Source organism: Georgenia satyanarayanai, assembly GCF_023715365.1.
Lineage (GTDB): Bacteria > Actinomycetota > Actinomycetes > Actinomycetales > Actinomycetaceae > Oceanitalea > Oceanitalea satyanarayanai_B.
Genome location: NZ_JAMBNZ010000001.1, coordinates 1 through 115,343 on the forward strand (window position 1 = coordinate 1; position 115,343 = coordinate 115,343).

Here is a 115,343-nt window from a genome sequence, read left to right on the forward strand (position 1 = left end):
GTCGACCTCGTTGTCCAGCCACGCGCTGTGACCTACCAAAGCCGCTACGACGGCCATATTGATGGCGACCCGCCCGTCCCGGCTCACCTCGCGAGCCAAAAGAGCGTCTTGTTCAGCAGTCTCCTAGAACGCCTGCACCGGTTGCCGCGCCTACGGGGGCGGATATGCACCCACCGCCAGCGGCGGACAGGGCCGGCCCTCCACGAGATTCGGCTGCATGACGAAGAGCCCGACCGGCCGGCCGTCTCCACTGTCGGGCCGAGCTGTCCACCGGCACACTTGCCCCATGGCGAGATCAACGAAGACCGAAGCCGCAGACACCAGCCCCGAGGCCGCCGGGTTCACCACGACGAAGATCCCGAAGAAGGTCTACGAGGCCGAGCTCTACCGCCTGCAGGGTGAGCTCGGGAAGCTCCAGGCCTGGGTGAAGGAGACGGGCGAGCGCGTCGTCGTCATCTTCGAGGGCCGCGACGCCGCCGGGAAGGGCGGCACGATCAAGCGGATCACCGAGTACCTGTCCCCGCGCACCGCCCGCATCGCCGCGCTGCCCGCGCCGACCGAGCGTCAGCGCGGGCAGTGGTACTTCCAGCGCTACGTCGAGCACCTGCCCGCGGCGGGCGAGATCGTCCTGTTCGACCGGTCCTGGTACAACCGCGCCGGCGTCGAGAAGGTCATGGGCTTCTGCACGCCAGAGGAGCACAAGCGCTTTCTGCGCCAGTGCCCGATCTTCGAGCAGATGCTTGTGGAGGACGGTATCCACCTGCGCAAGTACTGGTTCTCCGTCTCCGACGACGTCCAGCTCGAGCGCTTCCGCAAGCGCCTGCACGACCCGCTGCGCCAGTGGAAGCTCTCCCCCATCGACCTCGAGTCCATCACCCGCTGGGAGGACTTCTCCCGCGCCAAGGACGAGATGATGGTCCACACCGACACCTCGGTCGCGCCCTGGCACCACGTGGCCTCGGACTCCAAGAAGCAGGCGCGGCTCAACATGATCCACCACCTGCTCTCCTCGCTGCCCTACGAGGACGTACCGCGCGAGGAGAAGGTCACCCTGCCCAAGCGCCCGCCCGGCACCGGATACCAGCGGCCGCCGATCGAGGTGTCCTCCTACGTGCCGGACTGGGCGTCCACGGTGGTGGAGGACCCGGCGCGGAAGTGACCGCCGCGAGAGCCGGGCTCAGCGCGTGGGCCGGTGTGCTGGGTACGCGACATGGTGGACGTCGTACACCGCCCCACAGTTTCTGTGCTGCAGTGTTACTGTGACGTGATGAAGAACATCACCGTGTCGGTGCCGGACGACGTCTACCGTCGCGCGCGCATCAGCGCCGCTGAGCAGGGGCGGTCGGTGAGTGCGCTGGTGACCGACTATCTTCGAGGACTGTCGGACGAGGATGCGGAGTTCGCCCGGCTCGAGGCGCTCCAGCACCGGGTGCGTGACGAGATCGCCCACTTCCGTGCCGGTGACCGGCTCACCCGCGACGAGGTCCACGACCGTGCGGTTCGTTGACACGAACGTCCTGCTGTACGCGATCTCCCGCGACCCGGGCGAGCACCGCAAGGCCGAGCGCGCGGTCGAGCTTCTCGCCGCCCGTGACCTGGCGCTGTCCGTCCAGGTCCTGCAGGAGTTCTACGTCGAGGCGACTCGGTCGTCCCGTCCAGATCGCTTGCCCCACACCAAGGCGTCCGACCTCGTCACCGCGTTCACCCGCTTCACCGTCCTCGATCTCACCGTGCCGCTGGTGCACGCCGCGATGGAGGGCCGCGACCGGTACGGCCTGTCCTACTGGGACGCGGCCATCATCGCCGCTGCGCGCACTCTGGGTTGCGACCAGGTCCTCTCCGAGGACTTGAGTCACGGTCAGGACTACGACGGCGTGATCGTCCTCGACCCGTTCCGTTGACCAGGCGGGGCCGATCTCGCGCGAGTCCCCCCAGCGCGTCGCGCTCCAAGTAGCGTGGTTCGGTGACCAGCGACCGACGTAGACCGAACCGCCGCCGCGAGCGCCACCTGCACGCCGTCGACGAGCCGCCCGCACCCTCCCCTGACGACTTCCTCGGCAGCATCACCGAAGCGCTCGACGACCGCGAGCCGCTGGGCTTCCTCGCTCTCGCCAGCTCGATCGTCGCCGCCCTCGACCCGCGCTCCCGCGATCCGCTGACCCCGGCCCGGGACGACACGCCCGACGCCGCGCTGCTGGTGGAGAGCCTCTCCGGCCACGCCGTGCCGGAGACGACGGCGCTACTGCTCGCTCTGGCCGTGCTGCTCCCGGACGACCACCTCGCGCAGCGCGCGCGCCGCGAGGCCCGCCGTCGCCGCCACGCGCTGCCCGACTGGCTGCTTCGGCTCGACGACGCCGCGCCCGGGCCGGCCGCCGCGGTGCGCGACCTGCTCGGGGACGGCCAGAACACCGTCGTGTCGGTGCGCCTGGCGGGTGGCGAGCCGCTCACCGCGATCGTGTACGTCGACCACAACCTCGGCACCGTGGCCAAGGACGGGTTCGTCATCCCCGGTGAGCTCGACGATTTCCGCACCGACTTCTTCGCCATCGCCGAGGAGCAGGGCGCGATGTCCTTTGTCGAGTTGGACGCCGCCGACGCTCGCGCCCAGCTGGAGGACGCGGTCGCGTCCGGCGCCATGACGGTGCCGCGCTTCGAGACCGACACGTGGCCGGCGAGTCGCCCTCTCGTCGAGTGGATCGCCGGTCTCTTGCCCGCCGGCGGGACCGGTTTCGCGCACACGGAGTGGACCGACGAGGAGCTGTCGCAGATCGTCGTCCAGCTCATGGGCTCGGAGGAGGGTGCGGCGCTCTCCGGCCGGGACGACGCCGAGATCGCCCGCGACCTCGTGTGGTTCACCGCCGACTACAGCGGCGGGGACCCGCTGCGGTGGAGCTTCCTCAACGTGCAGCGGCTGCTCACCGACTGGTACCCGCGCAAGGTCCACGCCCCTCGCACCTACCTGCGACGGATGCCCGTCGTCCTGCGCGCGATGGTGTGCTACGCGCACCGCACCAAGGAGGTCCCCAGCCACCTCACCGAGCAGACCCTGGAGGCCATCGACGCGAGTGAGCCGGTGTACCGCAAGCTCATCGCCGGAGGCACGAGATCCGCCGGGCCGTTCGACGCACTGGAAGCGTTGCGGATCGAGGAGCTGTTAACGCACACCGCGAGTCATGATCGGGCCCGGGCCGCCCGCGCCGTCGGAAACGAGCAAGCCCTCGACCGGCTCGACGACGCACCGCTGCCCGACGAGGAGTTCCGGTGGGAGCACATCGCCGAGGACGTGCACGAGCGGGTGGCACAGGTGCTGGAGCTGATGGACGGCTGCGCCGAGGCGATGTTCGACGTCGAGATGCGCACCGCCTTCCGGCGCGTGCTCGCGCGCACGGCGCAGGCCGATCCCGTGGTGTTCCGTCGGCGCTCGAAGCCCGGCACCGCGGCCGCGGCCATCGCGTGGGCAGTCGCGGCAGCCAACGACCGTCTCAGTCCGTACAGCGGTGGTCTCACGGCCAAGGCACTCCTCGCCCACTTCGGCGTCACCGGTTCCGTGGCACAGCGAGCGCAGCCGTTCCTCCGGGCGTTCGGTGCGGAGGAGCCGCAGCTGTCCGGAGAACTCAGCTTCGGCACGCCGGACGTCCTCACCTCCGCCCGGCGTGCGCAGCTCATCGCACTACGCGACGGCGACGGGTACCGCGCGTTCCGGCGGTAGGCTGCGCCGTCGTGGCACGAGACAGGATGAACCGCGAGGAGTTCTACGAGCAGGCCTCCAGGCTCGACGAGGCCGCACTGCGCAAGGCGCTGTGGACCCTGTACTGGCGCGGCAACGCGTCGGTGCAGGAGCGGATCGAGGCCCAGCTCGAACCCGAGCACTCGGGCCGGCGGCGGAAGCAGGAGCAGCAGCTCCCGCAGCCCGACGATGTCCTGCGGGAGGTGCGAGACTTCGTCGCGCTCGCCCGGAGCGGTTCCTACCTCCACGGCGACCGCCGGGTCTCCCCGAAGGAGCGGAGCCGGTGGCGGATGACGTTCCGGCGCCTCGCGAAGGACGCTCAGACCGCCCTCCAGGCCGACGACGTCGACACGGCGGCCTCCGCGCTGGAGCTGATGATCGACCTCGCCACCGAGACCCGGGAGCTGGACCTGTTCAGGTCCCAGGACCCGGTCCAGGCAGCGGGGTTCGTCGTCTCGGAGGCTGCCGGGGTGCTCTGGTCCCGCTACCAGCACCACCACGGCTTCCGAGGCTTCGCAGAGCGCGCTGCGCCGCAGCTGATCCGCTGGGAGTCACCTCACGGCTGGACGCGGTACGGGTTCGGCAGCGTCGCGGAGAAGGAGGACACACTCGCCACGGTGATGTCCGGCCTGCTCGTGATCCCCGACCACTGGGTCACCTTCACCGAGTGCTACCTCGCCGCGCTCGACGCCGCCGCTGCCGCGGACGAGGCCGCAACCAAGCGGCACTGGCGCTCGCGTGAGGCGATCCGCGCCGACCGCGCCGACTCACTGGCGGCCTGGCACGAGCTCCTGAAGGAACGGCTGCAGGACACCGAGGGCGTCGCCCTGATGGACCGGCTAGCCGCCCATCGCGCCCTGGCTGGGTCGGAGTAGACCTACCGCGCCGCCAGCGGCCACCGGGCACTGGCCACGGCACCGTCCTGACGGGTCGCCTTCCAGATCCCGCCACAAAGGGGCCGGCAGTGACGTGACACGCCGACGAAACGCCGGGGATCGGCCGCTGCACGCGGGCGTCAGGGCCGCCTTGTGGCGGGATCCTTACGCGGCTCGCCGGTCGCCCCATCCCGTGGTGGGCTTGCCCCATGTGGTTCGACACCTGGTCCGACATCGTTCGTATCCTCGCCGTCGGCGCCGCGGCGTACCTGACGCTGATCCTCGTCCTGCGCCTCACCGGCAAGCGGACGCTGTCCAAGCTCAACGCCTTCGACCTCATCGTCTCCGTCGCGCTCGGTTCGACCCTCGCCACGATCCTGCTCAGCTCCGACGTCAGCTGGGCCGAGGGCTTCACCGCCTTCGCCCTGCTCGCCGTGCTCCAGCTTGTCATCACGTGGACCTCCACCCGCGCGCCAAGCACCCGCTCCGTCATCACGGCGAAGCCCACCCTGCTCCTGCGCGACGGCCAGCCGCTGGAGAAGGCCCTGCACGAGGAGCGCGTGACCATGGGCGAGCTTCGTCAGGCGGTACGTGCCTCAGGTAGCGGTGACCTCGCCGACGTCGGCGCCGTCGTCCTCGAGAGCGACGGCTCGCTCAGCGTCATCCCGGCGGAGAAGATGGGCGCCGGCACCGCGCTCGACGGCGTCGAGGCCGCCCGCCCGCCTGACCGCGCGTCCAGGAGTAGCCAGTGACCTCCTCCCCCGACCACATCTCCGTCCGCGGCGCCCGCGTCCACAACCTCAAGGACGTCGACGTCGACATCCCGCTGCGGGAGCTCGTCGCCATCGCGGGGGTGTCGGGCTCCGGCAAGTCCTCCCTCGCCCTCGGCGTCCTATACGCGGAGGGCTCGCGCCGGTACGTCGAGGCCCTGTCCACCTACACAAGGCGCCGCATGGCCCACGCCCCGCGCGCCGCCGTCGACTCCGTCGAGCACGTCCCCGCCGCCCTCGCCCTGCGCCAGCGCCCCGGTGTGCCGGGCATTCGCTCCACCTTCGGCACCTCCACCGAGCTGCTCAACGTCATCCGCCTGATGTTCTCCCGGCTCGCCAGCCACGTGTGTCCGGGCGGCCACCGCGTCCCGCCGACGATCGACGTCGCCGCGGAAGTCCCGTTCACCTGCCCAGCGTGCGGCGCGCAGGTCCAGGCCCCAGGTGCCGAGCAGCTCGCCTTCAACTCCGAGGGCGCCTGCCCCACGTGCACCGGCACGGGCGTGGTCCGCGACGTCGACGACGCCGCCCTCGTCCCCGACGAGTCCAGGACCATCGACGACGGCGCCGTCGTGCCCTGGCAGATGTTCAACTTCAAGGTCCAGCCGGCGATCATCCGCGAGTTCGGCGTCCGCACCGACGTCCCCTTCCGCGACCTCGCGGACTGGGAGCGCGAAATCGTGTTCGACGGGCCGGAGGAGAAGAAGCACATCACCTTCGCCACGAAGAAGAACGTGCACGACCTCAACTTCACCTTCCGAAACGCCCGCCTCACGGTCACCGAGGAGCTCAAGCGCGCCACCGACGAGAAGCGCCTCAGGCGCGTGGCCCGCTTCCTCACCGAGGGCACCTGCCGCACCTGCGACGGCACCCGCCTCAGCGAGCGCGCCCGCCTCCCCCGCATCGGCGAGCTCGGCCTGGCCGACGTCACCGCCATGACCCTCGACGACGTCGTCGCCTGGGCACCGACCGTCACCGCCACGCTCCCGCGCACCATGCACGGGATGTCCGAGGGCCTCGTCGAGACCCTCCAGCGCATGGCTCGCCGCCTGGTCGAGCTCGGCCTGGGCTACCTCACCCTGGACCGCGCCGGCTCCACCCTCTCCACCGGCGAGCGCCAGCGCGTCCAGCTCGCCCGCGCCGTCCGCAACCGCACCACCGGCGTTCTCTACGTCCTCGACGAGCCCTCCATCGGCCTGCACCCCTCGAACGTCGACGGCCTCATCGGCGTCATGCGCGACCTCCTCGCCGACGGCAACTCCGTCGTCTTCGTCGACCACGACGTCCAGATCCTGCGCGAGGCGTCCTGGCTCGTCGAGATCGGCCCCGGCTCGGGCACCGGCGGCGGCCGCGTCATCGCCCAGGGCACCGCCGCGGACCTCGCCGGTAGCCCCGACTCCCTGCTCAGCGGCTTCCTCACCGGCGACCAGCCCGTCGTCGTGCGCGAGCGTGCGGAGGAGGCCGCGATGTTCGACGCCGGCCGCCTCCGTCTCGCCACCGACGCACTCCACACCGTCCACCCACTCGAGGTCGACATCCCACGCGGCCGGCTCGTCGCCGTCACCGGCGTCTCCGGATCCGGCAAGACCACCCTGGTCCTCGAGTCCCTCGTCCCGGCCCTCCTCGCCATCGCGGACGACGACGACGGCGCACCCCGGCTCCCCCGTCACGTGGGGTCCGTGCAGGCTGAGGGCATCGAGCGGGTCCACACGGTGGACGCGACACCGATCGGTATCAACGTCCGCTCGACGGTCGCCACGTACTCCGGCGTCTACGACAACCTGCGCAAGGCCTACGCCGCCACCGAGGAGGCCAAGCGCCGCGGCCTCACCGCCTCGGACTTCTCCTACAACACCGGCTCCCTCTCGTGTCCGCGCTGCGAGGGCACCGGCCAGGTGACCCTCGACGTCCAGTTCCTGCCCGACGTCGACGTCCCCTGCCCCGACTGCAACGGCTCGCGCTACGCCCCCGAGGCAAGCGAGATCCGGCGTGACGGCTACTCGCTGCCCGACCTCCTCGGCCTCACCGTGCGCGAGGCGATCGACGCCGTCGGCAACATCGCCAAGGTGCGCCGGCGCCTGCAGGCCCTCGCGGACCTGGGCCTCGGCTACCTCACGCTCGGTGAGGACACCCCGGCGCTGTCCGGTGGGGAGGCGCAGCGGCTCAAGCTCGCCACCCAGCTCTACCGCGACCAGTCCGACGCCGTCTTCGTCCTCGACGAGCCGAGCGTGGGCCTGCACCCGCTCGACGTCCGCACGCTGCTCACCGTGCTCCAGCGGCTCGCCGACCGCGGCGCCACCGTCATCGTCATCGAGCACGACCTCGACCTCGTCGCCAACGCCGACTACATCATCGACATGGGCCCCGGCGGCGGGGAGGCCGGCGGCCGGATCGTGGCGGTCGGCACGCCGGACCAGATCACCGAGGACGCTCACAGCGTCACCGGGCAGTTCCTCTCCGACCACCTGCGCGCGACGAGACGCCGAGAGCGCGTCACGTCACCCGCGCCCCAGGTTACGGCTCGGGGTCGCTAGACCGGTCACCGTCCCGAAGGCTCTTCGGCGATGACGCCGGGAAGGTCGCCGAACCTGGCCACAGCGTCACGGCTGAGCACCACGCGTTCGGTCTGGGCAGCGTGGGCGGCGATGACCAGGTCGTGAGCTCCCCGGACCCTGCCCGACCGTCGAGTGTGGGCGATCACACGTGGGTGGTGGGCCGCGGAGCAACGGCGCCCGACTCACGCCGCACGACTACCATCGAGCGTGATGATCACCCGCCGCGAGGCTGCCCAACGCCTGGACATCCCCTTGGAGATGGCCGCGCGGCACGGCCTGCCCCAGAAGCTCACCGACGCCCAGCTGCGCCAGATCGACGACAACCCACCACCGTGGCTGGCTCAGTCCCGTGCCAACCGGACCGGCAGGCGGGCGGTGTGGGTCGATCTCGTGTGCACCGTTTGCGGGTTCACCGAGAAGGCACGGCCGAAGAAGTGGTGGCCGACGTTCACCCACGTCAGCTGCACCCACCACCGTCCCTCCGAGCTCCCCGGTCCGCTTCCCGGCCACCAGCGTGAGGATGTTTTCGGCATCGGCAGCCGGTTCGTCGGCCTGGTCGACACCCCGCTGGACGCGTGAGCGCGATATTCCCAGGTCTCAGCCCCCGTAGAGGATCTCCACCCGCCGGTTCGCGGCATAGGTGCTTGGTTCGTTCGGGTTCTCCCGCACGGCCGGCTCGCTGTCGGCCAGCCCAGCGACGTCGATGGTGAGGTCCGGGCGCTCGGCCGCCACGACGTCGGCGACGGCGCGTGCCCGGCTCTCGGACAGCTCACCGTTGGGGATGGGGCCTACGAGCGAGTCGGTGTGCCCGTTGACCTGCACCGCAGCACCGTCTGGCACGTCCGCGAGAAGCTCGGCGATGCGTGGGGCGGCGCTGCTCGGCATCTCGTCGCTCTGCGAGGCGAACAGGATGTCGGTGGCCAGGGTAATGGTGGTGACGCCGTCGTCGGTCTCGACGCTCTCCACCGACCGGATGCTGCCTGACGGGTCCCACTGGTGCACGGACTGCGCGAGCTGCCGAGCGGTGGGTGTCGGCGGGTCGTCGGGGGACGACACCGCACCCGCGGGACCGGCGACGAGGACTGCGAGGGCGACCGTCAGGAGGAGGAGGTCCGGCGTGTGCGCCCTCACTGGACCGGGACCTCGGTGAACTCGGGCAGGGAGTCGCGCACCCGCAGGTCGAACGTCTCGACGTCGTCCTGCGGCGCCGCGTAAACGCCCCACCAGACGACGGTGTCACCGTTGACGGCCTTGAGCGCGGTGCTGTCGGCCGACCAGTCCTGCCCGGTGTCGCTGATGAGGGAGTACTCCTTGAGGTTCTCCCGGTCGATGAGCACAGGACGGAACTTGAAGGAGTTGTCCGGGTACATGTCGTAGACGGCCACCGGCTGGTCGGCGTCCGCACCGGCGGAGTTCGGGGTGAAGGCCAGCCGCAGCGTCATGACATCACCGTCGACCTCGAGGGGCAGCACGCCGACCGTGACCTCGTCGTCGGTGCCCGGCAGCGTGTACGTCGCCTCCGCGACGATGTCGGCGGGGTCGAGCTCCAGCACGTCGGTCCCGCTCTCGGGTGCGGCGTCCTCGGTCGGTTCGCCGTCGGCCGTCCGCTCCTCCGCCGGAGGGGTGGTCACAGGACCGTCCCGGCTCGGCTCCTCCCCGCTGCAGGCCGTCAGTGCCAGGAGCAAGGCCAGCGTGGTCAGTCCTGCCGTCCGGCGCGTGCATGCCATGTGGGTCTCCCCTTCGTCGGTGTGCGGTGATCGTAGCGACTGGCCCCCGCCTGGAGACTGCTGGCGAGCCGCGACGCCCGCCTCAACGGCGGAGGCTGTGCTCTAGCCCTTGCTCTAGCCCAGGGCTAGCGAAGGTTGCCGTCCAGCCACTCCTGGAAGGTCACCCTCCCCCGGGGTCCGTCGTCGGTCGGCAGCAACGACCCGTCCGTCATCGCCCGCCCCGCTCCCCCGGGCATCCGGACCGGCAGCACCCGACGCCGCAGCCCGCGCGCCGCCGTCACCTGCCGGGCGAGGTCGACGATCTCGTGCACCTCTGGCCCCGCGAGGTCGGCCGCGCGCCGCTGTGGCTCCCCGGCGGCGACCTCGACGAGGTGCGCCGCCACCTCCGAGGCCGCCACCGGCTGCATCCGCATCCGCGGCACGACTGCCACCGGCCCGGGCACCCGGGACAGCGTCTGGTCGACGAACTCGTGGAACTGGGTCGCCCGCAGCACCGTCGCGGGCAGCGGCCCCGACAGGACCTCCTCCTCCTGCCGCAGCTTGGCGCGGTAGTACCCGAGCGGGCACCGGTCGACACCGACGATCGACAGCAGCACGTGGTGCTGCACCCCGGCCCTCCGGCCCGCGGCCAGGAGGTTCCCGCTCGCGCGGACGAAGAACCGCTCAGCGGACCGCCGGGACAGCGTCGTCACGTTGCTGACGTCGACGACGGCGCCCACCCCGTCGAGCACGTCGTCCAGTCCCGCGCCGCTGGTCAGGTCCACGCCGCGCGAGCGAGCGACCACCACGGGCTCGTGCCCGGCGGCGGACACCGCCTCGACGACGTGCCTGCCGACCACGCCGGTCCCACCGGCCACAGCGATCTTCATGGCCAGATCGAAGCACACGACCGCCCGTCGGGAGCGGCCTTCCCACTCCTTCCCCACCCCAGTAGCGTGGCGAGATGACCACGGAGAGCTCGAACCAGCCCAGCACCTCGCCCGCCGACCGCGCCCGCACCCTGTCCGCCCTGCACGCGGCGCCCGAGATCCTGCGGGTGGTGAACATCTGGGACGTCGTCTCGGCGAAGGCGGTCCTCGCCCTGCCCGAGACCAAGGCCATCGCCACGGCCGGCCACTCGATCGCCGCGACCTTCGGCTACCCGGACGGCACCATCCCCTTCGATCTCACCCTCGACATGGTCGGCCGCATCGTCGCGGCCGCCGGTGACGTCCCGGTCACCGCCGACCTCGACGACGGCTACGAAGACACCGGCGAGACCACCCGCCGCGCGATCGGCGTCGGCATCGTCGGAGCCAACATGGAGGACCGCCTGCGCCCGCTCGCCGAGTCCGCGGCACGCGTGGCGGCCGTCGTCGCTGCCGGCGAGGCCGAGGGCGTGCCCTTCTCCCTCAACGCCCGCACCGACGCGATCGTGCGCGGCGGCGACCGCCCGATCGAGGAGTCCGTGGCCGACGCCATTGAGCGCGGCCGCGCCTACCTCGACGCCGGCGCCGACATCGTCTTCGTCCCCGGCGTCCTCAACGCCGACGTCACCCGCCAGCTCGTCGAGGGCATCGGCGAGCGCAAGGTCAGCGTCATCGGACTGCCCGGCGCGCTCACCGCCGCCGAGTACGAGGCCCTCGGCGTCGCCCGCATCTCCTACGGTCCCACCACCCAGCGCGTCGCGCTCACCGCGCTGCAGGACGTCGCCAAGAGCCTCTACGCCGACGGCGTCATCCCGCAGTCCACCCGCGTCCTCAACTAGGTGCCGTGCTCGCCCGGGCGTACCGGGCGGAGCCGCAGGTCGGCGTCGCGCGCCGCCGGCCCTACCGCGCGATCGCTCGTAGCGCGCTGAGATGCGCGTGGAAAGCCCGTCTGCCGTCAGGCGTCAGCCGCAACCACGTACGCGGCCGCTTGCCCACGTGCCCCTTGCGCACCGCGACGTAGCCGGCGCCCTCGAGGGTCGAGACCTGCTTGCTCAGGACGGAGTCACTCACCTCCACCGTGTCGCGAACCAGGGCGAACTCGGCCTCCTCCGCGGCGGCCAGTGCGGCGACGATAGAGAACCGGACCGGCTGGTGAATGACGTCGTCCAGCCGGTGCCGCGGGTGCGGTTCGGCCGTCACTGCCGGACTCCGGCGCGGATCTCCGCCCGTGCCCCGAGGACCAGGGGCAGCGCCGTGACGATCCCGCCCGGGACCCAGAACGCAGGCTCCCCCCGCCACACGAGCAGGCCGAGGGTCATCAGCGCCGCGAAGAGCGCGCCCCAGCTCAACAGGGCGGCGGTCCAGCGGCGCCCGAGGCCCGCGCTCGTCACCCGGGATCCCGGCAGCAGGCCGGCCGACAGAGCTCCGACGCAGAGCGCGAAGACGAGGCTCATCGTCACGATCAGCGCCTCGTCGGTGCCTGCGACGCCGAGGCCGGTGGCGTACATGACGGTGAGGACCGCCATCCCGACGAGCCACGCGATGTAACGCCAGGCGTCCGCCGTGCGGACGGCGGCCCCGATCCGGTCGACGTCGGCGACGAGGCGGGCTGCTTCGCCGGGTGTAGGTACCTGTGACATCACGACCTCCGTCGGTCACGCACGCTGTGTGGTTCCACACTAGGAACAACTTTCCGATGCGTCAAGTATTTTCCAACCTAGCCTCACCGCCAGTGCACTACCTCAAGGAGGGCATCAAGGCCGGCAGGGCAGCCGCAGCGCTCTCCGCAATCCCGAGGAGCTCGCGGGAGCTCCCGCCATCCTTGGCGCGGGAGGACATCCCGACCATCACCGCCATGAGGTAGTCGCCCAGGCGCTGCGGGTCGACGCCTTCCGAGACGTCCCCTTCGACCTGGCCGCGCGCGATCCGCTCGGCGACCCGCTGACGGATCGTCTCGCGCCGGGACCTCAGCCGCGGCTCACTCAGCATGAAACAACCGGGGGGCGATCCGGGAGCGGCCATGCCCTCGGCCGTGATGCGGAGCAGCTCCGTGACGCCCTCGTGCGCGGTGCGCCGCTCCAGCGCGCGGTCGACCTGCTCCGTGATGCGCTCGCTGTAGGAGGCGGCGGCGTCCTCGAAGAGCCGGTTCTTGTCACCGAAGGCGGCGTAGAGGCTCGGCGCACTGATGCCCATCTCCTGAGTCAGGCGCGAGACCGTTGTGCTCTCGTAGCCGTCGCTCCAGAAGCGCTCCATCGCGATGAGCAGCGCCTGGTCCTTGTCAAATGCTCGCGGTCTGCCCATGACGGCCATTCTATAACGTCCGCTACGCAACGGTGCTACGCTCGCCCCTCCAAGTTGTATAGCGTGCACTACAGAAGGGTTCACCATGGAGATCGCAGGATCGACAGCACTGGTCACAGGCGCCAACCGAGGGATCGGGGCGGAGTTCGTCCGTCAGCTCAAGGAGCGCGGCGCACGGAAGATCTACGCCGCCGCACGCCGGCCGGAGTCGGTGACGATCGACGGGGTCGAGGTGCTCACCCTGGACGTCACCGACGCGGCCCAGATCCGCGTGGCTGCCCGCATCGCCGACGACGTCGACCTCCTGATCAACAACGCAGGTGTCAGCTCCGGCCAGCCCCTCCTCACCGGGGACCTCGCCGCCATCCGCCATGACATGGAGGTCAACCTCTTCGGTCCCTTGGCGATGGCACGCGCCTTTGCGCCTGTCCTCGCCGCCAACGGCGGAGGGACGCTGCTCAACGTGCTCTCGGCCGCGGGGTGGTTCGTGGTCCCCGGCGCCACCGCCTACGGCATGACCAAGGCTGCGGCCTGGAACCTCACGGACGGGCTGCGCCTCGAGCTCGCCGGACAGGGGACGCACGTCGTGGGGCTGCAGATGGCCACCGTCGACACCGACATGACGAAGCACCTGGCGGTGGAGAAGTCACCCACCGACGTCGTCGTCTCCCGCGCACTGGACGGCATCGAGTCCGGCGCGAGCGAGGTGGTCGCCGACCGGCTCACCGCCGAGGTGAAGGCCGGGCTGGGGCTGGACGCCGCCGAGCGGTACGGGGCACTGCTCCCCGCGTAGGACCGCCCCGCGGACACTCCGGCGACCAAGTCTTGACGAGGACGCGCCGGTGACCGCGAGGCACTCGGACCTCCTGCACGGAAGCAGCTGGTGATGTCGGGACCGGCGCGCTCGACTCCACTGGCCCGTGCGCGATGAGTCCGGCGGACGCGGCGGGTCTACCAGGACATGACCACCGCTCTCTTCGAGAACTCCACCGCCTTCGCCGGCTTCTCCGTCGACGACGTCGACGCCGCGAGCCGCTTCTACCGGGACACCCTCGGCCTCACTGTCAGCGAGCCCGTCCAGCCCGGCGTCGTCTTCATCGACCTTCCCGGAGGTGCGCGCGTGCTCGCCTACGAGAAGGCTGACCACGTGCCCGCGACCTTCACCGTCCTCAACTTCCCAGTCACCGACCTCGAGGCCGCCGTCGCCGAGCTCGCTCGCCGCGGCGCCACCTTCGAGCGGTACGAGGGCACCCAGATGGAGACCGATGAGCGGGGTATCTTCCGCGGCGGCGGACCGCTCATCGCCTGGTTCACCGACCCGGCCGGCAACGTCATCTCCGTGATGGAGGACGCGTAGGCGGCCGGCTCGCCGCTGGACCAGGGGCACCGGGTCGTCCGCTCGGCCGTGGGAAGACGCCGACGGCGCACCGCCTACTCGCCGTGCCGGAGGATCTCGTCCCACTTGCTCGCGTCGTACGAGCTGACCCGGACCACTGACCCGGTGGCGGGCGCCTCGATGAGCTTGCCCTCCCCCACGTAGATGCCGACGTGCTTCCACGTGCCGTCCTTCTGCCGCAGCAGCAGGTCCCCTGCCTGCGGCTCGGTGACGATCGTGAGGTCCGAGTCGTGGAGCCGAGCCACTCCGTTGCCCGACGCCCCGCGTGCGATGGTGGCCCCGGCATCCTTGAACACCTGGTTGACGAGCCCGGAGCAGTCGAGGGAGCCGGTCTCCTCCTTCCTGCTCCACTCCCCGCCCAGCTCGTACTTCACACCGAGGTAGGCGTACGCGGCCGCCGCGATCCGGACGCCCGTGCCGGCGCCGGCGCCGGGTGTGGGCGCGGCCGTGATCTTCGGCAACGTGTAGCGGAGCAGCGGGTAGACGAGCGTCTCCTTGATGTCGTTGAGCGTCACCCAGTCGGCGTCGGTGAGGTTGTTCGCCGCCCACTGGTCCTTGAGCTTGCCGTACTTCCAGATCGGGATGTTGGTCAGCGGCTGCTTGTCCGGGTGGCGGCTGCCGAACACCGCCTGCGTCAGCGGGCCCGGCTGGCGCCAGCGTGCCGTGGGCTTGAGCCAGTTCGGGTAGTCGGCGTCGGTGGCCCCCTTGTCGACGATGAGCGTGAGCAGCAGCTTCAGCTCATCGGTCGAACCGGGAAGCGCGCTGATCTCGGCCTCGTGCTCGGTGAAGAAGGCCGCGGCGTTGGTCCCGACGTCGGTGCCGAGGCTCGGCGCCGGGCCGTCCGGGGCGACGACGTCGCCACCGGTCGCAGTTCCGGGCTCCGTCCCGCCGCGCTGCTGTGCCCGGTAGTCGCGAAGTGCGGGCTTCACGACGTCGCTGCGGATCGTCGCCCACTCCTTGGCGAGGGCGTCGTCGCCCGGTGTCCCCGCGGGATCGAGCTTCCGGCCGCCGAGCTCCGGATGGAGCATGAAGAACGCCGTGTTGGTCAGCTTGTCGACGTCGTGGTTCCCGTCCTTGATCTCCCGGGTCACGGTCGCCAGGACCGGCCCCCGCGTCGCGACATCGAGCCAGAAGACACCCGTCGCGGCCGCCTCCGAGATTGCCGACGACGCCGCGTCCAGCAGGTCGTGCAACGGCGTGCGCTGGAGCCGCACCGGTGCCGCCGTCGGCGGTGCGACGATGCTCCGCGCGGCGAGCAGCTGGACGACCCCGCGGTTCCCCGCCGTACGCTGCGCCGTCAGCATGGACGCCGCGACGCCGACCTCCGTGTCCGGGCCGGGTACCGGAGTGGACGGGCGCCGCCCAGGACCGCCCGGCGCCTCACGCGGCCGACGAGCGCTCAGGGGCCCTGCTGTCTCGCGCACCGTCCCACGGTCGCAGGCCGTCATGCCCGAGCGGGCGCCCGGCGGGACAGTCACGAGGGCACGCGAGCTGCCCGCTCGGGTAGGCCGGCGCCGCCACGAACCCGGCGCCAAACCGTCGTCGTCGGGTAGCGCGCCCTACATGACCTCAAGTCGAGCGCTTCCTTGTGGAGGTTCCCATCCTTCTCCCGCAGGACGTTGCCCGTGGTGGTGGTCGTCGGAGGGGCGGGGCCCGTCATGCCTCCAACGTGATCGCACGAGGGTCCGACGGCGATCATCGGCGAGCGGCCGGGCGCACCCAGGTCACCAGATCGTCACCGTTCCGCAGGCGCTTCAGCGATGACGCCGGGGAGGTCACCGAATCTGGCCACAGCGTCACGGCTGAGCACCACGCGACCGGTCTGCGCAGCATGGGCGGCGATGACCAGGTCGTGAGCTCCCCGGACCTTGCCCGACCGTCGCGTGTGGGCGATCAACCGTGCGTGGTGGGCCGCCGTCACCTCGGTGTAGTCGAGCACCTCGATCGTCTCGGTGATGAGAGCCAGGGCGCGGGACCGTGCGGCGGCCCGCTCGACCGAGCCCGCAAGCTCGATGCCGGTCCGGTACTCCGCCACCGTGATCGCGGCTATCGCCAGCTCATCGTCGTCCAGCGCTACCTGATCAAGTCGCCCTCGCTCGTAGTCGATCAGGGCGTTGATGTCCAGGATCAGGCGTCTCGCCACGGGTCCGCCACCTCCTGGGCCAGACTGCCGACCGCCCCTGCGATATCGGCAGCGAAGCGGTCGTCGGGGGGCTCGGCCTGCGCGAGCGCCTCTCGCAGGTCGCGGCCGGTGCGGCGACGAGCCGGTCGGATCTCGGCGACCGGACGGTTGCCGCGGGTCACCGTCACCGCCTCCCCTGCCTCGACGGCATCGAGCAGTTCCGAGAACCGGCGCGATGCCTCCGTGGCGGTGACAGTGCGCATGGCAGCAATTCTCTCTGATAATCAGATCAAGGGCATTCTCTCAACGCCCACACCGACGCCATCGTCCGAAGCCACCGACCGCCCCGTCGAGCACCGGCAATCCGCACGGCACCGTTCACCTCGGGGATCGCGTGCTCTGCGCCGTCGTCGAGAACCTCCGAACCTGCTGGCGAGCTTTGACACCCGCACGGCCGCTGGCGATGCTCGAGGGACCTTCCGTATCCGTCCTTGAGAGGTGGCGCACGTGGATCTGAGCATGGACAAGGGCCAGCAGTTCATCGAGGAGACACAGTCACTCGAGGGTGCGGCGGCATGGAAGCAGCAGCTGGACGAGTTCGCGCCCGGAGCCTCGGACTGGGTGGTCGGCGCCGTCTTCGGCGGGACCTACCAGCGCGAGGGGCTCGAGCTGCGCGATCGGCAGATGCTCAACATGGCAGCGCTTGCCGCGATGGGAGGCACCGAACCGCAGCTCACCGGGCACATCCGGACGGCGGTGGAGGTGGCCGGCATGTCCACGGAGGAGGTGGCCGAGTGCTTCGTCCACCTCATGCCCTACATCGGCGTGCCGAAGACCCTGGCCGCGATGCGGTGCATGAAGGCCGCCGTCGACGGCTGAGGAGTCGAGGGGGCTCACGGGCACCCCACAGGCTGCACGGTCCCGGCCGCCGCCCCGTCCACCTCCGCGGCCCGCGCTCGCCCGAGGTTCCAGGAGAGCAGGTCGTCCGGGACGGGTTCATGTCCCCAGTCCCACGTCGCGCACCGGGCGAGGTGCTCGGGCAGCCCGGCGACGATCGTCGGCGCAGCATCCGCACTGAGGCTCGACAGGTAGGACGTGTCGATCTTGCCGGTCGCGTGGTACCGCTCGATGTTGCGTTCGGCCACCCACGCCTCGGGGTTGGCGAACCCGATGACCAGGAGCATCACCGCGCCCGAGACGAGCGCCGCCCGCGGCAGCCACCACCCGGACCAGCGGATCCCAGCGACGACGACGAGCACGACGACGGTCCCGAGCCACACCTCGAAGGCGTCCACCAGCACACGCATCACCGTGAACCCGTACGCCTGCTGGTAGACGGACATGCGGAACAGCGCGGAGGCGACGACGGCGAGCGTGAGCAGGCACAGCGCCCCCAGGACCACCCGGAGCAGCAGCCGGTCCTGCGCGGTCCGCTGCGGCGCCTTGCGCACGGTGAGCGCGATGGCGGCGAGGGTGAGGGCGGTCGCGACCGTGAGCTGCCCGAAGCCCTGGTGGACGTACTCGGCGTAGGTGAGGCCGGTGACCTCCGTCAGGTAGGCGTGCCCGCCCCACATGGCCGAGGCCTGCGCAACGAGGAAGCCGGCGAACACCGCGATGACCAGCCCCAGGGGGACGAGCCACTCCCACGTCCGCGCCACCGGGCGCGCCTTGGGTAGTTCCAGGCGTTCCACGCGGGGCGGGTTGAGGGCGAGGTAGCACGCGGTGAGGACCAGGCCGCCGACGGCGACGAGGAGGAACGCGCGGAAGACGAGGTCGTCCCACGCAAGGTCCGGCACGAGGTGCCCCACCCACGTCCCGAACACGGCGTCGCCCGAGGCGAACAGACCACCGAAGACGACGAGCGCGACCGCGGAGATCACGACCGTCCGCAGCAGCGGCCACAGCAGCCGGTGGCTGCTCAGCGCGGCGATGGTCCGGCTGAGCAGCGGCAGCCCCCGCACGGCAGCGAACACCCATGAGGCCGCGCCCGCGATCATGGGGACGATGCGGCGCGCGTCGGTGAGCGCCGTCGTGACGAGCACGCCGACGACGACGAGCGCGAGCACCGCCAGCCACTCGGCGTCGCGCAGCACGAGGAACGAGCCGAGCCCCAGGCACAGCACCGTGGAGACCACCGTCCACGGCCGGGTGCGGCGCGGGGACCTGCTGAGCACCAGCCCGCCGCCCAGGAGCAGCACGAGCAGGGCGCCGGAGCCGATGTTCCGGAACGGCAGCACCGTGGCCGCGAGGGCGCCGATGGCGAGCGACGCGAAGAGCGGGACCGGTGCCGTGGTGAGCCCGCGCTCCGGCCACACGTCGTCGATCAGGGTGGCGACGGCGGAAGCCGGTCGGGGCTGGACAGTGCCGGTGGGCACCGGGCCGGTGGGGCGCGACGACGACGGCGTGGCACCAGGTGATGGGGACGGGGCCGGGGTGGCGGACATGGTGTTCTCCTCCTGGAGCGGTGGCCGGGCAGGGCTGTGGTGCGCCGTCCGGACGACGGGGGTGCGCGGGAGCACCGCGCGGATCCGGGCGCCGGTGGTCCCGGGCGCCGCGGGCAGGGCGGCGATGGTGCCGCCGTGCATCTCGCACACCCAGCTGGCGATGGCCAGGCCCAGGCCGGTCCCTCCCCCGCCGTCGTCCGGGCCCGCGGAGCCGAAGCGCGTGAAGACGTATTCCTCGCTGCCCGCGGGAATCCCTGGGCCCTCGTCGCTGACCGTGAGGGACCACTGGCCGCCGTCGGCCACGGCGTGCACGGTGACGGTGCCGCCCGCCGGTGAGTGCCGTGCGGCGTTGTCGAGCAGGTTGGCGACCACCTGGGTGAGGCGCGCGCCGTCGGCCATGACGGTGAGGCCGGGGATGACGTGGACGTCGTAGCGGACGGGACGGGCGTCGAGCTCGGCCTCGGCCACGGCACGGTCGACGAGGTCGCGGACGTCGACGGGGGCGAGGTCGAGCTGCCCGGCGCCGCCGTCGATCCGGGCGAGGTCGAGGAGGTCGGAGACGAGGTCGCTGAGCCGTTCGGCCTGGGCGAGGGCGGTGGCGAGGGAGTCGTCGTCGGGTTGGACGACGCCGTCGACGAGGTTCTCGAGCAGCAGCCGCTGGCCGGCGAGCGGGGTGCGCAGCTCGTGCGAGACGGTGGCGACGAGGTGGCGGCGCTGCTCGTCTGCGGTGGCGAGGTCGACGGCCATCGTGTTGAACGCGCGGGCGAGGCGGCCGACCTCGTCGGCGGAGGTGGCAGTGACGCGCTGGGCGTAGTCACCGGTGGCCATCCGGGCGGCGGCCGTGGTCATCTCGCGCAGCGGTGCGGTCATGCCGCGGGCGAGCCACTGAGTGACGGCCAGCGCGATGCCGAGCGTCACGGGGAGGGTGAGCCCGACGGTGACTCCGGCGCTGCTGCCGAGCTCGGAGACGAGCGCCGCGGTGACGACGCTCAGCCCCACGAGCACGCCGATCTTCAGCTTGATCGAGCCGACGCCGTCGAGGGGGGCGCTGGACGGTGAGGTGCTCATGCCGGCTCCACCGCGTAGCCGACGCCGTGCACGGTGCGGACCCGGGATGCCCCGATCTTGGCCCGCAAGGTCCGGACGTGGGTGTCGAGGGTGCGGGTGCCGCGCGCGTCGGCCCAGCCCCACACCTCGCGCATGAGGTCCTCGCGAGTGCGGACGGCGCCGGGCGCGGCCGCGAGGGTGAGGAGGAGGTCGAACTCCAGGGGCGAGAGGTGCACCTCGGTGTCCTCGAGCCAGACGCGGCGGGCCGACGCATCGACGGCGAGGCTGCCGAGCTCGATCCGCGTCGGCACCTCCCGGGCCAGCTCGCGCGCCCGCTCGACCCGGCGCAGCAGCGCACGGATCCGGGCGACGACCTCGCGGACGCGGAAGGGCTTGGTCACGTAGTCGTCGGCGCCCACGGTGAGGCCGACGAGAACGTCGGACTCGTCGTCGCGGGCGGTGACCATGAGCACCGGCACGGGGCGCAGCGCCTGGATGCGGCGGCACACCTCGTTGCCGTCGTAGCCGGGGAGCATGACGTCGAGGACGACGAGGTCTGGCGTGTGCTGCTCGAAGGCCGCCACTCCCCCGGGGCCGTCGTAGGCCTGGGTCACCGCGAAGCCCTCTGCGCGCAGGCGTGCGGCGAGGCCGTCGTTGATGATGCGGTCGTCCTCGACGATGAGCAGCGTCGCGCTGGCCGGGCCGGGCTCTGTGGTCATGGGGTGAGCCTAGGAGCGGGCGGGTGAGGTGCTGGTCAGCCCGATGTGAGGGTTGTGCAAGGGATGGTGCGGCTGGTGCCGTCGTCCGGAGTGGCCGGCGTCGACGCCCCCGGGACGCGCAGGTTCCCTGGACGACGACGGCGGTCAGTGGCTCGGCCTGAGCCGCGCCACTCCACCCCGGTGGCGAGGACGACGAGCGGCGCCCGGAGGACGTCACCGCCGTCGAGGACGACGTCGTGACCTCCCGGGCGGAGCTCGGTCACCGACCGCGTGACGACGATCTCCGCGCCCAGGCGCCGGGCCTGCTTGAGCGCGCGGCTCGCGAGGTCGTCACCGGACACCCCGTAGGGGAAGCCCGTGTAGTTCTCGATGCGCGTCGACGTGCCGGCCTGGCCACCAGGTGCGAGGCTCTCGACGACGAGGGTCCGTAGCCCCTCGGCCGCACCGTTGACCGCCGCAGTGAGTCCGGCCGGTCCTGCCCCGAGGATGACGACGTCGTACTCCGTGGCCGTGGGCTGGACACCGAGCCCCACCGCAGCCGCGATCTCCCGCATGGTGGGGTCGACGAGGCGGCTCCCATCGCGCAGCTCGAGCACAGGCCCATCGGCCGCAGCGTCGTCAGGAGCGACTCGCTCGAACGGGATCTCGTTGCGGCTGAGGAACGTGGCGATCTCCCGCACGCGGCGGTCAGCGCGGGGTCCGATGAGGTGCGCCTCGGCCTCGGGAGTCGCCGCCGCCCAGTTCTGCAGGTCGGTGAGGTACACGCGGGCGACCCCACCGACATGAGCCGCGACGGACGGGGCCAGCGCGGCGAGGCTGTGGTACTCGCTGACACCGAGGCGCAGGATCCGCGTGGGCTCGGTCGCGCGGCCGCTGGCCGGGAACTTGGTGCTCAGGGTCATCGGCACCTCTCCGAAGAGCATGCCCGGGGTGCGGACACCGATGACCAGCTCGTCCCCGTTGACGACCTTCGTGATCTCGGCCCGGCCCTCGATGACGACGAAGAGCGCCCGCTCGTCCCCCTCCTGCGCGAAGTACTCCCCCGCGACCAGCCGGATGTCCTCGACGGCCCCCGCGACGTAGTCGAGGGTGTCCGGCGGCAGCGCTGAGAACAGCGGGACCCCGCGGAGCGCGTCTGCGGTGATCATGCCGTGGGCACAGCGTCGGCCAGCGTCATTTGCGGGTCATCCTGGCACGCCTGGACAGGCCGCGGGCAAGAACGCTGACGCAGGTTCAACCGCCGTACAGATTGTTGGGGGACGCGTCAGGGAACGATCGGGTGACGACGCCCGCGAAATCCTCCGACGGCCGTTGACCGGACCCCGCCGAACCACTAGACAAGGCTCACTCGGGCGAACCGGGGTCCTTCTTCTCCCAAAGGTGGGTGAGCCTGTGTCCAGACTGCGACCCCGGCTTCTTGTGTCGGTCGTGACGTTCGCGCTCGCGCTGGGGGTGATCCCAGCGGCCAACGCCGGTCCTTCCGACGCCGCCGGCGCCCGGAAGCCCGGGGCCGGCCTCGAGGCCGCGGAGATCTCCGGCTCCACGTCTCTCCCGCGAGGAGGCGACAAGGCGACGGTGCTGCGCCTCGGCAAGTCCCCGGACTCCGAGCGGTACATCGTCCAGCTCGCCGACCCCGCGGTCGCCACCTACTCCGGCGGGGTCGAGCGGCTGCGGGCCACGAAGCCCGCAGCGGGTGGACGGCTCGACCCGGCCGCCGCGCCGGTGCGCAGGTACGCCGCCCACCTCGAGGACGAGCAGGATGCCCTCCGCGGCCTGATCGCCAGGGAGATCGGCCGCTCGCCGAGAGTCGACTTCACCTACATCTACGCGCTCAACGGCCTGGCGGTCCGCCTCACGGCCGACGAGGCCGCGGCCGTCGCCGGGCTGCCCGAGGTGACCTCCGTCGTCGTCGACGTCCGACGCGAGCTGCAGACGGACAACGGCCCGGCGTGGATCGATGCGCCCGCCCTGTGGGACGGGACCGCCACCGGAGTCGACGGCACACGAGGCGGAGGGATCGTCGCGGGCATCCTCGACACGGGCATCAACCCGTCGAACCCCTCCTTCGCGGACACCGTGCCCATGGCCGACGGCGGTGACGGCTTCGACCACACGAACCCGCTGGGCGGCGGGACCTACCTCGGCATGTGCGACCCGGCCAACGCCGACCAGTACGACGAGCGGTTCGCCTGCAACGACAAGCTCATCGGTGCGTGGGACTTCTCCGGCGACGGCCCGTTCGACACCGACGGGCACGGCAGCCACACCGCCAGCACGGTCGCGGGCAACCAGGTCGACGCCGTCGTGAACGGTCCGTCGGGTATCAGCGAGACTCGCAGGATCTCAGGAGTCGCACCCCACGCCAACCTCATCGCCTACGACGTCTGCGACGTCGACGGCTGCTCAATGGCCGCCACGACGGCTGCCCTCGACCAGGCCATCGCCGACGGTGTCGACGTCCTCAACTACTCGATCGGCGGGTGGGAGCCCTCGGCCGCCTGGTCGGACCCGGAGGCCCTCGGCTTCCTCGCCGCCCGCGCCGCCGGCATCTTCGTCGCGACCGCCGCCGGCAACGACGGACCGTGGTCCGAGACGATCGGCACGCCCGCGGACATCCCCTGGATCACCACGGCCGCCGCATCGACGCATGACCGCTCCTACGTCAACGCCCTCACCGACCTCACCCGGGCGGACGGCACCGGGCTCCCCGACCTCGAGGGGCTCGGCTTCACCACCGGGTACGGACCGGCGCCGATCGTCGACGCGGCAGACTACGGCAACCCGTGGTGTGAGCCGGGAAGTTTCCGGAACCGCACCTTCAACGGCGAGATCGTCATCTGCGAGCGCGGCTTCGTCGACCGGCTCGAGATGGGCGAGGTCGTCTCCAACGCGGGCGCCGGGGGAATGATCCTGGCGAACGACGAGGAGAGCGGCGACTCGCTCACCGGTGACGCGCACGAGCTCCCCGCCGTCCACATCACGTACGACGACGCCGTCGCGCTGCGGGAGTGGCTGGCGGAGGGCACCGGCCACACCGGCACCATCGCCGGCGCCACCCTGTCCGAGGACCCCGCGAAGGGGGACGTCACGGCCGACTTCTCCAGCCGCGGCCCGAACCGCGCGATGGACCTCATCTCCCCCAGCGTCACCGCGCCCGGCGTCGACATCCTCGCCGCGTTCGGCGCGTCGACCCCCGAGGCCGAGGCCGCCCCGCAGTGGGGCTTCTCCTCCGGGACCTCGATGGCCAGCCCGCACGTGGCCGGCGCCGGTGCACTCCTCAAGGTGCTCGAGCCGGAGTGGTCACCGGCCGAGATCCAGTCCGCCCTCATGACGACAGCGACGACGGCCGTGACCAAGGAGGACGGCTCCACCCCGGCCGACCCGTTCGACATGGGATCGGGCCGGATCGACCTGGACGCCGCGGCCAACGCGGGTCTCGTCCTCGACGAGACGCTGGCCGACTATCAGGCCGCGGACCCGAGCCTCGGCGGCGACCCTGCCGCCCTGAACCTCGCAAGCATGGCAACCAGCCAATGCCTGCACGACTGCGCGTGGACCCGCACCGTCACCGGCGTCGCCGACGGCACCGTCGAGTGGACGGCGAGCGTCGAGTCCGCGCCGGACATCACGCTGTCGGTCGAGCCCGCGACCTTCACCCTCGCCGAGGGCGAGACGCAGGAGATCATCGTGACCGCCGATGTGCGCGGCGCGAGCACGGGCACCTGGCAGTTCGGGCGAGTGACGCTCACGCCGTCGGACGGGGACGTCTCGACGGCGGGCCTGCCGGTCGCGGTCATGCCCTCGACCGGTGTGCTGCCGGCCGAGGTCCTCATCGACACCCGCCGCGACGCGGGCTCGCAGCTCGTGGAGGGTGTGCGGGCGATCGAGATCACCGACCTCACCGTCGACGTCGCCGGCCTCACCCCGGCCGAGACACAGGAGATCGCCCTCCCCCAGGACCCGACGGACTTCGACCCCTTCGACGGGCCGGAGGGCACGGAGGTGGTCCTGGTCGAGGTCCCGGAGGGTACGAGCCGCCTCGTCGTGGAGGTCACCGACGCGACCGCCCAGGACATCGACCTCTTCGTCGGGCTCGGCGACACCCCGGGCGAGGAGACCCTCCAGTGCGTGAGCGCGTCGTTCGGGTCCGACGAGCGGTGCGACCTCGCCGCACCCGAGGCAGGCACCTGGTGGGTGGTGGTCCAGAACTGGCAGTCCTCGGACGAGGACGCGACCGACACCCTCACCCTGGGAACCGCCGTCGTCGGGAGCGACGCCGGGAACATGTGGGTCGAGGGCCCGCAGGCGCAACCCGTCGGCGAGCCGTTCGACCTGCGCGTGTTCTACGACGAGCCGGCCCTGGAGGCGGGTCAGCGCTGGTACGGCGCGCTCAGCCTCGGCTCCTCGCCGCAGTCTCCGGGCGACATCGGCATCATCCCGGTGGACCTCAACCGGTTCGCCGACGACGTCACCAAGACCGCCGACGTCGAGACTGCCGCGCCGGGCGACACCGTCACCTACGAGCTCACCGTGCAGCCCAACGTCACCGCCGAGGACCTCGCCTACACCATCACCGACGCCATCCCGGAGGGCATGACGTACGTCGAGGGCTCGGCCACGGACGGCGCGACCGTCACTGACGGCGTCCTCACGTGGGAGGGCATCTCCCCGACGCCGGCCGGCGTCGAGGGCGAGTACGTCATCACGCGCAGCGACGCCGACCCGCTGTGTGTGAACCCTCTGTCGGAGGACGGCAGTTACGTCGACCTCGAGGAGCTCGGCTTCCTCGCCCACCCCGAGATCGCCGGCGACACCGTGGCGTTCAACGTCGGTGCGGGTGCTCCGTTCAGCTTCTACGGCGTGGACTACGACGGGATGTGGCTGACCGATGACGGGTTCGTCGTCTTCGACGCCGCGACGCACTACGACGGTGAGCCCTGGGTGCCACAGACCCTGCCCGACCCGCAGGCACCGAACAACCTGCTGGCCATGCTGTGGCAGGACATGGAGATCGTCTACGACGAGGCGACGAACAGGGGCGTCACCGTCGTCGAGGGCGAGACCGAGGCCGGCGGCCTGATCGTCGTCGAGTACGACGACATCCAGCTCGTCGAGGACCCGGAGAGCACCTACGACGTCCAGCTCGTCGCGTTCCGCGGGCAGGACGACACGGAGGGCAGCTACGAGTTCTACGTGGCCTACGACAACGTCACCGGTCCGGTGGACGGTCCGCTGACGGTCGGCACGGAGAACGCGGACGGCTCCTCGGGCCAGACGCTCGTCAACCACGACTCCGGCGAGGGCGTCGTCGCGGACGGCAACGTCGTCTGCTTCGACTACGCCGGCGCATCGTTCGCCCCCGTCACGGTCCGGTACGAGGTGACGGTCGACGACGACGGGAGCCTGAGTGACGGCGACGTCCTCACCAACGAGGCCACCCACGTCACCGACAACCCCGGTGCCCAGCCGGTGACCGTGGGTGTGGACGTGACGATCGACGGGGTCGAGCAGCCCACCGAGGAGCCGACGGCCGGGCCCACCGCGGAGCCCACTCCGGCGCCGTCCGGTCCTCCGGGCCGACCCGGAGGCGGCCACCTTCCCAGCACGGGCGTGGAGCTCGGACTGCTCGCCGTCGTCGTCCTGCTCCTGCTCGGAGCCGGCGCGGGGGCGGTGCGGATGCGCCGGGCGACGGACTGACGCGTCGACGGCCCGGTCGCCTCGCCGCGACCGGGCCGTCGACGTCGGCCGGCGGTGCCGGGCTACTTGACCCCGAAGTCGAATGCTTCCCGGTGGAGGTTCCCGTACTTCTCCCGCAGGAAGTTCCCCGTGGTGGTCAGCTGTGCCGGGACCCGGCTCTGCCGGCTCGCGTGCAAGGCCTCGGCCTGGCCGGCGAGGAGCTGGAGCTGTTCGGCGAGCTCCTCGTTCGGGGTGCGGCCGTTGGGCTGGCCGGTCTCCACCATGTTCGGCGGGATGGCGAGGTAGCCGCGCAGGACCCCCCTCGGCGTCGCCTGCATCTGCTACGGCCCCACCAACCCAGCGCGTCACCCTCACCGCCCTGGAGGACGTCGCCAAGAGCGTCTACGCCCGCCCGGTCTCACCGCAGCAAATCAAGCTTCGCCCGGCCATTTCCGCGGCCACGGATCCACTCGCACATCTGATTGTGCTGACGCAAGAGGGCACGGTCTGGTCGAACGTTTGCCAGCGACGGCACCACGGCCAAAGACCGACCGTCGAGCGCTCGATAGAGGTCCTCCCGCAGGTCCGGACTCACTCTCACAACGGGATTATTGCCCTCGAACACAACGGTGATCAGGTTGAGGTCGAAGAGCGTGTGGATGTCGGCTCGCAACAGCAAGCCGTTCGAGGCGATGTTGGTGTGCTCGCCTCGATACGGAGAGATGTGTGCGGCCTCGAGAACCTCTTCGGTCGTCGAACCAGTAACGGCGCAGCGTCCCCCGTAAGCCTCCACGAGCGCCTTGCGAAACCTGCCCTGGCCTCGCCGAACCTTGACCTGCGCGAGCGTCCTTTCTCGGAGGTCTCGACCAAGGTCGGCGACCGCCTCGGCGGCATCGTCCACGTCATCGAAGAGCGCATCCGCTGCGTCGCGATCGTCCGTGCGCCGGAAGAGGGAAGCGAGCCATGTTTCCGCGACGCTGTCGTCGGTGTGGGGAGCCCAGGAGGGACTCTGCCGGAACCCGGTGTTCTCCTGCACCTCGGTCCATGTCACCCGACCCGCGCCCGCATCCGCCGTCCGCCCGAACCTGAAGCGAGAGACGTACTGCCGCTCACCGTCGTCGGTCCACGGCAAGTCCTCACTGCCGGAAAGCGGAACAGCCGATTCTGCGACCTCGGCCCGTCCGATGAAGCCGTACTGCGACACCCAGAAATAGACAACGTCCCCGCCCTTGATCGGGCGCGCGGTAGCCATGTCCCAGAGCTTGTGCTCCTTCGCGATATCCCAGTGGTTGGGGTAGTTCTTGTCGATCGTGAGCACCCAGCTCGTCATGGAAATTCCTCGTCCGCGTCATTGCGGGTGGAGGCATGTCCATGATCCGGAAGCCTGTCGGGCCGCTTACTTGTTGTGATCCCCGGCGTGCGCCGGAAGCGTTGGTTACTTGCTCATTGCAGCTTCGTTCGGTCGACGTGCGACGTTGACCCGGGAGCGCAACATCGCCTGCGTTTCCGGGTCAACGGAGAAGAGAAGCGTCCCGCGGAGGCCCCTTGTGAGCAGCACCTTGTAGACGTGGCGGACCAGGCGGTCGAACGTGATGTCGTCGACTGCTGCGTGAGAGCGGAAGTCCGGGTCCTTGTTGAACTGTCGTCGGCTGACCCAGCGGTCGGTCCGCCACACCAGGTCGGCTCCCAAGATCACGCCGTTCCAGGCGTACTCGAATCCCTGGGCGGTGTAGACGCACCCGACCTGCTCGAAGCCGGCCGGGTCAGTGGCCCACAAGGAGGAGGGGGGCGCCCCACCGACAGCCCTGTCGCTCTTGAGGTTCCAGGGACGGCTCCAGGCACCGACCTGTACGTCGTGGATGAGCCGACCGTCCTTGGTGGGGTCGCTCCACGGCCAGCAGAAGCCCGCCGTCATCCGCGCAGTCGTTCCTGCGTCGTGATAAGCACGCAGGCGACCCTCGAGCTCCTCGACGGAGTCCACGACGTCGACGCTGAACGTCGGCTCATCGCGCCACACGTCCCCACCGTCATCATCTTCTGCCATCTCATCTGGAAGGTCCAGAAGGCGATGAACCCAACTCAAGTAGCGCTCGCTGCCTCCCGCCCTGAACTGGGCGTTGAGGTCCACCTGGCGTACGGGTAGCCCACGAGCTGTGGCGTGCGCCGTGATGTCGGCGACCGTGCCCATCTCGCCCGGGCGTACGACCTGGTGCTGGTCGAGGAGGAAGACGGGCACCCTGGCAGCGTCGATGAGCTCCTCAACCTGTGGCCGTGCGCGCTCGCGCATCTCCTTGGGCGTGTATCTGTTGACCGACTTCTCCCGGATGCGATGGGCCTCGTCGAGGATGAGGACGTCCAGCCCGTTGCGTTCCGCGTCCATAAAGGAGTTGAAGTACTTGAAGAGGCTCTTCACACGTGTCGACCCCTTGCCGGCCACCTGGCGCATGGTCTGCGTAAAGGACCGCGACCCAGTGGCGTGGATGACCGTCCGCCCCTGCCGAGCAAGCTCCCCGAGAAGTGAGAGCGCGATGACGCTCTTACCGCTCCCTGGCGCGCCCGAGACGACGATGACGGCCTTCCCGTCCGCGCGCCTCGCGTCCTCGACGACTCGAAGGACAAGCTCATAGGCCACTCGCTGCTCGTCGAGGAGGACGAACTGTTCCCGCCGCTGAACCTCTTCGGCCGCAACGTCCAACAGCTGTTTCGACGGGGCGATGGTCGCGCTGAGGAACTGGTCAGCGGCGTCCGCTCCTGAGTCGACCGCCAGTCGGGATCGGAGGTAGTCCTGAAAGGCGCCACGTCGTTGGCCGGTGAAGATCCGGCTCGATTCTGTGACTGGTAAGTCGAAGACGTCACTGACTGACTGATCGGTGGCGTTGTGGAGATACGCAACGCCCGCCGTCATTTCCGGGTCCTCGGCCAGCGTAGGCATGAAGTCGCGGAGGTAGTCGACATAACCGGCAACCTGGAGACCGGGGTGGAGCACCGGCCGGTAGGGGGCCGCGGCCGCGTCGAGGAGCGTGTCGCTCCCCTCCCAACGGCTGGCGCTGCTCCATTGCTTGAGTTCGACGACGACGTAGCTCGCCTTGCCGGTCACTGGATGGCGCCCCGCGAGAACCGCATCGATGCGCTTACTCGACAGCGGCAGCTTGTGCTCAACGATGAGCTCGACATTCCCAAGGCCGGCCTCGACGAGGTCGCGTGCGAGAACGGGCAGACTGCCCCGCCAGGACCGACGCTCACCTGGTGACGGAGCCCCGGTTCCCATGCTTACGAGGTGGCTGGCCATCCTGTCCTCGAGCACCGAAAAGTCGCCGCGGCACAGTTCGGCAAGCGCAGTAGCGCTGAGTCGGACGCCCACCAGATGTATCCCTCACACGGCACGAGTGATCGTGCGGTGGGGACATGTCTGCGAGGCAGAAGTCCGTCGGTACCGCTTGCTGAACGAAGGCTATCGCTCAATCGCAGCTTCTCGTCCATGACAACGGCGGGTCCTCCGACATGCGTACTTGCCGCGTTCGAGTGACGGCTACTTGACCCCGAAGTCGAAGGCGTTGCGGTGCAGGTCCCCGTACTTCTCCCGGAGGAAGTTCCCCGTCGTGGTGAGCTGAGCCGGGGTGCGGCTGTGCCGGCTCGTGTGGAGTGTCTTCGCCTGCGCGGCGAGGAGCCGCAGCTGCTCTGCGAGCTCCTCGTTGGGCGTACGTCCGTTGGGCTGGCGGCTCTCTACCATGTCCGGCGGGATGGCAAGGTACCCGCGCAGCACGCCGGGCAGGTACTCGCGCACCAGGGCGTCGAGCTCGTACTCGAAGCGCGGGTCGCGAGTCGGCTCGCGCCGCTCTGCCTCCACGACGCCGTCGAGCATCTGGCACGTCTCAAGGAATGTCGCGTAGGCGCCCGTCGGGAGCCGGAGCCGGTTCTGCTTGGCAGAGGCACCCACCCAGGACAGCGCGGCGGCCCGCCCGTCCGCGCCCTCCAGCGCGGCTTCCGCCGGCGGCGCGTCCGCTACCCGACCCTGCCGAGACTCGACGGGCACGAACCGGTGCCACCACCGCCGTCGGGCAGGGAGCCACAGGTCCCGCAGGTGCCAGGAGCGCACGGCCGAGACACCCATCGAGGCGAGGGCGAGCACACCGCCGAGGCCGATGATGTCGAGCACGAAGATGCCCGCCGCGAAGCCGGCGGCGTAGAGCAGGCCCTCGAGGATGACGCCGAGCTTCTTCTTCACCCCGCCGATGAGCAGGACGAGGTAGGCGATGAGGGGAAGGAAGAGGACAACGAGGCCCACCTTGAGGACGTTGCCCAGAGTCAGCCGTGACATCGTCAGCTCCTTGGCTCGGGATCGGTGGTCGCGGCGTCGGAGGAGTGGCTGCGCTCGAGCTGCAGCCGCGCGCGGCCGACCTGCCCCTCGAGCACCTCGACCGTCTGCTTGATCGATCGAGTGGCCTCGACCTTGTACCGGTCGATCTCGTCCATCGCCTGGAAGACGTTGTCGAAGGCCTGCTGGAGCTTGGCCGGGTCGACGGTGGCCTGCGCTGCCTGCTGGTGGACGGCGGCGCCCTGGGACCGCAGCAGCTCGGAGGTCGAGAGGATCATGTCCGCGGTCGTCGAGTTGAGGGCCTCGATCTGCGCCAGCGTGATCTGCTGCTGCGCGAGTGCCTGCGACACGATCACGGCCACCCGCAGCGCGGCAATCGTGGCGTCGAGCGCGCGGTCCACACCCTTGATGAGCTCGGTGTTGTTCTTCTTGACGACGTCGAGGGCCAGGTAGCCCTGGACGGAGACCGCCATCTGGGTCATGAGGTCCTGGTGGCGCTGGCGGACGTAGAAGAGCGCGTCGGTCTCGAGGGTGGTGGCGTCGTCGGTCTTGCCCTCGGTGCGGAGGGAGGCGATCCGCTGCTCGAGCCCGTCACCGAGCTCGCGGGCGAGGACTGCGTAGTTGGCGAGCTGCCCGAGCGCGGCCCACAGGGCGTCGCGCTCGGTCTGGATGGCGGCGTTGTCCATGCGCAGCTCGTCCTGGCCGCCCTTGAGCGCCTTGGTGATCGCGTCGAGCTGGTCCTGTGCGGACTCGTACTTGCGGAAGTACCGCTCGATCGCGTTGCCCTTGGGCAGGAACTTGAGGAGCCGCTTGCCGCCGGTGAGGTCGTGGCGCTTGGGGTCGAGGTCGGAGACGATCTGCCGCAACTCGGCCAGGCTCGCTCCGGTTCTCGACGCCGGATCCGCAGCGGACGCCGACGCCGCGGCTGCCGGCCGCTGGAGCATGCGGTTGGAGGAGTCCCCCGCCTGCCGCATCGTGTCCTCGCCCAGCTTGCTCAGCTGCGCGACCTTCGTCTGGAACTCCGGGCTGTGCAGCGGCGCGGCGAGGAGGTCGTCGAGAAACTCGCGCGCGGTGTCGGCATGCTTCTGCTGCGTCTCGGCGTCGACGAGGATGACGCCGCCGACCTTCTCCGGCTCACGCACCTCTACCTCGGCCGCCGGCGCAGGCGGCTCGAGCTGCAGCGGGTTCTCGACGGCGGGGGTCTGGTTCTGGCCAAGGTCGAGCGGGTTCGACATGCGGTGCACTCCTCAAGCGCTCGGGAATGCTCAGATTCTCTCAAATACACGGGCGAAGCGCCGCGAACGACCGAAACTTCCAACAGCGACGGCCACACCTTGGTGTGACGTCCAGGCAAGTCGCCCGGTGTTGGCCTCCCAAGTCCGTGACGGGAGAAGACCTCCGGTTGTGAACTCGAGGTGTCGAGTCCCGCCTGATCCGCAGCGGCCAAGATGCTACTGATCGAGCCTGACCGGGAAGAAGCGGGCCTACCGGTACCGCGCCTAAAGCCCAGCCGGCATGGCCGACCGCTACGGCCGCCCGCGCTTCAGCCCGACCAGGCCGCCACCGGTGCGCCGGAGCGTTTCGCTGACTGGCGACAACCGCTCGACCCGGTGCAGATCGCCGGCCGACCGGGCATACCGAAGCGCGTTCTCCGGAAGTCGGTCCCTGCTAGTCTCGGCCTGTGCGAAGCCGGGGGACCTTCGAGCTATGCCTACCGAAAGCGGGGTGAGACGTGGAGGAAGCTGAGGCGCTCGTCTGCGCTCTGCGTGCCGAAGCGCAGAAGAACCAGGAGTTTGCGGCGCTGGCGAAGTCAGTCGACCGCGTCGTCGCGTTCCTCGAGGATTGGTGGCAGACGAACCATCAGCCGTGGTTCACCGACCACGGCCTTCGCCACTCCCGCGTAGTGGCGGAGTTAGCATTGAAGATGGCGCGGCTCATGGAAGCACACATCGCGCACCCATTGTCATTGCTCGAAAAGTACGCCCTCTGGGCAGCATCGATGCTGCACGACGTTGGCATGCAAATGCTGACGCACACACAAAAACCACTCGGCTCCATGAGTTCATCTGACCTGAACCAGGTACGTCATGAGCATCCCGCTCAGAGCGAACTCAAGATTTCGAGCGCTCCCAAAGAGTGCGGGCTACCCGACGACCTTCCACTGTCCGAGTGGATCGGCTCGATAGCGAGAGCGCACGGGACGAAGTACTACCGAGAGACCGTCAGCCAACAAACCGAAGTTGCATACGCACGGGGTGGCGCAATCCGGCTGCGCCTGCTGAGCGCGCTGGTACTTCTCGCAGATGAACTGGACCTGGAATACAGCCGCGCTGTGCCCAGTTCGGGCGATGTGCTCATGCCTGTCGTAAGCCAAGCTCATATGTTCAAACACCAATGCGTCGACGCCGTACGGGTCAGTGTCGACGCTTCCGGGCGCCTTCAAGTCGGCCTCTATCTCACGTTCAACGATTCGCTCGCTGTCGAGAACCAGCAAATGGTAGAGCGCTGGATCGTCGAGAAACTACAGCAACAGATTGGCATGATTGAGCCTGAACTTGCCCAGGGCTTCCAGCGGGGGGAGCCGGTATCGCGTGCGATTCAACGAACAGTTCGCACCGCCCCTAACCGGGTCGTCCCGAGCCAGGACGCACTGAACATTATCGCCAAAGAAGTTGCGGAGAGCGCGCTTCTCAATCACCGCGTCGCTCACAAGACTGCCGTCGAGGCAGTCACTAGCGGTTCGGTAGTTACTATCATCGGCCAACTCAGCGCTGACCATTCCTTAGATCAGCACGGCCGTGAGGATTTGCTCGAGTCGGTCGCGCAGACAGTCCGTTGCGAAATGTCGGCCACGGTCTGGCGCGCTCAGGTAGGTCTTATAAATCTCGGCGCCAACGCCGAGGATATACTTACGGGCTGGCTGAACGCGGGAGGCGCTCAGTTTCGGCAAGTTCAAGGCCGCGAATCCCTGCTACAGCTCCTAATCGATCGCGTGGCAGCCGCTGACGTGAACGCGGTGATCTTCGTAGCGCCACAAATTGACGCACTGACAGAAGGCGAAAGGACGTGGCTGCTAACCACGGCCATTCCGGCGATGCAAGCCAATGCCACCGACATCCGATTTCTATTTTCAGCACAGGCGGCAGGCGGCATCCTCACAACGGCCGAGAACGCCACTACCGTAGCCACTGGCAATCCTTCAGATTCTGATGTAGCGGAGTACTTAAGCCGCGTGATGCCGAATGAAGTAGCCAAGTCCATGCCGGCCGCCGAAAGTCTGTATGTCCATCATCGCCTTCTCTACCAGCGTCGCCAGCTGGCTCTCGCAGAGGGGGGCCTGTGACAACCGCCGATTTGATGGCGCATGCACGTGTCCTGAGCGTTCCTCCACTGTTTGACGAGGAGACCGCTAATGACCTCCTGTCCCGCCATATACCGGAGATACCATCCGGATCGAGGGTGCGGGCCCGAGGAGCTCTAGAAGAGCTTCGCCTCACCGGACTTGTCGTGCCAGCGGCGGGCGGCATGCGTGTGGTGGACCCCTTGCGGGCCGAGCTACGCGCAGAACTAAGCCAGTCCGATCCCACACGCTACAGGGAGGTGCTTTCCCATTTCGTTCAACACGCTCGAAATGGCTTGGGCCCGACGCTAGAAGTTGCTCTAGGTCGCAGAGCCGCCGAGTTGAACGTGGCGGTCCAGGCGGCCGTGGCGAGCGATAGCCCCGGTGACTACGTCGAGTTGCTTGACAGAGTCATGCACGCGTCGCGTTCTGAGCGGCCAGCGGATGTCACCGCTGCAGCGCGAATGCTGCAGCAGCAACCGCGCAGCCCTCAGAGCGAACGGCATATCGCTTTGTTCCTCGGACTCCGGCTATGGCAGGAGGGCCACCGAGAATCCGCTATCCGCGAATTCGAACGAGTTACACGACACCCGGAGTATGACACAGCGTTCGGCATAGCGAGTCATCTCATCGGCGCCTATCGGCACGATCGCGGAGACGACGAAGGTGCGCTTCCGTTCTTGCAACAGTCAATCGCAGCGCTGGACGCCACCGGAGACGCACGGGGGCTTCACCTAGCACTCACAACTTTGGGCCGCACCCTGCGTGACTTCGCCGCTGCGTCGGAGCTCGGTCGCGCCGATTCGTTCACCGATGCGCCACAGTCAGAGGTCCTAGACCTCTACGAGGAAGCGCTCGACGCACTCGAGCGCGCAGTCCTAATTGCGGAGGAAGGACTCGCAGAAGGCCTGACCGCGTTGGTTCCCTTAGTGGAACTCGCCGTGACCTATCGCCGCATGGGTGCAATGGAGATGGCGGTAGCTACAGTCGAACAGAGCTTGGATTCGCTTGTCGAATCAGATCCGCACTCGACGTGGGCTCTGACGGTCGCCGCGAGTCTTTATAGAGAGCAGGGCAACGACAGGGCAGCCGGCGACGCTATCGATCGTGCGGTTGCGCTCGCAAAGCGTAGCGGCACGGCCTCCCTTGATCTCGCCCGAGCACTTAACGTTCTAGCAACCATCGAACGCAAGACACCAACTTCTCGCGACGCAGCGGTCCGGCATGCCGCAGAGAGCGTAGCGATGGGGCGCCAGTTGCATAACAACCGCCACACCTCTCAGGCATTGCACACATACGCACTCGCTCTGCTGGGTCGTGGGCAGGAAGACGACATTCAATCCGCGCGTCCGGCGCTCGACGAGGCGGAGAAGCTCTTGTTTGGCCTCGGTGACAAGCGGGGGCTCAATATGGTGCGCCGAACCCGGAAGGGATTCTTGAGGAAGTTCTCCTAGACCTTCCTTGCACGGGCGTAACGTCCCTATGGCCGCCGCTGCCGGCCGACTGCCCCTCGCCCCCCCTGCAAAAGCTTCTCATCACGGACGGACACAGGCAAGAGTGGGCGTGCAGCTCGATGCGCCCACGCGATATTTGCATCTATGCACCAAGTGATCTATCCGCCCATTCGCACACAAGGAAGCAAGCATCGTGAAAGTACAATCCTGCTTTCGCGTTCCATATCGCAAACTCTCGCTGTCACGCAGAATGGGACGGAGCAAGCGCGGAGGGAAGGTGCGGATCGCATTTCGCACGACGGTACAGATCGGAACGCGACTCCGGGACCGCGGTCCCTCGTCTGCGGCACTCGAGAACTAAGCAGTAGCGGCGCTCGAAAAGTCAGCACTCTTCCGACGGTTGGGTTGTGATCACCATGGAGGGCCGGGCGTTCATCAGGTGGCTGGCCGTCAAGGGTGCGTCGAAGGCGGTGATCGCCAGGGGTTGGGGGTCTCGAGGAACACGCTCATCAAGGTCGTGGCTTCGAACGGTCCACTGAAGCACGAACACAAGTAGGCCCGACGTCGTTCGCGCCGTATGAGATGTCAGTGCGACAGCTCCTGGAGACGTTAGCCATGCGACTGCTGGACGTGAGCGGCGAGCCAGCGCCGGCGGCGGTCCGTTCATAGCACGGGACTACCGGCGCAACCGGTGCACTGGTAAGGCGATCCCCCTCGGCTTCATGGCCCGATTTGACGTAACTGCCCTGCCCGTATTGCACTGTTAGCGACGGCTTGTCAACGCCGGTTGAAAACTGACCCCCTGTTGCCGGTTGAAAGTTGACCCCCTGCGGGGTTTTTCCGGTGGTCAGTTGCTGGTTCGTGCCGCTGGTGGCGGCGTGGTGCGGTGGCCGCGGGTGCGGTAGGAGTCTCCGTCCAGGGCGATGACGTGGGCGTGGTGGACGAGGCGGTCGATGGTCGCGGCGGCGACGACGTCATCACCGAGGGTCTCGCCCCACCGGGAGAAGGTCAGGTTCGAGGTCACGATCACCGAGCCGGTCTCGTAACGGGAGGCGATGAGCTGGAAGAACAGGGAGGCCGCGGTGGCGTCGAAGGGCAGGTAGCCGACCTCATCGATCACCAGGAGCCGGTAGCGGCCCAGCTTGCGCAGCTCGCGGTCCAGGCGGCCCTCGGCGTGCGCGGCGGCCAGCCGGGTGATCCATCCCGTGGCGGTGTCGAACGCGACGGGGTAGGACGCCTCGGCGGCCTTGATGCCCAGCGCGATGGCCAGGTGGCTCTTGCCGGTCCCGGGCGGGCCGAGCAGGACCACGTTCTCGCGTTTGGTGATGAACGTGGTCGTGGCCAGATGGGCGATGAGGTCGCGGGTGGGGGCCGGGACGTGGTCGAAGGTGAAGTCCTCGATCGTCTTCACGGCTGGGAAGTGCGCCGCGGCGATCCGCATCCTGGTCCCGTTCGCGGTCCGGGAGGCGACCTGGCGGCCCAGGACGGCGGCGAGGTACTCCTCGTGGGACCAGCCCTCCTGACGGGCCTGGTCACCCAGCGCCGTGAAGGTCTCGGTGATCACCGGGGTCTTGAGCTCACGGGCCAGAAACGCGACTTCGCTGGCCAGGTCCTTGCGGGCGGTGGTGCTCATCGCAGGACCTCCAGGTGCCGGCCCGAGCCCTTAACCGCGGCGGTGGCCGTGGTGGGCGGGGTGAGGGCGAAGAGGTCGTCGTAGTCCGACAGGGCCCGGACCCCGACCACCGCCCCGGCCTTGGCAGCCGGCCCACTCACTGCGGCCGAGCGGCCTCGGTAGCTCTGGCGCAGCACTCGCGCGGCGGTCACATGGGCCGGATCGGTGATCGTGCGGCGGGTGTCCCAGCAGCGCTCATGGGCGGCCACGACCTGCCCGGCGCAGGTCACCCTCACCTCGGTGAGGCCCGCGGTGACGTCCACGAACCGGCCGATGACGGTCGGGTCGACGGAGTAGTCGTTGCCCAACACGCGCACGTAGTAGTCCCGGCCCAGCCGCACCCGGTCCCTCATACCGACCGAGGGCGCGACCGGAGGCAGGTCCATCATCGCTGCTGCGTCGTTGCCGACCCGCAGCCCGGGCTGGGTCCCGGTTCGCCGCAGCACCCGCTGGTTCGCCCGCGGCAGCCACCGCTCGAGCTGGGTGTTGAAGTCGGCCGGCGAGGCGAAGGTCCGCCCGGGCAGGAACGAGGTCTGCAAGTAGCCGTTCGCGCGCTCGACCACGCCCTTGGCCTCCGGGTCACGGGGCCGGGTCTGGTAGATCCGAGTCCCCAGCGTCCCAGCGAACGCCCGCGCCCCAACGGTGAGCCGGTGGTGCTGGCCGATACCGGCCTCGTTGTCCCACACCAGCGTCTTTGGAACCGCGCCCAGAGTCCCGGACAGCAAGTGCCACATCCCCGCGAGCAGGTCCCCGGTCGTCCTTGAGGGCAGCAGCACGGCCATGATGAACCCCGACCACGCCGCGACCATCGTCAGCACCGGCGGGGCGGCCATCACCCCGGGGCTCACGGGCACGATCTTGGCCGGGAACCACAGGTCGCACTGCACGATCTCCCCCGCCTGGTACTCCGTCCGGTCGGCCGGGTCCGCCGGCGCGAACAACGGCCGCAACTGCGCCACCCTCGCGCGCAGCACCGACGCCGAGTGCTCCCACCCGATCCGCTCCGCGATCACCGACGCCGGCATCGTCGGCGTCTGCGCCAACAACGCCCGAATCTGCCCCTCGAAGGCATCCACACGCGACCCGGCCGGCTTGCGCTCGTACTTCGGCGGAGTATCCGCCGCCAACGCCGCCCGCACCGTGTTGCGCGCGACGCCCACCTCCCGAGCGATCGCCTTGATCGCCATGCCCTCCGACCGATGCAGCCGTCGGATCTCGGCCCAATCCTCCACGTTGATCACTCCCTCACTCTGTCCGAGGGGGTCAACATTCACTCGGCACCAGGGGGTCAGTCTTCACGCGGCATCGACACGGCTAACCTCGCGGACGACGAGAACCTCGTCACCGTAGTAATTAATGGCCTTTACCGCGACCTTCCCGGTGCTCGGGACTGGGAAGGGTCGGGACTCGGTGCGATAAAGCGATTCCCAGGCCTCGGGGTCGACGTCGGCCTTGAGCGACGTCCGAAGCTTCTTGTACGGGTCCTGGCCTCCGAGGAAGTAGGCATGGCGGACGAAGAAGCTCTCCTCGTCGTAGTCGGTGTCGACCATCCACATGGCGATCCCGTCGGTGCCGCCGGAACGCACCTCTCCGGTCGTAGGGTCGTAGACGTCCACGCCCATGATCTCGACGACAACGCCGTCATCCGTGATGCGCACGTCGATGTCGGGCTCACCGAAGACGGTAAAGAGGTTGGCTGTCGAGGAGTTCTTCAAGAGATCGTCGCCCATGGCTAGGTCGACGTTCATGCGCACGAGCAGGATAGGGAGCCGGCCGAGGCGGCGCTCGGCGGCCACGGATGCGAAGCCCTCGCGCTGCGTCTCGCTGAGAGCGTCGAGGGCGTTGGCCTCGAACGCGTAGCCGAGGACGAGGAGCGAGTCCACGTCCGGCATGCCGAGCGCCTCGCGCGCTGCCGCCTTGACCATCCGGGCGTCGACCGTCCCGTATTCAGGTCCCAGGGCGATCGCAACGCGCTGGGTGGCGGGCTCAGCGCGGGAAGAATGTGCCTTCGCGGCCTCGACGTCCGCCTGGGCAGCGACGGTCCCAGTGGCTTGGACGAAGCGACCCGGGTGGGGATCGACGCCGAGTAACATCAGCCGTTCCCGACGCCGCCCGTTCTGCACACCGGCGGTGAGCAGGTTATCGAGAATCGTCTCCTCGTAGCCCGCGCTCACGTCAAGGACGTCGGTTGCCTCGGTGTCCCGCCGCCCCCCGTCCGGGATCGTGGCGTCGAAGGATACGGAGCGGTGCGGCGAGAGAGACTCGACGGTGAACCGTCCGGACACGCGGACCTTCTTTTTGTCGTCGTACGGTCGGTCGTAGAGGTATTCCACATCCGCGTGCCGACGGATCGCCGCTTCGATCTCCGTGCGGGACATACCCGGGCGGATGTCGGGGTTGTTCGCGATCGACTTCAGCGTGATGTGCGGGGTGCGCTCGTAGACGAAACCCTGGCGGAGGTCCCGCTTGTGCGGCCCGCCGCGGCGCTCGGGCGGCGCGCCTAGGCTGCGCTCCTTCGCTGCGCCCTCCGGGGAGTCTGCAAGCAGGTAGTACGGGAAGCGCGCGCCCATAAGTCGCTGGCGAGCGAGTGCGATCGCGACACGGGACGTATCGATAGTGATCCAGCGTCTGCCCCGCTGTTCGGCGACGTGCGCCGTTGTGCCGGAGCCGCAGGTTGGATCGAGGACCAGGTCGCCTGGGTCGGTCGTCATGAGAAGGCATCTCTCGATGACTTTTGAATTCGTTTGAACGACGTACGTCTTCGGATCTGCAAACCCTGCCGTCGTCGTATCATCCCACAGGTTCGTGGATGCAGATAGCGGGAAATCATCAAAGTACCGCACATAGTAGAGCGTGTTCTTGGCGCCGGTGAGGCGATTGGCCCACTTCAGCCTTTCCATGCCTTCGCGATTCGTCTTCCACCCTCCCTTCGTCGGCACGAAGGTCCCCTCAGGTATAACAACAGGGAAGACAGTCGTCTGGCCGGTACGGGTTGTTTGAGAGGTCGTTTGATCTCTCCGAAACACCCGGCCATTTACTGAAGTCCGGCCCGACTGCTCCTCAGGCGTGAGACGACGCCTAGTGCCGTCGGGTTCTTCGACATTGACGTAGGCAGTGCCCTCAGCAGTGAAGGACTTGCGCTGAAATAGGGGGCGATATTTCACCTCCGCCAAGTTGCGCGCGTACCATAGGACGTAGTTATTCACAGAGGACAGCACATTGGTGCCACCAGCAAAGCTACCGGCCCCAGAGGTAGTTTTGAACGTGATGAGAGAAGCGAAGTTTTCACTTCCGAAGACTTCGTCAAGGAGGCTGCGGACGAGGTGGACGTTCTCGTCGCCGATCTGGACGAAAACGCTTCCGCTCTCGGTGAGCAGTTCCCGTGCGACTAGCAGCCGGTCGCGCAGGTATGTGAGGTACGTATGGATCCCGTCTTCCCACGTATCGCGGAAGGCCTTGATTTGCTCAGCCTCGCGGGCCATGTCTGCGAGGTTGCCATCCTTGACGTCGCGCTTGTCGATCCGGGGCTGCCAATTGGACTGAAACTTGATGCCGTACGGCGGGTCGATGTAGATCGCCTGGACCTGCCCGCGCAGGTTCTCCCGTTCGGCGAGGGACGCCATGACGTTTAGAGAATCACCCAGGATCATGCGGTTGGCCCACTTGGAAGAGTGCTTATAGTACTCCACCGCCTCCCAGGGGCCGAGGTCGTCGAACTCCTTAAACAGGGTGAGTTCAGGCTCCTCCTCAGGCCGTTGAGCAGTGCGGCGCAAATTCTCAACGAGCGCTCGCGGGTCAATCTTCTCCTGAATGTAGATCGGCGGGGCGACGACATCGAGCACGTCCTGCTTGGCGTCCTTGCCCCGCCACACGAGCTGCGGGTCGAGCTCCGTCTGGCGCGGCCAGCGGGTCACGGTTGGAGCAGCGACCTCATCGGGAACGAAGCTCTCGGCATCCGCGGTGGGAATGTTGACGCGGCGCTCGTCGTGCTCATGGGCCTCAACGGCGGTGTGCTTGGGCGACGCCATGCTTACTTGGCTCCTTCTTTACGACTAGTGAGGGTAAGGCGCGGGTCGCCGTCGATCCCTTCGAACGGGTCATAGCCGAGCGGTTGTCCGGTGATCGGCAGGTCTGCATAGAGATTGGCGATGGCATCACTGACAATCGTACGGAAGCGGTACGGGTCATCGACCTCCACGTATCCCCAACGACCGAACCGCCCATCCGCGTTAACCGCCGCGCACCACAAATTCCGGGCCGTGTCCGCTTTGGCGTCGCGGGCGGTCTGGTCCTTGAGCCCACCGGACACCTCGACGACGAGGTGGCGCTCGACGTCACCGGCACGGCGGACGAGGCGAACGAGGAAGTCGGGCCGGTAGCGACGACCGACTCCTTTGTGCGTGTAAGGGATCGCGAACTCGAGGTGGTCGTTCTTTACGTACGCGGCGACGTCATCCATCGCCTCCAGGTCGAGGGCAGCGATCTTCTCCCACGTGTTGCCGCCAACACCATCGAGGACGACGTGTGACACATGACTGCGCTCGCTCGTCACGTGGACGTTTTTGATCGTCTGGAAGTCGATGGCGTCCGTGGAGCCAGTAGGTGCATCGGACTGGATGATCGGGCGCACCATCGGATCGCGGTCGCCCGCGACCTGAACAATCGTCCGCTGGATGTGTTCAACTGCTTCGCTCGCGAAGGTCCCGAGGAGCAACAGTCCGGGGAAGGCGTGACCGTGGAGCTGAAGCTTGGCCTGCATCCACTCTTGGGTGATCTGCACCAGTCGCGGGACGAGCCAGGGCTTGGGCACGCGTTGGCCGTCGGAGTAGAGCGGGAGCAGGTGGCGCACTGCGAGGCGAAACGCGATTTCCTTCTGGCGCATCTGCTCCAGGGCCGAGAGATCGTGGATGTCGTCGGCACCGATGACTCCCGCCATCTCCGTCAGTGTGGGGACGGCGCCGGAGTCCAGCACGAACGGGTCGACTGCGTCGAAATCGACGTGAAGGTACTCGTCTGGTAACTCGAAACGGTATCCGTCCACCCGCGGGAAGACGATGCGCGCTTCCTCTCGGCTCTCGAGGGCGCGAACGTGAACGCTCGGTGGGCGAGGGGGCGGATCGGTTACCGGTCGGTCGGAGGGGATGAAGGAGAAGGGGATTCCGTAGACCTCGGCGTACTCGGCCGGCAACAATCCGTCGTTGTCGAGCGCGTACGAGCGCCGCCGCAGGCCGCGCCCGACCACCTGCTCGCAGAGAAGCTGCGAGCCGAAGGCACGCACGCCAAGGACATGGGTGACGGTGTTGGCGTCCCAGCCCTCAGAGAGCATTGACACGGACACGACGCAGCGGACCTGACCACCGAGTCGACCCGGTTTGCCGACAGTGTTGAGCACCTCCCGCAGGAGCTGGCCGTCGTCGATATCGCCGGCAGCGGCACCCGTCCGTTCCCGGTATTCGCGCTGGAACGCTTCGATCTCCGCTGCTGCGACGGCGCGGAACGCAGGGCTGACCGCTTCGCCGGACTCCAGCTCCGCCGAGTCAACGAGGATGGTACGGGGGACGGCGAGTCGCTCGCCGTCTGCGTAGTTCGACAGCTTAGCCAGCGTGCCGGGGACCACGCGGCGGACGACTTCGGCGTCGTCGCCGGTAAGTTCCTGCTCGTACCCAGCGATCTGGTCGTAGACCCACTTTGACACGGTCGTGTTGGGGCAGACGACGATGAACACCGGTGGCGCCGCGCCGTCGGTCCGCTGCCAGCGTTCGAATGCGCGCTCATACGAGCCGTACAGGCTCGTGAGCGCGCCGGCGAGGACCGCGGGAAGTTGACGCGTCGTGTCGAACCCGCCCCTGCCCGCTCGCTTCGGGAGCTCGTCCTTCACCTGGTCCCATAGGTGCAGGTAGGAGACCGTGGACCCGGTCGCGTCGTCGTCGACTGGTAAGCGGGGGATCTTAACGAGACCCGACTCGATGGCGTCCATGAGGGAGAAGTCGGAGACCGTCCATGGGTAGATGAATCCCTCTGGGTAGCCCGAGCCGGCGATGAAGTACGGGGTGGCAGAGAGGTCGTAGATTTGCTTGATGCCGACGTGCTTGTGAACGTTCAGCAGGCCGGTGAACCACACGCCGGCATCGACGTTCGCCTCCTTCGCCTCCGCGCGCGCAATGGCATCGAGCGCCTTGAGGTCGGCATCGGCGTCGCGGGGAACGTAGCAGTGGTGCGCCTCATCGTTGATCACCATGATCTGGCCGGAGGCGCCGCGCCCACCGCCCAGGTCGCGCAGGACGCGCGTGACCATCTGCGCCTCGGTCTCGACGAATGGGTCGACGCCAGTCCGAGCGCGGAGCAGCTTCTTGGTGTTAGCGGCGACGCCCTGACCCTCCTGACGCGTGCGCAGCATGAAAGTGTGGAAGTTCGTCACCGCCACCCGTGCCTGGCTCAGCTGCGCCCACAGGTCGGCCGGAATGAGGTCGCGTTCGCGGTAGTAGTTGCCCGAGTCGCTGGGGAAGAGCACACGCAGGCGGTCGCGGATCGTAATGCCCGGAGTGACGACGAGGAACTTGTTCGTGAACCGGGCATCGCGTCGGTTGGCTGCCTTATTTAGCGTCTGCCACGCGATGAGCATCGCCATGACGACGGTCTTGCCCGTTCCTGTCGCCATCTTCAGCGCTTGCCGGGGCAGGTCTGCGTTGTACTCGGCGTTCTGCTCCTTGAGCGACGCGGTGACCCAGCCTGAGCCGCGTACCCGAGCGGTGCGGCCGGCCTCGGCGGCGGTAAGCCGGCCGGCAACCTCGGCGACGTAGATCGCGGTCTCCGCTGCTTCCCGCTGGGCGAAGAAAACCCGATTGTCTCGGTCCGGATCTGCCCAATACCGCAAGAGGCGTGCCGTGGTTGGCGTCACCCCGGGATAGCCAGACGCGCGCCAGGTAGCTACATCACCTCGAAGCTGATTGATCTGGTCGTTGACGTCTCTGCGCTCACCCGTTCGGGTGAGATCCAACTCCTCTTGCACGAGCTGATGGGCTGCCGTGCTTCGGCCCTTTCGCTCCCGCGGGACGGGAATCCAGGACTCACTCGGTCTCCGCCGTCCTGCGATGTCGGAGGTGAGCTGGCCGTGCTCGTCGAGCATCCAGTGACGGGACGGCTCCTCGAACGGGCTGTTGAGAACCGGATTGTCAATGGCCGTCGTCGTCACAGACCCATCTTGCCTCATCCGCACGTCCGCCGGACCTTCACTGGCGCGGAGGGCGCACCTTCGGCTCCGGCAGCCCCGGCGCCTCTGCCGCCGGCCGGCGGCTCAGCGCGGCGAAAGCCTCGGCGATCGCCCGGTCGAGCTGCTTGTCCTCAGCGGCAAAGAAGTCCGCCGGGGAGTGCACCACCTCGATGTCCGGGTCCACGCCGTGGTTCTCCACGCCCCAGCCCTTGCCGTTGAACGTGAACGCGTACCGCGGCTGGGTCACCTCCGTGCCGTCCACGAGCGAGAACCGTCCGTCGATGCCGACGACTCCGCCCCAGGTCCGCGTGCCCACGACTGGGCCGAGGCCCGTCTCCTGCACGGCGGCGGTGATGATGTCGCCGTCCGAGCCGGCGTCCTCGTTCGCCACGAGCACCACCGGACCGCGGGGCGCCTGCGAGGGGTACGGGACCGGTGACGCGTAGTGGCGGCCCCTGTCCCAGCCGATCACCTTGGCCACGAGACGCGAGAGCACCAGCTGGGACGTGTGCCCGCCGCGGTTGTACCTCACGTCCACGACCAGCCCCTCGGCCCGGGCGGCGTGCCGCAGGTCGCGGTGCAACTGCGCCCACCCGCTCGCCACCATGTCCGGCACGTGCACGTAGCCGAGCCGCCCGCCGCTGTGCTCGCGCACGTACTCGCGCCGCGAGCGCACCCAGTCCTGGTAGCGCAGCGTCTCCTCCGAGGCGAGCGGCACGACGACCACCCGCCGGTCCTCCCCGTCGCGCCGCAGCGTGAGCTCCACCGGCTTGTCGGCCGCCCCGACCAGGAGCGGGCCGGGCCCGAACGCTTCGTCGACCGGCACGCCGTCGACGGCGACGACGACGTCACCCGGGCGGGCGTCCACTCCCGCCGCCCGGAGCGGCGAGCGCGCGTCGGGGTCGGAGGACTCCCCCGGCAGGATCCGCTCGATGCGCCACCCGTCCTCCGCCCGTGCCAGGTCGGCGCCGAGCAGTCCGAGGCGCCGGTCCTGGTCGCCGGGTGGCGTCGGCGGAGAGGCGTAGGCGTGGGAGGTGTTGAGCTCGGCGCCCACCTCCCACAGCAGGTCGATGAGGTCCTCGTGAGTCCGCAGGCTCTCCACCACGGGGCGCCACCGCTCGGTGACGGCGTCCCAGTCCACGCCGTCCATGTCCGCGCGCCAGAAGTGGTCGCGCATGAGGCGGGCGTTCTCCTCGAACATCTGCCGCCACTCGGCGGCCGGGTCCACGTCGAAGCGTAGCCGGGCGAGGTCGACGGTGACCACCGCGGCGTCGTCGTCCTCCGGCGGCTTCTTGTCGGCGGCCTGGACGGTGACGGTGTCCTTGTGCCGCAGCACCACCCGCTCCCCGTCCCCGGAGACTGCGTAGCTGTCCACCTTGTCCGCCACGGTCGTCACCCTGCGCTCGGCGAAGGACCAGTGCTCGAGGGTGTCGGTGGCCGGGTCGCCGAGCACGCCCGCCCGGCGGCTGCCGAGCTCGCCGGTCTCCTTGGCCTTCCGCACCCACAGCATCCCGCCCTTAGCGGCGCGCAGGCCGCGGTAGTCCCCCGACGGGACGCCGAAGGGCACGATGCGCTCCTCGGCGCCCTCGGCGTCGAGGTCCGGGCAGGTCACCGGCACAGGCTCACCCTCCGGCCTCGACTCCTCGGGCTTGCTGATCCGCCAGCCGTCGGCGCTCGGGCCGAAGGGGGCGGGCTCGCGCGCCGAGAGCGGGATGAGCCACGGCCGCGTGGACCCGCTGAACGACAGCCCGAACTCGTGGGTGTCGTAACTCGGGTCGAAGGTCCGGTCGGAGAGGAAGACGATGAACTTGCCGTCGGCGCTGAACACCGGCGAGTGGTCGTGGTACTTGCCGGAGGTGAGCGCGACCGGGGCGCCGTCGCCAGAGAGGTCCGCGATGCGCAGCTGGTGCAGGTCGCCCTCGAGCCCGGTGGGCTGGGACCACAGGAGGTAACGGCCGTCCGGGGAGAAGCTCGAGGGTGCTTGGCCTCCCCTCGGCCGACGTGCCGATGTCCGTGATCTGCCGCTCTCGACGTCGACGAGCCGGATCGCGCCGTCGTGGGAGATGGTGGCGGCGCGCGTGCCGACCGGGTCGCTCGCAAGGTGGAGCACGCGGCCGAGCGCGCCGGACGCGATCCGCCGAGGCTGCTCGGCGGAGGTCAGCGAGTGGACCTCGAGCGCGTGTCCCACAGCCAGAGGTTGGCCTGCTCCTCGGCGCGGTCGGGGAAGCGGGCGGCGCGGTCGGAGACGAAGGCGAGCCGGTCCCCCAGCCGCATCGGGTCGACCAGGCCGGCGGGCTCGTCCACGAGAAGCTGCTCCCAGCTGCCGCTCCTGCGCAGCCACAGCCGGGACGCGGTGCCGCCCGGGTAGCGCTTCCACTGCGCGGGCGGCCGGCTGCCCGGGGTGCTCAGCGCGACGGTGCCATCCCCTGTGATGGCGACGCCGGAGGCCGGGCCGAGGTCGAGCCGCTCGACCGTGCCGTCGAGGGCGACGGCCTTGACCACGAGGTGGCGCAGCTTCGCCTCCCCGGCGTGGGTGGCCGCGAGCACGCGGCCGTCGGCGGTCCAGCCGAGCACGAGTGTGCGGTACGCGCCCCCACCAGGTGAGCCGCCGCGCGTCCCCGCTCTCGACGTCGACGACGAACACCTCGGGGTGCCCGTCCCGGTGCGACACGTACGCGACGTGCCGCCCGTCCGGCGCGAAGCGCGGCTGTGCTGCAGGGGCGCGGTGCGTGGTGAGCCGCCACGCACGACCGCCGGTGGTCGGGGCGAGCCAGACGTCGTCGTCGGCGATGAAGGCCACCAGGTCACCGTGGATGTGCGGGTAGCGCAGGTAGGCACTCTGCGCCACGCTAGCTGCGGATGCCAGGGCCACACAGCGATTTCCGAACTGCCGTGGACGCCGCTGTCCCGTGGCAGAGTAGAGAGAGTTGCCAGTGTTGGACGGACGGGAAAGCCTTGGACACGCACGTAAAGACACCGATGGAGGTCTTTCACCTCCCACAGCATCTCGTCGTCCCCCTGTTCCAGCGTTCTTATGTCTGGGACGAGGGCGAGCAGTGGCTACCGTTTTGGCAAGACGTCCGGCGGCTCGCTGAACTTCGGCTTACCCAGCCCTTCTCCACGGCGACGCACTTCCTCGGCGCGATCGTGCTGCAGGCTCACGACCATCAGACTGGGAGCATTCCCGCGAAGAACGTCATCGACGGTCAGCAGCGGCTCACCACACTGCAGCTGTTGATGGACGCGACCGGTGCTCTTCTCGAAGAGGCCGGGCAGGATGCCTTGGCTGGCCAGCTCGAGGCCCTGACACATAATCAGGGCCTCTTCGTCACCGGGTCGGAGTCGCGGCTCAAGGTTCGCCACACCAACAGGGACGCCGCCCCCTTCGACGAAGTTATGGGAGCGGAACCCCCTGTGGACCACGCCGCGTTGCGGCACTCAGGTGCTCTGATCGCTCGAGCTCACCGCTTCTTCACCTCCTCCGTCGCCGAGTGGCTCGATGACTTCGATGACCCGGATTTTGCAGGCAGGGCAAACGCGCTGGTGCAGGTACTCACCCAGGGTCTCCAGTTGGTCGTCATCGATCTCCAGGCCCAGGAGAACTCGCAGGAGATTTTCGAGACCCTCAATGCCCGAGGCACCCCGCTCACCGGCGCAGATCTCGTGAAGAACTTCGTCTTCCAGCGACTTGCCGCCGAGGGAGTCGACACTCGGCGCGCGTACTCGGAGAGCTGGCCCTTCGAGCGGCCGTTCTGGGAGAAGGAAGTCAGCGTCGGACGCTACAACCTGTCTCGCAGCTCGCTGTTCCTTAACCAGTGGCTGGCATCCCGCGTCGGTGAGGAGGTCAGTCCCAAGTCCACCTTCACGCGTTTCAAGCACTACGTCGACCACGAGCAGCAAGAGCGGATGAGCGATGTGCTGGTGCTCATCAAGCAGCAAGCGGACGCCTATCAGCAATGGAGCGTCGCCGCGGCCGAGCCGGACCGGGCGCTGAACCCGACCGAGCTGGCGATCTATCGGATGCAGGCATCGGACACCGAGCTCCTCACACCGGTCCTAATCTGGCTGCACGAGCCGGAGCTTGCGATCCCCTCCGACGTGATCAACCACGTCATTGCCGACCTCGAGAGCTGGCTGATCCGCCGTCAGCTCCTGCGGCTCACGTCGGCCGACCTCGGTCGCATCGTCGCGGACCTCATCAAGAACTTCCGTACCGCCCCTACGCACCTGCTCGCCGGACAGGTCCGTGACTACCTCACTCGCCTCTCCTCCCCGAGCACATATTGGCCGGGCGACGACGAGATTCGCCGATCCCTCCACACTGAGAACGTCTATCGACGGTTCCGGCGCGGCAGGCTGCGCATGGTGCTGGAGGCGGCCGAGGACCATCTCCGTGCGGCACACGGCTCCCCCCGCGTCCCACGACGGGGATACCCCATCGAGCACATCCTTCCGCAAAAGTGGGATACCCACTGGCCCGTTGACGGGTTGGAGGCCGAGCTAAACCGTGGAGCTCATGTCCACCGACTGGGCAACCTGACTCTCCTCACCCGTAGTCTCAACTCGGTCGTCTCGAACAGCGGATGGGATGTGAAGCGCGCAAAGATCGCCGAGCACGACACGTTCCTGCTGAATCGGCCATTCCTTCGGGCCGGGAGCGAGGTGTGGGACGAGGATCAGATCGACGAACGGTCCCACGCAATAATCGACTCTCTGATCGCGACCTGGCCGGTGCCTGATGGGCACGAGGGTCGCGTAATCGAGAAGGTACCCAGCGACCACGGTTGGGTCGAGGTCAAACACCTGGTCGCTGCTGGGCTGATCGCCCCGGGCACTTCCCTGATTCCTCGGCCCGGGCATTGGCAGTCGCGGGAAGCCATCGTCCAGGCGGACGGCAGTCTCCGGGTGGGTGCGGCGGTCTATTGGAGCCCCTCCGGGGCAGGTGCGCACGTCAAGGGCGCGGTGACGAACGGATGGCGGTTCTGGCGGCTCGCTGACGGGCGGAAGCTCCTGGACGTGCGCGCTGAGTACCGCGGTGAGAAGCCGTCGACGCAGCGCGAGAAGTCATTCGACTGGTCGCCGCTGCACGAGATGCTCGAGGCCCTGCCCGAGGGCTACTGGACCACCTACGGTGCGCTTGCCGACGCAGTTGGCACAGCCGCGCAAGCAGTGGGCAATCACGTGCCGGGATGTACGCACTGCGTCAACCCTCACCGTGTTTTGACGAGTGCAGGACGCGTCGCCGACAACTTCAGATGGCTGGCCCCCGACGACGTGCGCGATCCGGCTCGCATGCTCCAGGACGAAGGCGTTTCCTTCGTGGATGGACGCGCAGATCCCAGTCGACGTCTGCACAGCGACGACCTTGCTGCTTTGGTCGCCGCGGGCTAGGCCGCGGACCCATGGAATCAACCTGTCGCTTCGACTGCCGCCCGCACCACCTCCTGCCACACCGCCGTGATGCTCGCGGGCCCCCGGTCCGGGTGGAGCCGGTTGGTGAGGAGCACGACTACAAGCTCTCGCTCCGGGTCGAAGAGTAACTCGGTTCCGGTGAACCCGTTGTGGCCGAACCCTCCCGGCACGCCGGCGAACGACAGCCGGTTCGACCAGAACCCGAGCACCTGCCCGCTGTCGTACTGCGGCTCGAGGAACTCCGCCACCGTCTCCGCCGAGGCGAGCCGCGCGTCGGCGTACCCGCCGCCGTTGACCAGCGTCTGCCCGTAGATCGCGAGGTCTCGCGCCGTCGAGAACAGACCGGCGTGCCCGGCCAGACCCTCCCAGCCGTACCAGGCGTTCCCGTCGTTGACCTCCCCCACCAGCGTGTAGTCACGCCAGTCCGTGAACTCCTCCGGCGAGAGGTCCCCGACGATCGGGTACGGGCTTCCCGTCTCGATCATCGTGTGCTCGTAGGAGTTGCCCAGGGAGGTCGCGGCGATGCGGTCGCGCAGCGCCGGGTCCGGCCGGAACGAGGTGTCGGTCATCCCGAGCGGTCCGTGGACGTGCTCGCGCACGTACTCGTCCAGCGGCTGTCCGCTCACCCGCTCGACGATGACGCCCAGCAGCATGAACCCGATGTCCGAGTACCGCCGCTGGGTGCCGGTCTCGTAGCGCAGGTCGAGCCCGGCGAGGAACTCGAGCACCTCCTCCTGGTTACGCCCGTGCAGGTACGTCGGCTGCCACTCCCACAGGCCCGAGCGGTGCGTGATGAGCTGGCGGACGGTGATCGCGCCCTTCTCGTCGTCGAACTCGGGGAGGTGCTCGTCTAGGTGTACTCGGCCATCAGGTTGGTGACACTCGGCTGATCGGGGGCTGACCGGCGAGTGCGGTGTGGCGGCGTTCAGTGTTGTAGGTGTGCAGCCAGGGGGCAAGGGCGTCGCGGCGGGCTTGGTTGCTTGTGAAGGCGTGGCGGTAGGCCCACTCGGTTTGCAGGGTGCGGTTGAAGCGTTCGACCTTGCCGTTCTGCCAGGGGCAGTGGGGTCGGATGAACTTCTGCACCGCCCCGAGCTGGGCGACCGCGTCGGTGAAGGCGCGGCCGTGGCGGTAGGCGAAGGCGTTGTCGGTCATCACCCGCTCGATGCGCTCGATGCCCATCGAGGCGAAGTAGGCCGCCGCGCGCAGCAGGAACCCGGCGCAGGTGTCGGCCTTCTCGTCGTCGTGGATCTCGCTGTAGGCCAGGCGGGAGTGGTCATCGACCATCGAGTGGACGTAGTCATAGCCGATGCGCCGGGTCCTGTCCTGCTTCACGTTGCCGCGGCCGTGGGCGCGCCACCCGCCCCCGTCGGGGATCTTGCCGAGCTTCTTCACGTCGACGTGGACCAGCTCCCCGGGCCGGTCGCGTTCGTAACGCACCGCGGTGGCCTTGGAGGAGCGGATCTGCTGCCCGGTCATCGGGTCCAGCTCCCGTAGGTAGGGCACACCGGCGCGGCGCAGTACCCGCGACACGGTGCGGGCCGGCACGCCGAGCTCGGCGCCGATCCAGTCCGGCCCGCGGCGATGGGCCTGGCGGCAGGCCACGATCCGCTCGGCTACCTCCGCCGTGGTTTGACGCGGGCTGTGGTGGGGGCGGCTGGAGCGGTCATGACGACCCTCCTCGCCCTCCTGGTCGTAGCGCTTGAGCCAGTAGTGCGCGCACTGCCGCGAGACGCCCATCGCCTTGGCGGTGTGGGCCACCGCCCACCCTTCCTGGCGCACGCGCTGCACCAGCAGCAGGCGTCCGTGGAACGTCAGACGGGCATTACGGTGGGACACGAGGACCTCCGGGTGTTGGGCGTGACTCTCGACAAGCCACACCTCACCCGGAGGTCCTCCCTACGTCAACGACCGCCCGGCAGTGTCACCAACGTCCTGGCTGAGTACACCTAGCCGCGAGTCCAGGTCGAGCCGGCCCTCGTCGACCAGACGCATGACGGCGGCCGTGGTCGCCTCGACCTTGGTGATCGAGGCCATGTCGAAGATCGTGTCCACCGTCGCGGGCCGCGGCTCGGCCAGCAGGTCGGCGCCGTCGTGCGTTTGCGCGTCCCCGAAGGCCTTCTCGTAGACCACCTGTCCCCGGTGCGCCACGAGCGCGACGGCGCCGGTGTACCGGTCAGTGTCCTCCAGGCCGAGCCGGCTCTCCACCGCCGCGTCGATCCGCGCGAGCACCGCCGGATCCACCCCGACGTCCGAAGGGTCGACGTCGACGAGCTCGGGGAAGTCGACGCTCACGTACGCGTCCCCGCGCACCAGCCGCACCTCCACCGTGTTCTCCCCCGCCTCCACCATCTGCGACACGTCGACGACGGCGTCCCTCCCGCGGGCGAGCGCGGCCGTGGCACCCGGCACCACCTCACCGTTGACGCGCACCTGCCCCGCCGCCCGGCCCTCGGCCGCCACGCGCAGCGTCGCGTGGCCGTGCGGGGAGTAGAACGTCCCGCTCTGCTCGTCCTTGTCCCGCGGCTCGACGGACAGGCTGAGCACCACCTGTCCCTCGGGCGGCGCGTCGGTCTCAGCCACCGCAGGTGCGCCTATCGCGAGCGCCAGTGCCGGTACCGCGAGCAGTGCCACCGCTCGCGCCGTCGTCGGTCGTGTCAGCCTCATCGCTTCCCCCTTGGTCCGGGCGTCCGCCGGCCGGCGGCGCCGTCATCTCACCGCGCCGGCTCGGCACGGCTCTCCGCGAGCAGCAGCGGCATCCGCCCGCCCTCGCGCTGCGCCACGTGGCACGCCACCGGGTGCGGCGTCCCCGCGTCGGTCAGCGGCGGCACCTGCGCCACGCACACGTCCTCGCGCAGCGGGCAGCGCGGGTGGAAGGTGCAGCCGCTCGGCGGGTCGGCCGGGTTGGGCACCTCCCCCACCACCGTCGCCGAGATCGGCTGCGCGACGCTCGGGTCGGGCACCGGCACCGCCCCGCGCAGGCCGTGGGTGTAGGGGTGCAGCGGCTCGTCGAGCGCTGGCTTCCACGGCCCGATCTCCACCACCTTGCCGAGGTACATGACCCCGACGTCGTCGCTGATCTGCCGCACCATCGCGACGTCGTGGCTGATGAAGACGTAGGAGAGGTCGAGCTCGTCGCGCAGCCGCACGAGCAGGTTCATCACCTTCGCCCGCACGGACACATCAAGGGGGAGACCCGCTTGAAGAGCAGCGCCGATCCTGTCCCGTACCTGAGTCCACCCGTCCAACACCTGTCGCCCACGTGCTACGTTGACGCCACAACCACCAAGGAAGGACGAACCATGGCACAGACCTGTTGTCGCTGCCCTGGCTTCGTTCCGCCCGGGCCGCCGCATGCTGCATAGCTGACGCACCCGCATCCGAACGAGGCACGAGTCCGTGCCTCGTTTTTTTGTGCCCACAACTCGCGAAAGAACCGTCGTGACCAGCACACCGCACCACCCGCCGTCGTCGTCCTCGCCGTTCGGGGCTGCCGCCCGATGATCACCCTCGACGGCGTCTCCAAGCGCTACGTCACCAAGAACGGCACCGTCGACGCGCTCGTCGACGTCTCCCTCGACGTCGACCAGGGCGACGTGTACGGCATCATCGGCTTCTCCGGCGCTGGCAAGTCCACCCTCCTGCGGATGGTCAACCAGCTCGAGACGCCGGACGCCGGCACGGTGAACGTCAACGGCCAGGACCTCACCGCGATGTCCTCCCGTGAGCTGCGCCGCCAGCGCCGCGACATCGGCATGGTCTTCCAGCAGTTCAACCTCCTGGAGACCAAGACGGTCTACCGCAACGTCGCCATGCCGCTCCTCATCCAGGGCGCGTCCAAGGCCGAGATCGACCGCCGGGTGGACGAGGTGCTCAAGATCGTCGAGCTCGAGGACAAGCGCAATGCCAGCATCCGCCAGCTCTCCGGTGGGCAGAAGCAGCGCGTCGGCATCGCCCGCGCCCTCACCACCCAACCCTCGATCCTCCTGTGCGACGAGGCCACCAGCGCCCTGGACCCCAAGACCACCGAGTCGATCCTCGCGCTGCTCAAGAAGATCAATCGCGAGATGGGCGTGACGATCCTGCTCATCACCCACCAAATGCACGTCATCCAGCGCATCTGCACCAAGGTCGCCGTCATGGAGGCCGGCCGGATCGTCGAGCGCGGCAACGTCCTCGACGTCTTCACCCGCCCCCGCGAGTCCATCACCCAGGACTTCGTCCGCACCGTCGTCAACGACCAGATCCCCGAGCCGCTGCTCGAGATGGTCCAGGCCGAGACCCGCCCTCAGGAGCTGCTGCGCCTGCGATTCGTCGGGGACACCGTCCGCCAGCCGCTGCTCGCGTCCCTCAGCCGGATCGAGGGCCTGGAGGTCAACATCCTCGGCGCCACCGTCGAGGAGCTGCAGGAGTCGGTCCTGTGCCTGTTCCTCGTCCAGCTCATCGGCGGCCCCGAACCCGTCCGCCGCGCAGAACTGCTGCTCGATGACGCAGGGATCCTGCGAGAGAGGATCGCCGCCTGATGGACCAGGAGATCTTCGGCGTCACCGTCGACCGGCTGATCCTGGCCGGTGTCCAGACCGTCTACATGCTCGGCTGGGGCATGCTCTTCGGCACGCTCGTCGGCATCGGGCTCGCCCTCGCGCTCGTGCTGAGCCGCCGCGGCGGGCTCATGGAGAACCGCGTCACCTACGCCGCGGTCAACGTGACGATCAACGTCGTCCGCTCCATCCCCTTCATCATCCTGCTCGTCGCGATGATGCCGATTACCCGCGCGATCGTCGGCACGAGCGTCGGCAGCCGCGCCGCCCTCGTCCCGCTCATCGTCTACATCGCGCCGTTCATCGCGCGCATGGTCGAGGCCAGCCTGCTCGAGGTCTCCCCCGGCGTCCTCGAGGCCGCCAAGGCCATGGGCGCGAGCAACGCCCAGATCGTGCGCCGCTTCCTCCTGCCCGAGGCCTACAGCTCCATCGTCCTGGCGCTCACCACGAGCGTCGTCGGGCTCCTCGGCGCCACCGCCATGGCCGGCTACGGCGGTGGTGGCGGCGTCGGCGACCTCGCCCTCACCTACGGCCGTGAACGCTTCAACACCCCGCTCATGGTGTTCACCGTCGTCATCCTCGTCATCTTCGTCCAGCTCATGCAGGCGGCAGGCAACTACCTGTCCCGCCGCCTGCGCGATCCCCGCTGACTCCCCGAAAGGCACTCCCCCGCATGAAGAAGTTCCGCACCCTCGCCCTGGCGCTGCCGTTCGCGCTCCTCCTCGGCGCCTGCGCCGAGCCCGGCTCGAGCGACTCCGCCGATACCGACTCCGCCTCGGGCGACAACACGACCATCACCTACAGCAAGTCCCAGGGCCCGTACACCGAGCTCTTCGAGGACGCCGTCGCCCCCATCCTCGAGGAGCAGGGCTACACGCTGCAGGCCCAGGACGTCTCCGACCTCCTCACCGCCGACATCGCCCTCAACGACGGCGACGTCGACTTCAACGTCGAGCAGCACACCGCCTACCTCGAGACCTTCAACGCCGAGAACGACGGCGACCTCGTGCCGATCAGCCCGATCCCCACGGTCCCCGCGGGCATCTACTCCGACAACCACGAGACGCTCGAGGAGGTGCCCGACGGCGCCACCGTCGCCGTCCCCAACGACGCCTCGAACATGGCGCGCGCCTACCTGCTGCTCGAGAAGATCGGCTGGATCGAGCTCGACGAGAACGCCGACCGCACTATGCTCACCCAGGCCGACATCGTCGCCAACCCGCACAATCTCGAGATCACCGAGATGCGCTCGCTCACCATCCCGCCCGCGAGCGTGGACTTCGACTACATCGTCATCACCGGCTCCATCGTCTACAACGCCGGCATCGACCCCTCGACGGCGCTGGCGACCGAGGACATCCTCGACCACCTCGTCCTCCAGGTCGTCGTCAAGGAGGAGAACGCCGACACCGAGTGGGCCCAGGCCATCGTCGATGCCTACCACTCCGAGGAGTTCGCCACCTACATGGAGGAGAACAACGACGGCCTGTGGTGGATCCCGGAGGAGCTGCAGTCCTGAGCTTCCTCTAGAACCGCACTACGACGGCGCACCCGCCTGGCAGGGAAGGTGCGCCGTCGTCGTCGGTAGCGGCGCCCGCCGGCCCTCCGTCAGGGCAGCCCCGCACCTCGCCGAGCCTCCTCGATCTCCGCGCCGACACATGCCTCGCGTTCCAGCCGAGTACGCTCGCCATACCAACGAGGCGGCATGGCAGTCCGCAAAGTGGCGATCACTCTTCCGGAAGAGCTCTACGAACTCGTCGAGCGGGCGCGAGTGGTTGAGCACAGGAGCAGGTCGGAGGTCATCCAGGAGGCCCTGCGCACGCACTTCGGCGAGGCCGTCTATCGCCCCAGCGAGGCCGAGCGGGCCGCGCTCATCGCGGGGCTTGAGGAGGCGCATGTAGACCCCACGTCGGTCAGGGAATGGTCTGACGTACGGCCGCAGCTGAGGGCGCGTCGTTGAGGATCCGCCTCACTGCGCACGCCGTCGTCGACCTCGAAAGTGCTCGCGACGACTACTCCGCGATCGACCAGGAGCTGGGCCACCGGTTCCTGAGCGATGTCGACGCCGCGATGGAGCGCCTCGAGACCTTTCCCGACGGCGCCCCACCCGTCGAGGGTTTCGCTGATCTGCGCAGGGCCCGGCTGCGACACTTCCCCTACGGAATCTTCTACCAACGCCTCCCCTCAGGGGACGGTCTCCGCGTCGTGCGCGTGGTGCACGCTCGCCGCGACCACCCGCCGGCTGTTGAGCTGTCCGACTGACACGACAGCCGCCGCCCCAGCCGACGGTGATGTGGGGTCCAGCGAGCGCGTCGTCGGGCGGGTCGGCAGGCCTGCGCAGTCGAGCTCCTCCTGGAGGCGCGGCCGACGACGGTGAGTCTCGCGCATCTCGGCCACAAACCGGGTACGAGGACGTGCGTCCGCCGGCGTAGACGGCAGCATGGGTTCGTGATCGGCCACTCCCCCTGGACCCCTCAGACACCTGACGACCCCGCGCTCACGGCCCTGCTCGACGACGCCCGCGTCGCCGCCGGTGACCCGGTCGCCGCCCTGGCGCTGGCCGATCGAGCGGCCGCCGTCCTCCCGCTGCCCGGCAGCGGACGGACCGCGCAGCTCTGGCGCGGCCTGGCCGAGCTGGCCGCCGTCGACCTCACCGTCGCCCGCGCCCTGGAGCCGCACCTGGACGCCGTCGCGATCCTCGCCCAGGCCACCGAGGCGGGGTACGCGGTGCCGCAGCCCGCCGGCACGTGGGGCGTCTACGCCGCCGAGGGCCCCGGCGCCCGGCTGGAGGCGCGCGACACGGGAGAGGGCCGGCTGCTCCTCACCGGCCGCAAGCCCTGGTGCTCCCTCGCCGAGCACGTCGGCTCCGCCCTCGTCACCGCCTGGCTCGACGACGCCCTGGCCGCGGTCGACCTGTCCGGGGTCGAGCTCCTCGACGAGCCGTGGGTCGCGCGCGGCCTGCCCGCCGTCCGCTCCACCGGGCTGCAGCTCACCGAGGTGCCGGCCGTACCGGTGGGCGCGCCGGGCTGGTACCTCTCGCGTCCCGGGTTCGCCTGGGGCGGCCTCGGGGTGGCCGCCTGCTGGCTCGGCGGGGCGATGGGCCTGGCCCGCCGGATGCGCCGGGGTGCGCTCGAGCGCCAGCCCGACCCGATCGGCCTGTCGCTGCTCGGCCAGGTCGACACCCAGCTCACCGCCGCGGCCGCCGTGCTCACCGAGGCCGCCACCGCCGTGGACGCCGGACTCGTCCAGGGCGAGCACGCCTGGGCCCGGTCCGTGCGGGTGCGGCACGTCGTCCACGACGCCTGCGAGGCGGTGCTCGCGCTGGCCGCCCACGCGCTGGGTCCCGGGCCGCTGGCCGGCGAGGAGGAGCACGCCGCCCGGGTGGCGGACCTGCAGCTGTACCTGCGGCAGCACAAGGCCGAGCGGGACGCCGCCGTCGTCGGCCGCGCCGTCGTTGACGGGATGCCGGTGACGTGGAGCTGACGCCCTTCGGAGACCCCGTCACCGACGAGGCCCGGTGGGCGCAGGACCCACGGTGGCGCGACACCGTGCCCGTCGACCTCACCGGCACCGGGCACCTCGTCGTCGTCGCCGCCCATCCCGACGACGAGACCCTCGCCCTCGGTGGGCTGCTCGCCGGCCTGCCCACCGACGTCGTCGTCGACGTCGTCGTCGCCACCGACGGCAACGCCTCCCACCCCGACTCCCCGACCCACACCCCCGCCCACCTCGCCCGCATCCGCCGGGCGGAGGCGGCGGACGCCGTCGGCCTGCTGGCGCCGCACGCCCGCCTCCACCTCCTCGGCCTGCCCGACGGCGGCCTCACCGGTGCGCAGGACGAGCTCACCGCCGCGCTGGTCCGCCTGGTGCGGCCCGGCGCGAGCGTGCTCCTCGCCCCGTACCGGCACGACGGCCATCCCGACCACGACGCCGCCGGACGCGCCGCAGCGGCCGCCGCGTGGCGCACGGACACCCGCGTGCTGGAGTACCCGGTGTGGCTGTGGCACTGGCAGGGCCCCGATGCCCTGCCGTGGTCAGCGGCCCGCCGGATCGACCTCCGCCCGGAGGCGCGTGAGCGCAAGTCCCGCGCCGTCGCCGCCCACCACTCCCAGGTCGCGCCACTGTCCGACCAGCCCGGGGACGAGGTGCTGCTGCCCGCCGGTGTCCTCGCCCACTTCGCCCGGCCGTGGGAGACGCTGCTGGTCGCCGAGCCGGGCGAGGACAGCCCCTTCGAGCCGCTCCACGCCGAGCAGGCCGACCCGTGGCAGGTGCGGACCAGCTGGTACGAGCGCCGCAAGCGCGCCCTGACCCTCGCGATGCTCCCGCACGAGCGGTACGCCGTGGGCGTGGAGATCGGCTGCTCCGTCGGCGCCCTCGCCGAGGACCTCCTCACGCGGTGCGGGACGGTCGTGGCCGTCGACGAGTCCCCCGCGGCGCTCGCCCGCGTCCCCGGCTCCGCCCGGCTCCGCACGGTGCAGGCCTCCCTGCCGGAGGACTGGCCGCTGCTGGAGGAGCACCTCACCGGCGCCGTCGACCTCGCGGTCCTCTCGGAGGTGGGCTACTTCCTCTCCCCCGGCCGGCTGCGCGCCCTGGCCGAGCGAGCCGCGGAGCTGGTCAGCGGCGCGCCGGTCGGGACCGTGCTCGCCTGCCACTGGCGGCACGAGATCGTCGGGTGGCCGCTGGTCGGCGACGACGTGCACGCCCTGCTCGAGGACGTGCTGGTGACCGCGGGTCTGCGCCGGCACAGCCACCTCGTCGAGGACGACGTCGTGCTCACCGCGTGGTGCGTGTGAGGATGCCGACGTGCTGCCCCGCGACGTGACCGCCGACCGTCCCGTCCTCGCGGGAGTCGTCGTGGTCGTGCCCGCGCGGGACGAGGAGGAGGAGATCGCCGGCTGCCTGCGGAGCGTCGCGACGGCCGCCCGCCGGGTGGACCGGCCCGTCGTCGTCACCGTCGTCCTCCACCGGTGCACGGACCGCACCGCCGAGGAGGTCGCGCACGTCGCCCACGCACACCCGGACGTCCACTGGGTCACCGTGGAGAGCGACGCCGGCAGCCTGGGCGGTGCACGCGGCGACGGCGTCGCCGCCGGCCGCGCCCACGACGCGCTCGCGCACCTGTCCCCCACCACCCTGTGGCTGGCGAGCACCGACGCCGACTCCCGCGTGCCGGACGGTTGGCTGACCGAGCAGCGGACCCTCGCCGACCGCGGGCTCGACCTCGTGCTCGGCACCGTCGAGCCCCGCGACGACGGGTCGGAGGCGGCCACGCTGTGGCACGCCCAGCACCACCTCACCGAGGGGCACCTGGGCATCCACGGCGCCAACCTCGGCGTGCGGCTGTCCGCGTACGATGCCGCCGGCGGCTTCCCCGCGCTCGACGACGGCGAGGACGTCCAGCTCACGCACGCCGTCCGGGACGTGGCAGGGGCGCCGTGGACGAGCACCGACCGCACCCGAGTCCTCACTTCCTCCCGGCGCCAGGGGCGTGCCGGCCGCGGCTTCGCCGGCTTCCTGCGGCGCCTGGACGACGCCGTCGCGACCTTCGGCGCCACCTCCGAGCTCCAGGACCGGCTGCGCGCCCAGCTGCTCCGCCTCGCCCAGGAGCGTGGCCCGGACAAGACGCTGTGCCCCTCCGAGTCGGCCGGAGCGGTCGATCCCGCGCGTCGTCGGGAGCTGACACCCGTGGCCCGTGCGGTCGCCTCCACGCTGGCCGACGAGGGCCTCCTCGTGGTCACCCAGAAGGGCGTCCCGGTCGACGGGCGCACGGCCGTGGGGCCGGTGCGAGTGGGACTCCCGCCCGCAGAGATGAGCACCTGAGCGCGGCCTCGTGCTCCGCAGCCGCGCAGACCCCATGATGGAGCGGTGGAGAGCCTCCCGCTCCGTTCCGCGCGCGGGCGCTGGGTGGTGGTCGCCGCGACGCTCGCGTCGGCGATCGCCTTCCTCGACGGCACCGTCGTCAACGTCGCGCTGCGCCCCATCGCGCTGGACCTCGGCGCGACGCTCGTCGACCTGCAGTGGGTCGTCAACGCCTACATGCTGGCCCTGGCCTCGCTCATCCTCGTGGGCGGTTCGCTCGGGGACCGGCTGGGCCGGCGGCGGGTCTTCGTCGTCGGGATCGTATGGTTCGGTCTCGCCTCGGTGGCCTGCGGCCTGGCGCAGGGCACCGAGCAGCTCATCCTCGCCCGCGGCGTGCAGGGCATCGGGGCCGCGCTCCTCACCCCGGGAAGCCTCGCCCTCATCCAGTCGCTCATCGCCGAGGAGGACCGGGCCCGGGCCATCGGGTACTGGTCGGCCTGGTCGGGGGTGGCCGGCGCCGTCGGGCCGCTGCTCGGGGGCTGGCTCGTGGAGACGCTGTCGTGGCGATGGGTCTTCTTCATCAACGTGCCGGTCGCCGCGCTCGTCGTCGTCATCGCGGTGCTGCGGGTGCCCGAGTCGAGGCCGCCGGCCGTGCGCGGCCGCTTCGACGTCCCCGGCGCGGCGCTCGGCGTCGTCGCCCTCGGCGGCACCACCGTCGCCCTCATCCAGGGCGCGTGGATGGCGGCGGCCGTCGGGGCGGTGGCCGCGGCGGCCTTCGTCGCGGTCGAGGCGCGCACGCGTCACCCCATGGTCCCGCTGGCGCTCTTCGCCCACCGGACGTTCTCGGTGGTCAACGTCGCGACGTTCCTCATCTACGCGGCGCTCGGCGCGGTGATGTTCTTCCTCGTGCTCCACCTCCAGGTGGTCGCCGGGTACAGCCCGCTCGCCGCCGGGGCCGCGACGATCCCGTTCACGCTGCTCCTGCTCGTCTTCTCCCCGCGCGTGGGCACGCTGCTCGACCGCCTCGGTCCGCGCCCGCTCATGACGCTCGGTTCGGCGGTCGCCGCCGTCGGGGTCGCGCTCCTCACCGGCATCCCCGACGACGGCGCCTCCTACCTCGCCGACGTCCTGCCCGGCGTCCTCGTCTTCGGCGCGGGGATCACACTGCTCGTCACGCCGCTGACGGCCACCGTCCTCGCCGCCGCGCCCGCGGAGCACGTGGGCCTGGCGAGCGGCGTCAACAACGCCGTCGCCCGCGCGGCTGGGCTGCTGTCCGTCGCTGCGCTGCCTGCTCTCGTCGGTCTCGACGGCGAGCTGGCGCCCGACACCTTCGGCGCGGGCTACGTCGCGGCCATGTGGTGGTGCGCGGGGCTCCTTCTCCTCGGGGCCGCGGTGTCCGGGGTGCTCCTGCCGGGGAGGCGCACGCGTGCCGCGGACGTCGTCGCGTAGCGCGTGGCCTCCCCGCTGCCGCACCCGCTCTGCTTGAGCGCCGGCCGCGCCGCTGGTCCCGCAGGAGCGATCCGTGCCACGCCGCGCCGGCCTCGGCGGCGTTGTGGGTCTCCCACACCACCATGTCCTCGAGGCCGATCCCATCGGGTGGGGCTGCCGCCGGCCCCGTTGCGGTACCCCCGCTACCGGGCGTCCGACTCCGCGAACAGCTTCGTCTCCCGCCACCGGCCGAAGCGGTAGTAGAGGAACGCGAAGGCGCTGCTGACGATGAAGCTCGCTCCCATGCCCAGGGCGATGCCGCTCTCCCCGAAGAGGCCGGCGAACAGCGAGGTGAGCGGGAAGCGCAGCACCCAGAAGGAGACGATGTTGAGCACGAGCACCTGGTACATCGCTCCGGACGCCCGCACCACCCCGTTGAGGACGAAGTTGATCCCGAGGAACGGATAGCACAGCGCGACGATGCGCAGGTACTGAGTACCGAACTCGACGGCGTCGGGCTCGCGGACGAACAGCGAGACCGCCGGCCGGGCGAGGGCCACGACGAGCAGGGCGACCGCCGTCATGATCGCGAGGTTGTACACGACGCCCACGCGGGAGATGCGGCCCACCCGGCCCCAGTTCCCCGTGCCGATGTTCTGCCCGGCCATGCTCGCCACCGAGATCCCCAGCGCCTGCGCCGGGAGCATGATGAGCGAGTCGATCCGCTGCGCCGCACCGAAGCCGGCGAGGACGGCGGAGCCGAAACCGGTGACCACGCTCGTGATCGCCGCCGACCCCGCCGAGATCACCGCCATCTGCAACCCCGCCGGGATCCCCAGACGCAGGATCGTGCGCGCCTCGGGCCACGCGGGCAGGGTGGGCCAGCGCAACGGGACCATCCGCCGTCGGGCCACGTACACGAGGCCGTAGCCGAACGCGATCCCCTGCGACAGCACGGTCGCGACGGCGGCGCCGCGCACGCCCAGCCCGAGCACGTGGATGAAGAGCGGGTCGAGGACGACGTTGAGCAGCACCGCGACCAGCACGAAGCGCATGGGCGTGCGGCTGTCCCCCACCGCCCGCAGCACGGTGCTGAGGAAGTTGTACCCGAAGAGGAACGGGATCCCGAGGAAGGTGATCTGCAGGTACTCCTGCGCCGGCGTCACGATCGACTCCGGCGTCCCGAGGAGCCCGAGCAGGCTCCCGGAGAACGCGTAGCCGAGGCCGCCGAGCACCACGGACAGGAGGAGCAGCGTGACGACGAAGGCGTTGAGGTAGCGCTCCAGGCCGCGCTCGTCCCCGCGGCCCTTCTGCTGGGACAAGATCGTCAGGGCGGCGTTGTTCAACCCGATGACAAAGGACAGCGCCGTGAAGACGATGACGGCGGAGACGGCGACGGCGGCGAGCGCGTCCGCGCCGAGCAGGTTCCCGATCCACAGGCTGTCGACGAACTGGAAGGACGTCTGGAGCAGGTTCGCCAGCATGATCGGCGCCGAGAAGGCGACGAGCTGCCGGAAGGTGCTGCCCTGGGTGAAGTCGTGCCCCTGCCCTGTCCGGGTGATGCTCCTCAGCCCCCTCCACAGCGCGCGCGGCCCGGTCCAGGGCCGGCGTCACTATAGGTCAGCGCAGGCCGGGGGGCTCGCGGCGCGCGGCGGCCGCGCGGTGCGCTCAGCGCACCAGTGCCGCAACCTGCCAGACCATCCCGGAGCCCGTGAGAACCTGTCGCATGCCCCGGGCCTCCACGGCGCCGACCATCGCCGTCGGCGGGTGCGCGAACGCGCGGTACTCGCGGCCCAGCAGGCTGGACGTCGCGTTCTGTGCGGCCACGACGGCGCGCGTGGCGACGTTCCGGGGTGGGTGACTGAACGCCAGCCGGCCACGGCAGAGGTCCGCCGCCGCACCCAGCAGCCGCTCAAAGTCGGGGTAGCAGCACACGACGCGGTGGAGGACGACGACGTCGGCCGGCTCGACGTCGTCGGCGTCGGCCGCGATGTCGGTGACGTGTCGGTACGCCCTGCCTGCGACGCCCGCCTCCTCCGCCAGGCGCCTCGCCTCGACGTCGTACGCCGGTGAGAGCTCGAGCGTGGTCGCGCTCGCCGCCCCGCGCCTCAGCAGCTCGATGCCGATCTCGCCGACCCCGCCGCCGATGTCGAGCACCGTGGCCCCGGCGACGCCGTCGGCAGCCAGGAAGTCGACCATCTGCCGCGCGGCCGTGTCGAGACCACGCCGGCGGAACCGCCTCGCCGCGTACCGGGCGAAGCCGGCGCCGAACATCTGGTCGCACCCGTGCGGGTCGCAGCACCCGGCCATGGGCCCAGTCTCCACCCGCAGCCGGCCGGCACGGGCGGGTTCCGCGCACGTCTTATCGCAGGACGCCCAGCACGCCCGGTCGCTCGCCCTGTCCGTAGGCTGGCTGCCATGGCCGAGCTCACCGTCCTCCACAACACCCGCTGCTCCACCTCTCGCCACGCCCTCGATGCCGTCGCGGAGGCGGGGGTCGACGCCAAGGTCGTGCAGTACCTCAAGACGCCGCTGGACCGGGTGCAGCTGCTCGACCTCATCGCCAAGCTCGAGGACCCGCCGGCCGACCTCGTCCGCAAGGACGCGTTCTTCACCGAGCAGGGCCTGTCCGCAGCCGATGTCACGACGGCGGAGCAGGTGGCCGACCTCCTCGTCCAGCATCCGCGGCTCATGCAGCGTCCCGTCCTCGTCCGCGGTGACCGCGCCATCATCGGCCGTCCGAAGGACCGGGTCGCGGCGTTCCTCGCCGAGGGCTGAGGACCGGCGAAGGAGACCAGCGATGACGCCCCCAGCCGACCACGCCGCCTACATTGCCGCCGCGCCCGAGGCCTTCCGGCCCTCACTGGAGCGGCTGCGCGGCCTCCTGGCCCGCGTGCTCCCGGACGCGGAGGAGATCGTCGCCTACACCATGCCCGGCTTCACCATCGGCGGGACGGTGGTCGCCAGCTATGCGGCGTTCAGCAAGCAGTGCGGGCTCTACGTCCTTCCCGGTGCGATCGCCGACCACGCCGACGAGATCACGGCTGCCGGGCTCAAGGCCACGAAGACGGGCGTCACCTTCACGCCGCGCAAGCCGATCCCCGACGACCTCGTCGAGCGGCTGGTGAGGGCCTCGCGCGCGGAAGCCGGGGTCTGAAAGAAGGGGAGTGTGGAGACGTTAGATTGATCCACGAGGCGGATCAATCTCACGCCTCCCGCGCACGTATCCCCTGGCCCGCCGAGTCAGACAGCCACCTCGCTGGCAGGAGCGGGCCCGGGTGGCGCGACGCCGTCGTCCGATCGACGAGCACAACGTCGCTGCAGCAGTACCGCCCGCGCGAGCAGCGAACCGGCCGGAGTGGGCGCCTCGAACAACGAGGCGCCCGCGCCGGACCGCCGCCGGCGTTCGCGAACCGGCGGCGGATCCCGCGCTCAGCGGAGGTGGCCTTCAGAAGGTGATCGCCTTGAAGTCCTCCGTCTGCGCCTTGATCCCCCGCTCGGTGGGCAGCCGCTCGATCGAGGACGCCCCGAAGAACCCGACCACGCCCTGCGTGTGGTCCAGGACGTACTGCGCGTCGGCAGGCTCGGCGATGGGACCGCCGTGGCACAGCACGAGGATCTCGGGGTTCACCCGCTTGGCGGCGTCGTGCATCTCCTGCACCCGCGCCGCCGCCTCCTCGAGCGTGAGCGCCGTCTGCGCGCCGATCGTCCCGGAGGTGGTCAGCCCCATGTGCGGGACGAGCACGTCCGCACCCGCCTGCGCCATAGCGGTCGCCTGCTCGGCGTCGAAGACGTACGGGGTGGTGAGCAGTCCGCGCTCGTGGGCAGCCGCGATCATCTCGACCTCCAGCGCGTAGCCCATGCCGGTCTCCTCGAGGTTCTGCCGGAAGACGCCGTCGATGAGCCCCACGGTGGGAAAGTTCTGCACGCCGGTGAAGCCCGCGCGCTTGACGTCGTCGAGGAAACGGCCCATCACCCGGAACGGATCGGTGCCGTTGACACCGGCCAGCACGGGCGTGTCCTTGACGACCGGCAGCACCTCGTTCGCCATCTCCATGACGATCGCGTTCGCGTCACCGTAGGCGAGGAGCCCCGCGAGCGAGCCGCGCCCGGCCATCCGGTAGCGCCCTGAGTTGTAGATGATGATGAGGTCGATCCCGCCGGCCTCCGCTGCCTTGGCGGACAGGCCGGTGCCGGCGCCACCGCCGATGATTGGCCGGTTCGCCTCCACCGACGCCCGTAGCCGCGTGAGTGCATCCTGACGTTCCATGCTGTTCTTCCTTTCCTTGGGTCAGCGGCGAATAAGCGCGTGCAGCGCGTTGGCGGCCGCCGTCCCGAATCCGGGGTCGTTGATGGCGCTGTCGACCTCATGGACGACGACGTCGCTGCCCTCCAGCTCCTGCTTGAGGGCGGCGAAGCACGCGGCGTCCGCGTCGGGGTCGAAGAACGGCCCGCCGTCGACGTCGATCCCTGACACCCCGCGCAGCGGGAGGTAGACCTCGACCGGGCCGGCGGCGCGGACGAGCTTGCGCCCGATGCGCCGGCCGAGCTCCGCCATCTCCTCCGGCGTCGTGCGCATGAGCGTCACGGTGGGGTTGTGCACGATGAAGTTCCGCCCCGCGTACGTCGACGGCACGGTCGCCTCCGGGCCGAAGTTACACATGTCCAGCGCACCGACGCTCACCACCTGGGGCAGGCCGGCCGCCCCCACGGCCTCGAGCCGGTCGGCGCCCGCGGACAGCACCCCGCCGAGCAGGTCGTCGACCAGCTCGGTGGTCGTGAGGTCGAGAACACCATCGAGGAAGCCGTCGGCCGCGAGCGCCTCCATCGCCCGGCCGCCTGCGCCGGTGGCGTGGAAGACCAGCACCTCGTAGCCGAGCTCGGTGAGCCGCCGCCGAGCCTCGTCGACGGCAGGGGTGGTGAGGCCGAACATCGTCGCGCCGATGAGGTGCGGCTCCTCCGGATCCTCCGGGGCTCCGGCGGTCTCGGCATAGGCGGTGGCCATGCCCGCGATGGCGGCGACGGCGTTGCGCAGGATGGACCGCGAGATGCGGTTGATCCCGGCGACGTCCACCACGGACGGCATGATCGTCACGTCCTTGGCTCCCACGTACGGGCCGACGTCGCCCGCCGCCATGGTGGACACGAGCAGCTTGGGCACGCCCACGGGCAGCGCCTGCATCGCCTGCGAGGCGACGGCGGACCCGGACGAGCCTCCGACGCCCAGCAGCCCGTGCAGCGTGCCTTCCGTGTGCAGGCGCTCGACAACGACAGCGGCGCCCTTGCCCATCGTGGTCATCGCCGCGCCGCGGTCCTTCGCGTCTCGGAGTGCACCGAGATCGGCGCCGGCGGCCTCCGCCACCTCAGCCGCGCCGACGTCGGCGATGCCACCGCCGTCGGAGAAGGTCCCGACGTCGATGAGCACCGTCGCGATCCCGCGCGCTGCCAGCGCGTCGCGCAGCCAGATGTACTCCTCACGCTTGGTGTCCAGCGTGCCGACCAGTCCGACGGTCGCCATGTGTTGACCTCCTCGTATCGATGGATGCCCCACTCCATCCTCGGCCCTCATGTGGGCCTCGTGCGGGCAGTTGGTCCCACCAACGGCAACAGGGCCACCCTCCGCCGCCTTGATGCTTGCGTCCTGGCGCCAGCGGCGCCAGACTGGCGCCATGCCGAGCATCCAGATCAAGAACGTCCCCGAGCGCACCCACGCGATCCTGCGTCGACGCGCTGCGGAGTCGCACCAGTCGTTGCAGGAGTACCTGCTCTCCCGGCTCGTGGAGGACGCCGACACGCCCACGCTCGAGGAGGTCCTCGACCGTGCCGGCGGCCGGTCTGGAGGGTCCGTGCCCCTCGCGGACGCCGTCGAGCAGCTCGGGCTCGAACGTGCTCGTCGTTGACGCCAGCGTCCTCGTCACGGCGCTGGCCGACGACGGCCCGGATGGCGACCACGCTCGCTCCCGGCTGCGCGGGGAGCCCCTCGCTGTGCCCGAGCTCGCCGACCTCGAGGTTCTCTCGGTGCTCCGCCGCCAGCTTGCCGCCGGTCACCTCGACGCACGCCGGGCAAGCCTGGCACTGACGGATCTGCGCGACCTTCCCGCGCGCCGGGTTCCTCATCTGCCACTCCTCGAAGGCGTGTGGTCGCTGCGAGCCAACCTGACCGTCTACGACGCCGTTTACGTGGCACTGGCCGATGCGCTCAAGGCCGTCCTCCTCACGGGGGACGGCCGCCTCGCCCGTGCGCCCGGCCTACCGTGCACGATAGAGCTGCTCGCGCGTGGCTAACAGCCCTCCGCCCCCGGGCGCGCGAGCGTCCCCGAGGGATGTGACAACCTGACACAGCCACGCGTCGGCAGTTTCCCGCTGCCTCCGAGCGACTGGCCAGACCTCGAGCAGCGCCGATGATCGGCGGTGGGAGTGATGCAGCACGTGCTGGAACAACAGGCCGGCGTAACCGACGAGCCCGTGGGCGCGGCAGCACGTCGTCGGACGTTCGCGGTGATCAGCCACCCGGACGCGGGCAAGTCCACGCTGACGGAGGCGCTGGCCCTGCACGCGCGGGCGATCACCAAGGCCGGGCACGTGCACGGCAAGGCCGGGCGCAACGCGACCGTCTCGGACTGGATGGAGATGGAGCAGGCGCGCGGGATCTCGATCTCCTCGGCGGTGCTCCAGCTCACCTACCGGGACACGGTGCTCAACCTCGTCGACACCCCGGGCCACGCGGACTTCTCCGAGGACACCTACCGGGTCCTGACGGCGGTGGACGCGGCGATCATGCTCGTCGACGCCTCCAAGGGGCTCGAGGTGCAGACGATGAAGCTGTTCGCGGTGTGCAAGCACCGCGGGATCCCGATCATCACCGTGATCAACAAGTGGGACCGGCCGGGCAAGGACCCGCTGGAGCTCATGGACGAGATCACCGAACGCACCGGGTTGACGCCCACTCCGCTGACCTGGCCGGTGGGGATCGCCGGCGACTTCCGCGGCGTGGTCGAGCGGGACAGCGGCGACTACGTCGCGTTCACGCCGACCGCGGGCGGGGCGCAGATCGCCCCCGAGGAGCGCATGAGCGCCGGTGAGGCAGCCTCCCGCGAGGGAGAGGCCTGGACCGCCGCCCGCGAGGAGTCACAGCTGCTGGCCGCCTCGGGCGCCGAGCACGACCAGGAGATGTTCCTCGGCGGCATCTCCACCCCGGTGCTGTTCGCCGCGGCGGTGCGCAACTTCGGTGTGCGCCGGCTGCTGGACGCGCTGGTGGAGCTGGCCCCGGCGCCCGGCCCCAGGGCTGATCACGAGGGTCAGGCGCGTCCATTGGACGCACCGTTCAGCGCCTTCGTGTTCAAGCTGCAGGCCGGCATGGACACCGCACACCGCGACCGACTGGCCTACATCCGGGTCTGCTCGGGCGTCTTCGAGCGGGGCATGGTGGTGACCACCGCGCGCACGGGCAAACCGTTCGCGACGAAGTACGCCCAGCAGGCCTTTGGCCGCGACCGCAGCCTCGTGGAGACGGCCTACCCCGGCGACGTCGTGGGGCTGGTCAATGCCTCGAACCTGCGCATCGGCGACACCCTGCACGCCGGCCCCCCGGTCCAGTTCCCCGCCCTGCCGACCTTCGCTCCGGAGCACTTCGCGGTGGCCCGCGGGGTGGACACGGGCAGGTACAAGCAGTTCCGCCGCGGCATCACCCAGCTCGAGGCCGAGGGTGTGGTCCAGGTGCTGCGTTCCGACCTGCGAGGGGAGCAGGCGCCGGTACTGGCGGCTGTGGGACCGATGCAGTTCGAGGTCGCCGAGAGCCGCATGAGCGCGGAGTTCGGGGCCCCGATCCACCTGGAGACGCTGGGCTACAGCGTGGCGCGGCGCACCACCCCCACCTGGGCCCCGACGCTGAGTGCGGAGTGGGGTGTCGAGGTCGTCCACCGCGAGGACGGCGAGCTGCTCGTGCTCCTCCCCGACCAGTGGCGAGCGCGGTCGATCCAACGCAATCATCCCGACGTCGTCCTGGAGCCGCTGGTCGCGACGTGACGGAGGGCTACGAACCCGCACCAGGGCTTTCGAACACTCACGGCGGGGACTCAACGCGCGCCGTGTCGCGGCCAAGCTCGATGTCGGTGCCGCCGCTACGGTGCTGCCGGGTCACGAGGGCCAGCGTCATGCTCTCCGGCGAGGTGGTCCGGCAACCGCGCGTCACGCACGGTGGCCCGCCGGCGGAAGGCCGGCACGCGCTCGCCATCGGCCGGGTCGCAACAACAACGTGCCCGACGGCGTGGGTCCGGTCCCGTCCCTCGCGCGTACCGGCCCGGCGCCGCTCGTCCTCGCCGAGCTCACCACCGGGGACGGCGTGATCGCGGCGGCGAGGGGCGGAACCGGATCGGCGTTCCCCGACGTCGGCTCCTTCTTGCTGTGGTAGACGGGTGTCATGCGCGAGCTGCTCTGGATCTCCCCGATCGAAGCCCTTGCCGTGGTCCTGGCCACGGTCGGCATGTACCTGGCGATGCTTCTCTTCGTCCGCATCCTCGGCCCGCGGGTCTTGTCCGGGCTGTCGAGCTTTGACCTCGTGGCGGTCATCGCCTTCGGCTCGATCATCGGCCGCGCCTCGCTCGGTGAGATCCCGCGGCTGGCAGGCGGCATCGTCGCACTGACCACCCTGCTGGTCCTGCAGGGGCTGCTCGGGATCGTCCGGCGGCAACGCTGGGGTGCGCTGGCGGTGACCAGTGACCCGATCCTCCTCATGGCCGATGGTCAGGTCATCGAGCGGCATATGCGGCGTTGCCACGTGCAGCCCGGTGAGCTCCAGTCGCGCCTGCGGCTGGCTGGGATCCGTCATCCCAGCGAGGTCGCCGCCGTGATCTTCGAGCCGACCGGCGCGGTCAGCGTGCTTCGGCGCGGCGAGCGCATCGACCCGATGCTCATGAGCGGGGTGGTGGGCGCGTCACTGCTGCCCCCCGACCTGCTCAGCGATCCTGCCTGACCGCCTCGTCGTGCCAAGCAAAGAACTCCGCAGCCGAGAACAGCGGATGGCCGTATCCCTTGGCCTTGCGAGCCTTGCCGGACTGCGTGCCCACCTCGGTATGTGTCGCCCCCGCGCGCTGCTCACGTCAGGGTCTCGGGTCGGTCCGCTTCCAGCGCTTCTCACCCCGCCGCGCGCCCATCCCGGCAGCGCACCGCGGGCAGAGCGAGGTGACGGCGTCGGCGTGGGTGCCCGTCGCGGGCTGGACCTCCGCCCACGGCACGTGGGGGAAACGCAGCAGCCGTTCCCGGCTCAGTGCGAGCCCGCAGACGGTTTGGTTGGTTCCCTGCACCCAGGCATGCACCTCACCGGCGGGTGAGCGTGCGCCGTCGAGGTCCGTCGTCTCGTCGGTGGCGACGACGGACGCCGACGTCGGCCGTCCCGGTCCCCGCCCCACCGCTACCTGGCCGCCGCGGCCCGGCGGGTGGCGTACTCGGTGAGCGGCACCCGCTCACCCGGTTCGACGCCCAGTGCGGCGGCGAGCTCCGGGTCGTGGATCGGCTCGGTCTTCGTGCCGGTCTGGAAAAGGAAGGAGACCTCGCGGATCTCGTAACGGTCCCCGCCATCGGGCAGCTGCTCCTGGAAGCGTGACCTCCCCGGGGCGAACTCGCACTCCACGTAGGCGAAGGTTCGCGTGCGCTCCTCGGCGCGGTCCGTCGCCCGCACCGACGCGACCGTCTGTGCGACCGACTGCCCGAAGACGTCGACGTTCGCGCGCACGACGTCTGCCACGGTGCCCGGCTCCCCACCGAGACGTTCGACTCCCGGCCACCCGACAGTCACCGCGTGCTCGACGAACTCGGCCCACGCCACGTTCCCGTCGGCCTTCACGTCGACGCCGCCACACGGCGCGAGGTCGTTGAGGTCGCACGCGGACCAGTCGGCCCTGATGCCGGGGTGCTCGTCGGTGAAGGGAGGGATGATGGCCATACCCCCATCCCACGCCCGAACGCGCCTTCCCGCAAGGGGCGACGCACCGGGCGTACGTCAGGTTGCTACAGGCCCGTCGTGCTCACGCCGTACTCGGCCTGCTCCTGGCTGAAACCCTCGAACAAGAGCTGGTCGATAAGACCGGACCGCGAGAACCCCGAGAACTCGAGGTAACTCTCCGCGGACTTCGCGGCCTGCTCGTTCCAGTCGACCTTCACCTCGTCGACGGCCCACGTGGCGTCCTCCGTCGAGAAGCCTTCGAACTCCAGCTGCTTGACGAGCCCCTCGTGGGAGAAGGCACTGAAGTCCAGGTAGCTCTCCGCCGACCGCTTCGCGTTCTGCTGGGACACCGTGCCGGCCGCGGCCGCCTCGGCTGCGGCTGCCTCGGCAGCGGCTGCCTCAGCGGCAACCCGCTCCTCCTCGGCAGCGACTCGCTCTGCCTCCTCGCGCTCGGCCTCGCGCTTCTGCTCCTCCTCCGCCGCCTCGGCGGCGGCCTTCTCGGCTTCGGTGTCGACGGTCGGGCTCGGCTCCGACGTCGCGTCGACGGACTCCGTCTCGACGGCGGTCGGCGCCGCAGGCTCGTCCTCGCCGCCGGTCGCTGCGATTCCGATGGAGAGCGCGACAAGGGCGCCGGGGATGATGAAGCGCTTCTTCTTGTACCAGGAACGCGCACTGGTGCCGTCCGGGTTGCCGGTTGCCGGCGGCTCCAGCGGGGCGGTGGGCCCCCACGGCTGGCCGGTCGTGTGCTGCGGGTACTCGCCCACGGGAACTCCCTCGTCGAATGACAGATGTCGTCGTGCGATGGCGAGCTCTCCGGCGCCTTGGCCTGCGCGACGTCACCATCTCCCCCGACCTATCGGCTGCACCGACTCACCTGTGAGGAATCTCGCTGCGGGAACCGACGCAGAGAGGCCCCGCACCACCGCCGTGGTGCAGGGCCTCTCCTCGACCTCGGTCAGTCAGGTCAGCCGTTTGGCTGGGCCGTCGCCTACGGGGTGCGGCGCACGCCGAGGGTGTCGCGGCCGTCGCCGTTCCAGTCACCCACGAGCACCTCGTCACCGGCGCGGCCGAACGCCACGGAGAAGTCCGCGGGACCACCGGCGAGGGAGTTCTTCACGAAGTACTCATTCCCACGCCGCACCGCGAAGGTGTCGGTGCCGTTGCCGTCCCAGTCACCGGCCAGCGTCACGTCCGTCGCCCGGCCGTAGGTGAACGTCCGGTCCGCGGGCCCACCACGCATGGAGTTCTTCACGTAGTAGGTCGCCCCGCGCCGCACCGCGAAGGTGTCGCTCCCGTTGCCGTCCCAGTCACCGACCATGACCACGTCACCGGCGCGGCCGTAGGTGATGACGTGGTCCGCCTTCCCACCCGCCAGGGAGTTCTTCACGTGGTACTGGGCCCCGCGACGCACCGCCAGGGTGTCGGTGCCGTCCCCGTTCCAGTCACCGACCAGGACGACGTCACCCGCACGCCCGTAGGTGAACACGCTGTCCGCCACCCCGCCCCGTGGGGCGTTGCTGACGAAGAAGCGGTTCCCCCGGCGCACGGTGATCGTGTCGCGGCCATCACCGTCCCAGTCACCGATGAGCACCTCATCGGTGTACCGGCCGTACTGGAACACGTGCTCGGGCTTACCGTCCCAGCCGTCGTTGAGGAAGAACCCGAACCGCTGCGGCGCCGGCCCCGGGTCGGCCGGCTCCTCCGGCTCCAGCGGGGGCACCTCGCCGTCGCCGTCACGGTCGATCATGAAGGCGGGGGTGGACCAGGTCTCGACGTGGTCCGGGTTGTCCGGGTCACCGAGAGCGCTCAGCGCCTCGACCTGCAGGATGTAGTGCCCGTCCGGCACGGGGCTGCGGCCACCGTCCTGGGTCGAGCGCATGCCGTCCCACGTCCACTCGGTGAACTCACCCGAGTCACGCCCGATGTGCTGCTCGTAGCGGGCGACGGCCTGGCCCTCGATGGCTTGCTGGCTCGCACCCTCCGGCATGGGCCGGTAGATGGAGAAGGTGAGCGACTGCGCCGGGTTCTCCATGTGGATGAGAACGGTCGGCACGTCACCGTCCTGCATGGTGTAGCTGGTTCCCTCAGTCCTGACGATGTCCCAGTCACCGTTCCAGGCGCAGTCGATCCCGATGAACCGGTCGCACGTGGTGAGCTTGCCGAGAGCCGGCAGGTCGAGATCGCCGAGGTTCTCCAGCAGCGGCAGCGCCTGGTAGTCGCCCGCGAAGCCCGCGAAGGGCACGCTCAGCGAGGCACCGTCCCCGTCCTTCGGAGTGAGGACGACGTACCCGCCGTACAGCGCCTGCGTCAGCTCGTTGGGGCTGATCGTCACGTCGAAGCTGGCCTGTCCGCCCGCGGGGACGGTGAGCTCGTCCGGCATGATCACCCGGGCGGTCGCGTCCTGGACGACGGTGGGCGCATCGGGATTGCCGGTGGTGGCCGCAGCGTCGAGGGAGGACAGCGCGTAGGTGATGTCCTCGCCCGCGGCGTTCGCCACCGTCAGCGTCTTGGTCACCGCGCCGTGCTCGGACTCGCCGAGCGACAGCTTGCCCGGGGTCACCGTCGTGGTCGACAGGATCGTCTCGTCGATGGCGAGCATGCCCGCGCCCTGACGGTGGACCGGCTCGAGGACGTCGGACGTCGGTGCGCCGTTCCACGGTGCCGGGTCGGCCGAGTTGAGCAGGAGGTCACGCACCTCGTGGGCCTCGGTCCCCGGGCGAGCCTGCAGCAGCAGGGCCGCGGCTCCCGCGACGTGCGGGGCAGCCATTGAGGTGCCCGAGGCGGTCGCGTACTCCCCCTCCTCCAGCGGGTAGGTGGAGTAGATGCTGCCACCGGGGGCGCCGAGGTCCGGCTTGAGGCTCAGGTCAGCGGCCAGGCCGTAGGAGCTGAAGCTCGAGATGAGCCCGCCCGTGGGGTTGGGTCGGGAACCCACGACCTCGGTCCACGTGAGCGTCGCACCGCCGTCGACGACCGCGGCGTCCGCCGCGACGCCCGCCGCCTGGGAGATCCCGATGACCGGGATGGTGACCGGCGGGGTCCCGGCAGCACTCGCGCTCAGCTCACCGGGCACGTTGTTGTAGATGACGACGGCGGCCGCACCGGCCTGCTGGGCGCGGTAAGACTTCCCGTAGAAGCTCGCGTCACACGCGGGGTTGTCAGGGTGCGCCCCGCGCTCGATGAGGACCGCCTGACCGGTGAGGTCAACCTCGATGTCCGTGCACGCCCGCGCCGCTGCAGTCCCGGGATCCCCCAGCCGGGTGAGCGGCAGGGAGCCCTCGACGGGCACCGGGCCGGCACCGCTGGCGGGGATGTAGGGATACTCCTCGCCGTCGATCTCGACGACGCTGGCAGTCACCGCGATGTTGTCGAAGGAGGCGACGCCGATGACGTCCTCCCCCACGCCAGGCGCGCCCGCGGACCAGGTCCCCGAGGCGCCGCTGTTGCCGATCGAGGCGACCATGACGACGCCGGCAGCGACGAGGTTGTCGCTCGCCACCGCGGTCGGGTACTGCGGCCAGGTGGCGAAGGCCGAGCCGATGCTCTGGTTGACGACGTCCATGCCGTCCTCCAGCGCCTTCTCCATGGCGGCGACCATGATGTCGGCCTCCGTGGAGCCCTCGCAGCCGAAGACCCGGTACGCGCCGAGCTCGACGTCCGGGGCCACGCCGCGCACGCCGCCGTTGAGGGTGTCGCCGTCAGCGCCGACGATGCCGGCCACGTGGGTGCCGTGGCCGCCGCAGTCGTCCGGGTCGGGGTCGGGCATGGGCACGGGCTGGTAACTCGTGCTCTCGGGGTCGGCGTTGTAGTCGTCGCCGACGAAGTCGTAGCCGGCGACCACCTTGCCCGACGGGAAGGTGGTCTCACCGTCCACGCCGGCACCGCCGAGGTCGGGGTGGTCGTAGTCGACGCCGGTGTCGATGATGCCGACGCGGATTCCCTCACCGGTGAAGCCGAGCTCGCTCTGGGCGATGTCCGCGCCGGTCATCGACAGGGCGCTGCGCAGCTCGGGCTCCGAGAGTGTGGGACGCTCCGGCGCCTGGACCGGCAGGACCGGGTAGATCGCGCGGACCTGGGGCATGTCGGCGACGCGCTCGGCGGCGTCGTCGTCCAGGTCGGCCGAGATGCCGCTCCACAGGGTGCTGAACTCCTGGCGCACCTCGAGCTCGACGCCCGCGGACTCTGCCTCGGCGACGAAGCTGCGCTGGGCGCGCTCGACGCTCGCGGTGCTTCCCCCGCGCGTGGTGGGCTGAGGGGCGAACTGGATGAAGTAGGCGCCCGTGGGTGAGGAAAGCTGCACGTCGCTCTGCGCGGCGGTGCTCGCTGCCTCGGCATCGTCCGCGGTGGCCGCGGGACCGGTGAGTGTGACCAGCAGCGCGGCGGCGGCGGCGACGCTGAGGCCGGAACGGATGCGGCGTTGCGATCCGTTGGTGGTACGGACAGGTGGTGTCACAGGTATCCCCCGTTGGAAGTGGACATGGGCGCCGGTGTGACGCCCTGCACAGCACCGTAAGTGACCGGTGTGACATTTGCTTTTCCGCGAACCGGGCCCGAGTTACAGAACGGTAACGATCCCGGCGGCGGCGCCCGTGTGCGGACCTCCGAGTGTGCGCCTAGCGTCGACAGGCACCGGTCCCCACCTCGAGGAGAGAACCCATGTCGAACGTGACGATCATCGGCGGCCACGGCAAGGTCGCGCTCCTGCTGGCGCCCCTGCTCTCCGAGCGAGGGGATGCCGTCACCAGCGTCTTCCGCAACCCCGACCACCGCGAGGAGGTCGAGCAGACCGGCGCGAGCGCCGTCGTCGCGGACGTCGAGAACCTCTCCACCGAGGAGCTCGCCGACGTGCTGCGCGGCGCCGACACCGTTGTGTGGAGCGCCGGCGCGGGTGGCGGCAACCCGCAACGCACGTGGGCGGTGGACCGCGACGCCGCGATCCGCACCGTCGACGCCGCCAAGCTCGCCGGGGCGCGCCGCTTCGTCATGGTGTCCTTCGTCGGCGCGCGCCAGGACCACGGCATCCCCGAGGACAACGCCTTCTATACCTACGCCCAGGCCAAGGCCGACGCCGACGACCACGTGCGCGACTCGGGCCTGGACTGGACGATCGTCGCCCCCGGCGCCCTCACCCTCGACGAGCCCACCGGCTCCATCGACCTCGTGACGGCCGACGACGGCGGTGAGCACAAGACCTCGCGCGCGAACGTCGCCCGCGTCATCGTCGCCGCCCTCGACGAGCCCGCCACCGTGGGCCGGATGATCGAGTTCGCCGACGGCGACACCCCGATCGCCGAGGCGCTCACGCGCTAGCACGACTGGCCCCGCCCCCGGGCGCCGTCCCTGCCGGCGGCCGTCCGGGGCGGTCTATCGTGGGCTCACCCCGAGTCGAAGGAGGCCGCCGTGCAGCCCACCGACGTCGACCCCCGCGACTTCATCGCCGGCGTCGAGAACGCCACTCGCCGGGCGGACGCCGAACGGCTCGTCGAGATCATGCGGGACCTCACCGGTGAGGAGCCGGTGATGTGGGGGCCGAGCATCATCGGCTTCGGCAGCTACCACTACGTCTACGAGACCGGCCGCGAGGGCGACGCCCCGCTCGCCGCGTTCAGCCCGCGCAAGGCGAGCCTCGTCGTCTACCTCGTCGGCGGCTACCAGGAGCGCTACCCCGAGCAGCTCGCCAGGCTCGGCCCCTACAAGCCGGGCAACGCGTGCCTCTACCTCAAGCGCCTCGACGACGTCGACGAGCAGGTTCTGCGCTTCCTCGTCACCGACTCCTGCGACCTCACCCGCGCGGAGTACCCCTCCTAGGCAGCAGCGCGCCCCGGGGGAGCGGTATCCCCCGGGGCGCGCCGGCCACCTACGCGACTGTCAGTCGCCCACGTAGCTGAGCTCCGCCGTCGTCGGGGTACGACGCGACGGCGGCTCGGTCACCTTCCCGCACGCGCTGTCGGGCAGCGTGGTGCGGTGGTTCGCCGGGCCGTAGAGCCGTTGGGCCGAGGTCCACGGCTCGGTGGCCTGGCCGTCGAGCAGGAGCGGGATGAGCCCGCGCTGCTCCTGCGTGAGCGGCACCATGTACCCGCGTGCCCGCTCCTGGACCCGCCAGCCGTGCGCCTCGATGCGGTCCTCGAGCGTCGTCGCAAAACCCTCCGGGCTGTCCTCCCGGACTCCGCGGTACTGCTCCTCGGTGAGGAGGTAGCCACAGACCGGCGCCGTGAGGATCTGTTCGGGTCCCGGGATCTCCGGGTTGGGCGGTGCCTCACCGGGGTGCGGGGCCGGGAACGGCTCGACGGTGTAGGAGCCGCGGAAGACGATGTCCCCACGGTTGCGGGCCTGCTCCTGCCGGCCCTGCTCGCCCGCCGCCTCGACCTCCTCCTTGTTCGCGTGGAAGTAGTCGAGGTACTGCTCGAAGGTGTACATCGCCGAGTACGTCTTGCGCTTGCGGGACTCAGGGGTCTGCGAGCCGCCGTCGGCGGGACGGGTCTCCCCTCCGGAGCTGCGTGCCTCGAGGAGCACACCGACGATGTTCTTCAGCCCCAGGGTGTTGCGCAGGATCGTCTCCTGGCTCTGGCCCACCGTGCTGCCGCCCTCACAGCCGTAGGGGCAGAACCACCAGCCGTCCTCCGAGCCACGCTCGTAGAGCCAGTTCTCCACGAGGTCCTTGCTCTGCAGGTGAACGACCTCGGGCACGTTGAGGTGCCGTGAGAACAGGACGGGCAGGTCGCCCGCCCGGATGTTGCCGTACTCGTGGCCGTCGAAGGCGGCGTCGGGCCGGTAGTCGCGCAGCATCTCGGTGAAGCCGAAGGTCTCCGGCTGGCGGATGAGCGAGAAGTCGCGGTTGAGGTCCTGCCCGGTCGCGTTGCCGCGCTGGTTGAGGGCACGGCCGTCGGCGTTGATCGAGGGGACGAGCAGGATCGTGGACTCGGAGAGGAGGTCGAGGGTGCGCTCGTCCTCGCCGAAGGCCAGCTGGCGCGCCATGATGAGGCACGCCTCGCGCGAGGACGGCTCGTTGCCGTGGACGTTGCAGTTGACCAGCGCCGTCTTCCCGGCGGCCACCTCCTCCGCCGTCTCCGGTGGGTTCGGGTAGCCGATGATGAACATGTTGATCGGCCGGTCCTGCAGCGTCCGTCCGATCTCGACGACGCGCACCCGGTCGCTCAGCGCGTCCAGCTGCGCGGTGTACTCGGCCTCCTCGACGTCCGTGGTGAAGCGCTCGGCGAAGGTCTGCTCCCAGCCGGTGCGCAGGCCCTCGCCGGGTACCTCGACATCACCCCACTGGGGCAGGGTCGTGTCGTAGACGGGCTCGGAGAAGCCCTCCCCCGCGATGCCCACGCGCCAGCGGAAGCGGTCGCCCGGGTCGAAGTTCGCGTCGGCGAAGGCGGGCTCGCTCTGGTCGACCTGGCGGTTGGGCCGCCAAATTCCGGTGATGACCGGCTCGCCGACCGGCTCGTCGTTCTCGTCCACCTCGGTGCGCTCGATCTGGTACTCGGTGACCCCGGCGACCGGCTCCCACGTCAGCGTGGCGAAACCCATCTCCTGCTCGACCTCGAGCCCGGTCACCGCCTCCTGGACCTGTGCCACCGACGGCGGCGTCGCCACCAGGGAGGCCAGAAGTGCGGCGCCGGCAGCCCCGACCACCGCGATCCTGCGTCTGTCACGTACTGCTGAACGTTGCATGTCTTTTCCCATTCACTTCAGGCGTGCGTGGTCAATTCCACGAGAAGAAAGCGCCGTCCACCCCCTCGAGGACGCGGGGCGCGGGAAAAGACGTCGAGGACACCAGGTTCCACACCCCCATGCGGATTGCCGACTTCGGGGCGCGTCACCCGCCCGGCTCGCGTGGCGACGTCACCACGCGGACACGGTCGATTTTGACTGTCTGAGGCTCCCCGTTGAGTCGGACATTAACCTCGGCGTATCAGGCCGTCAAGCAATGACAGAAGTCTCCGCCGTCGTGGTGGCCGTGTCCGCGGCCGAGCCGGCCGGGTACTCCCCCAGCGGCACCCGCCCCTCGCTCCACGCCGCGAGGACCGGCTCGACGACGCGCCAGCACTCCTCCGCGACGTCACCGCGCACGGACAGGAGCGGGTCGGCCTCGAGGACTCCCGCGAGGACCTCGCCGTAGGCAGGGAGCTCCGCCCCCCCGAAGCTCGTCGAGAGCGAGACGCGGTCCAGGGACCACGGGTCGCCCGAGCCGTTGACGTCGAGCTCGAGGCTCAGGCACTCCGGACCCAGTCCGATGCGGACGCGCGCCGGCTGGGAGGTGCCCTCCAGACCGACGGGCAGCTGCGGGACGGGCTTGAAGGTGACGACGACCTCCTTGCGGGTGGGCGTGATGCCCTTGGCGCTGCGCAGGGTGAAGGGCACGCCCTTCCACCGCCAGTTGTCGATGAAGACGGTGACCTCGGCGAGCGTCTCGGTCTCGCGCGCCGGGTCGACGCCCGGTTCCTCGGCGTAGGCGGGAACCTCCCGGGCGCCGATCCGGCCGGCGCCGTACCGGGCGCGGCGGCTGTGCTGCTCGGGGTCGCCCGCCCGGGCCGCGCGAAGGACCTCGGCGATGCGGTCACGGACGTCCCGGTCACCCAGCGTGGGCGGCGGGTCCATGGCGACGAGCGCGAGGACGTGGAGGAGATGGCTCTGGATCATGTCGCGCAGCGCGCCCGAGCCGTCGTAGTATCGGGCGCGTCCCTCGAGAGCGAGGTCCTCGTCGTAGATGACCTCGACGCTCTCGACGTGCGTGGCGCGCCAGATGGGCTCGAAGATCCGGTTGGCGAAGCGGAAGCCGAGGATGTTGAGGACGGTGCTCTTGCCGAGGAAGTGGTCCACGCGGTGCACCTGGTCCTCGGGGACGAGCCTGCCGACGACGGCGTTGAGCCGCCGCGCGGAGTCCCCGTCCGTCCCGAAGGGCTTCTCGACGATGAGCCGCGTGCCCTCCGGCAGCCCGATCTTCTCCAGGGCGAGGCAGGCGCGCTCGGTGACGGCGGGAGGCAGAGCGAAGTAGATCCCGACCGGCCCCTCGCACTGCTCGAGGACGTGGCGCAGCTCCTCGGGCTGGGTGACATCGGCACGGACGTAGACGGACTCGCTCTCCAGGCGCCGCAGTGTCGCCTCGCCCGGCTCGTGCGAGAGCGAGGGAAACGCCTCCCACGGGGCTATCTCGATGCTCGGCTGGACGGCGAAGGCCTCCGCCAGCCGCTCGCGCCACTGCGCCTGGTCCCAGTCGTCGACGCCGGAGCCGACGAGCCGCAGCTCCGGTGCGCGGCCGGTGGCGAGCAGCCGCCCGAGGCCGGGCAGCAGGAGGCGACCGGCGAGGTCACCGCTGGCCCCCAGGACGAGCAGCGTGCGGATCTCCTCGCGGGCGGCGCGGACCGTCTCAGCCATGACTTCCCTTCCCGAGCGTGGGCACCGCGGCAGCGGGGCCTGCCGTCCATCATGGCGGGCGGGCGCGCACCTGGCCGCTCGGGCGGGCGGCCGCGTGGAAGAGTGGGCGCCATGAGCGCACTCGTGAGCCCCGAGCAGCTGCTGTCCGAACGTGGCGACACGCTGCTGCTGGACGTCCGGTGGACGCTCGCCGGCCCCGACCGCGCCGGCTACGTCGACGGGCGTCTGCCGGGTGCCGTCTTCTGCGACCTCGACGCCGACCTCGCCGGCCCGCCGGGCGCCGGCGGCCGCCACCCGCTGCCCTCGCGCGAGGCGCTCGCGGCGGCGATGAAGCGGCTCGGCGTGCGGCCGGGGCACCGCGTCGTCGTGTACGACGGCGGGGTCGCGGCCGCCGCGGCGCGCGCGTGGTGGTGCCTGCGCTGGCTCGGGCACGAGGACGTGCGCGTGCTCGACGGCGGACTCCCGGCCTGGGTCGCGGCGGGTGGTGAGCTCGAGTCAGATGGGGTGACGGCGGCGGGTGACGGCGCGGCCCGCGAGGTCGCGACCGCGGTGGGCGACGGCCCGGCCCATGAGGCCACGACGACGACAGGTGACCGGCCGACCCAGGCCGCGCCGCCGTCGTCGTCCACGATGCCCACAGTGACGGCCGACGACCTCCTCCCCTACGACGGCGTCCTCCTCGACGCCCGCGCCACCGAGCGCTTCCGCGGCGAGGTGGAGCCGGTCGACCCGGTGGCCGGGCACATCCCCGGCGCGCGGTCGCTGCCCACGGGCCGGCTCCTCGGCGCGGACGGCCGCTACCTGCCCGCCGCCGAGCTCCGAGCCCTGCTCACCGAGGCCGGTGCGGACGCCGGCCGCCCGGTGGCCGCCTACTGCGGCTCGGGCGTGACGGCCGCCCAGCTCGTGCTCGCCGCCCACGAGGCGGGGCTGGACGCCGCCCTGTACCCCGGCTCGTGGTCGCACTGGATCACCGACCCGGCCCGCCCGGTGGCGACGGGGACGGACTGACCGGGGCGCCGTCGTCGTCCACGAGCCCGCGGCTCAGGGCCGCGTGGACCAGCGCCCGGCCGTCACCGAAGACGGGGAGCAGCTGGAGGACGTGGGCGAGGTAGATGGCGGCGACGAGGGCGTCCACGGGCAGGAGCACGAGCCCGAGGAGCACGCAGGAGCCCGGCCCGGCGAGCGCCGTCGTCGCCACCTGCCGCGGCGTCATCGTCCCCACCGGCGTGATCGACACGCGCCACCGGTCCCGCGCCACGACGACGGTCCGCACCGTCTCCACCCGCCTGAGCAGGACGAGGTGCATGGTCTCGTGCAGCGCGAACGAGCCGACGAGCCCGAGCACCGCGACCCTCACCAGCCACCACGCGGCCTGGGCGGTGGCGATCGCGCCCGTCGTCACCGTGACGACCGCGGAGGCGAGGACCGCCACCGCGGCGAGGGCCAGCAGCGGCCACACCTGGGTGACGACGAGCCGCGCGGCCGCCCACACCGGCACGTCCGCGCGCGGGTGGACCCGGACGTCAGGCACCACTGCCCGACTGTGCGCGCTCGCGGATGAGGTCGTCGCGGTAGCGCTTGAGGCCCACGTAGGTGAGCTGCACCAGCGCGATGAGGCCGATGCACACCCCGAGCACGACGAGCACCCCGACGGTGTTGTTGATGCCCATCGTCGCGTCGACGCCGCCACCGGTGACGCTCGTCGCCTCGAAGTACAGCGCGCCGAACAGGCCCTCGCGGCGGCCCAGCTCCTCACCCACCGAGAACATGAGGAACAGCAGGCAGAGCACGACGACGGCGAGCGTCAGCAGTGTTCCCCCGACGACGGAGTTGATGACCAGCATTGCCTTCTTCATTGCGTCTCCTCTTCTCGTCCTGACGGATGCCCTCGATCGCGTAGACCACGAACAGGGCGGTGGCGCCGAGCAGACCGGCGGGCACGGGCAGCTGGAGCATCCCGAGCCCCAGTGCAATGAGGGTGAGGACGACCGCGGCGGTCGCGAGTGCGACGAACGCCGCCAGCGGGTTGTCCTTCTCACTCGGGACGATGATCCCGAGACAGGTGGTGAGCGCGGCGCTGATGAGCGCCGAAAGGACGACGACGACGGTCCCCTCGGCCCGTCCGAACGCGGCCGTGAGCAGCAGGGCCGGCACCCCGACCGCACCGATGAGGAGCACCTGGGGGCGCAGGGACAGCAGGTAGATCCGCCAGGCTGGCTGCCGCTGCCCGGTCAGCTCGCGCAGCGGTGCGGTCGCGCTGAACAGGTACAGCCCCCCGATGGTGAGGGTGCACAGGCTCCACAGCGGGTTGAGATCGGTCGCGGCGAGCAGGTAGCCGAAGAGCGCGACCCCCACGACCGTGCCGATGAAGGTGTGCTGGCTGCGCAGCAGGCACCAGTCGTAGGGGGTGAGGTGTGCCGCCACCCGCCGCGGCAGGCGGATGTCGAGGTACTTGGCGGTGCGCAGGTGCCGGCTCGGCATGACGTGGACGATGACGACGAGCAGCACCGCGCACACGACGACGACGGCGGCCATCGCCGCACCCAGGCCGGCCCGCTGCGCGAACCAGGCGATCGCCGTCGGCCACACGAGGGCGCCGCTCGCTGCAGGATCGGTCATGTGCCACATGAGGTCGGTCATCTGGCCCGCGTAGGCGACGATGAGCGCGAAGATCCCGAGCAGCGCGAGCAGGTCCGCCACCGGCCGGGTCCGCATCGCCGACAGCAGCCGGGTGGCCACCACGTGGCACAGGCTCAGGGCCAGGTAGGCGACGCCGATCGGCGCGAGCATCGAGGTGAGGATCTGCCCGACGGCGGAAGGTCCCATGAGGAGCACCGCGCTCGTCATCACGGGCACCGCCGTCGCCAGGGCCACGCCCAGGGTGATGGCGGCCTCGAAGAGGAGGAACGCGACGGAGCGCTCCTTGTTCGTCAGCGGGAGCTGGTAGGTCAGCTCGAGCACGCCGTCGGAACTGAGGAAGAGCACCTTGACAAAGATGAAGGCGACCATCACCCACAGCACGAGCGAGACCGTCGACGTCGCGAAGAGCAGGTCCCAGACCTCACGGTCGGCCGAGTAGGGCAGCAGGAACTGCCGGGCGACGGCGGTGAGGGAGACGAGGAGGACGACGGCGGTGCCCAGTGCCGCGAACCGCACCGACCGCAGGCGCAGGGCCCCGACGCTGAGGACGCGCCGACCGAAGAACGCGAGCAGCATGCGCGCGACGACGAGGGCGTGGGACAGGCGCACGGCCTACCTCACCTCCGACTCGATGTGCTCGAAGACGATCGACTCGAGCGACCCGCCCTCGCGGACCAGCTCCTTCGTGGGGCCGTCGAGGACGAGGAGGCCGAGGTCGAGGAACACGACGTCGTCGGTGAGCCGCTCGAGCAGGGTGAGGTCGTGGCTGCACAGGAGCACCGCGCGGCCGTCCTCGTGGAGGGCGCGCAGCTCTCGCTCGGCGATGCGCATGGCCTCGAGGTCGACGCCGTTGAGCGTCTCGTCGATCACCGTGAGCGGGCGGCGCAGCACGAGTGCGGCGACGAGCTGGGTCTTCTTGCGCATGCCGTGGGAGAAGCCCGAGATGAGGTCGTCGTAGCGGCCCGGCATGGAGAAGTCGCGGAAGTAGGCGCGCGCCCGCTGGTGGTCGAGCGTGACGCCGTAGAGCTTCCCGAGCATCGTGTAGTACTCGCGCGGGCTGAGGAACTCCGGCAGGTAGTCGTTGCTCGCGAGGTAGACGGCGTCCTGCTTGGCCTCGATCGTCGTGTGCTGGTGGCCGTTGACGGTGATCCGTCCCGACTGCGCCTTGAGAAGGTCGAAGACGTTCCTGATGAGGGTGGACTTACCCGACCCGTTCGGACCGATGAGGCCGACGATCCGCCCTCTCGGCACGTCGAAGGACACCTCCTGGACGGCGTTGACGACGCCGTCGTAGGAGTAGGTGAGGTCACGGACCTCCAGGACGTTGCTCATGTGCGGCCTCCTTGCGTGGTGGGGCGGTGGGCCGGCGGCAGCACCTCGGCACCCGTGCCGGGTGCTGCCGCCGGTCCGTGGCTAGGTCAGCGGCACTCGATCCAGAGCGAGAAGCCGTTCTTCCAGGTCATGCCGCCGGTGAAGCGGCGCCCACCGGCCTTGGTGAGGCACCAGATCGCGGCGCCGGCGACGAGGACGAAGCCGAGGGCGAGGAGGACGGCGACGAACACGAGCCACCAGGCGTCGTAGCGGACGACCGCGTTGTCGAAGCGTGTCTTGGCCGTGTCGACCAGGTGGTGCTGCTTCTCGACCAGGGAGGCCGAGAGCTGCGCGGGCAGATCAGTGAGGGCAACGGACATGGGAGTTCCTTTCACGTTGAGGCAAGGCTCGGAACCCGGGTGGGCGGTGCGCTGGGGCAGCCGCCTGGTACCAGTCTTCGTCCGGCACGGCCCGTGCGTGAACGGGCCTTTGACTAGACGGCGCTCGACGTTCGTCTACGTGGCCCTCCGCTGGCGGCGGGTACGGACCGACTGTTCGATGAGGGCCCCTACTCGTCCGCGAGCACGCTCACCCACGCCCACGGAGGCCCCATGCCGGGTAAGACCATCGTCCTCACCGGTGCCAGTGACGGGATCGGGGCGGCGGCCGCTCGCCGACTCGTCTCGGACGGGCACACCGTCGCTCTCGTGGGCCGGTCCCCTGAGAAGACCCGGGCGGTCGCCGAGGAGCTGGGAGCGGAGCACTTCCTCGCGGACTTCGCCGACCTTGCCCAGGTCCGGTCCCTCGCGGCCGCGCTTGGTAGCGCCTACCCGCGGATCGACGTCCTGGCGAACAACGCCGGCGGCATCTTCGGGGACAGGGCGCGAACCGTCGACGGCTTCGAGAAGACGCTGCAGGTCAACCACCTCGCCCCGTTCCTCCTCACCAACCTCCTCATGGACACGCTGACGGCGAGCGGCGCGTCGATCGTCACCACCTCGAGCGCGGCCGCTCGGCTCTTCGGGAAGATCGACCTCGACGACCTCGGCAACGAGGCACGGTTCTCTGCGCGGAAGGCCTACGGCGACGCGAAGCTCGCCAACATCCTCTTCACCAAGGAGCTCCACCGCCGCTTCGCTGCCCGCGGCCTCTCCGCGGTGGCCTTCCACCCCGGGGTCGTGCGGACGAACTTCGCCTCGGACACCACGAGCCTCATGCGGCTCGTCTACCGGACGCCCCTGCGTCACCTGAGCGGCGTCGTCAGTCCGGAGAAGGGTGCTGAGATGCTCGTGCACCTCGCCGAGGGCACCCCGGGACGCGACTGGGTGTCGGGGGAGTTCTACGTGAGGCACAAGATCGCGAGGACGAACCCGCAGGCCGCCGACGCAGGTCTCGCGGCCGGGCTCTGGGACCGCAGTGCCGAGATGGTGGGGCTGGCCGGGGCGCCGTCGTCGTCGTCCGCTACTTGATCGCACCGCGCGTGACGCCGGAGATCGGCAGCGTGAGGACGACAGCGCCCACCGTGATGAGTCCGTCGCCATTTGCCCGGCCGACCGCCGTCGCCACCGGCCAGCCCACCGACCGCCGTCGCCACCCGCCCGGCCCACCGACCGCCGTCGCCATCCGCCCAGCCACCGACCGCCGTCGGCCCTACCTATCCCCGTCCGAGGGACCGCCGCCGTCGGATGTCAGTGGTCGGTGAGAGGGTTCGAGTAGTGAGGTTCTCGCCGTGACGGGGAGGTGACGAGATGGACCTCGAAGGGGACGGGACCGAGCCCGAAAGGCAGCCTGACGCGGTCGCCTCGGCGCCGGCAGAGCACCTCGAGGAGATGCTGCCCGGCGACTGGAAGCCGGAGGCCGAGACACCCGCCACCCCTCTCCCCGTCCCCAGCGCCGCCGACGAGCGCTTCGGTCCCACGGGATCGACCTCCTGGCCCACCGATCGCCTCGCCGAGCTGCTTCCCGTGGAGGGAGCGCTCGGCGACTACCTCGCTCCCTTGCCTCCCGGCCCGCGGCTGGGCATCCTGCTCGCCGCCATCGATCCCGCGGAGGTGGACGAGTACTCGCTCGTGGAGCTGGCCGCGGCGCACAAGCGGATGGAGTCCTACGCCGCGGCGCAAGCCGCAAAGGTGGCGGCGGAGCTTGCTGAGCGACCGGCTCTCAACCCCGACTGGCCGGGCACCCTGCGCGGCCGGACCCGCGGTGAGTGCCTCGCCGGCCACGAGCTCGCGATGCGGCTGAAGATGAGCAAGATCGCAGCGACCCGGATGGCGGCCAGCGGTCGGGCGTTCGGCAACCTGCTGGAGGCCACGGGCGAGGCACTGGAGCGGGGCCTCATCGACTACCCGCGAGCGCAGGTCATCTTCACCACGCTCGATGGCCTGCCGCCGGAGGTCGCGCTCGCCGCCCAGTGGGAGGTCATCGAGACGGCGCCCGGCAGGACCCTCCGGCAGCTGAGGGAAGACCTCGAGAAGGCGGTCATCTCCGTCGACCCCGAGGAAGCGGACGCGCGTCACCGGGCCGCCCGTCAGAAGCGCACGGTCTACCACCCGCGGGCCCTGCCCGACGGTATGGCGAGCATGACCGCCGTCCTGCCCGCGGCCGACGCCATTGCCGTCGACCTCACGCTCGAGAGCGCGGCCCGCGCTGCCAAGCACGCGGGTGATGGCCGCACCATCGACCAGCTGCGTGCCGATGCCTTCTCGCTCATGGCGTACGGCGCCCTCGCCAACGGGTACATCGGGGTGCTTTCTGAGCAGCAGCTCGCCTCGTCGGCGGCCACGGGGGCTGACGACAGCCCCGCTGGCGTGACGGACCCAAGCGCAGCTGGTGGTGAGGTGCCAGCAAGGCGTGCGGCCGATCCGCCGTCCGGTTCGAAGGGGCCTCGTGTGCCCGCAGACGAACCAGCGCCCGGATTCGAGGGGCCGGGTCTGCCTGCAGACGAACCAGCGCCCGGATTCGAGGGGCCGGGTCTGCCTGCAGACGGAGCGGCGACCGATTGCGACGAGCCACCTGCGCCCGAGCCTGGTGCCGCGAAGGCGGAGGCAGTCCCTGACACCAAGCGAGCCGGACGAGGGAAGGGCACCGAGGTGCCCTACGGAGCGGCGCCGCCAGTCCCCGGTCAGCGTCTGCCCGGTGGACGGCTCCCCGCGGTGCGTCTCGGCACCATCGGCGGGCTGCCCGTCGAGGTCCGCCTCAACGTCCCGCTCGCCGTGGCACTGCCCGGCCTCAACGCTCCGGCGCGCAACGCGCTCGAGCGTGATCCCGAGCCGGTCGCCGAGCTCGAGGGCTACGGCCCCATCGCCCCCGAGGTCGCCCGAGCGCTCGCCGCAGGTGGCCAGTGGCGGCGGATCGTGAGCGACCCGGTGACCGGGCAGGTGCTCGACGTCGGCCGCACCCGGTACGAGCCGCCCGCCGCCATGGCAGACCTCGTCCGCGAGCGCGACCGGACGTGCATCGAGCCGAGCTGCTCGACACCGGCCCGTCACTGCCAGCTCGACCACATCCACGAGTGGCAGCACGGTGGGGAGACCTCGGTGTGGAACCTCGGACCTCAGTGCACCCGCGTCCACGCCGTCAAGAGCCAGGGCGGGTTCACGGTCGCGCGCGCCTCTGACGGCACCTACGCCTGGACCACCATGACCGGCCACGGCTACCTGCGGCGCACCGACGGCACCGTCATCATGATGCCGCGGGAGACCGCAGTGGGGCTGCGTCGCATCGGCAAGGAGATGCGCCGCACCGGCAGGAGCGTGCCGGCCGAGGTGGTCGACGCGGTCCTGGCCGAGGTGGCCGCGGGAAGCGCCGTGACTGGCGGATGGACGCCACCGCCGCTGCCCCAGCGCTCGCTCCCGGCGTGGGGCGACGGCGCGGCTGGTCCCGCGTGGGGCGGGGACGACGAGCCTCCGTTCTGACCGGACGGTGACGGCGACCCCCCGGTCCCACAAGACACGGGCGGCTGCCGAGCGGCGGCGAGCGACGAGCCCCCCGAGCCCCCTCAGCCAGCGAGAAGCTCCCGCACCCGCGGGATCACCTCGGTCCCGTACAGCCGGATCGCCTCGAGGCTGTGGCGGTGCGGCATCGGACCGTTGCTGTACTTGAGGTCGAAGCGGCTGAGCCCGAGCTGGCGCACCGTCTTCGCGATCTTCTGGGCAACGGTCTCGGGTGAGCCGGCGAACACGGCCCCGTTCTCCACCTCCATGTCGAACTGCATGCGGGTGGTGGGCCCCCAGCCACGCTCGGCGCCGATGCGGTCACGGTTCGCCTTGAAGTGCGGGAACATCAGCTCACGCGCCTGCTCGTCGGTCGCGGCGACGAAGCCGGGCGCGTGCACGCCCACGGGCAGCTCGGGCTGACCCAGCTCATTGAGGGCCCGGCGGTAGAGGTCGGCGAAGGGCACGAAGCGCGACGGCTCCCCACCGATGACCGCGAGCATCATCGGGATGCCGTAGCGCGCCGCGCGGACCACCGACTCCGGCGAGCCTCCCACTCCGATCCAGGTCCGCAGCGTCCCGGCCTCGGTCTTCGGGTACACCCGGGCGTCGCGCAGCGGACCACGCACGGTGCCCTCCCAGCTGACCGGCTCCTCGCTGCGCAGCAGCGCGAAGAGGTCGAGCTTCTCGGAGAAGAGTCGCTCGTAGTCGGACAGGTTGAGCCCGAACAGCGGGAAGGACTCGGTGAAGGAACCACGGCCCAGAATCACCTCGGCGCGACCGCCGGAGACGCCGTCGAGGGTCGCCATCTTCTCGTAGACGCGGACGGGATCGTCGGAGCTGAGCACCGTCACGGCGGTACCGAGCACGATCCGGCTCGTCCGCGAGGCGATCGCGGCGAGCACGATCTCGGGCGCGGAGATGGCGAAGTCATCCCGGTGGTGCTCGCCCAGGCCGATGGCGTCCACGCCCACCTCGTCGGCGAGCACGCCCTGCTCCACGACCTCGCGCAGCACCTGGCCGAAGGAGCGCGGACGCCCGTCCTCGTCGACGGTCATGTCACCGAAGGTGTCGAGCCCCAACCGGACCTCGTGCGGCGGCAGGACGGGCTGGAGGTCGGGCGCGGTACTCATCCCGCCACGGTAGGCGATCGCCCAAAACTAGGCGGACTTCACCCGGTCCGGGTAGTAGGCCCAGTGCCAGGTCTCGCGCGGGGTGTCCTCGACGAAGCCGTACTTTTCCCCGTTGGCACGCATCCAGGCGAGGGCCTCACCGTCCAGGTGAAGGTCCAGGGCGCGGCCCCAGCCGTGGTTGCTCGTACCCGGCACCGCAGCCAGCCCGCCGTCCTTCAACAGGCCGAGGCGGTTCTCGAGCTCGAGCTGCCGCTCGTAAGTGCGGTAGGAGTCGTTGATGCCGATGTCCACGCCGTCCGCCTTGGCGTCCGCGAGGAGCTTCTCGAAGTTGGCCGCCGCCGGTGCCCACATGCTGTGGCCGGTGGCGCCGATCGGGGCGAGCGCCTGCGCGGGGATCTTGCCGTTGCCGTACATCGCGAGGTCGGTCGGCACGCCCTTGGCGTCGAGCGCGCCCACAGCTGAGGTGACGGCGAGGGTCGTGTCAACCGGTGAGGTCGCAGAGGCCGGCGCGAACTCCCCGGCCGCCTGCGTGAAGAGCTTGTCGAAGGTGCCTGTGGTGTCCACGGTGGCCGGCGGCGGCGGCGTCGACAGCGCCGTCAGCTGTGCCTGGATCCCCGCGATCCGCTGGGTGATCGAGAGCACCCCGTCCATACCTGTCTCCCCTCGTCCACCTTCCCTATCGGCAGCGCGGACGCGAGGTTGAGGCACTACCGCTCGACGACGTTCCGCAGCTCCCGGCTCTCGAGCAGCGCGCGCAGGTTGTGGGCCACGAGCTCGTCCGCGCCCACCGGCCGACCGCCAGCGGCGTGCGGCGTGATGAGGAGCCGCGGCGCGTCCCACAGCGGCGAGTCCTCCGGCAGCGGCTCGACGGCGGTGACGTCCAGGGCCGCGCCGGCGATCGTCCCGTCGGTGAGGGCGGCAAGCAGGGCGTCCTCGTCGACGGTCGAGCCCCGCCCGACGTTGACGACGTAGGCGTGGTCCGGCAGCGCCGCCAGGCGCCGCGCGTCGAGGGCTTTCTCCGTCGCCGGGGTCGAGGGCAGGATCATGACGAGCACGTCCGTCCGCGCGAGCTCCGCCTCGACGTCCTCCTCGGCGACCACGTCGAAGCCGGCCCGCTCCCCCGCGCTCCTGGCCACTCCCCGCACCGTCGCGCCGAGCGACTGCAGCACCGGCGCCAGGGTCTGCCCGATGTTCCCGAAGCCCCACACGAGCACCCGTGCCCCGATGAGCGTGGTGACCTTGCCTTCCGGGTGCAGCGGCTGGACCCCGCCGATCCGACGGTCCCACCGGTGCGCGGCCTGCGCCTCCGACGCCTGCGGCAGGCGCCGCAGCAGCGCGAGGACCAGCGCAAGCGCGTGCTCGGTGACCGTCGGGCTGTGCAGTCCGACACCCGAGGTGATGACGATGTCGTCGGGGAAGCCGGCGGCGAGCACCGAGTCCGGCCCGGCGGCCAGCGTCTGCACCCAGCGCAGGTTCGGCATCGCCCCTGCCACCTCCGCCAGGTGCTCCCCGGAGCCGCCCCACACGACCAGCGCCTCCGCGTCCCGGTGCTCGGGCGGCACCGGAGCCGTCGCGTCGTACATGACCGCGCGGACGCCGTCGGGAAGGGTCGGGTCCAGCGGCACCGAGTCGGGCAGGAGGATCTTCACGGCGTGGGCTCCGTCGGTCGGTGGGGCGGGGGCTCCGTCCATCATGGACGACGGCGCAGCGCCCCGCCGGAGGCACCGGTCACCAGTGCCCCGCCGGAGGCACCGGTCACCAGTGCCGCCGTCACCGGTGCCGCCGATCACCAGTGCCGCCGGTCACCAGTAGGGCGGCACGACGTGCTCCTCGTCCAGGTAGGGCCACTCGAGGGCGGCCGGCGACAAGGCGGTGTCGACCCAGCGGCCGGCGTCGGCACGGGCGTGGTCCCATGTGACCTCCGCACCCTGCTGCAGCAGCCGGTCCACCCGCAGCTCGATGAGCGCGAACGTCAGCCCACGCGTGAGCACCTCCCGCGTCACCCGCGACATGAGGTCCGCGCCCGCCACGCCCCCGGCCAGCGCCAGGGCGTAGCAGATCCGCACGAGGTCCTCACGGCCCAGCCCCGGGATGCCCGTGAGCGCGGGCGGGTTGATGACCGGCCGTGGCGGCAGCTCCTCCAGGGTGACGCGCTCCCAGTCGTAGTCCGGCTCCTCGAGGTGCTCGCGCAGCATCCGCATGACGCGGTCCGCCGGGGCCGAGCGCTCGGCCGGTGGCAGCAGCCGCCTGGCCTTCATCAGCGTCGGGTTCCGCGAGCGCCCGAGCCGCGAGGCGACGTCGTCCATGTCGGTGACGCCCTCCCGGGCGGCGACGAGGATCTCCTCGTACTCCGCGTCCGTCCACAGCTGCCCCGCGTTCGGTGGCTGCTCGCGCGCGGGCGCCGGGCGCCGCGGCCAGACCGTGACCGGCTCCTCGAGAGTGAAGCCGACGTCGCGCTCCCAGGGCTCCATCTCCTCCATGGGCGTCTCTGCCATGAACGTCTCCCCTCGGTCCCGGCCCGCGGCTGCGGTGCCACACCGAGGATCGCCCGCGGTCGACTGCCGGCGCCCCGGTCCTCCACAGGCCGCTGCGGGGCCAGGACGCCGGGCCCTCTGTGGAGCACCCAGCCGCGAGGCTCAGACGGGCAGGCGGCGGGAGAGGAAGTCGGTCGTGAGCCGCCAGGCGTCAGCACTCGCCCGCTCGTGGTGGAACAGCGGGTGCGGGTTGTCGAAGGCGTGGTTCGCGCCGTCGTGCAGGTGGAACTCCACCTCGGGCCCGGCGACCGCCGCGCGGATCTCCTCGACGGTGCCCATCGGGAGGTAGGTGTCCGCGGTGCCGAAGTGGTGCAGGCTCGGCGCGCTCACACGGTCCGCGAGGCCGAGCAGCTGCGGCAGCGCGGAGCCGTAGTAGGAGACCAGCACGTCGACGTCGGTCACGGCCGCCACGTTGAAGGCCACGCCGCCGCCGAAGCAGAACCCGAGCACCCCGACGCCCCCGGCCACCTCCGGTCGCGAGCGCAGCGTGCCCACGGAGGCGACGGCGTCGGCCACGGTCGTCTCCCAGTCCAGCTGCGCCTGCAGGGCCATGCCCTGCTCGAGGAACGCGTCGCTCGACTCGTCCACGCCGCCGTCCGCACGCCAGTACAGCTCCGGCGCCAGCACGACGTACCCGAGCGCGGCCAGGTCCGCGGCTCGCGAGCGGATGTACTCCGACACCCCGAAGATCTCCTGCAGCAGCACGATCCCCGGCCCGGTTCCCGACGGCGGGAGCCACAGCTGGGCGGGCATGTCACCGTCGGGGACGCGGACAGTGGTGGTCGCTGCGGTCATGCCGGTCACTCCCCTGGGTCGACGCCGCGGCCTGCGCCGGCCGCGTCACCACCCTATCCACGGGCCCCGCCGCGGCAGCGGGAGGACCTTGGTCCCGCATCCGGCGGTCGCGCCCCTCCCTAGGGTCGAGGACGCACTGGGGGGCTGCCGACCGCACCGCCTCTCGCTGTCACCACGGACACGACACGAGGGGACACCATGACCGCACAGCTAGTGATGCCGCAGGCCACCGTCGAGGAGAGCCTGAGCGCGGACCACGAGGCCGTCATCATCGCCACACTGCCGCTGGTGGGCAGCAAGATCGGCGAGATCGCCCCCGTCTTCTACCGCCGCATGTTCGCCGCGCGCCCGGACCTGCTGCGCAACACCTTCAACCGCGGCAACCAGGCCCAGGGCGCCCAGCAGAAGGCGCTGGCCGCCTCGGTCGCCACGTTCGCCACCCTCCTCGTCACGCCCGACTCCCCGAGCCCGCGCGAGCTGCTCGAGCGGATCGGGCACAAGCACGCCTCCCTCGGCATCACGCCGGAGCAGTACCAGGTGGTCCACGAGCACCTCTTCGCGGCGATCGTCGAGGTGCTCGGAGAGGACGTCGTCACGGCGGAGGTAGCCGCGGCGTGGGACTCGGTCTACTGGATCATGGCGCGCACGCTCATCGCCTTCGAGGCCGACCTCTACGCGGGCGCCGGCGTCACGCCCGGCGACGTCTTCCGCACCGCCCGGGTGGTCGAGCGCGTCGAGGAGTCCACCGACGTCACCTCCTTCGTCCTCACCTCGCCCGACACCGACTCACCGCTGCCGGACTTCGTACCGGGGCAGTACGTCTCCGTCGGTGTGCACCTGCCCGACGGCGCGCGCCAGCTGCGTCAGTACAGCCTGTCCGGCCCCACCGGCACGGGCCGGTGGCGGATCACCGTCAAGCGGGTGACGCCGATCGCCACGGACCCGGCCGGGGAGGTCTCGAGCTGGCTGCACGCCCACCTGCGCGCCGGGGATGACCTCCAGGTCACGCTGCCCTTCGGTGACCTCACGGTCGAGACGGCGGGCAGCGGACCGGTCGTCCTCGCGTCCGCCGGCATCGGCCTCACCCCGATGCTGGGCATCCTCCACCACCTCGCCGACCAAGAGCCGGACCGCCGCGTCACCGTGCTCCACGCCGACCGTGACGCCGACGATGCCGCTCTCGTCGACGAGCTGCGCGCGGTGGTGGGCCGGCTGGCCCGCGCCGAGCTGCACACGTGGTTCGAGCACGGCACCGCCCCCGGAGCGCGGGCCGGGCTCATGGACCTCGGCGGCCTCACCCTCGACCCGGCGGCCGAGATCCTCGTCTGCGGGCCCAGCGCGTTCCTCCAGGCGCTGCGGATCCAGCTCGAGAAGGCCCACGTCGCCGACGCCCGGGTGCACTACGAGCTCTTCGCCCCCAACGACTGGCTGCTGCCCGCCTGAGCCGAGCGCTACGCGGCGGCCGGGACCGGCTCGCGCTCCGTCGCCGTCGTCGTCCGTCGCTGCCGCAGCTCGAGGAGCGCGGAGGCGCCGAGGAGGACCAGACCCACCGCCGCGAGTGCGGCGCCGACGAGGTTGGGGGCGCGCAGCCCGGCACCGGCGGCGATGACCGCGCCGCCCAGCCACGCGCCGATCGTGTTGGCGATGTTGAAGGCGGACTGGACGCCGGCGGAGACCATGGTCGGCGCGCCCCCGGCCTGCGCGACGATCCGCATCTGGATCGCCGGGCCGAGGGCGAGGCTACCGAAGCCGAGGAGGACGAGGAGCACGACGGCGGCCGCCGGGCTGTCGAGGAACATGGTGAGGGCGAGGAGCACGGCGATGACGAGGACGAGCCCGCCGGCGAGGGTCGCGAGGGTGCTGCGGTCGGACATGCGCCCGCCGAGGAAGGAGCCGGCCGTCATGCCGACGCCCACGAGGACGAGCACCCACGGCACCGAGGACTCCGCCAGCCCGGAGACGTCGGTGAGCATCGGCGTCACGTAGCTGTAGCTGGCGAACAGGCCGCCGAGCCCGAAGACGACGACAGCGAGCGTGAGGAGCACCTGCGGGCGCGCGAAGGCGGCGAGCTCGGCGCGCAGCGAGCCGGCGGCGGTGGTGTCGCGGGCGCCGCGCGGCGCGAGGACGGCAACGGCGACCGTCGCGAGGACCCCGACGAGCGCGATCGCCGCGAAGGTCCAGCGCCAGCCGGCCTGCTGGGCGATGAAGGTGCCCGCCGGGACGCCGACGACGTTGGCGATCGTGAGCCCGATCATGACCGTGGCCATCGCCTGACCCCGGCGCCCCGGGGCGACGAGCGAGGCCGCGACGAGCACCCCGACGCCGAAGAACGCGCCGTGCGGCAGGCCGGTGAGGAAGCGCGTCGCGAGCAGCGCCTCGTGGGTGGGGGCGAGCGCGGAGAGGAAGTTGCCCAGGGTGAACAGGACGAGCAGGCCGACCAGGGTCCAGCGGCGGGCCAGCCGCACGGTCAGCGCGGTGAGCAGCGGAGCGCCGACGACGACACCGATCGCGTAGGAGGACACGTACTGTCCGGCGGTCGGGACGTCCACACCCAGGTCCGCGCCGACGATCGGCAGCATCCCCATGATGACGAACTCGGTGGTGCCGATCCCGAAGGTGCCGAGCGCGAGGGCGAGGATGGCGATGGGCACAGGCAGACTCCTCGGGTGGCGCGGGAGAGCCGGCCGGAGGGGCGCGGGGCCGCGGTCATGGCACGCGGCCGACGGCGTGGCGGCTCGCCGTCCACCCTACGAGCGCAGGCGCCGACAGTGCCGCCCGGACCCGCCCTGCGAGACGAGCGATGCGTCACCCCTTCCGCCAGGAGCGGGCCGGTGGCAGGCTGTGCTCCCACCACGGCAGCCGTCCGTACCGGTCGCGGCTGCCCCGGGAGGAAGGGACGCCCGTGGACCACGTGACCTCGCCGGACGGGACGGCGATCGCCTACCGGAGCGTGGGTGAGGGTCCGCCCGCCGTCGTCGTCAACGGAGCGCTGAGCGAGCACTCCTCCGCGCTGCCGCTGGCCCAAGCGCTGGCAGGAGACCTCCGGGTCACCGTCTACGACCGGCGCTCTCGCGGGCACAGCGGGGACCTGTCCCCCGGTGTCGCTGGCGCCGTCGAGCGGGAGCTGGCGGACCTGGCCGCGGTGGTGGAGACGGCGCTCGGCGAGGCCGGTGACGACGGCAAGAGTGGCGTGACGGTCATCGGCTCCTCCTCCGGCGGGCTGCTCGCGCTGGCCGCCGCGGCGACGGGCCTGCCGGTGGCGCGGGTCGTCGTCTTCGAGCCGCCCCTCGCGACACCCGGCTTCCCGCTGTCCGCGCCGCCCGACCTCCCCGAGCAGCTCCACGGGCTCATCGGCGAGGGGCGGCGAGGTGACGCCGTCGCCCTCTTCCTCACCTCCGCCGTCGGGCTGCCCGCCGCGGTGGTGGCCCAGATGAGGCAGCTGCCGGACTGGGCGGAGCGCGAGGCACTGGCGGCCAGCACCGTCTACGACACCGCGCTGTCGCGGCGCTACCCGGAGGTGGCCGCCTTCGGACCGCTCGACGTCCCCGTCCTGGCCCTCCACGGGGAGGGGACGTGGCCGATGCTCCGCGCCTCCGCCGTCGCCGTCGGGCAGGCCCTCCCCCGCGGCCAGCACCGCGCGGTGGCGGGCGCCGACCACCGGCTGGACCCGCACGCCGTCGCCGCCGCGGTGCGCGAGCACCTCACGTAGGGCCACCTCCGGTCGCGCGGCCCGGCAGCGCGTGTTTCGGTGGGACGGTCCCGGCCGTGAGGGCCGGCTGCCCACGAGGAGGACACATGACTGACGAGGGAACCCGGAAGGTCGCCGAGCTCATCAAGGACGCTCGCATCGCCATGCTCACGACGGTCGACGCGGACGGGCGGCTGGTGAGCCGGCCGATGGGCCTGCAGGAGGTCGAGTTCGACGGCGACCTGTGGTTCTTCGCCGACGACCGCTCCGACACCGTCTCCGAGGTGGCCGCCAACCCGGCCGTCAACGTCTCCTTCAGCTCCGGGGACTCGTGGGTGTCGATCACCGGGATCGCGTCCGTCGTCCGCGACCGCGCCAAGTCCGAGGAGCTGTGGAACAGCTTCGTCGAGGCGTGGTTCCCCGACGGCCCGGACACCCCCGGCGTCGTCCTCCTCAAGGTCGACACGCACGCCGCCCAGTACTGGGACACCCCGGGCGGCAAGGTCGTCCAGCTCTACAGCATGATCAAGTCCAAGGTTGTCGGGGAGCGTTACGACGGCGGGGACTCGGGCACCGTCCAGCTCGACTGACACCGGCCTGGACGGAGTGGGACGGAGCACGGAATAGAGCTCCGTCCCACTCGCTTGTTCGACATAGACTCGGCCGCCGGTGCGCGAGGTTGCCCCCGCGGGAGCGACCGAGCGCCGTGGGCCTGCGTACGTCAGAACCACGTCCCAGGAGCTGCCCATGAGCGTCGACGAGCGCACCACCCCCGCCACCACCGGGGCGGAGGACACGATCCCCGGGCCGGTCACGCTCGTCATCGGGATCCTGCTCGTCGCCTCCTTCGTCATGATCCTCAACGAGACGGTCATGAGCGTGGCCATCCCGCGGCTCATGGAGGAGTTCACCGTCACGGCGGCGACGGCGCAGTGGCTGACGACGGCGTTCATGCTCACCATGGCGGTGGTCATCCCGACGACGGGTCTCATCCTCACCCGCTTCTCCACCCGCTCGGTCTTCCTCGCCGCCATGGGCACCTTCACCGCGGGCACCGCGCTCGCCGCCGTCGCCCCGGTGTTCCCGGTGCTCGTCGCCGCGCGCGTCGTCCAGGCCAGCGGCACCGCCGTCATGCTGCCGCTGCTCATCACCACCGTGCTCACCTTCGTTCCGGTCTCCCGCCGCGGCCGCACGATGGGCCTCATCTCCATCGTCATCGCCGTCGCACCGGCCGTCGGCCCCACGTTCTCCGGGTTCGTCCTCGCGAACCTCGGCTGGCGCTGGATGTTCCTCACCGTGCTGCCGGTCGCGGCGATCGCGCTCGTCGTCGGCGGCTCGCTCGTCAAGAACATCACGACGCCGCGGGCCGTCCCCGTCGACGTCCTGTCGATCGTGCTCTCCGCCGCCGCCTTCGGCGGGCTCATCTACGGGTTGAGCAGCATCGGCGAGGCCACCGAGGGCGGAGCAGCGGTCTCCCCGGCGGTGCCGCTCATCATCGGTGTGCTGTCCCTGGCGCTGTTCACCCGGCGCCAGCTCGGCCTGCAGCGCGAGGACGCCGCCCTGCTCGACCTGCGTCCCTTCCGCTCGCGGACCTTCACCGTCAGCCTCCTCATGATGCTCATCTCGATGGGCGCGCTGTTCGGCACGCTCATCCTGCTGCCGATGTTCCTCCAGAACGTCATGGGGCTGACGACGCTGCAGACGGGGCTCGTCCTCCTGCCGGGTGGGCTCACCATGGGCCTCATCGCCCCGCTCGTGGGCCGGCTCTACGACCGCATCGGGCCGCGCCCGCTCGTCATCCCGGGCTCCGTCGTCGTCGCGACCGCGCTGAGCCTCATGACCCTCCTCTCCGCCGCGAGCCCGACCTGGCACGTCGTCCTGATCCACGTGCTGCTCAGCGTGGGCCTCGGCTTCCTCATGACCCCGCTCATGACGTCGGCGCTCGGGTCGGTGGAGCCGGCGCTGTACTCGCACGGCAGCGCCATCCTCAACACCCTGCAGCAGCTCGCCGGCGGCGCCGGCACGGCGCTGTTCATCACCGTGATGACCACGCGTACCGCCGCGGGCGTCACCGAGGGCCTGGGCGCGCTCGAGGCGCAGGCCGGCGGCATCCACGACGCGTTCCTCTGCGGCGCGGTCCTCGCCGTCCTCGCGGTCGCGATCTCCTTCCTCGTGAGGAAGCCCGCGCCGGTCCCCGCCAGCGTGGGTCACTGAGGGTCCGCGCCCGCGCCCCCACTCTTCCTCGCCGACAGCCGGATTCCTCCGCCACGCCAACTCCGCTGGTGTCGGTGGCGGCTGCCACACTTGGGGGCATGCCGAAGAAGAAGCGCCGCCCTCGTAAGCCAGCCGCGCGACGCCCGGAGCGCCAGCGGCCGCCCGCCGGGGGGTCCCTGGGAGCGAACGTCGTCGACTACGCGGTCGAGCAGGGTGTGGACGTCTCGGACCCCGCTCAGCTGGCGGCGTACATGGAGATGTACAACGCCCTGCCGCTGGAGGAGCGCGTGATGATCAGTGACGGCCTTTGGCGTGAGGACGTCGACGACGACGAGCTCGACGACGTCCTCCTCCCGCCATTCCTCGACCGGATGCCCGACGACGAGACGATGGAGGGCGTGCTCGCCGGCGTCGACGAGCACGCCCTCTTCGTCGACGCGCCGCTCATGCGGCGTGCCGACATCCTCATGCGTGCGATCGGGTCGAGGCAGCCGTTCGACCCGGAGGAGGGTTTCGGGCGGACGATGACGCTCGAGCTGCTGGGGAAGTTCGGCTACGACGCCGAGGAGGACGTCGAGACCACGTGGGACGCCCCGCCGGTGAGCGCGCTCGTCGCCGGGCTGGTGGGCGGCGGGTTCCTCGAGCTCCGAGACGGTCAGCTCGTCCCCTCCGCGGGCGTCGCGCCCTGGGCGTGGCCGGACGACGCTCCCGAGGAGCGGGTGGTCGTCGGCCGCATCCTCTACGCGACGACCCTGAGCGCGTTCCTCGAGGAGCAGGACGGCGTCTCCGCAGCGATCGCGCCGCCGCTCACCGCGATGGCACTCATGTCGGCCGTCGCCCCGGACGGGCTGCACGTCCCCGAGGCCACCGACGAGCCGGACGGCTACGAGGACCTGCGGCTCGCCGTCCGGGACGACCTCCTCGCCCTCGAGGACATCGGCATCGTCACCCGCGACGGCGACACCTTCTTCGCCTCCCCGGTCCTCATCACGGTCCTTCCTGCGGTGATCGAGGACCTGGAAGTCACCCTGGAGTGACCGGGCGCCGGGACCGTCACGGGAGGAACGCCACCTCGACGGGCTCACCAGGGACGACGCGACCAGCACGAGATCCCCTCCGACCGCTGTGCACCGTCGCGACCCCTCCAACGTGCCGCGGGCTGCGGCCGTGGAGCTCGGCCGTAGCGCGCGGGTGCGGCCGGGCGTTGTGGTTTGTAGCGTCGAGGAGGGGTGCGCGACCCCGCGCTCCCCGACCCGACCACAGGAGGACGCGATGAGAACCGCCGAGATGATTGCCAGCTCACCCGCTCAGACAGGAGTTGACCCCGAGCTCCTGGCGCGCACGATCGATGCGCTCGTCGCGTGCGCGCAGACCTGCACCGCCTGTGCGGACGCGTGCCTGAGCGAGGAGATGGTCGCCGAGATGCGCGCCTGCATCCGCACCGACCTCGACTGCGCCGACGTCTGCGACACCACCGCCCGGGTGCTGTCCCGGCAGACCGCGTACAACGCCGAGGTCACCCGCGCCCTGCTCCAGGCGTGCATCCAGGTCTGTCGCACCTGCGGCGACGAGTGCGCCTCGCACGCCGACCGCCACGAGCACTGCCGCATCTGCGCCGAGGTCTGCCGCGCCTGTGAGCAGGCCTGCGCGGAGCTGCTCGCCGCGATCGGCTAGGTTCCTGCACCCGCAGGAACGGCCAGATCCTCCGGAGGAACCCGGCTCTCGGTAACACGTGCGGTCTCGCAACACGTGCGCTCTCGGTCACACGTGCGCTCTTGGGTGCGGGAGGGTTGATGGGTGGGGGTGGTCGGACGGCGGGGCGCTTGTCGCCCCGCCGTCCCACCCCGTGGCTCAGCCGGCCGTGGTGCGGCGGCGAGCGGTGAGGAGGCCGCCTCCGACCGCGAGGAGGCCGAGCGCCGTGAGGGCGAGCGTCCCGCCCACGCCGGTCGACGGGAGCCGCCCGCCACCGGGCTGGGCGTCCGCGTCCTCCGTCGGCTCGGCGGGCTCGGTGGGCGCCGGCGGGTCGGTCGGCTCGGCCGGGTCGGTGGGCACCGGCGTCGTCGGCTCCTCGGCCGGCGACTCCTCCACGAGCCGGACGGTCGCCAGGCGCACGTCACCGCGCGCCACGAGGTAGAGGTCGTGGACCCCGGCCGCGACGTCCCCGAGCTCGGCGGACGCCACCTCGTACGCGTAGCGGTCCCCCGTGCTCGGGACCTCGACGGTGCCGAGGAGCTCGCCGTCCGGGCCGTCGAGCCGCACCTCGACCTCCGTCGGACCCTCCGTCTCGCGCGCGGCCGCAACCTCGAACGTCCGGCCCGCGGACTCCGCGAGGCGCACGTCGTGGAAGGCCAGCCACTCGCCGTCGCCGGCTGCCGCGCTGTCCCCCGCCGCCCTCGTCCGGTCGACAATCTCGACGCCCGCGTACGCGTCGAAGTCGACGGCGTCCTCCCCGTCGGTGAGGTCCCGCTCGCGGGGCACCACCTCGCCGGTGACGACGAACCGCGACTGCGCCCGCACGTCCTGCGACGAGCTGCCGACGAGCACGTCGTACCGGCCCGGAGAGACGACCTCGGCGTCGGTCTCGACCTCCCAGTAGGCCAAGTCCGCGGCCGGCAGGGAGAAGCTCACCGTCCGGGTCTGTCCCGCGGGCACCGCGACACGCTGGAAGTCACGCAGCGTCTGCCGTGCCTGCTCGACCGGCGCGTCGAGGGTGCGGGTGTAGAGCTGGACGACCTCGTCGCTGTCCCGCGCCCCCGCGTTGGTGACGTCCACCGCCACCGCCACGGTGCCGTCCGGCGCCACCTCGTCCGACCCGAGCCGCGCCGCGGAGTACTCGAAGTCCGTGTACGTGAGACCGTGACCGAAGGGGAAGCGCGCCTCCCCGTCGAAGTACTGGTACGTCGTCCCGGCCTGGGCGACGTCGTACTCGAGGATGCTCTCGGGCAGGTCCTCGACCGAGCGGTACCAGGTCTGCGTGAGCCGGCCGGCCGGGGACTCGTCCCCGAGCAGCACCTCCGCCAGCGCGGTGCCCGTCTCCTGCCCGGCGTGCGAGGTCCACAGGACCGTCGGCAGGTCGTCGGGGACGGCCACCGGGTAGCTCGTCATGAGGACGACGACGACGTTCTCGTTGGCCTCCGCCACCGCCTCCACGAGCTCCTCCTGCGCGGGTGAGAGCCGGATGTCGGCTCGGTCCTGCGTCTCTCGTCCGTTGATGTAGGGGTTGTTCCCCACGACGACGACGGCGGTGTCGGCCTCCGCGGCGACGGCCACCGCCTCCTCGGCGCCCTCCGCCAACGTCTCGACGACGAAGCGGGTGGCGTCCTCGGCCTCCGCGGCCGCGGTGACCCCGCCGTCCTCGCCGACGGAGAGGTAGCGGCCGTTCTGGACGTTGCGGACGATCGTCGTCCCGTCCTCGGCGTCCTCGAGGTTGAAGGTCTCGCGCACCTCCCAGCCGTTCGGCTGCACCTGGTCGTTGCGCACGACGTCGTCCCAGCCGCGCGAGAGGTACTTCCCGTTCGCCTCCGTGCGCAGCGCGTAGACGCCCTCGCCCCAGTCGAAGAGCTGCAGGGTCTCCGCCGGGCCGGCGGCGTCCGGCCTGGCGGTGACCTCGCCACCCTCCTCGCCGGCGGGCGCGCTGAGGTAGGCGCCGGTCGCGGCCACGCGCAGGGCCACGGAGTCCACGCCCTCGCTCGTCGTCACCTGCTCGGCGCCGAGCCGCCCGGTGAGCCCGTCCAGCGCGGTGACGCGGTAGGGCATCGTGCCGGAGTACCAGTCCTCGTAGAGGGTGTCGCTGAGCGGGCCGACGACGGCGACGCTCCCGTCCTCGCCTAGCGGCAGTGCGTCGTCGTCGTTCTCGAGGAGGACCATCTGCGCGAGGGCCGCCTCGTGGGCGAGATCCTGGTGCTCCGGGGCGTTGATGACCTCCTCGGTGATGTCCTCGTAGGGGTTGAGGCCCGGCGGGTCGAAGTCGCCGAGGCGGAAGCGTACGGGCAGCATGTGCCGCAGCGCGCCGTCGAGATCCTCCTCGGTGAGCAGCCCCTGCTCGAGCGCGTCGGTGAGGTTCCCGGTCGTGAAGTTCGGGTCCTCCCCGCGGTCGGTGAAGCTGTCGATGCCCGCCTGGACGAGTGCCGCGTGACTCTCGGCGTGGGTGTCGTAGTAGCCCTGGACGTCCACGACGTTGCCTGGCGCGTACGCGTCGGAGACGACGAGGAGCTCCTCCTCGCTCCACGTGCGCGCCTGCTCGATGAGCGGCGACAGGTGGGCGGGACGTCCGTTGACGAAGTTGTAGGACGCCATCATCCCGTTGGCCGCGCCGGCGGAGAGGGCCGCCTCGAAGGCGGGCAGCCAGTACTCGTGGAGCGCCCGCGGCGGAAGGCTGGAGTTGGTCGTGTCACGCCGGACCTCGTTGTTGTAGCCGATGAAGTGCTTGAGCATCGGCGCGGCCCGCAGGTAGGTCTCGTCGTCACCCTGGATGCCGCCGGCGTAGGCGGTGGACATGACGCCGGTGTGGTGGGCGTCCTCGGAGTAGCCCTCCTCGTTGCGCCCCGCCCGCGGGTCGCGGAGGAGGTCGACGACGGGCGCCCACAGGTTGAGCCCGTGGTAGTCCGGGTCGAGGTGGTGAAAGCCGCGCGCCTCGGTGCCTACGACCTCCCCGACCCGGCTAAGAAGCTCCGGGTCCCAGGTGGAGCCCAGGCCGATGGCCTGAGGGAACACCGTCGCCTCGCCGAGCCAGGCCACGCCGTGCAGTGCCTCCGTGCCGGTGCGGAACGCTGGCAGCCCCAGGCGCGGGATCCCAGGCTGCCACTGGTGCATGAGCGAGACCTTCTCCTCGAGCGTGAGCCGAGTGATGAGGTCCTCCACCCGCTGCTCGAGCGGCAGGCCGGGGTCGCGGAACGGTGGGTCGTCGGTGGCGCTGGTGGCCGGTGGCACGAGCGTCGCGAGCATGAGCGCCGCCAGCCCGGCGACGGCGGCCCGGCGCCGGTGACGGATCAGTCGAGATGACAAGGGTCCCCCTTGAGTCGGCCGGCGCGCGTCCCTGCGCCCGGCATCATCGAAACGCTTCGCCTGTCGAAGCGCTTCCCAACGTATGACCCACCTCACCCCGCGGTCAAGACCCCGGCCGGCATCCGGGCGATGCCCGGGCGGACATCTCGGCGAGCCCAATCGAGACCAGGGCATTGCGCTCACCCCCGCCGTGGGCATATGGTCCCCACCACCGCATCGAAGCGTTTCAACGGGAGGGGAGCAACATGGCCGCCACGATCACCGACGTCGCCCGCGCCGCCGGCGTCTCCATCTCCACCGTCTCCTACGCGCTGAGCGGCAAGCGCCCGATCGGCGAGAAGACGCGCCAGCGCATCGAGGCGGCCGTCGCCGAGCTCGGCTACACGCCCAACGCCGGGGCCCGCGCCCTCGCCGGCCGGCGCACCTACATCCTCGCGGTCACCGAGCCGCTGCGCCCCGACACCTACACCCCCGCCCACATGGCCTTTGTCCTCGCCACGGCGACGGCGGCACGCGCCTACGACTACGACGTCCTGCTCCTCACCCAGGAGGAGGCGGCGGGCGGGCTGCACCGGGTCACCACGAGCCGGATCGTCGACGGCGTCATCGTCCTCGACGTCCTCGACCACGACGAACGCGTCGAGCTCGTCCGCCAGCTCGGCGTGCCCGCCGCGCTCGTCGGCATCCCCGAGGACACCGAGGGCCTCGCCTGCGTCGACCTGGACTTCGCCGCGGCCGCCACCCTCGCCGTCGACCGCCTCGCCGACGGCGGGCACCGCGTCGTCGGCCTCCTCGGCCACCCGGCCTCGGTGTACGAGCGCGGCTCCAACTTCCCCATCCGCTTCCGCGACGCCTTCGTCGCCCGGGCCCAGGAGCGGGGGCTCGAGGTCCGCCTCGCGACGCCCGACCGCACCATCCCCGCGGTGCGCGCGAGCATGGCCGAGCTCCTCGGCAGCGGCCACGACCTCACCGGCCTCGTCATGCACTGCGAGGATGCCGTCCAGATGCGCGCCCTCGACATCCTCCGCGAGGAGGGGCTCGACGTCCCGCGCGACGTGTCCGTCATCTCCGCGGCGTCCACCTTCGACACCTCGAGCTTCTCACCCCCGCTCGACGTCATCCCCCTCGTCGCCGAGGAGAGCTGCTCGCGCGCCGTCGAGCTCGCCATCGCCCAGATCACCGGCGACGGCGAGCCGCGGGTCGAGCTCATCCCGCCCCGGTACGTCGAGCGCGGCTCGACCGCGCCCTGCGCCACCTGACCCACCCCATCCCCGGAGGTGCCTTCCCCGCGACCACTATCGAAACGCTTCCCGTAAGCGCTTCGACCGCTCAGTACGCAGCCGCGATACGCGGCCTACAAGGAGGTAGGAAGACAGATGCAGTCCCGGAAGATCATCATCACCACGGCCACCGCCCTCTCGGCGGCCCTCGCTCTCACCGCCTGCGGCGGGTCTGACGGCGAGGAGAGCGCGGAGGGCGGCGACGACGTCCTGCGCGTGTGGCACTTCGAGAACCCCGACAGCGCCATGGGCATCGCCTGGGAGGAGGCCATGCGGGTCTTCGAGGAGGAGACCGGAGCGACCGTCGAGTTCGAGGAGCGCAGCTTCGAGCAGATCCGCCAGACCGCCAGCCAGGTCCTCAACTCCGACCAGGCGCCCGACGTGCTCGAGTACAACAAGGGCAACGCCACCGCCGGTCTGCTCTCCAGCCAGGGCCTGCTGCGGCCGCTGGACGACGCCGTCGCCGAGCACGGCTGGGACGAGATGCTCGCCCCGGCCCTGCAGACCACGGCGCGCTACGACGAGCGCGGCATCATGGGCACGGGCAGCTGGTTCGGGATCCCGACCTACGGCGAGTTCGTCCAGGTCTACTACAACGTCGACATGTTCGAGGAGGCCGGCGTCGAGGTCCCCACGACCCTCGAGGAGCTCGAGGCGGTCCTGCAGACCTTCGCCGACCAGGGCGTCACGCCGCTCTCCGAGGCCGCCGCCGAGTACCCCCTCGGCCAGCTGTGGTACCAGCTCGCGCTCACCAAGGCCGACCGCCAGTGGGTCGACTCCTACCAGCTGTACACAGGTGACGTCGACTGGCAGGGCCCGGAGATCACCTTCGCGACCGAGACGATCGCCGAGTGGACCGACGCCGGCTACCTCTCCCCCGACGCAACCGGCCTCACCGCCGAGGACGCGGGCGTGGCCTTCATCAACGGCACCTACCCGATCTTCTTCTCCGGCAGCTGGTGGCACGGGCGCTTCACCACGGAGATCACCGACTTCGAGTGGGGCAGCTTCCTCTTCCCCGGTGAGGGCATGTCACCCGGCTCCGCCGGCAACATGTGGGTCATCCCCGAGCGGGCCCGCAACGCCGAGCTCGCCGAGGAGTTCATCGACATCACGATGCGCCCTGAGATCCAGGCCCTCATGGGCAACAACGGCGGCGTACCCGTCGCTGCGGACCCCGCCGACATCGAGGACGAGCTGAGCGCCGAGCTCATCGCCAACTTCAACACGCTCAACGAGCGCGACGGCATCGCCTTCTACCCCGACTGGCCGACCCCGACGTTCTACGACGAGCTCAACGCCGGGCTCCAGGAGCTGCTCAACGGGACGAGGACGGCGCCCGAGGTCCAGGACCAGCTCGGCCAGCAGTACCAGGCCGGCGTCGCCGAGATCACCGGCTGACCGCGTGCCGGGTGCCGCCTCGCGGCGGCACCCGGCACCGCTCGACACAAGGAGCCCCCATGGCGAGTGCAGTCGCGCCCGTCGCGCCGCGCAGGCAGCGTGACCGTGGCCCTCTCATCCCCAAGACCAGCAGACGGACGTACTGGGTGTATCTCGTGCCCGGCCTGGCGCTGCTGACGGTCATCATCATCGTCCCGCTCGTGTGGAACGTGTACCTCACCTTCACCTCCTACCGCGGGATCCGGCCCCCCGAGTGGATCGGGCTGGAGAACTGGCGGCGACTGCTCGCCGACGAGACCTTCTGGACGTCCTTCGAGAACTCGCTCGCGATGATCGGCGCGATGGTCGTCGCGCCGACGCTCGTCGGGCTCGTGCTCGCCGCGATGCTCTTCGATCTCATCGGCAAGAAGTTCGGGGCGCGCGTGGCCAGCTTCCTACGCGCCACCTACTACCTGCCCCAGATCCTGCCCTCGGTCATCGCCGCCATCGTCATCGGCTGGATCCTGCGCCCGCAGGACGGCGCGCTCAACGACATCCTCGGCGGTCTCGGGCTGGAGAGCCTCCAGCACAACTGGCTCGGCAGCCCGGACACCGCGATGCCCAGCCTCATGGTCGTCCTCGTCTGGGTGCAGATCGGCTACCCCGTCGTCATCTTCATGGCGGCGCTGCAGCGCGTGGACCCCGAGCTGTACGAGGCCGCCGAGCTCGACGGCGCCGGCTGGTTCCAGCGCTTCCGCGCGATCACGATCGGGATGATCCGCCCCGAGGTCTTCGTCGTCGTCCTCACCTGCACGATCGCCGCGCTCAAGGTCTTCGGACCCGTCTACGCCCTCACCGGCGGCGGCCCGGGCACCTCGACGATCGTCCCCGCGTACTACGCCTACAGCCAGTTCTTCCAGGCCCAGCAGGTGGGCTACGGCGCGACGATCGCCACCGCACTCACCGCGGTCGTCGCCGTCGTCGCCGTCACCTTCGTCCTCCTGCAGACCCGCCTGGAGCGCCGAGAGGAAGCCCTGTGATGGCCACCGTCGACACGCTCGCGCCGAGGGAGCCGCGCACCCGGGGGCGGCGCACGCCTGCCACCCGCGGCCCGGGCTCGCGCCGCAGCGCCGGGGACTGGGCGGTGCTCGCCGTCGCCGTCGTCATCGGGCTGTTCATCGCCTTCCCCTTCCTCCTCATCCTCGTCAACTCCTTCAAGTCGCCCGCGGAGTACGCGTCGAGCGGGCCGCTCGCGCTGCCCACGGAGATCTACACCGACGGGATCGCGGCGTTCTGGGAGCGGGTGAACTTCCCCGAAAAGGTGTGGAACAGCGTCCTCATCTCCGGCACCGTCGCCGTGCTGGCGGTGCTCCTGTCGATGTTCAACGCCTTCGCGCTCGGCATTGGGCGCATCCGGGGACGCACGTGGATCGTCGTCCTCATCCTGCTCGCGAACATGCTGCCGCAGGAGGTGCTGCTCTACCCGCTGTACTTCATGTTCCGCGAGACCCCGCTGTACGACAACGTCTGGTCGGTCATCATCATCTTCACCGTCATCCAGACGGCTTTCGGCACCTACCTGCTGGCCTCGGTCTACAGCACCTTCCCCAAGGAGCTCCTCGAGGCGGCCTCGCTCGACGGCGCGGGACGCTGGCGCACCCTGTGGCGCGTGGTCTACCCGATCTCGCGGCCCACGCTCTCGGTGCTGCTCATCTTCTTCTTCATCTGGACGTGGAACGAGTTCCTCATCCCGCTGACCTTCCTCGTGTCCAACGCCAACCAGACGGTGCCGGTGGCCATCACCGTGCTCCAGGGCGACCGACTCATGGACGTGACGACGACGAGCGCCTCCGCGCTGCTCGGGCTCATCCCCACGCTCATCTTCTTCCTCATCTTCCAACGCACCCTCACCCGGGGCATCACCGCAGGAGCAGTCAAGTAATGAAGTTCACCGACGGGTTCTGGCACAACCGCCCCGGCGTCGACGCCCAGTACGCCGCCGAGGCCTACGACATCGCCGCCGGCACCTCTCCCGACGGCGACGCGCTCGTCGTTCACGCCCCCACCCGCGTCATCGCGGGCCGCGGCGACACGCTCAACCGGGCGCTGCTCACCGTGACCCTGTCCAGCCCGCTGGAGGGGGTGGTGCGGGTGCGGGTCGAGCACCACCGCGGCACCCTCGAGCGACACGGCTTCGACCTCGTCGGTGCGGAGACGGGCCACGGCCGCGTCCACGTCGACGACAACGGCGGGGCGCTCGAGACCGGGTCCCTCCGGGCGCACATCGCACCCGGTGCGCCGTGGAGCCTGTCGTTCAGCGACCGCGAGCGTGTGCTCACCACCTCGGGCCACAAGTCCGTCGGCTACGTGCGCCTGGCCGAGGGCGCCCCGGTGCCCGCCGAGCCCGCCGGCGTCGCCGGGGTGACGACCACGGGCCTGGCGCCCGCCGACACCTACGTCCACACCCAGCTCTCGCTGGACGTCGGCGAGCTGGTCTACGGGCTGGGCGAGCGCTTCGGGCCCTTCGTCAAGAACGGGCAGACCGTGGACGTGTGGAACGCCGACGGCGGGACATCGTCCGAGCTCGCGTACAAGAACGTGCCGTTCTACCTCACCAACCGGGGCTACGGCGTCCTCGTGAACCACCCCGAGCACGTGTCCTTCGAGGTGGGCAGCGAGGCCGTGGAGCAGGTGCAGTTCTCCGTGCCGGGCGAGCACCTGGAGTACCTCGTGTTCTCCGGCCCCACGCCGGCGGACGTGCTCCAGCGCTACACCCGGCTCACCGGCCGCCCGGCCCGCGTGCCGGCGTGGTCCTACGGGCTGTGGCTCTCGACGTCCTTCACCACCGACTACGACGAGGCCACCGTCAACCACTTCATCGACGGGATGGCTGAGCGGGACATCCCGCTCAGCGTCTTCCACTTCGACTGCTTCTGGATGCGCGAGTTCGACTGGACGAGCTTCGAGTGGGACCCGCGCACCTTCCCCGACCCCGAGGGGCTCCTCGCCCGCCTCCACGAGCGCGGCCTGCGGACCTCCGCCTGGGTCAACCCCTACATCGCCCAGCGCTCCCGGGCCTTCGACGAGGCGGCGGAGGCCGGGTACCTCGTGCGCCGTCCCGACGGCAGCGTCTGGCAGTGGGACATGTGGCAGGCCGGTATGGGGCTGGTCGACTTCACCAACCCCGCCGCCACCGCGTGGTTCCAGGACAAGATCCGCACGCTGCTCGGTCAGGGCATCGACGCGATCAAGACCGACTTCGGCGAGCGCATCCCGGTGGACGTCGTGTGGCACGACGGCTCGGACCCCTATCTCATGCACAACTGGTACGCCCAGCTGTACAACGAGGCCGTCTTCGAGGTCCTCGAGGAGGTCCGCGGGCGGGGTGAGGCCGTCGTCTTCGCCCGCTCGGCGACCACGGGCGGGCAGCGGCTGCCCGTGCACTGGGGCGGGGACAACTCCTCCTCCTTCCCGTCGATGGCGGAGTCCCTGCGCGGGGGCCTGTCGATGTCGATGTCCGGCTTCGGCTTCTGGAGCCACGACATCGGTGGCTTCGAGGGCAGCCCCGACCCGGCCGTGTTCAAGCGGTGGGTCGCCTTCGGCCTGCTGTCCTCCCACTCGCGCCTCCACGGCTCGCAGAACTACCGGGTGCCGTGGCTCTTCGACACCGGTGACGAGGCGCCGGGCCAGAGCGCGGTCGAGGTGACACGCCGCTTCGCGCGCCTCAAGGCCGAGCTCATGCCCTACCTCTTCCAGGCGGGCGTCGAGGCGCACGAGACGGGGCTGCCGGTCATGCGACCCATGCAGCTGGCCTTCCCCCACGACCCCGCGGTGGAGCACCTCGATCGCCAGTACCTCCTCGGCCCCGACCTCCTCGTCGCACCGGTGTTCTCCGCCGAGGGCGACGTCGAGTACTACCTCCCGCAGGGCCGCTGGACGAACCTCCTCACCGGGGAGGTCGCCGACGGCGGGGGGTGGCGCCGCGAGCGCCACGACTTCTCCTCCGTGCCCCTGTGGGTCCGCCCCGGCGCCTTGCTCGTCACGACGCCCGGCGCGGCGGAGACCGAGCGGGACTACACCGCCGGCGCCCTCGTCACCGTCTACCCCGGTGGCGGCGACCGCACCGTGCGCGTGACCAACCCGCTGGACGGGTCGGAGGTGCGCCTCGCCGTCGTCCACGACGACGACGGCGTGAGCGTCACCGCGACGCCGGCCACCGAGTTCAGAGCCCGCCTGGCGGGTGGCGATCCGGTGCCCGCGAGCGGCGGGACCGTCCGCCTGACGACGATGGGGGTGACCCGATGAGCGCGCTGCCCGAGGGCTTTGTCCTGGGCTCGGCCACGGCGTCCTACCAGGTGGAGGGCGCCGCCCGGGAGGACGGGCGCGGCCCGAGCATCTGGGACACCTACAGCCACACGCCGGGGCTGGTCTGGAACGGGGACACCGGGGACGTCGCCTGCGACCACTACGACCGCTACGAGCAGGACCTCGACATCATGGCCGAGCTCGGCCTGGACGCCTACCGCTTCTCCATCGCCTGGCCCCGCATCCAGCCCACCGGGCGCGGGGAGCCGAACCTGGCCGGCCTCGACTTCTACGACCGGCTCGTCGACGGCCTGCTCGAGCGCCGGATCCGGCCGGTGGCCACGCTCTACCACTGGGACCTGCCCCAGGCCCTGGAGGACGCCGGCGGCTGGCCGGCCCGGGACACCGCCCTGGCGTTCGCGGACTACGCGGCGATCGTCGGCCGGCGCCTCGGGGACCGCGTGGGCATGTGGACCACCCTCAACGAGCCGTGGTGCAGCGCGTACCTCGGCTACGCGTCCGGTGCTCACGCACCCGGGCGGCGGGAGCCCGCAGCGGCGCTCGCTGCCGTTCACCACCTCAACCTCGCCCACGGCCTGAGCCTGCAGGCGCTGCGCAGCGTCGTCACCGGAACCCCGGACTACTCCGCGACGCTCAACTTCCACGTCCTGCGCGGCGAGGACGACGCTGTGCGGCAGATCGACGGCCTGGCCAACCGGGTCTTCCTCCAGCCGATGCTCGAGGGCGGCTACCCGGAGGACGTCCTCGCGGACACCGCCGCGGTGAGCGACTGGTCCTTCGTGCGCGATGGGGACGTGGAGACGATCCGCCAGCCGATCGACGTCCTCGGCGTCAACTACTACTCCACGGCGCGGGTGCGCGTGTGGGACGGGGTGTCCGAGCGGCTCACGGCCGACGGCCACAAGGGCGTGGGTGCCTCGCCCTGGCCCGGAGCCGAGCGGGTGGAGTTCCCGCCGCAGCCCGGGCCGTACACGGAGATGGGCTGGAACATCGAGCCAGCCGGCCTCACCGAGCTGCTCCTGCGGCTGCACCGCGACCACGGCGTACCGCTCATGGTGACGGAGAACGGGGCGGCCTTTGCCGACGAGGTCGTGCCGGACCCCACGCGCCCGGGCGGGAAGGCGGTGCATGACGAGCAGCGCGTCGCCTACGTGCGCGACCACGTCGCCGCCGTGCTCGACGCCGCCGAGCAGGGCGCGGACGTGCGCGGGTACTTCGTGTGGTCGCTGCTCGACAACTTCGAGTGGGGCTACGGGTACTCCAAGCGCTTCGGGATCGTGCGGGTGGACTACGAGACCCAGGAGCGCATCCTCAAGGACAGCGCGCTGTGGTTCGCCGAGCTCGCCCGCACCCGGCGCCTCCCCTGAGAGCGGGGCCCGGCCGTCAGCGGGTGCGGACGAGGTAGTCGAGGGCCTCGGCGGCGCGCAGGACGCCGCCGAGGAAGATGGTGAGACCCACCGCCGCGACGAAGCACCCCAGGACCACGGCGCTCGCGTTCCCCGTCGTCTCGGCGTGGCCGATGTACATGAACAGCCCGTACGCAAGGAAGCCGACGCCGACGACGGTCACCGAGAGGCCGCCGACGAGGCGGGTCGCGCACGGGTCGGGTCTCCTCACCGTCGCCTCTGGTGTCGCCGTCGTCTCCTGCTGCACGTCGTCCATGTCTCCCCCTCCCGCGCACCGGGCGCCCTCGCCCTGCGCCCAGTGTGAGGGACGGCGCTGCTTCCCGTGGCGGCTTTGCGGCCTGGCAGACTGAGGCTCCACCCGTGAGGAGAGAGACCCGCATGACTGATGACCTGGCGCTGGCTGCGGACGTCCCCGTCGACCTCGACAACTGCGCGCGGGAGCCCATCCATGTGCCCGGGTCGGTCCAGCCGCGCGGTGTCCTGCTCGCCCTCCACGATGGGGCCGTCGTCCAGGCCTCGGCCACCACCGTCGAGCTTCTCGGCCGTCCCGTCGCCGACGTCCTGGGCCGCAGGCTGGAGGAGGTCGTCGGCGCGAACGCGGCCGCCGTCGTCGCCGCGCACGTCCAGCTGCCCGGTGACGTGCGCGACCGCAACCCGGTGCTCGTCCACCTGCCCGACGGCGGTGCCTGGGACGCGATCGTCCACCACCCGCCCGGCGCGGAGCAGCTGCTCGTCCTCGAGCTCGAGCCGGCCGAGGGGCCGCGGCCGCTCGCCTACGCCAACACCTTCCAGCTCGTCCGCGGCAGCCTGGGCGAGCTCAACCGGGCCCGTTCGCTCGAGGAGCTCTACGACGTCGCCGCCCGTGAGGTCCGCGACCTCACCGGCTTCGACCGCGTCATGGTCTACCGCTTCGACGCCGACTACAACGGCGAGGTCGTCGCCGAGGCCAAGCGCGCAGACCTCAACGCCTTCCACGGCCTGCACTACCCGGCCACGGACATCCCGGCCCAGGCGCGCGCGCTGTACGAGCTCAACTGGATCCGGCTCATCTCGGACATCGGCTACACCCCCAGCCCGCTGGTGCCCCAGCTCAACCCCGTCACCGGTGCCTCCCTGGACCTCACCTACGCGACGTTGCGCTCGGTGTCCCCGATCCACGTCGAGTACCTCCAGAACATGGGTGTGACGGCGTCGATGTCGATCTCGCTCCTCAAGGACGGCAGGCTGTGGGGGCTCATCGCCTGCCACCACTACTCCGGCCCGCACGCCCCCTCCTACGGCGCCCGCGCCGCCGCGGAGTTCCTCGGCTCGGTCCTCTCCCTGCGCCTCATCGCCCAGGTCGAGGAGGACCGGATCACCGCGGCGCGGCGGGTGGCGCACGACCTCGCGGGCCTCGTGGCGGCGAGCCGCGACGAGGACCTGCCGCTCACCGAGGCGCTCGTCCAGCAGCCCGCGCTCCTGTCGGTCATGGAGGCCGACGGCGTCGTCGTGCGCGCCCAGGGCCGCACCGCCCGGGTCGGGATCGAGCCGGACGACGCCGAGGCCGTGCTCCGCTGGGCCGCGGGCACCGGGGAGGAGATCGTCGCCACAGACTCCCTCGGCACCGCGGTGCCCGACAGCCCGTACGCCGGCGCCCTCGTCGTCAACCTCGCCGACGGCGACGCGATCGCCTGGCTGCGCCGCGAGGTCGCGACCGCCGTCGACTGGGGCGGCGACCCGCACAACAAGGCCATCGCCCGCCTCGAGGGTGACGAGGTCCGGCTGTCCCCGCGCAAGTCCTTCGAGCGGTGGCGCGAGGTCGTGCGCGGCTCGAGCCTGCCGTGGACCGAGGACCAGGTCGACACCGCCACCCTGCTGCGGCGCCACGCCGTCGAGGCGCTCTACCTGCGCGGACTGGCCGACAGCCGCGCCGCCGAGATCCTCCACCGCTCCTCACTTCCCACCTCGCTGCCCCGCGCCGCGGGCTGGTCGATCGACGCCCGCTACGCGCCGGGCGACGGCGGACGCGTGGGCGGGGACTGGTACGACGCGCTGTGCCTGCCGGACGGCCGGCTCGCGATCGCCGTCGGGGACGTCGCCGGGCACGGCATGCCGGCCGCCTCCGTCATGGGGCAGATGCGCAACGGGCTGCGGGCGCTGCTCGTCCGCGAGAGCTCGGCGGCCGCCGCGACGCTCGGCCTCGACACGCTCGCGAAGCGGACGATGGCCGGGGAGATGGCCACGCTGCTCCTCGCCGTCGTCGACACCGTGACGGGCCGGGTGGAGTACGTGCGCGCCGGGCACCTGCCCCCGCTCCTCCTGGGTGCGGACGGCAGCGCCTCCTGGCACACCGACCCCGGCACCCTACCCATCGGCTACGGCCGCGGGGAGCCGGCCACCGAGGTCGTCGAGATCCCGCACGGCGGCGGCATCGTCCTGTTCACCGACGGCCTCGTGGAGCGGCGCGGACAGCCTCTGCCCGAAGGGCTGGAGCGCCTGCGCCACGCCTTCAGCGGGCCGGCCGCCGAGGACCTCGATGCCCTCATCACAGCTGTCCGCGACCCGCACTCGGACGACGACGCGACCGCCGTCGTCCTGCGCCGCAGCTGACCGGTCCGCCGGCCGGGTCTCCCCCGGCCCGCGGTCCGCGGTCAGACGGTGGCCGGGGCGGGGGTCAGCGCGTCGGTGAGGAGCGCGACGAGCATCTCCACCTGGACGTCCGCGACGACCTCCTCGTCCGAGCCGTCCAGGGCCCTGGCCGCGAGGCCCGCCTTGGACCCGATGAGCTCGGCGATGCGGGTATCGAGGGTCTGGGCCGCGATGATCCGCCACGCCGTCACAGGCTCGGGCTGGCCGATGCGGTGGACGCGGTCGATCGCCTGGGTCTGCTCGGCGTCGGTCCACGAGAGCTCGGCGAGCACGAGGTTGGACGCGACCTGGAGGTTGAGGCCCACGCCCGCCGCGGTGAGCGAGC

102 protein-coding genes (1 of these 102 running past the window's edge) are annotated in these 115,343 nt (G+C 70.7%); 50 read left to right on the plus strand and 52 right to left on the minus strand.

The annotated features are described in order from the left end of the window. The first annotated feature begins 286 nt into the window (after positions 1–286). From ppk2 to M3148_RS00040, 8 genes are all read left to right on the plus strand, one after another. Positions 287–1,159, plus strand: a complete 873-nt coding sequence (gene ppk2, locus M3148_RS00005; protein WP_251302598.1) for a polyphosphate kinase 2 — start codon at positions 287–289, stop codon at positions 1,157–1,159. Between the two features lie 108 nt (positions 1,160–1,267). Beyond that, positions 1,268–1,507, plus strand: a complete 240-nt coding sequence (locus M3148_RS00010) for a ribbon-helix-helix domain-containing protein (protein WP_251302599.1) — start codon at positions 1,268–1,270, stop codon at positions 1,505–1,507. Beyond that, a complete protein-coding gene (locus M3148_RS00015) occupies positions 1,494–1,901 on the plus strand; it encodes a PIN domain-containing protein (protein ID WP_251302600.1) in 408 nt (135 codons plus the stop codon). The genes M3148_RS00010 and M3148_RS00015 overlap by 14 nt, the downstream gene beginning before the upstream one ends. A 62-nt stretch (positions 1,902–1,963) precedes the next feature. Further along, complete coding sequence (locus M3148_RS00020; protein WP_251302601.1) at positions 1,964–3,709, plus strand: hypothetical protein; 1,746 nt, start codon at positions 1,964–1,966, stop codon at positions 3,707–3,709. A gap of 11 nt (positions 3,710–3,720) precedes the next feature. Continuing rightward, a complete protein-coding gene (locus tag M3148_RS00025) occupies positions 3,721–4,602 on the plus strand; it encodes a hypothetical protein (RefSeq protein WP_251302602.1) in 882 nt (293 codons plus the stop codon). A 209-nt stretch (positions 4,603–4,811) separates the two neighbouring features. Then, entirely contained in the window at positions 4,812–5,354 is a 543-nt protein-coding gene (locus tag M3148_RS00030) for a DUF421 domain-containing protein (protein WP_251302603.1), read from the plus strand. Then, a complete protein-coding gene (locus tag M3148_RS00035; protein ID WP_251302604.1) occupies positions 5,351–7,903 on the plus strand; it encodes an AAA family ATPase in 2,553 nt (850 codons plus the stop codon). Before M3148_RS00030 ends, M3148_RS00035 begins: the two co-directional genes overlap by 4 nt. Positions 7,904–8,134: 231 nt before the next feature. Next, complete coding sequence (locus M3148_RS00040; RefSeq protein ID WP_251302605.1) at positions 8,135–8,503, plus strand: hypothetical protein; 369 nt, start codon at positions 8,135–8,137, stop codon at positions 8,501–8,503. Between the two features lie 18 nt (positions 8,504–8,521). On the opposite strand, the gene M3148_RS18220 is transcribed toward M3148_RS00040, so the two are convergent. The 3 genes from M3148_RS18220 to M3148_RS00055 form a co-directional block, all read right to left on the minus strand. Continuing rightward, the gene (locus M3148_RS18220) at positions 8,522–9,055 is read right to left on the minus strand and encodes an OmpA family protein (RefSeq protein ID WP_251302606.1); all 534 of its coding nucleotides are present in this window, start codon (positions 9,053–9,055) and stop codon (positions 8,522–8,524) included. Beyond that, positions 9,052–9,651, minus strand: a complete 600-nt coding sequence (locus M3148_RS00050) for a hypothetical protein (RefSeq protein WP_251302607.1) — start codon at positions 9,649–9,651, stop codon at positions 9,052–9,054. The genes M3148_RS18220 and M3148_RS00050 overlap by 4 nt, the downstream gene beginning before the upstream one ends. 125 nt (positions 9,652–9,776) lie before the next feature. Next, on the minus strand, positions 9,777–10,520 hold the full coding sequence (locus tag M3148_RS00055; RefSeq protein ID WP_251302608.1) for an SDR family oxidoreductase: 744 nt from the start codon (positions 10,518–10,520) through the stop codon (positions 9,777–9,779). Positions 10,521–10,594: 74 nt separating this feature from the next. Here M3148_RS00055 and M3148_RS00060 point away from each other — a divergent pair, with 74 nt between their 5' ends. After that, positions 10,595–11,398 (plus strand): isocitrate lyase/PEP mutase family protein, encoded by an 804-nt coding sequence (locus M3148_RS00060; RefSeq protein WP_251302609.1) that lies wholly within the window; start codon positions 10,595–10,597, stop codon positions 11,396–11,398. A gap of 61 nt (positions 11,399–11,459) precedes the next feature. Here M3148_RS00060 and M3148_RS00065 read toward each other — a convergent pair whose 3' ends face one another. The 3 genes from M3148_RS00065 to M3148_RS00075 all read right to left on the minus strand — a co-directional run bounded on the left by M3148_RS00065 (position 11,460) and on the right by M3148_RS00075 (position 12,860). Further along, the gene (locus M3148_RS00065; protein ID WP_251302610.1) at positions 11,460–11,759 is read right to left on the minus strand and encodes a transcriptional regulator; all 300 of its coding nucleotides are present in this window, start codon (positions 11,757–11,759) and stop codon (positions 11,460–11,462) included. Then, complete coding sequence (locus M3148_RS00070) at positions 11,756–12,199, minus strand: hypothetical protein (protein ID WP_251302611.1); 444 nt, start codon at positions 12,197–12,199, stop codon at positions 11,756–11,758. Before M3148_RS00070 ends, M3148_RS00065 begins: the two co-directional genes overlap by 4 nt. A 97-nt stretch (positions 12,200–12,296) precedes the next feature. Continuing rightward, positions 12,297–12,860 carry a TetR/AcrR family transcriptional regulator gene (locus M3148_RS00075; protein ID WP_251302612.1) on the minus strand — a complete coding sequence of 188 codons (564 nt, stop codon included), beginning with the start codon at positions 12,858–12,860 and terminating at the stop codon, positions 12,297–12,299. An 85-nt stretch (positions 12,861–12,945) separates the two neighbouring features. On the opposite strand from M3148_RS00075, the gene M3148_RS00080 reads away from it, so the two are divergent. Together M3148_RS00080 and M3148_RS00085 are read left to right on the plus strand one after the other, a co-directional pair. Then, a complete protein-coding gene (locus tag M3148_RS00080; RefSeq protein ID WP_251302613.1) occupies positions 12,946–13,653 on the plus strand; it encodes an SDR family oxidoreductase in 708 nt (235 codons plus the stop codon). Between the two features lie 168 nt (positions 13,654–13,821). Further along, positions 13,822–14,217 (plus strand): VOC family protein, encoded by a 396-nt coding sequence (locus M3148_RS00085; RefSeq protein ID WP_251302614.1) that lies wholly within the window; start codon positions 13,822–13,824, stop codon positions 14,215–14,217. Positions 14,218–14,291: 74 nt separating this feature from the next. Here M3148_RS00085 and M3148_RS00090 read toward each other — a convergent pair whose 3' ends face one another. The 3 genes from M3148_RS00090 to M3148_RS00100 all read right to left on the minus strand — a co-directional run bounded on the left by M3148_RS00090 (position 14,292) and on the right by M3148_RS00100 (position 16,641). Then, positions 14,292–15,560 carry a C40 family peptidase gene (locus M3148_RS00090; protein WP_251302615.1) on the minus strand — a complete coding sequence of 423 codons (1,269 nt, stop codon included), beginning with the start codon at positions 15,558–15,560 and terminating at the stop codon, positions 14,292–14,294. 431 nt (positions 15,561–15,991) lie between these two features. After that, on the minus strand, positions 15,992–16,399 hold the full coding sequence (locus tag M3148_RS00095) for a PIN domain-containing protein (RefSeq protein WP_251302616.1): 408 nt from the start codon (positions 16,397–16,399) through the stop codon (positions 15,992–15,994). Next, positions 16,384–16,641: a type II toxin-antitoxin system Phd/YefM family antitoxin gene (locus tag M3148_RS00100; RefSeq protein ID WP_251302617.1), complete on the minus strand. Its 258-nt coding sequence runs from the start codon at positions 16,639–16,641 to the stop codon at positions 16,384–16,386. Before M3148_RS00100 ends, M3148_RS00095 begins: the two co-directional genes overlap by 16 nt. A 244-nt stretch (positions 16,642–16,885) precedes the next feature. Between M3148_RS00100 and M3148_RS00105 the strand changes: the two genes are divergently transcribed. Further along, on the plus strand, positions 16,886–17,257 hold the full coding sequence (locus M3148_RS00105) for a carboxymuconolactone decarboxylase family protein (protein WP_251302618.1): 372 nt from the start codon (positions 16,886–16,888) through the stop codon (positions 17,255–17,257). Positions 17,258–17,271: 14 nt separating this feature from the next. On the opposite strand, the gene M3148_RS00110 is transcribed toward M3148_RS00105, so the two are convergent. From M3148_RS00110 to M3148_RS00120, 3 genes are read right to left on the minus strand one after another with little or no spacing between them, the layout of a single operon-like run. Further along, positions 17,272–19,890 carry a DUF4153 domain-containing protein gene (locus M3148_RS00110; protein WP_251302619.1) on the minus strand — a complete coding sequence of 873 codons (2,619 nt, stop codon included), beginning with the start codon at positions 19,888–19,890 and terminating at the stop codon, positions 17,272–17,274. Beyond that, positions 19,887–20,588, minus strand: a complete 702-nt coding sequence (locus M3148_RS00115) for a response regulator transcription factor (protein WP_251302620.1) — start codon at positions 20,586–20,588, stop codon at positions 19,887–19,889. The genes M3148_RS00110 and M3148_RS00115 overlap by 4 nt, the downstream gene beginning before the upstream one ends. 35 nt (positions 20,589–20,623) lie before the next feature. Next, positions 20,624–21,736: a cyclic nucleotide-binding domain-containing protein gene (locus tag M3148_RS00120; protein WP_251302621.1), complete on the minus strand. Its 1,113-nt coding sequence runs from the start codon at positions 21,734–21,736 to the stop codon at positions 20,624–20,626. A gap of 280 nt (positions 21,737–22,016) precedes the next feature. On the opposite strand from M3148_RS00120, the gene M3148_RS17660 reads away from it, so the two are divergent. Continuing rightward, positions 22,017–26,285, plus strand: a complete 4,269-nt coding sequence (locus tag M3148_RS17660) for a S8 family serine peptidase (RefSeq protein WP_308203192.1) — start codon at positions 22,017–22,019, stop codon at positions 26,283–26,285. Positions 26,286–26,347: 62 nt separating this feature from the next. On the opposite strand, the gene M3148_RS00140 is transcribed toward M3148_RS17660, so the two are convergent. The 5 genes from M3148_RS00140 to M3148_RS00160 form a co-directional block, all read right to left on the minus strand. Further along, positions 26,348–26,602 (minus strand): hypothetical protein, encoded by a 255-nt coding sequence (locus tag M3148_RS00140; RefSeq protein WP_251302622.1) that lies wholly within the window; start codon positions 26,600–26,602, stop codon positions 26,348–26,350. A gap of 80 nt (positions 26,603–26,682) precedes the next feature. After that, entirely contained in the window at positions 26,683–27,594 is a 912-nt protein-coding gene (locus M3148_RS00145) for an HNH endonuclease (RefSeq protein ID WP_251302623.1), read from the minus strand. A 105-nt stretch (positions 27,595–27,699) separates the two neighbouring features. Beyond that, entirely contained in the window at positions 27,700–29,625 is a 1,926-nt protein-coding gene (locus tag M3148_RS00150; protein ID WP_251302624.1) for a DNA/RNA helicase domain-containing protein, read from the minus strand. Positions 29,626–29,793: 168 nt separating this feature from the next. Then, positions 29,794–30,582 (minus strand): hypothetical protein, encoded by a 789-nt coding sequence (locus M3148_RS00155; RefSeq protein WP_251302625.1) that lies wholly within the window; start codon positions 30,580–30,582, stop codon positions 29,794–29,796. A gap of 2 nt (positions 30,583–30,584) precedes the next feature. Continuing rightward, complete coding sequence (locus M3148_RS00160; protein WP_251302626.1) at positions 30,585–31,814, minus strand: toxic anion resistance protein; 1,230 nt, start codon at positions 31,812–31,814, stop codon at positions 30,585–30,587. Positions 31,815–32,311: 497 nt separating this feature from the next. Between M3148_RS00160 and M3148_RS00165 the strand changes: the two genes are divergently transcribed. Next, complete coding sequence (locus tag M3148_RS00165) at positions 32,312–33,922, plus strand: HD domain-containing protein (RefSeq protein WP_251302627.1); 1,611 nt, start codon at positions 32,312–32,314, stop codon at positions 33,920–33,922. Positions 33,923–34,266: 344 nt separating this feature from the next. Next, positions 34,267–35,373 carry a hypothetical protein gene (locus tag M3148_RS00170; RefSeq protein ID WP_251302628.1) on the plus strand — a complete coding sequence of 369 codons (1,107 nt, stop codon included), beginning with the start codon at positions 34,267–34,269 and terminating at the stop codon, positions 35,371–35,373. 847 nt (positions 35,374–36,220) lie between these two features. On the opposite strand, the gene istB is transcribed toward M3148_RS00170, so the two are convergent. The 6 genes from istB to M3148_RS00200 are packed head-to-tail and all read right to left on the minus strand — an operon-like array spanning position 36,221 to position 46,829. Beyond that, positions 36,221–37,006, minus strand: coding sequence for an IS21-like element helper ATPase IstB (gene istB, locus M3148_RS00175; RefSeq protein WP_251302629.1), 786 nt, complete (start codon positions 37,004–37,006; stop codon positions 36,221–36,223). Continuing rightward, on the minus strand, positions 37,003–38,286 hold the full coding sequence (gene istA / locus M3148_RS00180; RefSeq protein WP_251302630.1) for an IS21 family transposase: 1,284 nt from the start codon (positions 38,284–38,286) through the stop codon (positions 37,003–37,005). The genes istB and istA overlap by 4 nt, the downstream gene beginning before the upstream one ends. Before the next feature lie 54 nt (positions 38,287–38,340). Next, the gene (locus M3148_RS00185) at positions 38,341–41,073 is read right to left on the minus strand and encodes a site-specific DNA-methyltransferase (RefSeq protein WP_251302631.1); all 2,733 of its coding nucleotides are present in this window, start codon (positions 41,071–41,073) and stop codon (positions 38,341–38,343) included. A gap of 2 nt (positions 41,074–41,075) precedes the next feature. Next, positions 41,076–44,255 (minus strand): BPTD_3080 family restriction endonuclease, encoded by a 3,180-nt coding sequence (locus M3148_RS00190; RefSeq protein WP_306469864.1) that lies wholly within the window; start codon positions 44,253–44,255, stop codon positions 41,076–41,078. A 19-nt stretch (positions 44,256–44,274) separates the two neighbouring features. After that, on the minus strand, positions 44,275–46,443 hold the full coding sequence (locus M3148_RS00195) for a PDZ domain-containing protein (RefSeq protein WP_251302633.1): 2,169 nt from the start codon (positions 46,441–46,443) through the stop codon (positions 44,275–44,277). Continuing rightward, positions 46,413–46,829, minus strand: a complete 417-nt coding sequence (locus M3148_RS00200) for a hypothetical protein (RefSeq protein ID WP_251302634.1) — start codon at positions 46,827–46,829, stop codon at positions 46,413–46,415. The genes M3148_RS00195 and M3148_RS00200 overlap by 31 nt, the downstream gene beginning before the upstream one ends. A 381-nt stretch (positions 46,830–47,210) precedes the next feature. Between M3148_RS00200 and M3148_RS00205 the strand changes: the two genes are divergently transcribed. Further along, entirely contained in the window at positions 47,211–49,646 is a 2,436-nt protein-coding gene (locus tag M3148_RS00205) for a GmrSD restriction endonuclease domain-containing protein (protein ID WP_251302635.1), read from the plus strand. 17 nt (positions 49,647–49,663) lie between these two features. Here the strand turns inward: M3148_RS00205 and M3148_RS00210 are convergent, their stop codons facing one another. The 4 genes from M3148_RS00210 to M3148_RS18095 are packed head-to-tail and all read right to left on the minus strand — an operon-like array spanning position 49,664 to position 52,840. After that, the gene (locus tag M3148_RS00210) at positions 49,664–50,623 is read right to left on the minus strand and encodes a serine hydrolase domain-containing protein (RefSeq protein WP_251302636.1); all 960 of its coding nucleotides are present in this window, start codon (positions 50,621–50,623) and stop codon (positions 49,664–49,666) included. Next, positions 50,535–51,503, minus strand: coding sequence for an IS481 family transposase (locus M3148_RS00215; protein ID WP_251302637.1), 969 nt, complete (start codon positions 51,501–51,503; stop codon positions 50,535–50,537). Before M3148_RS00215 ends, M3148_RS00210 begins: the two co-directional genes overlap by 89 nt. Before the next feature lie 60 nt (positions 51,504–51,563). Further along, a complete protein-coding gene (locus M3148_RS00220; protein ID WP_251302638.1) occupies positions 51,564–52,331 on the minus strand; it encodes a serine hydrolase domain-containing protein in 768 nt (255 codons plus the stop codon). Between the two features lie 47 nt (positions 52,332–52,378). Continuing rightward, complete coding sequence (locus M3148_RS18095) at positions 52,379–52,840, minus strand: oligopeptide/dipeptide ABC transporter ATP-binding protein (protein WP_251302639.1); 462 nt, start codon at positions 52,838–52,840, stop codon at positions 52,379–52,381. A gap of 324 nt (positions 52,841–53,164) precedes the next feature. Here M3148_RS18095 and M3148_RS00230 point away from each other — a divergent pair, with 324 nt between their 5' ends. The 9 genes from M3148_RS00230 (at position 53,165) to M3148_RS00270 (ending at position 61,453) form a co-directional block, all read left to right on the plus strand. Continuing rightward, positions 53,165–54,187 carry a methionine ABC transporter ATP-binding protein gene (locus M3148_RS00230; protein WP_251302640.1) on the plus strand — a complete coding sequence of 341 codons (1,023 nt, stop codon included), beginning with the start codon at positions 53,165–53,167 and terminating at the stop codon, positions 54,185–54,187. Then, the gene (locus M3148_RS00235) at positions 54,187–54,855 is read left to right on the plus strand and encodes a methionine ABC transporter permease (RefSeq protein ID WP_251302641.1); all 669 of its coding nucleotides are present in this window, start codon (positions 54,187–54,189) and stop codon (positions 54,853–54,855) included. Before M3148_RS00230 ends, M3148_RS00235 begins: the two co-directional genes overlap by 1 nt. A 23-nt stretch (positions 54,856–54,878) precedes the next feature. Beyond that, on the plus strand, positions 54,879–55,724 hold the full coding sequence (locus tag M3148_RS00240) for a MetQ/NlpA family ABC transporter substrate-binding protein (RefSeq protein ID WP_251302642.1): 846 nt from the start codon (positions 54,879–54,881) through the stop codon (positions 55,722–55,724). Between the two features lie 186 nt (positions 55,725–55,910). Then, positions 55,911–56,165, plus strand: coding sequence for a ribbon-helix-helix protein, CopG family (locus M3148_RS00245; RefSeq protein WP_251302643.1), 255 nt, complete (start codon positions 55,911–55,913; stop codon positions 56,163–56,165). Continuing rightward, positions 56,162–56,467, plus strand: a complete 306-nt coding sequence (locus tag M3148_RS00250) for a type II toxin-antitoxin system RelE/ParE family toxin (RefSeq protein ID WP_251302644.1) — start codon at positions 56,162–56,164, stop codon at positions 56,465–56,467. Before M3148_RS00245 ends, M3148_RS00250 begins: the two co-directional genes overlap by 4 nt. 186 nt (positions 56,468–56,653) lie before the next feature. Next, a complete protein-coding gene (locus M3148_RS00255; protein WP_251302645.1) occupies positions 56,654–57,688 on the plus strand; it encodes an acyl-CoA dehydrogenase in 1,035 nt (344 codons plus the stop codon). Beyond that, positions 57,679–58,998, plus strand: a complete 1,320-nt coding sequence (locus M3148_RS00260) for a bifunctional PIG-L family deacetylase/class I SAM-dependent methyltransferase (RefSeq protein WP_251302646.1) — start codon at positions 57,679–57,681, stop codon at positions 58,996–58,998. The genes M3148_RS00255 and M3148_RS00260 overlap by 10 nt, the downstream gene beginning before the upstream one ends. Positions 58,999–59,008: 10 nt before the next feature. Next, positions 59,009–60,025 (plus strand): DUF3253 domain-containing protein, encoded by a 1,017-nt coding sequence (locus M3148_RS00265; RefSeq protein WP_251302647.1) that lies wholly within the window; start codon positions 59,009–59,011, stop codon positions 60,023–60,025. Between the two features lie 45 nt (positions 60,026–60,070). After that, positions 60,071–61,453 carry an MFS transporter gene (locus M3148_RS00270; RefSeq protein WP_251302648.1) on the plus strand — a complete coding sequence of 461 codons (1,383 nt, stop codon included), beginning with the start codon at positions 60,071–60,073 and terminating at the stop codon, positions 61,451–61,453. Positions 61,454–61,635: 182 nt separating this feature from the next. Here M3148_RS00270 and M3148_RS00275 read toward each other — a convergent pair whose 3' ends face one another. Both M3148_RS00275 and M3148_RS00280 read right to left on the minus strand, forming a co-directional pair. Continuing rightward, on the minus strand, positions 61,636–62,916 hold the full coding sequence (locus M3148_RS00275; RefSeq protein WP_251302649.1) for an MATE family efflux transporter: 1,281 nt from the start codon (positions 62,914–62,916) through the stop codon (positions 61,636–61,638). 184 nt (positions 62,917–63,100) lie between these two features. Beyond that, complete coding sequence (locus M3148_RS00280; RefSeq protein WP_251302650.1) at positions 63,101–63,742, minus strand: methyltransferase domain-containing protein; 642 nt, start codon at positions 63,740–63,742, stop codon at positions 63,101–63,103. 108 nt (positions 63,743–63,850) lie between these two features. Here M3148_RS00280 and M3148_RS00285 point away from each other — a divergent pair, with 108 nt between their 5' ends. Both M3148_RS00285 and M3148_RS00290 read left to right on the plus strand, forming a co-directional pair. Next, on the plus strand, positions 63,851–64,210 hold the full coding sequence (locus tag M3148_RS00285; RefSeq protein WP_251302651.1) for an ArsC/Spx/MgsR family protein: 360 nt from the start codon (positions 63,851–63,853) through the stop codon (positions 64,208–64,210). Between the two features lie 22 nt (positions 64,211–64,232). Beyond that, complete coding sequence (locus M3148_RS00290; protein WP_251302652.1) at positions 64,233–64,589, plus strand: iron chaperone; 357 nt, start codon at positions 64,233–64,235, stop codon at positions 64,587–64,589. Positions 64,590–64,880: 291 nt separating this feature from the next. Here the strand turns inward: M3148_RS00290 and M3148_RS00295 are convergent, their stop codons facing one another. Both M3148_RS00295 and M3148_RS00300 read right to left on the minus strand, forming a co-directional pair. Further along, positions 64,881–65,702: a phosphoenolpyruvate hydrolase family protein gene (locus M3148_RS00295; RefSeq protein ID WP_251302653.1), complete on the minus strand. Its 822-nt coding sequence runs from the start codon at positions 65,700–65,702 to the stop codon at positions 64,881–64,883. Positions 65,703–65,723: 21 nt separating this feature from the next. Next, the gene (locus M3148_RS00300) at positions 65,724–66,950 is read right to left on the minus strand and encodes a Tm-1-like ATP-binding domain-containing protein (protein ID WP_251302654.1); all 1,227 of its coding nucleotides are present in this window, start codon (positions 66,948–66,950) and stop codon (positions 65,724–65,726) included. Positions 66,951–67,101: 151 nt separating this feature from the next. Here M3148_RS00300 and M3148_RS00305 point away from each other — a divergent pair, with 151 nt between their 5' ends. From M3148_RS00305 to M3148_RS00325, 5 genes are all read left to right on the plus strand, one after another. Beyond that, positions 67,102–67,332 carry a FitA-like ribbon-helix-helix domain-containing protein gene (locus M3148_RS00305; RefSeq protein WP_251302655.1) on the plus strand — a complete coding sequence of 77 codons (231 nt, stop codon included), beginning with the start codon at positions 67,102–67,104 and terminating at the stop codon, positions 67,330–67,332. Then, positions 67,319–67,717: a type II toxin-antitoxin system VapC family toxin gene (locus M3148_RS00310; protein ID WP_251302656.1), complete on the plus strand. Its 399-nt coding sequence runs from the start codon at positions 67,319–67,321 to the stop codon at positions 67,715–67,717. The genes M3148_RS00305 and M3148_RS00310 overlap by 14 nt, the downstream gene beginning before the upstream one ends. A gap of 135 nt (positions 67,718–67,852) precedes the next feature. After that, the gene (locus tag M3148_RS00315) at positions 67,853–69,457 is read left to right on the plus strand and encodes a peptide chain release factor 3 (protein WP_251302997.1); all 1,605 of its coding nucleotides are present in this window, start codon (positions 67,853–67,855) and stop codon (positions 69,455–69,457) included. A 229-nt stretch (positions 69,458–69,686) separates the two neighbouring features. Then, positions 69,687–69,842 (plus strand): hypothetical protein, encoded by a 156-nt coding sequence (locus M3148_RS00320; protein ID WP_251302657.1) that lies wholly within the window; start codon positions 69,687–69,689, stop codon positions 69,840–69,842. A gap of 9 nt (positions 69,843–69,851) precedes the next feature. Then, positions 69,852–70,403, plus strand: a complete 552-nt coding sequence (locus M3148_RS00325; RefSeq protein ID WP_251302658.1) for a DUF421 domain-containing protein — start codon at positions 69,852–69,854, stop codon at positions 70,401–70,403. A 127-nt stretch (positions 70,404–70,530) separates the two neighbouring features. On the opposite strand, the gene M3148_RS00330 is transcribed toward M3148_RS00325, so the two are convergent. The 4 genes from M3148_RS00330 to M3148_RS17665 form a co-directional block, all read right to left on the minus strand. Beyond that, complete coding sequence (locus M3148_RS00330; protein WP_251302659.1) at positions 70,531–70,839, minus strand: hypothetical protein; 309 nt, start codon at positions 70,837–70,839, stop codon at positions 70,531–70,533. Positions 70,840–70,841: 2 nt separating this feature from the next. Beyond that, positions 70,842–71,372, minus strand: a complete 531-nt coding sequence (locus M3148_RS00335; protein WP_251302660.1) for a hypothetical protein — start codon at positions 71,370–71,372, stop codon at positions 70,842–70,844. A 65-nt stretch (positions 71,373–71,437) separates the two neighbouring features. Beyond that, on the minus strand, positions 71,438–72,136 hold the full coding sequence (locus M3148_RS00340) for an Ltp family lipoprotein (protein WP_251302661.1): 699 nt from the start codon (positions 72,134–72,136) through the stop codon (positions 71,438–71,440). A 224-nt stretch (positions 72,137–72,360) separates the two neighbouring features. After that, entirely contained in the window at positions 72,361–75,822 is a 3,462-nt protein-coding gene (locus M3148_RS17665) for a S8 family serine peptidase (RefSeq protein WP_308203193.1), read from the minus strand. A gap of 203 nt (positions 75,823–76,025) precedes the next feature. On the opposite strand from M3148_RS17665, the gene M3148_RS00355 reads away from it, so the two are divergent. Beyond that, positions 76,026–76,679, plus strand: coding sequence for an SDR family oxidoreductase (locus M3148_RS00355; protein ID WP_251302662.1), 654 nt, complete (start codon positions 76,026–76,028; stop codon positions 76,677–76,679). Positions 76,680–76,769: 90 nt separating this feature from the next. Then, complete coding sequence (locus tag M3148_RS00360; protein WP_251302663.1) at positions 76,770–77,177, plus strand: DUF1801 domain-containing protein; 408 nt, start codon at positions 76,770–76,772, stop codon at positions 77,175–77,177. A gap of 60 nt (positions 77,178–77,237) precedes the next feature. On the opposite strand, the gene M3148_RS00365 is transcribed toward M3148_RS00360, so the two are convergent. Both M3148_RS00365 and M3148_RS00370 read right to left on the minus strand, forming a co-directional pair. Next, entirely contained in the window at positions 77,238–79,004 is a 1,767-nt protein-coding gene (locus M3148_RS00365; protein WP_251302664.1) for a M14 family zinc carboxypeptidase, read from the minus strand. A gap of 288 nt (positions 79,005–79,292) precedes the next feature. Further along, the gene (locus tag M3148_RS00370) at positions 79,293–80,747 is read right to left on the minus strand and encodes a glucose-6-phosphate dehydrogenase (protein WP_251302665.1); all 1,455 of its coding nucleotides are present in this window, start codon (positions 80,745–80,747) and stop codon (positions 79,293–79,295) included. Positions 80,748–80,858: 111 nt separating this feature from the next. Here M3148_RS00370 and M3148_RS00375 point away from each other — a divergent pair, with 111 nt between their 5' ends. Then, positions 80,859–81,755: a sulfurtransferase gene (locus tag M3148_RS00375; protein WP_251302666.1), complete on the plus strand. Its 897-nt coding sequence runs from the start codon at positions 80,859–80,861 to the stop codon at positions 81,753–81,755. On the opposite strand, the gene M3148_RS00380 is transcribed toward M3148_RS00375, so the two are convergent. From M3148_RS00380 to M3148_RS00400, 5 genes are all read right to left on the minus strand, one after another. Next, positions 81,715–82,281: a hypothetical protein gene (locus M3148_RS00380; protein WP_251302667.1), complete on the minus strand. Its 567-nt coding sequence runs from the start codon at positions 82,279–82,281 to the stop codon at positions 81,715–81,717. The genes M3148_RS00375 and M3148_RS00380 overlap by 41 nt on opposite strands. Beyond that, positions 82,271–82,537 (minus strand): hypothetical protein, encoded by a 267-nt coding sequence (locus tag M3148_RS00385; RefSeq protein ID WP_251302668.1) that lies wholly within the window; start codon positions 82,535–82,537, stop codon positions 82,271–82,273. The genes M3148_RS00380 and M3148_RS00385 overlap by 11 nt, the downstream gene beginning before the upstream one ends. Continuing rightward, complete coding sequence (locus tag M3148_RS00390; protein ID WP_251302669.1) at positions 82,500–83,996, minus strand: hypothetical protein; 1,497 nt, start codon at positions 83,994–83,996, stop codon at positions 82,500–82,502. The genes M3148_RS00385 and M3148_RS00390 overlap by 38 nt, the downstream gene beginning before the upstream one ends. A 3-nt stretch (positions 83,997–83,999) precedes the next feature. Further along, a complete protein-coding gene (locus M3148_RS00395; protein ID WP_251302670.1) occupies positions 84,000–84,719 on the minus strand; it encodes an ATP-binding cassette domain-containing protein in 720 nt (239 codons plus the stop codon). An 86-nt stretch (positions 84,720–84,805) separates the two neighbouring features. Then, positions 84,806–85,078, minus strand: a complete 273-nt coding sequence (locus M3148_RS00400; RefSeq protein WP_251302671.1) for a hypothetical protein — start codon at positions 85,076–85,078, stop codon at positions 84,806–84,808. A gap of 231 nt (positions 85,079–85,309) precedes the next feature. Here M3148_RS00400 and M3148_RS00405 point away from each other — a divergent pair, with 231 nt between their 5' ends. After that, positions 85,310–86,167 carry an SDR family NAD(P)-dependent oxidoreductase gene (locus tag M3148_RS00405; protein WP_251302672.1) on the plus strand — a complete coding sequence of 286 codons (858 nt, stop codon included), beginning with the start codon at positions 85,310–85,312 and terminating at the stop codon, positions 86,165–86,167. Here the strand turns inward: M3148_RS00405 and M3148_RS00410 are convergent. Beyond that, positions 86,160–86,321 (minus strand): hypothetical protein, encoded by a 162-nt coding sequence (locus tag M3148_RS00410; RefSeq protein ID WP_251302673.1) that lies wholly within the window; start codon positions 86,319–86,321, stop codon positions 86,160–86,162. The two genes, M3148_RS00405 and M3148_RS00410, sit on opposite strands and share 8 nt — an antisense overlap. A 125-nt stretch (positions 86,322–86,446) precedes the next feature. On the opposite strand from M3148_RS00410, the gene M3148_RS00415 reads away from it, so the two are divergent. Beyond that, on the plus strand, positions 86,447–88,612 hold the full coding sequence (locus tag M3148_RS00415; protein ID WP_251302674.1) for an HNH endonuclease: 2,166 nt from the start codon (positions 86,447–86,449) through the stop codon (positions 88,610–88,612). A gap of 83 nt (positions 88,613–88,695) precedes the next feature. On the opposite strand, the gene M3148_RS00420 is transcribed toward M3148_RS00415, so the two are convergent. The 5 genes from M3148_RS00420 to M3148_RS00440 all read right to left on the minus strand — a co-directional run bounded on the left by M3148_RS00420 (position 88,696) and on the right by M3148_RS00440 (position 93,092). Beyond that, complete coding sequence (locus M3148_RS00420; RefSeq protein WP_251302675.1) at positions 88,696–89,763, minus strand: LLM class flavin-dependent oxidoreductase; 1,068 nt, start codon at positions 89,761–89,763, stop codon at positions 88,696–88,698. A 27-nt stretch (positions 89,764–89,790) separates the two neighbouring features. Then, positions 89,791–90,414 (minus strand): M15 family metallopeptidase, encoded by a 624-nt coding sequence (locus tag M3148_RS00425; RefSeq protein WP_251302676.1) that lies wholly within the window; start codon positions 90,412–90,414, stop codon positions 89,791–89,793. A gap of 56 nt (positions 90,415–90,470) precedes the next feature. After that, positions 90,471–91,412: a phosphoglycerate dehydrogenase gene (locus M3148_RS00430; RefSeq protein WP_251302677.1), complete on the minus strand. Its 942-nt coding sequence runs from the start codon at positions 91,410–91,412 to the stop codon at positions 90,471–90,473. A gap of 153 nt (positions 91,413–91,565) precedes the next feature. Continuing rightward, positions 91,566–92,258 (minus strand): hypothetical protein, encoded by a 693-nt coding sequence (locus M3148_RS00435; protein ID WP_251302678.1) that lies wholly within the window; start codon positions 92,256–92,258, stop codon positions 91,566–91,568. Positions 92,259–92,399: 141 nt separating this feature from the next. After that, a complete protein-coding gene (locus M3148_RS00440) occupies positions 92,400–93,092 on the minus strand; it encodes a dienelactone hydrolase family protein (RefSeq protein WP_251302679.1) in 693 nt (230 codons plus the stop codon). A 198-nt stretch (positions 93,093–93,290) separates the two neighbouring features. On the opposite strand from M3148_RS00440, the gene M3148_RS00445 reads away from it, so the two are divergent. Continuing rightward, positions 93,291–94,535, plus strand: a complete 1,245-nt coding sequence (locus M3148_RS00445) for a globin domain-containing protein (protein ID WP_251302680.1) — start codon at positions 93,291–93,293, stop codon at positions 94,533–94,535. A gap of 8 nt (positions 94,536–94,543) precedes the next feature. Here the strand turns inward: M3148_RS00445 and M3148_RS00450 are convergent, their stop codons facing one another. After that, complete coding sequence (locus M3148_RS00450) at positions 94,544–95,743, minus strand: MFS transporter (protein WP_251302681.1); 1,200 nt, start codon at positions 95,741–95,743, stop codon at positions 94,544–94,546. Between the two features lie 149 nt (positions 95,744–95,892). On the opposite strand from M3148_RS00450, the gene M3148_RS00455 reads away from it, so the two are divergent. The 5 genes from M3148_RS00455 (at position 95,893) to M3148_RS00475 (ending at position 100,668) form a co-directional block, all read left to right on the plus strand. Continuing rightward, on the plus strand, positions 95,893–96,801 hold the full coding sequence (locus M3148_RS00455; protein ID WP_251302682.1) for an alpha/beta fold hydrolase: 909 nt from the start codon (positions 95,893–95,895) through the stop codon (positions 96,799–96,801). 86 nt (positions 96,802–96,887) lie between these two features. Then, on the plus strand, positions 96,888–97,370 hold the full coding sequence (locus M3148_RS00460; RefSeq protein WP_251302683.1) for a pyridoxamine 5'-phosphate oxidase family protein: 483 nt from the start codon (positions 96,888–96,890) through the stop codon (positions 97,368–97,370). 157 nt (positions 97,371–97,527) lie between these two features. After that, the gene (locus M3148_RS00465) at positions 97,528–98,994 is read left to right on the plus strand and encodes an MDR family MFS transporter (protein WP_251302684.1); all 1,467 of its coding nucleotides are present in this window, start codon (positions 97,528–97,530) and stop codon (positions 98,992–98,994) included. Between the two features lie 98 nt (positions 98,995–99,092). Further along, complete coding sequence (locus M3148_RS00470) at positions 99,093–100,031, plus strand: hypothetical protein (protein ID WP_251302685.1); 939 nt, start codon at positions 99,093–99,095, stop codon at positions 100,029–100,031. A gap of 235 nt (positions 100,032–100,266) precedes the next feature. After that, the gene (locus M3148_RS00475; protein WP_251302686.1) at positions 100,267–100,668 is read left to right on the plus strand and encodes a four-helix bundle copper-binding protein; all 402 of its coding nucleotides are present in this window, start codon (positions 100,267–100,269) and stop codon (positions 100,666–100,668) included. A 177-nt stretch (positions 100,669–100,845) separates the two neighbouring features. On the opposite strand, the gene M3148_RS00480 is transcribed toward M3148_RS00475, so the two are convergent. Further along, positions 100,846–103,998, minus strand: coding sequence for a glycoside hydrolase family 3 protein (locus M3148_RS00480; RefSeq protein ID WP_251302687.1), 3,153 nt, complete (start codon positions 103,996–103,998; stop codon positions 100,846–100,848). Positions 103,999–104,243: 245 nt separating this feature from the next. Here M3148_RS00480 and M3148_RS00485 point away from each other — a divergent pair, with 245 nt between their 5' ends. From M3148_RS00485 to M3148_RS00510, 6 genes are all read left to right on the plus strand, one after another. After that, positions 104,244–105,257 carry a LacI family DNA-binding transcriptional regulator gene (locus tag M3148_RS00485; RefSeq protein WP_251302688.1) on the plus strand — a complete coding sequence of 338 codons (1,014 nt, stop codon included), beginning with the start codon at positions 104,244–104,246 and terminating at the stop codon, positions 105,255–105,257. 117 nt (positions 105,258–105,374) lie between these two features. Then, a complete protein-coding gene (locus tag M3148_RS00490; RefSeq protein WP_251302689.1) occupies positions 105,375–106,679 on the plus strand; it encodes an ABC transporter substrate-binding protein in 1,305 nt (434 codons plus the stop codon). A 59-nt stretch (positions 106,680–106,738) separates the two neighbouring features. Further along, positions 106,739–107,698, plus strand: coding sequence for a carbohydrate ABC transporter permease (locus M3148_RS00495; RefSeq protein WP_251302690.1), 960 nt, complete (start codon positions 106,739–106,741; stop codon positions 107,696–107,698). Then, positions 107,698–108,600: a carbohydrate ABC transporter permease gene (locus M3148_RS00500; RefSeq protein ID WP_251302691.1), complete on the plus strand. Its 903-nt coding sequence runs from the start codon at positions 107,698–107,700 to the stop codon at positions 108,598–108,600. Before M3148_RS00495 ends, M3148_RS00500 begins: the two co-directional genes overlap by 1 nt. Further along, on the plus strand, positions 108,600–110,963 hold the full coding sequence (gene yicI / locus M3148_RS00505; protein WP_251302692.1) for an alpha-xylosidase: 2,364 nt from the start codon (positions 108,600–108,602) through the stop codon (positions 110,961–110,963). Before M3148_RS00500 ends, yicI begins: the two co-directional genes overlap by 1 nt. Next, positions 110,960–112,351 carry a GH1 family beta-glucosidase gene (locus M3148_RS00510; protein ID WP_251302693.1) on the plus strand — a complete coding sequence of 464 codons (1,392 nt, stop codon included), beginning with the start codon at positions 110,960–110,962 and terminating at the stop codon, positions 112,349–112,351. The genes yicI and M3148_RS00510 overlap by 4 nt, the downstream gene beginning before the upstream one ends. Before the next feature lie 16 nt (positions 112,352–112,367). Here M3148_RS00510 and M3148_RS00515 read toward each other — a convergent pair whose 3' ends face one another. Then, on the minus strand, positions 112,368–112,646 hold the full coding sequence (locus M3148_RS00515) for a hypothetical protein (RefSeq protein ID WP_251302694.1): 279 nt from the start codon (positions 112,644–112,646) through the stop codon (positions 112,368–112,370). Positions 112,647–112,768: 122 nt separating this feature from the next. Between M3148_RS00515 and M3148_RS00520 the strand changes: the two genes are divergently transcribed. Then, complete coding sequence (locus M3148_RS00520) at positions 112,769–114,979, plus strand: SpoIIE family protein phosphatase (protein ID WP_251302695.1); 2,211 nt, start codon at positions 112,769–112,771, stop codon at positions 114,977–114,979. A gap of 41 nt (positions 114,980–115,020) precedes the next feature. Here the strand turns inward: M3148_RS00520 and M3148_RS00525 are convergent, their stop codons facing one another. Further along, positions 115,021–115,343, minus strand: the end of a protein-coding gene (locus M3148_RS00525; protein WP_251302696.1) for a DEAD/DEAH box helicase. Its footprint extends 1,819 nt past the window's final position; the window shows 323 of its 2,142 coding nt (coding positions 1,820–2,142); its start codon lies off the right edge, out of view — the gene reads right to left on this strand; it ends in the stop codon at positions 115,021–115,023.

Coding starts and splice junctions, on each gene's coding strand:
- ppk2 (WP_251302598.1), top strand. CDS start 287: ATGGCGAGATCAACGAAGACCGAAGCCGCAGACACCAGCCCCGAGGCC.
- M3148_RS00010 (WP_251302599.1), top strand. CDS start 1,268: ATGAAGAACATCACCGTGTCGGTGCCGGACGACGTCTACCGTCGCGCG.
- M3148_RS00030 (WP_251302603.1), top strand. CDS start 4,812: ATGTGGTTCGACACCTGGTCCGACATCGTTCGTATCCTCGCCGTCGGC.
- M3148_RS00040 (WP_251302605.1), top strand. CDS start 8,135: ATGATCACCCGCCGCGAGGCTGCCCAACGCCTGGACATCCCCTTGGAG.
- M3148_RS00050 (WP_251302607.1), bottom strand. CDS start 9,651: ATGGCATGCACGCGCCGGACGGCAGGACTGACCACGCTGGCCTTGCTC.
- M3148_RS00055 (WP_251302608.1), bottom strand. CDS start 10,520: ATGAAGATCGCTGTGGCCGGTGGGACCGGCGTGGTCGGCAGGCACGTC.
- M3148_RS00060 (WP_251302609.1), top strand. CDS start 10,595: ATGACCACGGAGAGCTCGAACCAGCCCAGCACCTCGCCCGCCGACCGC.
- M3148_RS00070 (WP_251302611.1), bottom strand. CDS start 12,199: ATGTCACAGGTACCTACACCCGGCGAAGCAGCCCGCCTCGTCGCCGAC.
- M3148_RS00075 (WP_251302612.1), bottom strand. CDS start 12,860: ATGGGCAGACCGCGAGCATTTGACAAGGACCAGGCGCTGCTCATCGCG.
- M3148_RS00080 (WP_251302613.1), top strand. CDS start 12,946: ATGGAGATCGCAGGATCGACAGCACTGGTCACAGGCGCCAACCGAGGG.
- M3148_RS00085 (WP_251302614.1), top strand. CDS start 13,822: ATGACCACCGCTCTCTTCGAGAACTCCACCGCCTTCGCCGGCTTCTCC.
- M3148_RS00090 (WP_251302615.1), bottom strand. CDS start 15,560: ATGCTGACGGCGCAGCGTACGGCGGGGAACCGCGGGGTCGTCCAGCTG.
- M3148_RS00100 (WP_251302617.1), bottom strand. CDS start 16,641: ATGCGCACTGTCACCGCCACGGAGGCATCGCGCCGGTTCTCGGAACTG.
- M3148_RS00110 (WP_251302619.1), bottom strand. CDS start 19,890: ATGAGCACCTCACCGTCCAGCGCCCCCCTCGACGGCGTCGGCTCGATC.
- M3148_RS00115 (WP_251302620.1), bottom strand. CDS start 20,588: ATGACCACAGAGCCCGGCCCGGCCAGCGCGACGCTGCTCATCGTCGAG.
- M3148_RS00120 (WP_251302621.1), bottom strand. CDS start 21,736: ATGATCACCGCAGACGCGCTCCGCGGGGTCCCGCTGTTCTCAGCGCTG.
- M3148_RS00140 (WP_251302622.1), bottom strand. CDS start 26,602: ATGCAGGCGACGCCGAGGGGGGTCCTGCGCGGCTACCTCGCCATCCCG.
- M3148_RS00145 (WP_251302623.1), bottom strand. CDS start 27,594: ATGACGAGCTGGGTGCTCACGATCGACAAGAACTACCCCAACCACTGG.
- M3148_RS00155 (WP_251302625.1), bottom strand. CDS start 30,582: ATGTCACGGCTGACTCTGGGCAACGTCCTCAAGGTGGGCCTCGTTGTC.
- M3148_RS00160 (WP_251302626.1), bottom strand. CDS start 31,814: ATGTCGAACCCGCTCGACCTTGGCCAGAACCAGACCCCCGCCGTCGAG.
- istB (WP_251302629.1), bottom strand. CDS start 37,006: ATGAGCACCACCGCCCGCAAGGACCTGGCCAGCGAAGTCGCGTTTCTG.
- M3148_RS00185 (WP_251302631.1), bottom strand. CDS start 41,073: ATGGCGTCGCCCAAGCACACCGCCGTTGAGGCCCATGAGCACGACGAG.
- M3148_RS00190 (WP_306469864.1), bottom strand. CDS start 44,255: ATGAGGCAAGATGGGTCTGTGACGACGACGGCCATTGACAATCCGGTT.
- M3148_RS00220 (WP_251302638.1), bottom strand. CDS start 52,331: ATGAGGCTGACACGACCGACGACGGCGCGAGCGGTGGCACTGCTCGCG.
- M3148_RS00230 (WP_251302640.1), top strand. CDS start 53,165: ATGATCACCCTCGACGGCGTCTCCAAGCGCTACGTCACCAAGAACGGC.
- M3148_RS00235 (WP_251302641.1), top strand. CDS start 54,187: ATGGACCAGGAGATCTTCGGCGTCACCGTCGACCGGCTGATCCTGGCC.
- M3148_RS00240 (WP_251302642.1), top strand. CDS start 54,879: ATGAAGAAGTTCCGCACCCTCGCCCTGGCGCTGCCGTTCGCGCTCCTC.
- M3148_RS00245 (WP_251302643.1), top strand. CDS start 55,911: ATGGCAGTCCGCAAAGTGGCGATCACTCTTCCGGAAGAGCTCTACGAA.
- M3148_RS00275 (WP_251302649.1), bottom strand. CDS start 62,916: ATGCTGGCGAACCTGCTCCAGACGTCCTTCCAGTTCGTCGACAGCCTG.
- M3148_RS00280 (WP_251302650.1), bottom strand. CDS start 63,742: ATGGCCGGGTGCTGCGACCCGCACGGGTGCGACCAGATGTTCGGCGCC.
- M3148_RS00285 (WP_251302651.1), top strand. CDS start 63,851: ATGGCCGAGCTCACCGTCCTCCACAACACCCGCTGCTCCACCTCTCGC.
- M3148_RS00290 (WP_251302652.1), top strand. CDS start 64,233: ATGACGCCCCCAGCCGACCACGCCGCCTACATTGCCGCCGCGCCCGAG.
- M3148_RS00295 (WP_251302653.1), bottom strand. CDS start 65,702: ATGGAACGTCAGGATGCACTCACGCGGCTACGGGCGTCGGTGGAGGCG.
- M3148_RS00300 (WP_251302654.1), bottom strand. CDS start 66,950: ATGGCGACCGTCGGACTGGTCGGCACGCTGGACACCAAGCGTGAGGAG.
- M3148_RS00305 (WP_251302655.1), top strand. CDS start 67,102: ATGCCGAGCATCCAGATCAAGAACGTCCCCGAGCGCACCCACGCGATC.
- M3148_RS00315 (WP_251302997.1), top strand. CDS start 67,853: ATGCAGCACGTGCTGGAACAACAGGCCGGCGTAACCGACGAGCCCGTG.
- M3148_RS00325 (WP_251302658.1), top strand. CDS start 69,852: ATGCGCGAGCTGCTCTGGATCTCCCCGATCGAAGCCCTTGCCGTGGTC.
- M3148_RS00335 (WP_251302660.1), bottom strand. CDS start 71,372: ATGGCCATCATCCCTCCCTTCACCGACGAGCACCCCGGCATCAGGGCC.
- M3148_RS00355 (WP_251302662.1), top strand. CDS start 76,026: ATGTCGAACGTGACGATCATCGGCGGCCACGGCAAGGTCGCGCTCCTG.
- M3148_RS00370 (WP_251302665.1), bottom strand. CDS start 80,747: ATGGCTGAGACGGTCCGCGCCGCCCGCGAGGAGATCCGCACGCTGCTC.
- M3148_RS00375 (WP_251302666.1), top strand. CDS start 80,859: ATGAGCGCACTCGTGAGCCCCGAGCAGCTGCTGTCCGAACGTGGCGAC.
- M3148_RS00395 (WP_251302670.1), bottom strand. CDS start 84,719: ATGAGCAACGTCCTGGAGGTCCGTGACCTCACCTACTCCTACGACGGC.
- M3148_RS00400 (WP_251302671.1), bottom strand. CDS start 85,078: ATGTCCGTTGCCCTCACTGATCTGCCCGCGCAGCTCTCGGCCTCCCTG.
- M3148_RS00405 (WP_251302672.1), top strand. CDS start 85,310: ATGCCGGGTAAGACCATCGTCCTCACCGGTGCCAGTGACGGGATCGGG.
- M3148_RS00410 (WP_251302673.1), bottom strand. CDS start 86,321: ATGGCGACGGCGGTCGGTGGGCCGGGCGGGTGGCGACGGCGGTCGGTG.
- M3148_RS00415 (WP_251302674.1), top strand. CDS start 86,447: ATGGACCTCGAAGGGGACGGGACCGAGCCCGAAAGGCAGCCTGACGCG.
- M3148_RS00420 (WP_251302675.1), bottom strand. CDS start 89,763: ATGAGTACCGCGCCCGACCTCCAGCCCGTCCTGCCGCCGCACGAGGTC.
- M3148_RS00425 (WP_251302676.1), bottom strand. CDS start 90,414: ATGGACGGGGTGCTCTCGATCACCCAGCGGATCGCGGGGATCCAGGCA.
- M3148_RS00435 (WP_251302678.1), bottom strand. CDS start 92,258: ATGGCAGAGACGCCCATGGAGGAGATGGAGCCCTGGGAGCGCGACGTC.
- M3148_RS00440 (WP_251302679.1), bottom strand. CDS start 93,092: ATGACCGCAGCGACCACCACTGTCCGCGTCCCCGACGGTGACATGCCC.
- M3148_RS00445 (WP_251302680.1), top strand. CDS start 93,291: ATGACCGCACAGCTAGTGATGCCGCAGGCCACCGTCGAGGAGAGCCTG.
- M3148_RS00455 (WP_251302682.1), top strand. CDS start 95,893: ATGCGTCACCCCTTCCGCCAGGAGCGGGCCGGTGGCAGGCTGTGCTCC.
- M3148_RS00460 (WP_251302683.1), top strand. CDS start 96,888: ATGACTGACGAGGGAACCCGGAAGGTCGCCGAGCTCATCAAGGACGCT.
- M3148_RS00465 (WP_251302684.1), top strand. CDS start 97,528: ATGAGCGTCGACGAGCGCACCACCCCCGCCACCACCGGGGCGGAGGAC.
- M3148_RS00470 (WP_251302685.1), top strand. CDS start 99,093: ATGCCGAAGAAGAAGCGCCGCCCTCGTAAGCCAGCCGCGCGACGCCCG.
- M3148_RS00475 (WP_251302686.1), top strand. CDS start 100,267: ATGAGAACCGCCGAGATGATTGCCAGCTCACCCGCTCAGACAGGAGTT.
- M3148_RS00485 (WP_251302688.1), top strand. CDS start 104,244: ATGGCCGCCACGATCACCGACGTCGCCCGCGCCGCCGGCGTCTCCATC.
- M3148_RS00490 (WP_251302689.1), top strand. CDS start 105,375: ATGCAGTCCCGGAAGATCATCATCACCACGGCCACCGCCCTCTCGGCG.
- M3148_RS00495 (WP_251302690.1), top strand. CDS start 106,739: ATGGCGAGTGCAGTCGCGCCCGTCGCGCCGCGCAGGCAGCGTGACCGT.
- M3148_RS00500 (WP_251302691.1), top strand. CDS start 107,698: ATGGCCACCGTCGACACGCTCGCGCCGAGGGAGCCGCGCACCCGGGGG.
- yicI (WP_251302692.1), top strand. CDS start 108,600: ATGAAGTTCACCGACGGGTTCTGGCACAACCGCCCCGGCGTCGACGCC.
- M3148_RS00510 (WP_251302693.1), top strand. CDS start 110,960: ATGAGCGCGCTGCCCGAGGGCTTTGTCCTGGGCTCGGCCACGGCGTCC.
- M3148_RS00515 (WP_251302694.1), bottom strand. CDS start 112,646: ATGGACGACGTGCAGCAGGAGACGACGGCGACACCAGAGGCGACGGTG.
- M3148_RS00520 (WP_251302695.1), top strand. CDS start 112,769: ATGACTGATGACCTGGCGCTGGCTGCGGACGTCCCCGTCGACCTCGAC.